The organism is Limnobaculum allomyrinae (assembly GCF_016649425.1).
GTDB classification, from domain to species: Bacteria; Pseudomonadota; Gammaproteobacteria; order Enterobacterales; family Enterobacteriaceae; genus Limnobaculum; species Limnobaculum allomyrinae.
Genome location: NZ_JADRCR010000002.1, coordinates 1 through 115,343, shown reverse-complemented (window position 1 = coordinate 115,343; position 115,343 = coordinate 1). Strand labels below are relative to the sequence as shown.

At 46.3% G+C, this 115,343-nt stretch carries 103 protein-coding genes, 1 tRNA gene, 2 pseudogenes and 1 riboswitch (1 of these 107 running past the window's edge); of the genes and pseudogenes, 58 read left to right on the top strand and 48 right to left on the bottom strand.

All coding sequences use genetic code 11. The features are described 5' to 3' along the window. Both I2494_RS04900 and I2494_RS04895 read right to left on the bottom strand, forming a co-directional pair. A protein-coding gene (locus I2494_RS04900; RefSeq protein WP_218468181.1) for an autotransporter outer membrane beta-barrel domain-containing protein crosses the window boundary here: on the bottom strand, positions 1–1,102 show its 5' portion. 500 nt of this gene lie to the left of the window's left edge; 1,102 of the gene's 1,602 nt are visible here — the first part of the coding sequence; it begins with the start codon at positions 1,100–1,102; its stop codon lies beyond the left edge, outside the window. A gap of 349 nt (positions 1,103–1,451) precedes the next feature. Further along, complete coding sequence (locus I2494_RS04895) at positions 1,452–2,165, bottom strand: SAM-dependent methyltransferase (RefSeq protein WP_218468180.1); 714 nt, start codon at positions 2,163–2,165, stop codon at positions 1,452–1,454. An 863-nt stretch (positions 2,166–3,028) separates the two neighbouring features. On the opposite strand from I2494_RS04895, the gene I2494_RS04890 reads away from it, so the two are divergent. The 3 genes from I2494_RS04890 (at position 3,029) to I2494_RS04880 (ending at position 6,926) form a co-directional block, all read left to right on the top strand. Continuing rightward, positions 3,029–5,005: a PTS mannitol transporter subunit IICBA gene (locus tag I2494_RS04890; protein WP_218468179.1), complete on the top strand. Its 1,977-nt coding sequence runs from the start codon at positions 3,029–3,031 to the stop codon at positions 5,003–5,005. A gap of 133 nt (positions 5,006–5,138) precedes the next feature. Further along, on the top strand, positions 5,139–6,293 hold the full coding sequence (locus I2494_RS04885; RefSeq protein ID WP_218468178.1) for a mannitol-1-phosphate 5-dehydrogenase: 1,155 nt from the start codon (positions 5,139–5,141) through the stop codon (positions 6,291–6,293). A gap of 96 nt (positions 6,294–6,389) precedes the next feature. After that, the gene (locus I2494_RS04880) at positions 6,390–6,926 is read left to right on the top strand and encodes an MltR family transcriptional regulator (protein WP_218468177.1); all 537 of its coding nucleotides are present in this window, start codon (positions 6,390–6,392) and stop codon (positions 6,924–6,926) included. A 1,221-nt stretch (positions 6,927–8,147) separates the two neighbouring features. On the opposite strand, the gene I2494_RS04875 is transcribed toward I2494_RS04880, so the two are convergent. The 3 genes from I2494_RS04875 to I2494_RS04865 all read right to left on the bottom strand — a co-directional run bounded on the left by I2494_RS04875 (position 8,148) and on the right by I2494_RS04865 (position 9,847). Continuing rightward, a complete protein-coding gene (locus tag I2494_RS04875; protein WP_218468176.1) occupies positions 8,148–8,399 on the bottom strand; it encodes a hypothetical protein in 252 nt (83 codons plus the stop codon). A gap of 174 nt (positions 8,400–8,573) precedes the next feature. Next, positions 8,574–9,362, bottom strand: coding sequence for a protein bax (locus tag I2494_RS04870; protein ID WP_218468175.1), 789 nt, complete (start codon positions 9,360–9,362; stop codon positions 8,574–8,576). A gap of 302 nt (positions 9,363–9,664) precedes the next feature. Beyond that, a complete protein-coding gene (locus I2494_RS04865) occupies positions 9,665–9,847 on the bottom strand; it encodes a hypothetical protein (RefSeq protein WP_228350841.1) in 183 nt (60 codons plus the stop codon). Positions 9,848–9,891: 44 nt separating this feature from the next. Here I2494_RS04865 and I2494_RS04860 point away from each other — a divergent pair, with 44 nt between their 5' ends. From I2494_RS04860 to I2494_RS04850, 3 genes and pseudogenes are all read left to right on the top strand, one after another. Next, positions 9,892–11,163 (top strand): nucleoside permease, encoded by a 1,272-nt coding sequence (locus I2494_RS04860; protein ID WP_218468174.1) that lies wholly within the window; start codon positions 9,892–9,894, stop codon positions 11,161–11,163. A gap of 79 nt (positions 11,164–11,242) precedes the next feature. Continuing rightward, entirely contained in the window at positions 11,243–12,262 is a 1,020-nt protein-coding gene (locus tag I2494_RS04855) for an ADP-ribosylglycohydrolase family protein (RefSeq protein ID WP_218468173.1), read from the top strand. Continuing rightward, positions 12,249–13,228, top strand: a pseudogene (locus I2494_RS04850) (PfkB family carbohydrate kinase). The gene I2494_RS04855 and the pseudogene I2494_RS04850 overlap by 14 nt, the downstream one beginning before the upstream one ends. A 403-nt stretch (positions 13,229–13,631) precedes the next feature. On the opposite strand, the gene I2494_RS04845 reads toward I2494_RS04850, so the two are convergent. Beyond that, positions 13,632–14,378 carry a GntR family transcriptional regulator gene (locus I2494_RS04845; protein WP_218468172.1) on the bottom strand — a complete coding sequence of 249 codons (747 nt, stop codon included), beginning with the start codon at positions 14,376–14,378 and terminating at the stop codon, positions 13,632–13,634. A 196-nt stretch (positions 14,379–14,574) separates the two neighbouring features. Between I2494_RS04845 and I2494_RS04840 the strand changes: the two genes are divergently transcribed. The 10 genes from I2494_RS04840 (at position 14,575) to eptB (ending at position 27,881) form a co-directional block, all read left to right on the top strand. After that, a complete protein-coding gene (locus I2494_RS04840; RefSeq protein ID WP_218468171.1) occupies positions 14,575–15,426 on the top strand; it encodes an SDR family NAD(P)-dependent oxidoreductase in 852 nt (283 codons plus the stop codon). Continuing rightward, positions 15,419–16,957 carry an AMP-binding protein gene (locus tag I2494_RS04835; RefSeq protein WP_218468170.1) on the top strand — a complete coding sequence of 513 codons (1,539 nt, stop codon included), beginning with the start codon at positions 15,419–15,421 and terminating at the stop codon, positions 16,955–16,957. The genes I2494_RS04840 and I2494_RS04835 overlap by 8 nt, the downstream gene beginning before the upstream one ends. Positions 16,958–17,098: 141 nt before the next feature. After that, positions 17,099–18,103, top strand: coding sequence for an AI-2E family transporter (locus tag I2494_RS04830; protein WP_218468234.1), 1,005 nt, complete (start codon positions 17,099–17,101; stop codon positions 18,101–18,103). 249 nt (positions 18,104–18,352) lie between these two features. Further along, complete coding sequence (gene acnA, locus I2494_RS04825) at positions 18,353–21,025, top strand: aconitate hydratase AcnA (protein ID WP_218468169.1); 2,673 nt, start codon at positions 18,353–18,355, stop codon at positions 21,023–21,025. Between the two features lie 940 nt (positions 21,026–21,965). Continuing rightward, positions 21,966–22,961 (top strand): 2-keto-3-deoxygluconate transporter, encoded by a 996-nt coding sequence (gene kdgT / locus I2494_RS04820; RefSeq protein WP_218468168.1) that lies wholly within the window; start codon positions 21,966–21,968, stop codon positions 22,959–22,961. 66 nt (positions 22,962–23,027) lie between these two features. Further along, complete coding sequence (locus I2494_RS04815) at positions 23,028–23,471, top strand: nuclear transport factor 2 family protein (RefSeq protein ID WP_218468167.1); 444 nt, start codon at positions 23,028–23,030, stop codon at positions 23,469–23,471. Between the two features lie 141 nt (positions 23,472–23,612). Next, positions 23,613–24,449, top strand: a complete 837-nt coding sequence (kduI, locus tag I2494_RS04810; protein ID WP_140920354.1) for a 5-dehydro-4-deoxy-D-glucuronate isomerase — start codon at positions 23,613–23,615, stop codon at positions 24,447–24,449. A gap of 87 nt (positions 24,450–24,536) precedes the next feature. Continuing rightward, positions 24,537–25,298, top strand: a complete 762-nt coding sequence (gene kduD / locus I2494_RS04805) for a 2-dehydro-3-deoxy-D-gluconate 5-dehydrogenase KduD (protein WP_218468166.1) — start codon at positions 24,537–24,539, stop codon at positions 25,296–25,298. A 146-nt stretch (positions 25,299–25,444) separates the two neighbouring features. Continuing rightward, positions 25,445–25,945 (top strand): DUF3828 domain-containing protein, encoded by a 501-nt coding sequence (locus I2494_RS04800; protein WP_218468165.1) that lies wholly within the window; start codon positions 25,445–25,447, stop codon positions 25,943–25,945. 280 nt (positions 25,946–26,225) lie between these two features. Beyond that, positions 26,226–27,881: a kdo(2)-lipid A phosphoethanolamine 7''-transferase gene (eptB, locus tag I2494_RS04795; protein WP_218468164.1), complete on the top strand. Its 1,656-nt coding sequence runs from the start codon at positions 26,226–26,228 to the stop codon at positions 27,879–27,881. Positions 27,882–27,993: 112 nt separating this feature from the next. Here eptB and I2494_RS04790 read toward each other — a convergent pair whose 3' ends face one another. The 3 genes from I2494_RS04790 to I2494_RS04780 all read right to left on the bottom strand — a co-directional run bounded on the left by I2494_RS04790 (position 27,994) and on the right by I2494_RS04780 (position 33,975). Continuing rightward, entirely contained in the window at positions 27,994–29,460 is a 1,467-nt protein-coding gene (locus tag I2494_RS04790) for a sugar porter family MFS transporter (protein ID WP_321206121.1), read from the bottom strand. 197 nt (positions 29,461–29,657) lie between these two features. Further along, entirely contained in the window at positions 29,658–30,545 is an 888-nt protein-coding gene (locus tag I2494_RS04785; RefSeq protein ID WP_218468162.1) for an aldose 1-epimerase, read from the bottom strand. Between the two features lie 100 nt (positions 30,546–30,645). Then, positions 30,646–33,975, bottom strand: coding sequence for a tetratricopeptide repeat protein (locus tag I2494_RS04780; RefSeq protein ID WP_218468161.1), 3,330 nt, complete (start codon positions 33,973–33,975; stop codon positions 30,646–30,648). A gap of 116 nt (positions 33,976–34,091) precedes the next feature. Here I2494_RS04780 and I2494_RS04775 point away from each other — a divergent pair, with 116 nt between their 5' ends. Further along, entirely contained in the window at positions 34,092–35,312 is a 1,221-nt protein-coding gene (locus tag I2494_RS04775) for an ROK family transcriptional regulator (RefSeq protein WP_218468160.1), read from the top strand. 383 nt (positions 35,313–35,695) lie between these two features. On the opposite strand, the gene I2494_RS04770 is transcribed toward I2494_RS04775, so the two are convergent. Further along, entirely contained in the window at positions 35,696–36,388 is a 693-nt protein-coding gene (locus I2494_RS04770) for a helix-turn-helix transcriptional regulator (protein WP_218468159.1), read from the bottom strand. A gap of 526 nt (positions 36,389–36,914) precedes the next feature. On the opposite strand from I2494_RS04770, the gene I2494_RS04765 reads away from it, so the two are divergent. The 5 genes from I2494_RS04765 to I2494_RS04745 all read left to right on the top strand — a co-directional run bounded on the left by I2494_RS04765 (position 36,915) and on the right by I2494_RS04745 (position 42,588). Continuing rightward, a complete protein-coding gene (locus I2494_RS04765; RefSeq protein WP_218468158.1) occupies positions 36,915–37,346 on the top strand; it encodes a DoxX family protein in 432 nt (143 codons plus the stop codon). A gap of 213 nt (positions 37,347–37,559) precedes the next feature. Continuing rightward, positions 37,560–38,546: a secretion protein HlyD gene (gene hlyD / locus I2494_RS04760; RefSeq protein WP_218468157.1), complete on the top strand. Its 987-nt coding sequence runs from the start codon at positions 37,560–37,562 to the stop codon at positions 38,544–38,546. Positions 38,547–38,555: 9 nt separating this feature from the next. Then, positions 38,556–40,310 carry an ATP-binding cassette domain-containing protein gene (locus I2494_RS04755; protein ID WP_218468156.1) on the top strand — a complete coding sequence of 585 codons (1,755 nt, stop codon included), beginning with the start codon at positions 38,556–38,558 and terminating at the stop codon, positions 40,308–40,310. After that, positions 40,285–41,457, top strand: coding sequence for an ABC transporter permease (locus I2494_RS04750; RefSeq protein WP_218468155.1), 1,173 nt, complete (start codon positions 40,285–40,287; stop codon positions 41,455–41,457). Before I2494_RS04755 ends, I2494_RS04750 begins: the two co-directional genes overlap by 26 nt. A 3-nt stretch (positions 41,458–41,460) precedes the next feature. Then, positions 41,461–42,588 carry an ABC transporter permease gene (locus I2494_RS04745; protein ID WP_267081217.1) on the top strand — a complete coding sequence of 376 codons (1,128 nt, stop codon included), beginning with the start codon at positions 41,461–41,463 and terminating at the stop codon, positions 42,586–42,588. A gap of 231 nt (positions 42,589–42,819) precedes the next feature. Here the strand turns inward: I2494_RS04745 and ftsP are convergent, their stop codons facing one another. The 9 genes from ftsP to nudF form a co-directional block, all read right to left on the bottom strand. Further along, positions 42,820–44,232: a cell division protein FtsP gene (gene ftsP / locus I2494_RS04740; protein ID WP_218468232.1), complete on the bottom strand. Its 1,413-nt coding sequence runs from the start codon at positions 44,230–44,232 to the stop codon at positions 42,820–42,822. Positions 44,233–44,464: 232 nt separating this feature from the next. Next, positions 44,465–45,205 (bottom strand): 1-acylglycerol-3-phosphate O-acyltransferase, encoded by a 741-nt coding sequence (locus tag I2494_RS04735; protein WP_218468154.1) that lies wholly within the window; start codon positions 45,203–45,205, stop codon positions 44,465–44,467. Between the two features lie 263 nt (positions 45,206–45,468). Next, on the bottom strand, positions 45,469–47,745 hold the full coding sequence (gene parC / locus I2494_RS04730; protein WP_228350839.1) for a DNA topoisomerase IV subunit A: 2,277 nt from the start codon (positions 47,743–47,745) through the stop codon (positions 45,469–45,471). A 71-nt stretch (positions 47,746–47,816) separates the two neighbouring features. Then, on the bottom strand, positions 47,817–49,706 hold the full coding sequence (parE, locus tag I2494_RS04725; RefSeq protein ID WP_218468152.1) for a DNA topoisomerase IV subunit B: 1,890 nt from the start codon (positions 49,704–49,706) through the stop codon (positions 47,817–47,819). A gap of 101 nt (positions 49,707–49,807) precedes the next feature. Next, positions 49,808–50,389, bottom strand: coding sequence for an esterase YqiA (yqiA, locus tag I2494_RS04720; RefSeq protein ID WP_218468151.1), 582 nt, complete (start codon positions 50,387–50,389; stop codon positions 49,808–49,810). Further along, on the bottom strand, positions 50,389–51,216 hold the full coding sequence (gene cpdA / locus I2494_RS04715) for a 3',5'-cyclic-AMP phosphodiesterase (protein ID WP_218468150.1): 828 nt from the start codon (positions 51,214–51,216) through the stop codon (positions 50,389–50,391). The genes yqiA and cpdA overlap by 1 nt, the downstream gene beginning before the upstream one ends. Positions 51,217–51,266: 50 nt before the next feature. Next, positions 51,267–51,692, bottom strand: coding sequence for a DUF1249 family protein (locus I2494_RS04710; RefSeq protein WP_218468149.1), 426 nt, complete (start codon positions 51,690–51,692; stop codon positions 51,267–51,269). 288 nt (positions 51,693–51,980) lie between these two features. Beyond that, positions 51,981–52,319 carry a hypothetical protein gene (locus I2494_RS04705; RefSeq protein ID WP_130592610.1) on the bottom strand — a complete coding sequence of 113 codons (339 nt, stop codon included), beginning with the start codon at positions 52,317–52,319 and terminating at the stop codon, positions 51,981–51,983. Positions 52,320–52,428: 109 nt separating this feature from the next. Then, positions 52,429–53,061, bottom strand: a complete 633-nt coding sequence (gene nudF, locus I2494_RS04700; RefSeq protein ID WP_218468148.1) for an ADP-ribose diphosphatase — start codon at positions 53,059–53,061, stop codon at positions 52,429–52,431. Between the two features lie 236 nt (positions 53,062–53,297). On the opposite strand from nudF, the gene tolC reads away from it, so the two are divergent. The 3 genes from tolC to I2494_RS04685 all read left to right on the top strand — a co-directional run bounded on the left by tolC (position 53,298) and on the right by I2494_RS04685 (position 56,843). Further along, positions 53,298–54,650 (top strand): outer membrane channel protein TolC, encoded by a 1,353-nt coding sequence (gene tolC, locus I2494_RS04695; RefSeq protein ID WP_130592612.1) that lies wholly within the window; start codon positions 53,298–53,300, stop codon positions 54,648–54,650. A gap of 360 nt (positions 54,651–55,010) precedes the next feature. Further along, complete coding sequence (locus tag I2494_RS04690) at positions 55,011–55,673, top strand: DUF1190 family protein (protein ID WP_130592613.1); 663 nt, start codon at positions 55,011–55,013, stop codon at positions 55,671–55,673. Positions 55,674–55,685: 12 nt separating this feature from the next. Continuing rightward, entirely contained in the window at positions 55,686–56,843 is a 1,158-nt protein-coding gene (locus I2494_RS04685; protein ID WP_218468147.1) for a glutathionylspermidine synthase family protein, read from the top strand. 301 nt (positions 56,844–57,144) lie between these two features. Here the strand turns inward: I2494_RS04685 and ygiD are convergent, their stop codons facing one another. Continuing rightward, positions 57,145–57,927: a 4,5-DOPA-extradiol-dioxygenase gene (gene ygiD, locus I2494_RS04680; RefSeq protein ID WP_218468146.1), complete on the bottom strand. Its 783-nt coding sequence runs from the start codon at positions 57,925–57,927 to the stop codon at positions 57,145–57,147. A 316-nt stretch (positions 57,928–58,243) separates the two neighbouring features. Between ygiD and zupT the strand changes: the two genes are divergently transcribed. After that, positions 58,244–59,011 (top strand): zinc transporter ZupT, encoded by a 768-nt coding sequence (gene zupT, locus I2494_RS04675; protein ID WP_218468145.1) that lies wholly within the window; start codon positions 58,244–58,246, stop codon positions 59,009–59,011. Between the two features lie 155 nt (positions 59,012–59,166). On the opposite strand, the gene ribB is transcribed toward zupT, so the two are convergent. After that, positions 59,167–59,820, bottom strand: a complete 654-nt coding sequence (gene ribB, locus I2494_RS04670; protein ID WP_130592616.1) for a 3,4-dihydroxy-2-butanone-4-phosphate synthase — start codon at positions 59,818–59,820, stop codon at positions 59,167–59,169. A 105-nt stretch (positions 59,821–59,925) separates the two neighbouring features. After that, a riboswitch (FMN riboswitch) is annotated at positions 59,926–60,093 on the bottom strand. 188 nt (positions 60,094–60,281) lie between these two features. Between ribB and ubiK the strand changes: the two genes are divergently transcribed. Further along, on the top strand, positions 60,282–60,533 hold the full coding sequence (gene ubiK, locus I2494_RS04665; RefSeq protein ID WP_130593733.1) for a ubiquinone biosynthesis accessory factor UbiK: 252 nt from the start codon (positions 60,282–60,284) through the stop codon (positions 60,531–60,533). Positions 60,534–60,587: 54 nt separating this feature from the next. On the opposite strand, the gene yjeH is transcribed toward ubiK, so the two are convergent. Together yjeH and hldE are read right to left on the bottom strand one after the other, a co-directional pair. Further along, positions 60,588–61,847 carry an L-methionine/branched-chain amino acid transporter gene (gene yjeH / locus I2494_RS04660; protein ID WP_218468144.1) on the bottom strand — a complete coding sequence of 420 codons (1,260 nt, stop codon included), beginning with the start codon at positions 61,845–61,847 and terminating at the stop codon, positions 60,588–60,590. Between the two features lie 9 nt (positions 61,848–61,856). Next, positions 61,857–63,284 carry a bifunctional D-glycero-beta-D-manno-heptose-7-phosphate kinase/D-glycero-beta-D-manno-heptose 1-phosphate adenylyltransferase HldE gene (hldE, locus tag I2494_RS04655; protein WP_218468143.1) on the bottom strand — a complete coding sequence of 476 codons (1,428 nt, stop codon included), beginning with the start codon at positions 63,282–63,284 and terminating at the stop codon, positions 61,857–61,859. A gap of 144 nt (positions 63,285–63,428) precedes the next feature. Here hldE and I2494_RS04650 point away from each other — a divergent pair, with 144 nt between their 5' ends. Continuing rightward, complete coding sequence (locus I2494_RS04650) at positions 63,429–64,361, top strand: Kdo(2)-lipid IV(A) acyltransferase (RefSeq protein ID WP_218468142.1); 933 nt, start codon at positions 63,429–63,431, stop codon at positions 64,359–64,361. Between the two features lie 41 nt (positions 64,362–64,402). Here I2494_RS04650 and glnE read toward each other — a convergent pair whose 3' ends face one another. Together glnE and I2494_RS04640 are read right to left on the bottom strand one after the other, a co-directional pair. Then, positions 64,403–67,243 (bottom strand): bifunctional [glutamate--ammonia ligase]-adenylyl-L-tyrosine phosphorylase/[glutamate--ammonia-ligase] adenylyltransferase, encoded by a 2,841-nt coding sequence (gene glnE, locus I2494_RS04645; protein WP_218468141.1) that lies wholly within the window; start codon positions 67,241–67,243, stop codon positions 64,403–64,405. Between the two features lie 34 nt (positions 67,244–67,277). Continuing rightward, positions 67,278–68,570, bottom strand: a complete 1,293-nt coding sequence (locus tag I2494_RS04640) for a CYTH domain-containing protein (RefSeq protein ID WP_218468140.1) — start codon at positions 68,568–68,570, stop codon at positions 67,278–67,280. Positions 68,571–68,778: 208 nt separating this feature from the next. Between I2494_RS04640 and I2494_RS04635 the strand changes: the two genes are divergently transcribed. Continuing rightward, the gene (locus tag I2494_RS04635; RefSeq protein WP_218468139.1) at positions 68,779–69,399 is read left to right on the top strand and encodes a TIGR04211 family SH3 domain-containing protein; all 621 of its coding nucleotides are present in this window, start codon (positions 68,779–68,781) and stop codon (positions 69,397–69,399) included. Positions 69,400–69,502: 103 nt separating this feature from the next. Next, positions 69,503–70,735, top strand: coding sequence for a multifunctional CCA addition/repair protein (locus I2494_RS04630; protein WP_218468138.1), 1,233 nt, complete (start codon positions 69,503–69,505; stop codon positions 70,733–70,735). Between the two features lie 391 nt (positions 70,736–71,126). On the opposite strand, the gene bacA is transcribed toward I2494_RS04630, so the two are convergent. Beyond that, positions 71,127–71,948, bottom strand: a complete 822-nt coding sequence (gene bacA / locus I2494_RS04625; RefSeq protein WP_218468137.1) for an undecaprenyl-diphosphate phosphatase — start codon at positions 71,946–71,948, stop codon at positions 71,127–71,129. Positions 71,949–72,074: 126 nt separating this feature from the next. Next, a complete protein-coding gene (gene folB / locus I2494_RS04620; protein ID WP_218468136.1) occupies positions 72,075–72,434 on the bottom strand; it encodes a bifunctional dihydroneopterin aldolase/7,8-dihydroneopterin epimerase in 360 nt (119 codons plus the stop codon). Between the two features lie 107 nt (positions 72,435–72,541). On the opposite strand from folB, the gene plsY reads away from it, so the two are divergent. After that, the gene (gene plsY, locus I2494_RS04615) at positions 72,542–73,177 is read left to right on the top strand and encodes a glycerol-3-phosphate 1-O-acyltransferase PlsY (RefSeq protein ID WP_218468135.1); all 636 of its coding nucleotides are present in this window, start codon (positions 72,542–72,544) and stop codon (positions 73,175–73,177) included. A gap of 99 nt (positions 73,178–73,276) precedes the next feature. Here the strand turns inward: plsY and tsaD are convergent, their stop codons facing one another. Next, positions 73,277–74,293 (bottom strand): tRNA (adenosine(37)-N6)-threonylcarbamoyltransferase complex transferase subunit TsaD, encoded by a 1,017-nt coding sequence (tsaD, locus tag I2494_RS04610; protein ID WP_218468231.1) that lies wholly within the window; start codon positions 74,291–74,293, stop codon positions 73,277–73,279. 280 nt (positions 74,294–74,573) lie between these two features. Here tsaD and I2494_RS04605 point away from each other — a divergent pair, with 280 nt between their 5' ends. The 7 genes from I2494_RS04605 (at position 74,574) to I2494_RS04575 (ending at position 83,388) form a co-directional block, all read left to right on the top strand. Next, the gene (locus I2494_RS04605; RefSeq protein WP_218468134.1) at positions 74,574–76,127 is read left to right on the top strand and encodes a vWA domain-containing protein; all 1,554 of its coding nucleotides are present in this window, start codon (positions 74,574–74,576) and stop codon (positions 76,125–76,127) included. Between the two features lie 256 nt (positions 76,128–76,383). After that, complete coding sequence (gene rpsU / locus I2494_RS04600) at positions 76,384–76,599, top strand: 30S ribosomal protein S21 (protein WP_027275017.1); 216 nt, start codon at positions 76,384–76,386, stop codon at positions 76,597–76,599. A 148-nt stretch (positions 76,600–76,747) separates the two neighbouring features. Continuing rightward, positions 76,748–78,496, top strand: a complete 1,749-nt coding sequence (gene dnaG, locus I2494_RS04595) for a DNA primase (RefSeq protein ID WP_218468133.1) — start codon at positions 76,748–76,750, stop codon at positions 78,494–78,496. Positions 78,497–78,662: 166 nt separating this feature from the next. Next, the gene (gene rpoD, locus I2494_RS04590) at positions 78,663–80,507 is read left to right on the top strand and encodes an RNA polymerase sigma factor RpoD (protein ID WP_218468132.1); all 1,845 of its coding nucleotides are present in this window, start codon (positions 78,663–78,665) and stop codon (positions 80,505–80,507) included. 90 nt (positions 80,508–80,597) lie between these two features. After that, complete coding sequence (locus I2494_RS04585) at positions 80,598–81,161, top strand: NADAR family protein (RefSeq protein WP_218468131.1); 564 nt, start codon at positions 80,598–80,600, stop codon at positions 81,159–81,161. 104 nt (positions 81,162–81,265) lie between these two features. Further along, positions 81,266–82,330: a hypothetical protein gene (locus I2494_RS04580; RefSeq protein ID WP_218468130.1), complete on the top strand. Its 1,065-nt coding sequence runs from the start codon at positions 81,266–81,268 to the stop codon at positions 82,328–82,330. After that, positions 82,327–83,388 (top strand): SEL1-like repeat protein, encoded by a 1,062-nt coding sequence (locus tag I2494_RS04575; protein WP_218468129.1) that lies wholly within the window; start codon positions 82,327–82,329, stop codon positions 83,386–83,388. The genes I2494_RS04580 and I2494_RS04575 overlap by 4 nt, the downstream gene beginning before the upstream one ends. Positions 83,389–83,428: 40 nt before the next feature. Here the strand turns inward: I2494_RS04575 and I2494_RS04570 are convergent, their stop codons facing one another. After that, positions 83,429–84,172: a hypothetical protein gene (locus tag I2494_RS04570; protein WP_218468128.1), complete on the bottom strand. Its 744-nt coding sequence runs from the start codon at positions 84,170–84,172 to the stop codon at positions 83,429–83,431. Between the two features lie 250 nt (positions 84,173–84,422). On the opposite strand from I2494_RS04570, the gene I2494_RS04565 reads away from it, so the two are divergent. After that, a tRNA-Ile gene (locus I2494_RS04565) sits at positions 84,423–84,498 on the top strand. Between the two features lie 206 nt (positions 84,499–84,704). Here I2494_RS04565 and I2494_RS04560 read toward each other — a convergent pair. The 6 genes from I2494_RS04560 to I2494_RS04535 form a co-directional block, all read right to left on the bottom strand. Continuing rightward, positions 84,705–84,971 carry an ogr/Delta-like zinc finger family protein gene (locus tag I2494_RS04560; protein WP_228350838.1) on the bottom strand — a complete coding sequence of 89 codons (267 nt, stop codon included), beginning with the start codon at positions 84,969–84,971 and terminating at the stop codon, positions 84,705–84,707. 1,162 nt (positions 84,972–86,133) lie between these two features. After that, a complete protein-coding gene (locus I2494_RS04555; protein WP_218468126.1) occupies positions 86,134–86,679 on the bottom strand; it encodes a hypothetical protein in 546 nt (181 codons plus the stop codon). Further along, on the bottom strand, positions 86,639–87,310 hold the full coding sequence (locus I2494_RS04550; protein ID WP_218468125.1) for a DUF3102 domain-containing protein: 672 nt from the start codon (positions 87,308–87,310) through the stop codon (positions 86,639–86,641). Before I2494_RS04550 ends, I2494_RS04555 begins: the two co-directional genes overlap by 41 nt. Before the next feature lie 2 nt (positions 87,311–87,312). Beyond that, complete coding sequence (locus I2494_RS04545) at positions 87,313–87,576, bottom strand: hypothetical protein (protein ID WP_218468124.1); 264 nt, start codon at positions 87,574–87,576, stop codon at positions 87,313–87,315. 14 nt (positions 87,577–87,590) lie between these two features. Next, positions 87,591–87,884: a helix-turn-helix domain-containing protein gene (locus I2494_RS04540; RefSeq protein WP_218468123.1), complete on the bottom strand. Its 294-nt coding sequence runs from the start codon at positions 87,882–87,884 to the stop codon at positions 87,591–87,593. 9 nt (positions 87,885–87,893) lie between these two features. After that, positions 87,894–88,094, bottom strand: coding sequence for a helix-turn-helix domain-containing protein (locus I2494_RS04535; protein WP_130591021.1), 201 nt, complete (start codon positions 88,092–88,094; stop codon positions 87,894–87,896). A 65-nt stretch (positions 88,095–88,159) separates the two neighbouring features. On the opposite strand from I2494_RS04535, the gene I2494_RS04530 reads away from it, so the two are divergent. The 16 genes from I2494_RS04530 (at position 88,160) to I2494_RS04455 (ending at position 96,990) form a co-directional block, all read left to right on the top strand. Beyond that, positions 88,160–88,717 carry a helix-turn-helix domain-containing protein gene (locus I2494_RS04530; RefSeq protein WP_228350837.1) on the top strand — a complete coding sequence of 186 codons (558 nt, stop codon included), beginning with the start codon at positions 88,160–88,162 and terminating at the stop codon, positions 88,715–88,717. An 18-nt stretch (positions 88,718–88,735) separates the two neighbouring features. Beyond that, positions 88,736–89,104, top strand: coding sequence for a hypothetical protein (locus I2494_RS04525; RefSeq protein ID WP_218468122.1), 369 nt, complete (start codon positions 88,736–88,738; stop codon positions 89,102–89,104). Positions 89,105–89,152: 48 nt separating this feature from the next. Further along, positions 89,153–90,100: an STM4504/CBY_0614 family protein gene (locus I2494_RS04520; protein WP_218468121.1), complete on the top strand. Its 948-nt coding sequence runs from the start codon at positions 89,153–89,155 to the stop codon at positions 90,098–90,100. A gap of 34 nt (positions 90,101–90,134) precedes the next feature. Further along, positions 90,135–90,602 (top strand): hypothetical protein, encoded by a 468-nt coding sequence (locus tag I2494_RS04515; protein WP_218468120.1) that lies wholly within the window; start codon positions 90,135–90,137, stop codon positions 90,600–90,602. Between the two features lie 82 nt (positions 90,603–90,684). Further along, positions 90,685–91,053, top strand: coding sequence for a putative holin (locus I2494_RS04510; protein ID WP_218468119.1), 369 nt, complete (start codon positions 90,685–90,687; stop codon positions 91,051–91,053). A 2-nt stretch (positions 91,054–91,055) separates the two neighbouring features. Beyond that, entirely contained in the window at positions 91,056–91,223 is a 168-nt protein-coding gene (locus tag I2494_RS04505) for a hypothetical protein (protein ID WP_218468118.1), read from the top strand. After that, positions 91,186–91,569: a hypothetical protein gene (locus tag I2494_RS04500; protein ID WP_218468117.1), complete on the top strand. Its 384-nt coding sequence runs from the start codon at positions 91,186–91,188 to the stop codon at positions 91,567–91,569. The genes I2494_RS04505 and I2494_RS04500 overlap by 38 nt, the downstream gene beginning before the upstream one ends. Beyond that, on the top strand, positions 91,566–91,781 hold the full coding sequence (locus I2494_RS04495; RefSeq protein WP_218468116.1) for a tail protein X: 216 nt from the start codon (positions 91,566–91,568) through the stop codon (positions 91,779–91,781). The genes I2494_RS04500 and I2494_RS04495 overlap by 4 nt, the downstream gene beginning before the upstream one ends. Next, positions 91,769–92,908: a phage late control D family protein gene (locus tag I2494_RS04490; protein ID WP_228350836.1), complete on the top strand. Its 1,140-nt coding sequence runs from the start codon at positions 91,769–91,771 to the stop codon at positions 92,906–92,908. The genes I2494_RS04495 and I2494_RS04490 overlap by 13 nt, the downstream gene beginning before the upstream one ends. Continuing rightward, positions 92,905–93,462, top strand: a complete 558-nt coding sequence (locus tag I2494_RS04485) for a phage baseplate assembly protein V (RefSeq protein WP_218468114.1) — start codon at positions 92,905–92,907, stop codon at positions 93,460–93,462. The genes I2494_RS04490 and I2494_RS04485 overlap by 4 nt, the downstream gene beginning before the upstream one ends. A gap of 54 nt (positions 93,463–93,516) precedes the next feature. Then, positions 93,517–93,888 (top strand): GPW/gp25 family protein, encoded by a 372-nt coding sequence (locus I2494_RS04480; RefSeq protein WP_130590765.1) that lies wholly within the window; start codon positions 93,517–93,519, stop codon positions 93,886–93,888. Further along, positions 93,866–94,990: a baseplate assembly protein gene (locus I2494_RS04475; protein ID WP_218468113.1), complete on the top strand. Its 1,125-nt coding sequence runs from the start codon at positions 93,866–93,868 to the stop codon at positions 94,988–94,990. Before I2494_RS04480 ends, I2494_RS04475 begins: the two co-directional genes overlap by 23 nt. Further along, positions 94,983–95,570, top strand: a complete 588-nt coding sequence (locus I2494_RS04470; RefSeq protein WP_218468112.1) for a phage tail protein I — start codon at positions 94,983–94,985, stop codon at positions 95,568–95,570. Before I2494_RS04475 ends, I2494_RS04470 begins: the two co-directional genes overlap by 8 nt. Next, the gene (locus I2494_RS04465; protein ID WP_218468111.1) at positions 95,563–95,952 is read left to right on the top strand and encodes a phage tail protein; all 390 of its coding nucleotides are present in this window, start codon (positions 95,563–95,565) and stop codon (positions 95,950–95,952) included. The genes I2494_RS04470 and I2494_RS04465 overlap by 8 nt, the downstream gene beginning before the upstream one ends. 53 nt (positions 95,953–96,005) lie before the next feature. Further along, complete coding sequence (locus I2494_RS04460) at positions 96,006–96,563, top strand: gp53-like domain-containing protein (RefSeq protein WP_218468110.1); 558 nt, start codon at positions 96,006–96,008, stop codon at positions 96,561–96,563. 1 nt (position 96,564) lies between these two features. Then, positions 96,565–96,990: a tail fiber assembly protein gene (locus tag I2494_RS04455; RefSeq protein ID WP_218468109.1), complete on the top strand. Its 426-nt coding sequence runs from the start codon at positions 96,565–96,567 to the stop codon at positions 96,988–96,990. 63 nt (positions 96,991–97,053) lie between these two features. On the opposite strand, the gene I2494_RS04450 is transcribed toward I2494_RS04455, so the two are convergent. The 9 genes and pseudogenes from I2494_RS04450 to I2494_RS04410 all read right to left on the bottom strand — a co-directional run bounded on the left by I2494_RS04450 (position 97,054) and on the right by I2494_RS04410 (position 106,955). Next, positions 97,054–97,677: a DUF3592 domain-containing protein gene (locus I2494_RS04450; protein WP_218468108.1), complete on the bottom strand. Its 624-nt coding sequence runs from the start codon at positions 97,675–97,677 to the stop codon at positions 97,054–97,056. A gap of 43 nt (positions 97,678–97,720) precedes the next feature. Beyond that, complete coding sequence (locus tag I2494_RS04445; protein WP_218468107.1) at positions 97,721–98,260, bottom strand: 4Fe-4S binding protein; 540 nt, start codon at positions 98,258–98,260, stop codon at positions 97,721–97,723. Further along, positions 98,260–98,844 carry a Tat proofreading chaperone DmsD gene (gene dmsD, locus I2494_RS04440; RefSeq protein ID WP_218468106.1) on the bottom strand — a complete coding sequence of 195 codons (585 nt, stop codon included), beginning with the start codon at positions 98,842–98,844 and terminating at the stop codon, positions 98,260–98,262. Before dmsD ends, I2494_RS04445 begins: the two co-directional genes overlap by 1 nt. A 64-nt stretch (positions 98,845–98,908) precedes the next feature. Further along, positions 98,909–99,685, bottom strand: coding sequence for a dimethyl sulfoxide reductase anchor subunit family protein (locus tag I2494_RS04435; protein ID WP_218468105.1), 777 nt, complete (start codon positions 99,683–99,685; stop codon positions 98,909–98,911). A 1-nt stretch (position 99,686) separates the two neighbouring features. After that, on the bottom strand, positions 99,687–100,304 hold the full coding sequence (locus I2494_RS04430; RefSeq protein ID WP_218468104.1) for a DMSO/selenate family reductase complex B subunit: 618 nt from the start codon (positions 100,302–100,304) through the stop codon (positions 99,687–99,689). Between the two features lie 10 nt (positions 100,305–100,314). After that, on the bottom strand, positions 100,315–102,735 hold the full coding sequence (locus I2494_RS04425; protein WP_218468103.1) for a DMSO/selenate family reductase complex A subunit: 2,421 nt from the start codon (positions 102,733–102,735) through the stop codon (positions 100,315–100,317). A 345-nt stretch (positions 102,736–103,080) separates the two neighbouring features. After that, complete coding sequence (locus tag I2494_RS04420; protein ID WP_218468102.1) at positions 103,081–103,950, bottom strand: dimethyl sulfoxide reductase anchor subunit family protein; 870 nt, start codon at positions 103,948–103,950, stop codon at positions 103,081–103,083. Then, entirely contained in the window at positions 103,943–104,572 is a 630-nt protein-coding gene (locus I2494_RS04415; protein WP_218468101.1) for a DMSO/selenate family reductase complex B subunit, read from the bottom strand. Before I2494_RS04415 ends, I2494_RS04420 begins: the two co-directional genes overlap by 8 nt. After that, positions 104,569–106,955: pseudogene (locus I2494_RS04410) on the bottom strand (DMSO/selenate family reductase complex A subunit). The gene I2494_RS04415 and the pseudogene I2494_RS04410 overlap by 4 nt, the downstream one beginning before the upstream one ends. 493 nt (positions 106,956–107,448) lie before the next feature. Between I2494_RS04410 and I2494_RS04405 the strand changes: the two are divergent. Next, a complete protein-coding gene (locus tag I2494_RS04405) occupies positions 107,449–107,718 on the top strand; it encodes a hypothetical protein (protein ID WP_218468100.1) in 270 nt (89 codons plus the stop codon). A 158-nt stretch (positions 107,719–107,876) separates the two neighbouring features. After that, a complete protein-coding gene (locus I2494_RS04400; RefSeq protein WP_218468099.1) occupies positions 107,877–108,329 on the top strand; it encodes a DUF1622 domain-containing protein in 453 nt (150 codons plus the stop codon). Positions 108,330–108,531: 202 nt separating this feature from the next. On the opposite strand, the gene I2494_RS04395 is transcribed toward I2494_RS04400, so the two are convergent. The 4 genes from I2494_RS04395 to I2494_RS04380 all read right to left on the bottom strand — a co-directional run bounded on the left by I2494_RS04395 (position 108,532) and on the right by I2494_RS04380 (position 114,750). Then, on the bottom strand, positions 108,532–109,980 hold the full coding sequence (locus I2494_RS04395; RefSeq protein ID WP_218468098.1) for a DUF3999 domain-containing protein: 1,449 nt from the start codon (positions 109,978–109,980) through the stop codon (positions 108,532–108,534). Beyond that, positions 109,977–112,787, bottom strand: a complete 2,811-nt coding sequence (locus I2494_RS04390) for a DUF2339 domain-containing protein (RefSeq protein WP_218468097.1) — start codon at positions 112,785–112,787, stop codon at positions 109,977–109,979. The genes I2494_RS04395 and I2494_RS04390 overlap by 4 nt, the downstream gene beginning before the upstream one ends. A 126-nt stretch (positions 112,788–112,913) precedes the next feature. Then, the gene (locus I2494_RS04385; protein WP_218468096.1) at positions 112,914–113,726 is read right to left on the bottom strand and encodes a siderophore-interacting protein; all 813 of its coding nucleotides are present in this window, start codon (positions 113,724–113,726) and stop codon (positions 112,914–112,916) included. 142 nt (positions 113,727–113,868) lie between these two features. Beyond that, on the bottom strand, positions 113,869–114,750 hold the full coding sequence (locus tag I2494_RS04380) for a DMT family transporter (protein ID WP_267081215.1): 882 nt from the start codon (positions 114,748–114,750) through the stop codon (positions 113,869–113,871). Between the two features lie 464 nt (positions 114,751–115,214). On the opposite strand from I2494_RS04380, the gene I2494_RS04375 reads away from it, so the two are divergent. Then, positions 115,215–115,343 (top strand): hypothetical protein (locus I2494_RS04375; protein WP_228350870.1); only part of this gene is annotated, 129 nt, incomplete at its 3' end.

Genomic DNA, 115,343 nt, shown 5'->3' with positions numbered 1-115,343 from the left:
GTAAGTCATTGCTGAAATGGCTGTATTTCAATACGCCGTCAATATACCAGCCACGTTGATAAAAGTAGGTGCCGTACAACCCTGCACTATAGCTGTCTATATTGCTGATGCCTCCACGGGCATGCTTCACATCGGAATTACTGTAACTGGTGAAAACGCCCCAGAATGCTTTACCGCCATCGTAATCCACTATGCGGTCAGCACCCAATTCGATGCCTGATTGTTCCAGCTTAAAATGCGCACTGTCGGCAGAAATATTACTTTTTCCACCGGTGGTTCTAACCCAGGCTCCGGCATTGCCTTCATTTTGCAGCAGAGAGCCTTTTCTGAAGCGCAGATTCTGTAACTCGCTATTAAATATCAGTTGGGGTGCTGCCGCCATAGCAAGTACCGCATCCGTAGCAGGGCTAAGGCTTGGGGAATCAGGTCGCAGATCAATCGCGCCAAGATACCAAACCTCTCCGCTGGCTTCAGGGCGGTTATATAAGGAATAGATATAGGTACCGCCATCTACCGCATTAATATTGACACCATTAATATCGGTTAAATTAAAGCTGCTGCCACCGCTTTGATCGGTAATCAAATCCAGTGACTTTTCGCCGGGGTTGGCGATCTCCGCGCCAGAATCCGCCACTCTAATCAGATGCCGACCGCTGCCCTGCCGAATCGTCAGATAATCGCCACGCCCATGCTGAATGTCAGTATTGAAATCGAAGGTTATACAACCTGACAGGGTATCTATATTTAAACCGGAGTATGTCGCACTCTCTGTTGTGCCATTCATTACGCTATTAAAAACAACATTACCTGTGCCCCGCAGCGTGCCAATCTCTACCGTATCCGTATCTGCGCTATTTGCCGTTATCCTCATCAGTGCATCATCGCCGTTTAGCTCAACATATTCGGCATAAGTTGGTGCGCTGACGCCATTAGCCATCAGGCGCAATTCTCCCCCACCGTTAACCAGAGTGATGTCAGGTACATAGCCACCGGCATGAATGGAGGATGTTTCACCATCAGAGATAGTAGTACTCAATGCAGAGGCTGTCTGGCAGAACGCCAAAGGGATTAATATGCTTAAGGCAGATAATGTGGTTTTCATATTGACGTCGTTCCCTCTATTAATACAGCTCCATTGGTTGATATGCTAACAAACAAAATTAACAATAACCACGCTTTAAGAACAAAAAGCAGGCAATATTAAATTTGAATATTGATATTTAAAGGTTTTTAAAAGCTAACCCACAAGCCTTATAAATAAAGGATTTTATGAAACCAGAACGTCTAAAAATGGTTAATAAAAGAAAAAATAACAATAATATCAACAGTTATAAATAATATTTTTAATTAAACAAACACATATTAATTTTATTATTAAAAGGACAGTCATCAGATAGCTTTTTGATCAGTGGCCTGACAACCGTCAGGCCACTGTTTCACTCAATTATCAGTTAGTTAACTTTTCCGACAATGTGAACCAGATTAAAATACTGCCCGTTTTCAACGGCCATCATATCTCTGTCCTTTACAGCATACGGATTACTATCACAGCGTAACCATTCATCCCATGCCTGCTTACAACAGTCCATTTCACGGCACGTTTCAATCGACACCACGCCTGAAGCTTCCCACAGGGTTTTCCACCAATCACTGGTGAAAAAATACATTCCCTCTTGCCACCATGGGAGCATCTCTTCTGGCGGTTGCCCATTGACTAAAGGACGCTGTAACCCGGGAACCGTCACCGCAATTAAACCACCCGATTTTACCAGTGGAGCAAGGTGAGTTTCCAGATAGCCTGATTTGTGGCCAAAATACTGATAAGCATCAATACTGATCACTGCATCAAAATAGCCTTCAGCAAACGGTAATTCATGGGCATCAAGATTGAGCGGAATAATACGATCTTCCATGCCGAACTGTTTGAATCGCTGCCAGTTGTCAGTAGAGCTAATCCATAAATCTACGGCATAAATCGTAGCGTCGAATTGATGAGCCAGAAACAGAGAGGTAATCCCTGCACCGCAGCCTAAATCCAGAATACGCATGCCCTTTTTCAAGGGCAGATCCCGTGTCAGTTCCTGAGCAATAAGCAAAGCATTAGGGCCCATCATATGTTGACGTAAAAATGAATCTTGAAATAACAGGTTAATTGGTGACGTCATTGGTCATTTTCCTTTTTGACAATATTAATAAAACGGATAAATGATGAATGAGCAGCACAAACCAGCAGGCAGCAAAAGATCTTCCCCACAGATAAACCGTGGCGACAGCGCCGATAATTAAAACAGGATGATGCAGGAACGGTCTGTTCCGAATGAAAAGCATCATATTGAATACCTCGTTAAAAACCACACTCAATCCTCTACGCATCCGCTATGTGCGGCGCAGAATATTCATCATTCCAGGGATGTGTGATATCGCCCGATTGAGTTCGGGATCAATATCAGTGGTTTAACGCAATCTCCAACATGCAAGCCTCGGTGAAAGAGCAGAAATAAAAGTAATAACGCACAATATGCGTGGGTACTACATAAGCGTAGGTACTATAAAAGAATGAGTATGAAAAAGCCAATCGCCATGCCGTATTCCTGCAAAAAACTCACTAAAAACCAATGAATTGTAATTAAGTTACAGAAATAATAATAAGCCATCGAAACAGATGACGCTAAAAAGACGGGAACCATCGATAAGGCGGGAAATGAAAAATACTTTGTGATTAATGTCACATTTTATAAACAAACACCACCAGCGAAATAGTGATTTAGTTCACATAAAAATCACTGATTCAGGATTTTTATTAACATTGTCACTTTCTTACAGTCATTTTTTGTGATCAACATCACCAATAAGCATAGAGCGAGGGGGGTGGAATGGTGATATCCATCACAAAGTCCGCCCGGGGTACGCGAGATAAAAATGTCGTGATAGAGTCGGCTTGCATTGAAAATGATCGACGGTTTTTGGCGAAACCGTCCCGACTACTACTACGCGCACTACCATCTGCGCGTACCTCGAGGGGTGTTTTATGTTATCACCAAATATTAAGGTCAAGGTACAGAATTTTGGCCGCTTCCTCAGCAACATGGTGATGCCTAATATCGGCGCATTTATTGCCTGGGGGCTGATTACCGCACTGTTTATTCCTACCGGTTGGCTACCAAATGAAACGTTAGCCAAACTGGTTGGCCCAATGATTACCTATTTATTACCCCTATTAATCGGCTATACCGGTGGGCGACTGGTTGGCGATGAACGCGGCGGCGTGGTTGGTGCAATAACGACTATGGGTGTGGTTATTGGTGCTGATATGCCCATGTTTATGGGCGCCATGATCGTTGGCCCACTGGGTGGCTATGCTATTCGCCGCTTCGACCGCTGGGTTGATGGTAAAATCAAAAGCGGTTTTGAGATGTTAGTCAACAACTTCTCTGCCGGCATTATTGGTATGTTATTGGCTATTCTGGCCTTTATGGCTATTGGCCCGCTGGTTGAATCCCTGTCTAAGCTGTTGGCCGCCGGGGTTAACATTATGGTGCAGAACAACCTGCTGCCATTAACCTCCATTTTTGTTGAACCGGCAAAAATCCTGTTTCTGAATAATGCTATCAATCACGGAATCTTCTCTCCGCTAGGAATTCAACAAGCAACGGAAACTGGCAAATCCATTTTCTTCCTGATTGAAGCTAACCCTGGCCCAGGCCTTGGGGTACTGCTAGCCTATATGTTCTTTGGTAAAGGCAGCGCTAAACAGTCTGCACCGGGTGCGGTGATCATCCACTTCTTTGGTGGGATTCATGAGATCTATTTCCCTTACGTTTTAATGAACCCGCGTTTGATTGTTGCGGTGATTTTGGGTGGAATGACTGGTGTATTTACTCTGACACTGTTTAATGCAGGACTGGTTTCTCCGGCCTCTCCCGGTTCGATTTTTGCTGTATTACTGATGACACCAAAGTCATCGTTAATCGGCGTAGTTCTGTCTATTCTCGCTTCTGGTATTGTCTCGTTCCTGGTTTCCGCCGTGATGCTTAAGCGTGTACCTGCCGGTGAAGAAGAGAACAACGGTCTGGCTGATGCCACTCGCCGTATGCAAGGCATGAAACAACAGTCCAAAGGCAATAAAGCACAGGGTGGTACCACCCAACCAGCAATGCATAAAGGCGATATGGCGAAAGATTTAAGCTATGTGCGCACCATTATGGTTGCCTGTGATGCCGGTATGGGTTCCAGCGCTATGGGTGCCGGTGTATTACGTAAAAAAGTAAAAGATGCCGGGCTCAACCATATTACTGTGGCTAACTGCGCGATTAACAGCCTGCCTGAAGGCGTGGATATGGTAATCACCCATCAAGACCTCACCCGTCGTGCGATGGATCATGCACCTCATGCCATACATATTTCGCTGAAAAACTTTCTCGATAGCCAGCTCTACAATGACTTAACAGCACGCCTGCTGGCTGCCAAACATCCTCAAGCGGCCAACGACAGCAAACTCATTACGCAAACCATTGTCGCCGCTAACGACGAACATTTTGACCCCGCCAATCAGGAAGAGAATCTGTTTGAGCTGGGAGCCAGTAACATCTTCCTCAATCTGCAGGCTGACAATAAAGAGCAAGCGATTCGCTTTGCCGGTCAGATGCTGGTTGATGGCGGCTATGTAGAGCCCGACTATATCGACGCTATGCTGGCCCGTGAAGCATTAACTTCAACCTATCTGGGAGAATCCATCGCCGTTCCACACGGCACCGTAGAAGCCAAAGATCGCGTATTGCGTACTGGCGTCGTGATTTGCCAATACCCTCAGGGTGTCTGCTTCGGTGATACACCGGAAGAGACAGCTCATTTGGTCATTGGTATTGCGGCGCGCAATAACCAGCATATTCAGGTTATTACCCGTTTAACCAATGCTCTGGATGAAGACGGCATTATTGAACGTTTGGCACAAACCACCAGCGTGCAGGAAGTCTTAGACCTGCTGGCCGGTGAGCGAGCCGCGTAATGGTACGTATTGCAAAGTATCTACTGCCGTAGCCATCAATTTAGCTGCTGATACTTTGTTATTAGGGGCTGGCCCCCCGGCCCCTGTTCTTTTTACGGTTTAGATTTGAACACAGATTATTAAGGTTAAGCTTATGAAAGCAGTTCATTTTGGTGCGGGCAATATCGGTCGCGGATTTATCGGAAAATTATTGGCTGATGCTCAGGCCGAACTTACCTTTGCTGATGTTAATCAACCCTTGGTTGATCAGTTGGCGCATCAGCAAAGCTATCAGGTGAATGTGGTTGGCAAAGATGCCAGGATAGAAAAAGTTAGTCGTATTAGTGCGATTCACAGCGCCAGCCCGGATGCCATCCGCCAAATAGCTCAGGCTGATATCATTACCACTGCCGTTGGCCCGCAAGTGCTGGAAAAGATTGCCGGTACTCTGGCGCAGGGGCTTATCGCTCGCTATCAACAGGGCAATAACCAGCCATTAAATATTATTGCCTGCGAGAATATGGTGCGTGGTACCAGTCAGCTTAAACAACATGTAATGCTACAGGTTCCGGAAGAAATGCAGGGATGGATGGAACAGTGTATTGGCTTTGTTGATTCCGCCGTAGACCGTATTGTCCCACCCGGTGAAGCAGCAAACGATCCACTGGATGTAACGGTAGAAACCTTCAGCGAATGGATTGTAGACAGCACTCAATTTAAGGGTGAGTTACCACACATTGAAGGTATGGAACCTACGGCAAATTTGATGGCCTATATAGAGCGTAAGCTGTTTACGCTCAATACCGGCCATGCCATTACTGCTTATTTGGGCCAGTTGGCCGGGTGCAAAACTATTCGCGATGCTATCCTCAATCCAGATATTCGTCAGATAGTAAAAGCAGCGATGGAAGAGAGCGGCGCTGTATTGATTCGCCGTTATGCATTCGATCCCGAGCAACATGCCGCCTATATTGATAAGATCATCAGCCGCTTTGAAAATCCTTATTTGCATGATGATGTTGAACGAGTAGGCCGCCAACCATTGCGTAAGTTGAGTGACGGGGATCGGTTAATTAAACCGCTTCGTGGTACGCTGGAGTATGGTTTACCCCATCAAAATTTACTGATTGGTATTGCTGCTGCGCTGAGTTACCGCAGTGAGCAAGATCCGCAGGCGCAAGAGCTGGCAACGATGTTGGCATCAAAGGGAATAGAGCAAACCCTGCGAGATGTTTGTAACCTTCAGGATCAACCGAAGGTTGTGACACAAATAACAAATGTGTATAACACCATGCAACATCAGGCTTAGCAGATGCCTGTATCATGTAATTATGCACCTTTATGTAACCCTGGCAGGCAGCAATGTCTGCTGTTCAGGTAGAAGCTTTAGCTGGCAAAGTAAACTATGGCAACAATGGAAGAAACACAGGTATTTGAAAATCGCATTCTGGAGCGTCTGAATGCCAGATTAACGGTCAAAGGTTTTATCGAGGCTGCTGTCAGCCTGTTAGCCGATGCCGTCGATCTGCTGATCCTGCAGGTATTCCGCAAAGATGACTATGCCGTTAAGTATGCTGTTGAACCATTGCTGGAGGGTTCCGGCCCTCTGGCAGCGCTTCCGGTACGTTTGAAGCTGATTTATGCGCTTGGCGTTATCACCCGGGATGAGTATGAGGATGTTGAGCTATTGTTGGCGTTGAATAATGAGCTGCTCAATATTCAGGATAACCTCAGCTTTACCGATGATGAAGTGCTGGGCCCGTTACATATGCTGCACGGTATTACCCTGCCCCCTCCCCCGGTGTTAAACCTACCGGAAGAGGTAATTGATGACAAACTGGTGGATATGCAGCTTCAACGATATCAACAGGCTATTCGGTCGACATTGGTATTGTGTATTACGGATTTGTTGTCGAGGTTGGGGCATAAGAAGGCGTTCTAGGATATTGTTTTAGGTTTTTTTGGTTGTTTTAGGTTTTTTTGGCTGCTGTGGATATTCCGGCCGTAAAAGCAGTATTGCGTATATCACCGTTGTGCCCAGCCGGAAGACCGTTTGTACTTAGGTTCTGAATATGTCGGCTTTGCCGACAATGGGCATCTTTCACTGTTGGCTGCTGTGGATATTCCGGCCGTAAAGGCAGTATTGCTCATATCAGCGCTGTGCCCGGCCGGAAGACCATCTGTACTTTGGTTCTGAATATGTCGGCTTTGCCGACAATGGGCATCTTTTACTGTTGGCTGCTGTGGATATTCCGGCCGTAAAGGCAGTATTGCGTATATCACCGTTGTGCCCGGCCGGAAGACCGTTTGTACTTTGGTTCTGAATATGTCGGCTTTGCCGACAATTGGCATCTTTCACTGTTGGCTGCTGTGGATATTCCGGCCGTAAAGGCAGTATTGCTCATATCAGCGCTGTGCCCGGCCGGGAGACCGTTTGTACTTAGGTTCTGAATATGTCGGCTTTGCCGACAATGGGCATCTTTTACTGTTGACTGCTGTGGATATTCCGGCCGTAAAGGCGGTATTGCTCATATCAACGCTGTGCCCGGCCGGGAGACCGTTTGTACTTAGGTTCTGAATATGTCGGCTTTGCCGACAATGGGCATCTTTTACTGTTGACTGCTGTGGATATTCCGGCCGCAAAAGCAGTATTGCGTATATCACCGTTGTGCCCGGCCGGGAGACCGTTTGTACTTAGCCTCGGAGTGCATCGGGCCTAGAATTGGCAATGTTAACTACCAATCAGGCATTCATTTTTTATCTTTAGCCCTTAGCCCTTAGCCCTTAGCCCTTAGCCCTTAGCCCTTAGCCCTTAGCCCTTAGCCCTTAGCCCTTCAGGTTAAAGCATCCGAATGTTGCCTCAGCCAATAAAAAAGTAGCACGACCAACATGGATGTTGGTCGAGGCGCAGCGACGTCGGGAGCGGCTCTGCGCCGGTGCGTCAGCTTTTTTATTGACTGAGGTTGCCGCCGCAACGCGGCGGTCAACAGTCGGCTGCGCAGGCGCGGGGAGTGCAGAGGGGCGTTCGCCCAACGCCCCTTTGCTCGACGCAAGCACCACTGCCGAGTCTCGCTCAGCAACTGAGGCGGCGAAACTTACACCGAACCAAACAGCACCAGCATCAGCTTTTTTATTGGCTGAGGTTGCCGCCGCAACGCGGCGGTCAACAATCGGCTGCGCAGGCGCGGGGAGTGCAGAGGGGCGTTCGCCCCAACGCCCCTTTGCTCGACGCAGGCACCACTGCCGAGTCTCGCTCAGCAACTGAGGCGGCGAAACTTACACCGAACCAAACAGCACCAGCATCAGCTTTTTTATTGGCTGAGGTTGCCGCCGCAACGCGGCGGTCAACAGTCGGCTGCGCAGGCGCGGGGAGTGCAGAGGGGCGTTCGCCCCAACGCCCCTTTGCTCGACGCAAACTCTACTGCCGAAATAAACACAGCACTTAAAGCGGCGAAACCTACACCGAACCAAACAGCACCAGCACCAGCACCAGCACCAGCACCAGCACCAGCATAACTTCACTTTCTCATCCCATAAAAATAAAAAAAACCGAACAGTTAACTGTCCGGTTTCTTTACATTCCCAAATATCACCCTGCAACATCAAGACTCGATGCAGTTCTCACCTGCTGAATCAACTCTTCATTATGATCCAGCATCTTGCGTAAAAACTGGTTATACGACGTACCCCGTTCAGAGTAGCGCCCCAATTTGTTCACTAAGTGCTCGGCCGTCACGGTATCGCCCTGACTTCTCAGCGCGGCTCGTGAATCACGCAGTTTATTGTAGGCTGCATGGGTGTTCATATTCAGTAAATAAGCAGTGACGGAATCATCTACAGAACTGTAAGACGAATAGCCTTTGATTCCACCTTTGCTATTACAACTTTTACTACCGCAACGCATACCAAACAAATTCTTGTTGGTTTGCGCCAACTTAGAGGTTCCCCATCCTGACTCTGTCGCTGCCTGAGCAACCACCAAATGAGTCGGCAGAACATCAACGCGTTTTAGCAGCTCATCCCACTTCACCTTCTTTGGATTTGAAGTGCATTCCATACGGTAACGACTACAGATTTGCTGTAACCGCACGATGTCCTGTGAGCTCCAGCTCTGGGATGAACGCTTTTTTAATAGCCACTCGCGTTCCTGGCGAATTTGACTGTTTTGTTGATCAATAATAGGTACAACGGCATTAAGAAATGCTTTTTTCCGTTGAGTGCCGGAAGGGTATTTTCGCAAGTCAGGTAGGCTGTCAAGCTTATCATTGAGAGAATACTCTTGATGTTTCATTGTCCCTGTTGATGCCCAACCGACCGATGAACTCACACTCAAAAAGAAAAACGCTGAACCCATTATTTTTAAAACAAGTGAAGGCATAAAAACTCCAAAACTAGTTCACAAAATAATCAGATTTCGATTTAAGATGGTCGATGATGCAGGAATAAATTGAAAGTAGCAAGTTGTAACAAAAAACGATTATCTCACCAGAATAGCAATTCGACGCGTAATATTTGGATATAAAAGCACTTTTTCAGCATGAGATATTACTGACCGTTTTAAATAAATCGATTCAGTGCTGACGGTGGTTGCACAATTCGGTGATTAACCTATGGGCTCTTCTATGGTTTTAGCCCTGTTCAGACTTTTTACCCCCCAAAAAACCTTTAGTATATATTGACTTATACACTCCCGGCTAAAACAACTCTTTCAGAAATTACGCTAGTGGTACTGTTGATATTGATATCAAAAGAATTTATCGCTGACGGCAGAATTGTGCCCTCTCCAGCGCCTTCAACAATGTTAACTGGTTCAAGGTTTTCACACAAAGGTATTGCAAAGGTATTATCAAGTGGTATTGTCATGGTAGCGCTACCTACCCTACGCAGTATCATGAAAGGACTGAAACATGAATAAAACAATAGCAAAACTCTCATTCATGATGTTCATTGAATGGTTTATCTGGGGAGCCTGGTTTGTACCTCTGTGGCTTTTCCTGAACTCAAGCGGCTTTACCCCAACAGAGATTGGCTGGTCTTACGCCTGTACGGCGATTGCCGCCATTCTTTCCCCTATTTTGGTAGGCTCCATTACTGACCGCTTCTTTGCAGCACAAAAAGTTCTGGCAGTATTGATGTTTGCCGGAGCCATACTCATGTGGCTGGCAGCACAGCAAACCCAGTTCACTACCTTCTTCCCTTTGCTGTTGGCCTATTCATTAACCTATATGCCAACCATCGCGTTAACCAACAGTATTGCGTTCTCAAACGTGGATGATGTGGAACGTCAGTTCCCGCGCATTCGGGTAATGGGCACCATCGGCTGGATCGCCTCCGGTCTGGTATGCGGTTTCTTACCAGGGATGTTGGGCTATGGCGATATCTCCGCCAGCAATATTCCCTTGTTGATTACTGCCGCCAGCTCTGCCTTGCTGGGGGTGTTCGCTCTGATGCTACCAAACACGCCACCGAAGAGTACCGGTAAGATGAGCATGAAAGTGATGCTGGGGTTAGATGCCATCGTGCTGTTAAAAGATCGCAACTTCCTGGTGTTCTTCTTCTGTTCATTCCTGTTCGCTATGCCACTGGCTTTCTACTATATCTTTGCCAATGGTTACCTGACAGAAGTGGGCATGAAGAATGCTACCGGCTGGATGACGCTGGGTCAGTTCTCTGAAATCTTCTTTATGCTGGCGCTGCCCTTCTTTACCAAGCGCTTCGGTATCAAAAAGGTGCTGTTACTTGGCTTAGTGACTGCGGCTATTCGTTATGGCTTCTTCGTTTACGGTGGTGCCGACCATATCTTTACTTATGGCCTGCTATTCCTCGGTATTCTGTTACACGGCGTTAGCTACGACTTCTACTATGTTACCGCCTATATTTATGTTGATAAAAAAGCACCGGTACATATGCGCACCGCAGCACAAGGGTTAATTACTCTCTGCTGTCAGGGTTTCGGCAGCCTGTTAGGCTACCGTTTAGGCGGTCAAATGATGGAGAAAATGTTTGCCTACTCCGAGCCGGTTAACGGACAAACCTTTAACTGGGCTGGTATGTGGGGGTTTGGCGCCATCATGATTGTGGTCATTACCATCCTGTTTATGCTGTTCTTCAGAGAGTCCGATGGTGAAATCAAAACTATCGAAGTCGCACCACAAGACGCTAAATCAGTCGAAGCCTAATCGTCAGGTTTTATCCGCCGCGGTCTTCAGGCAATGAATTCCGCGGTATAGCAATAGAGTCAAATATTAAGGGTTTATGATGAATAAAGAGAACCGCATTTTAGGCGCCTTCTATGGCCAGGCTTTAGGCGACGCAATGGGAATGCCCTCAGAGTTGTGGCCACGTTCTCGGGTCAAATCCTATTTTGGCTGGATAGACAGCTTTTTACCGGGACCGGCAGAAAATAACGCCGCCTGCTATTTTAATACCGCTGAATTTACCGATGACACTTCGATGGCGCTGGCGCTGGCTGATGCCATTATTGAGTGCAAAGGGGAAATTGAACCTGCAGTTATCGGTCGTAATATTATGCGTTGGGCAGAAGCATTTGATGCTTTTAATAAGAACGTGTTGGGGCCAACCTCCAAAATTGCGCTAAACGCCATTAAGCAAGGCACCCCTATTGAGCAGTTAGAAAATAATGGCGTCACCAACGGTGCCGCTATGCGGGTTTCTCCGCTTGGCTGCCTGCTGCCAACCCACTCACTGGATGATTTTATCGCCGATGTAGCAAAAGCTTCCAGCCCAACCCATAAATCTGACGTCGCAATTGCCGGTGCCGTGGCGGTTGCCTGGGCAATTTCTAAAGCTATCGATGGTGCCAGTTGGTCACAGATTTGCGATCAGCTTCCTGCGGTTGCCAAAGCGGCGCAGGAAAAGCATATCACCACGTTCAGTGCTTCAATGGCGGCCCGAATCGAACTGGCGTTACACACCGCCAGACGGGCGGAAGGCGTTGAGCAAGGTATGGAGCAGATTTACCATTTAGTGGGTGCCGGTACCAGTACTATTGAATCCGTACCAGCAGCCATCGCTATGGTTGAACTGGCGCAAACCGATCCTAACCGCTGTGCCATTCTGTGTGCCAACCTCGGCGGTGATACCGATACTATCGGTGCAATGGCTACCGCTATTTGCGGCGCCTTACACGGAATTGAACGCATTGATCCGGCGTTAAAACAACAGTTAGATCGGGTCAATCAACTGGATTTCACTCGCTACAGTCAGGCCTTTATCCAGCTTCGTCATCAAAGAGAGGTTGCTTATGAACGCTGCTGAACTGAGAAATCGACTTCCATCGTTAATTAATCAGCGCCCAATTTGTGTGATTGGTGCCGCAGTGATCGATGTGATTGCTGATGCTTACTCACTGCCCATCGGGGTAGTGATATTGAACTACACCAACAGGGTGTTAATGTAGGTGGCTGCGCGCTGAATATTGCCATCACGCTACATCGATTAGGGCTATCTTCCCTTAATGCTTTACCGATGGGACAAGGTATCTGGGCCGATATCATCCGAAAAACTTTGAGTGAAAAAGGTATTGTGTCTGCACTGGAAACCGATAAAGGCGATAACGGCTGGTGTCTGGCATTGGTGGAACCCGATGGCGAACGCACTTTCCTGTCCGTCAGCGGTGTAGAGAACCAATGGGACAGCGAAATCCTGCGTAACCTTAAGTTACAGCCAGATACCCTGATTTATCTTTCCGGCTATCAATTAGCCTCTGCTACTGGCGAAGTATTGATTGACTGGCTGGAATCGTTAAACAGTCGCGTTGAGCTGTTTATCGATTTCGGCCCGCGTATTGAGGATATATCAGAACAGCAATTAGCTCGTCTGATGGCTCTCAAGCCGATGGTATCTCTCAATCGCCAGGAAGCTGAGTTAATGGATGCCAGAATATCCGGCCATACTTCCGTTTTGAGTGCCGATACGCTGGCAGAAGATTGGTACCGCCGTTATGGCTGCCCACTGATTATTCGGGTAGATAAAGAAGGCGCCTGTTATCACGACGGTAAGCAAAAAGGCTGGATCAAACCATTTCCTGCTCAGGTGGTCGACACCATCGGCGCCGGTGACAGCCACGCTGGCGGAGTCCTCGCCGCCCTCTCCTCTGGCTGGTCACTGGCTGATGCTGTCACTCTGAGCAATGCCGTCGCTTCCTACGTCGTCAGCCACCGCGGCGGCGACTGCGCCCCATCGGTCACCGAGTTATCGGAATATCTTGAGAAATATATTTGATCAACAAAGCAGCCCTTTAGCCCTTAATCTTTGCTCTTTGCTCTTTGTTCTTCCCAAAGAGCACTTGAATTCAGCTGACGACTGAGAGAGGCCAGCACACCCCGCATGGACGCGGGGTGAGGCGCAGCGACGTCGGGAGCGGCTCTGCGCCGGTGCGTTAAGGCTGAACGAAGGAGGAAGGCAGTCGCCACAACGCGGTATACCGCGTTGAACAGCGCTTGCGCTGGCTCGCAAGAGTGAATACATCATGAAATGATGTATTCATAGCGCGACCTGAATTCGTGTGCGAAGGCGCGGGGGGTGCAGGGGGGCATTCGCCATAATGCCTCCCTGCTCGGCCACTCGCACAGCTGTAAATCCAGACACTATAACTATTAGTGGACGAAATAAATTCGGAGCGAAATTACTCTTCCGAAACAAAAACATACATATCACTACGACACAAATTAATACTATACTCAATCAGCCGATTCAGATGATCAAATACCACCTGCTTAATCACCAGCACCGGTACCGCACCATCCAGCTTAATATGTGACTGAAACTCAACGTCCGGCATACGAGCACTGACTTTGCTTTTGGTTCGTTGAGGAATAATGTTCTGACTGCGGAAGTAGTCATACAGTGACATACCAATATCATCGGCATTTTTTATCAATTCCACCGGAACATAAGATTCCTCAATAGAAACCGGGTCATCATCCACATAACGAATACGCTTAAGCATAAATACCGGGCTATTAGCCGGAATTTTTAGCTGCTCGGCGACCTCGTCCGGACAATCCACAATGCTCTTGTTAACCCACAGAGTATTCGGCGTTTTTCCCCGCAGCTCTACTTGCTGAGAGAACCCCTTAGCTTCTTTTAATGAGTATTCAAACTTATCATTAATTTGGGTGCCAAAGCCGCGGGAGCGAATAACTACGCCCTGTTCATCCAGCATTTCCATGGCTTTGCGTACGGTAATTCGCGACACTCCGGTTAACTGGCTTAAGTCACGTTCCCCCGGCAGTATATTTCCCGGTGGCAATACGCCGGTGCGCACGGCCATTTTGACTGTTTCAGCAAACTTCAGGTATAGCGGCGTGTTATCTGGCTCTGCAATACGCTCACAGAGTTGTCTAATCAACGTCGAGTGTGTGTCATTCATCTCAGTCAGCCCACATTAAGCAATTGAAAAATATTAAATTACCATTTTTTCAGTTGAAGTCTTCCCATTATACCCACTCTGGCTTTATCGGCATGCTTTTATTCACCCTCTAACCCCGGATTGAGAAAATGGTTTCATCGTGCTATTTCTGTCTACCTATTGGATTATTATCAGGGAAAGCGACGGAACTGGATAAATGAATACCCGTATCACGGCACTAACCAAATACCTGCTCTTCCCCTACCGCCAGCCGGATAAATCCGCACTCAACCGCTATCTGCAAAATAAAACTATTCTGATTACCGGCGCCAGCTATGGCATAGGTGAAGCGGTAGCAGAGAGGCTGGCAAACTGTCAGGTTCGATTAATTTTGGTTGCCCGCACCGCAGAAAAACTACGGCAGATTCAGCAACGGCTGAATGCCCGATCCGCTGACTGTCATATTTTTTCCTGTGATTTAACCAATGAGACGCAATGCGCTGAGCTGCTCCATCAACTACAACAATTTGGCAATATTGATATTTTTATTAACAATGCGGGAAAATCCATCTGTCGTCCGCTAATGGATTCATTAGACAGGCTGCATGATTTTCAACGCACTATCCGTCTGAACTACCTTGCTCCGGTTCAGCTTTGCCTCGGTTTGATTCCTATGCTGGAGAAAACACAGGGGCAGATTATTAATATTTCAGCGCTGAATGTGCTGTTAGCCCCTACGCCTTATTGGGCTGCGTATCAAGCTTCGAAAACCGCATTTGACCAGTGGCTGCGCTGTGCGGAACCGGAATTAAAACTGGCTAGCATTGCCGTTTCTTCCCTCTATTTTCCGCTGGTTAAAACTCGTATGATCACGCCAGTTTATGCCAATAAGCCGGTTCCTGCTTTATCCGTTGAGCAAGCGGCAGACATCATCTGCCGTGCTCTGCTCACTCGTAAACCCTGTATCCGTCCCTGGTGGACTCTGTTGGCCCAAGTGACTTCGGTTATATTCCATCGGCTGTGGGCTGGCTGTTGTGGCTACTATTTGAAGCGTAAATCAGATGAATAAATTTAAATTACTGCGTAGTACCGGTCTTTTGTCGTTTAAAGGTATATCAGCCCTGATCGCCTCAATCCGGATTAACGGCATCAGTTTGATGGCACTATTAGGCTATAGCGCCCGACGCTACCCCGAACGCAAAGCTGTTCAGGATGAGAATCAGTCTCTCAGTTATCAACAGCTGTACCAGCAATCCCGGGCGGTAGCGGGTTTACTTATGGCGCAACACCAAATTACACCGGGTCAGCAGGTAGCGATTATTTGTCGTAATCATGCCTCATTGCTTAAAGCACTGTTTGCCAGTTCAGCAATCGGCGCAGATATCTGTTTAATTAACAGTGAAATCAGCCATCAGCAATTGGCTTCATTTATTCGCCAGTATCAGTTTCACTTAATTATCCACGACGCGGAACTGTCTCCCATCATTCAGTTGGCGGGTTACGGCGGACAATGCTTACCTGTCAACCATGAGTCAGCAGCATCCATTGAGTCATATAGCCAAATGCCCATCAACCCAATGGGTAAGATCACCTATGGCCCGGGAAAAATTGTCGTGCTAACCGGCGGCACTCGCTGTGAATTTAAACCGGCGGTGCGCAAGCCCTCACTATTCGCTTTTATTAATCCACTGATAGCGTTATTGGATAAGTTAAAACTGGCGCAATATCGCTCTTTATATATTGCCACGCCGATTTACCATGGCTTTGGTCTGGCGACATTATGTATTGCCACCCTACTCGGTTCCACTATCTATCTGAAGCGCCGTTTCGAGGCGCAACAAGCCGCAGAGCTGATAAACCAGCAGCAAATAGAGGTAGTCACTCTGGTTCCTTTGATGCTAAGCCGAATGCTGCATAGCTATCCGGCAAATCTGAAATCACTACGCTGTATTATTTCCGGTGGAGCTGCCCTGTCACCAGCGCTGGTTAACCAAACGCAAACCCTGCTGGGTAAGCGGCTATTCAACCTGTACGGCACTTCGGAAGCGGGCGTTTGTACTATCGCCACGCCGGACGATCTGGTCTGTGCAGCAGGCACTATTGGATTACCCATAGATGGGTTAACTATCTGCCTGCGCGATACTTCTACAGGCCAGTTGATTACCCGTGATAACACCGTTGGTTTATTACAGATTCAATGCCGATGGGCGGCACAACAAACCGACGATTTCGTTACAACCGGCGATTTAGCCTTTCGGGATGCCAACGGCTACTATTTCTTAAACGGTCGAAATGACGACATGATTGTTTCCGGTGGAGAAAATATCTACCCCATTGAACTGGAAAAGGTTCTGGCTGAAAATCCATTGGTCAGGGAGTGCGTAGTCATTGGTATTGAAGACAAAGAGTTCGGCCAGCGGCTAAAGGCATATGTGGTTGCCCAACCTGCCAGGAAGATAAATGCTCAGGAATTAATCCAGTGGCTAAAACCCCGGGTTGCACGCTACCAAATGCCGGTCAGTATTGAGCTCATTGAGGAGATTCCACTGACGGCGGTGGGTAAACCGGATACCCGCAAGCTAACTCACTTATCATGCTAATAATTTACGACAAAATCCGGCAATAACCGTCGATAAAGCAGGAAAATCATCAAACGGGTACGATTATCTGATTTATGCCATAATGCCCTTCGATTCACCTATTACAGAAGAGAAACAGGATTGAAAACTGATTTATCTGCGATGGGGTTACGCACCCTGTTAATGCTGGCCTCAGTCGTCATTATTCTATCGGGCATTAAGGCTGCCTCCCAGATTGTTGTTCCTTTTTTGCTGGCGCTTTTTCTGTCTATTGTTCTCTATCCTCTGGTACGAATGATGGCACGCTGGCGAATACCTTCGGTGCTTTCAATATTGATCATTATTGTCGCCATCGTAATAGGCATGTTTATGACCGTCAGCCTGTTGGGATCTTCGCTGAATGAATTTACCCGTACCCTTCCCCAGTATCGTGGGCCAATTAGTGAACACTTACGTACTTTTCAGGCCTATGCGGCGCAAGTCAATATCCATATATCGAATGAAGAACTAATGCAGTATTTCGACCCCAGCGCGTTAGTCAGCTTTATTACGCGTATGCTGTCGGGTTTTTCCGGCATGATGACCAATATATTTTTGCTGTTAATGACCGTGGTTTTTATGCTGCTTGAGGTTCAAACTCTGCCCGGAAAACTGGCAAAAGCACTGAATAATCCACAGCAGGGAATGTTGGGGATTCAGGCGGCGCTGGATAGTATCAGTCGTTATATGACCATCAAAACCGCTATCAGTCTGGCAACCGGATTGGTGATCTGGCTGTTTCTCTCGGTGCTGGATGTCAAATATGCCATGCTCTGGGGTGTGCTGGGATTTTTGCTCAACTATATTCCGAATATTGGTTCGGTCATTGCCGCGATTCCTCCGGTACTGCAAACCCTGTTATTCAGTGGATTCTCCGATGCGCTGATAGTAACCGCCTGTTTCGTCGTGGTGAATATTCTTATTGGTAATGTCATTGAACCGCGAGTTATGGGTCGGGGGCTGGGTCTGTCCACCTTAGTGGTTTTCCTCTCGCTAATATTTTGGGGCTGGCTATTAGGGCCAGTAGGAATGCTACTTTCCGTGCCTCTCACCATAGTGGCAAAAATTATGCTGGAAGCGACACCCTCAGGGCAGCGACTGGCCATTATGCTGGGCGATGGTAAGTAAACACTCACCCATAAATATCGGAATGCGTCGGATCTGACCCGGCGCATCGTTTTTTGCAACAAATCATCTCAATATTCGCCCAATTCTTTTGGTCTGGCACTGCTACCTATCCCATTAATCGCTCCACCGAACTTTACAAATGTTAACCAAATATTGTGAAATATTTGTGTTATCTTTAATACAGCTAAGCAGCACTTCAAAAATAACGACTGGCGGATGCCAGCAATATCGGTAATTAATGGAGGAGCTATGTCATCTGATCTACGTCAACAGAGTCTTGACACCCTAACGGTCGGCCAACAGAAATATCACTATTACAGCCTGTCAAAAGCCGCCTCTCAATTGGGCGATATCGAGCGCCTGCCTAAATCTCTTAAAGTTTTATTAGAAAATTTGCTGCGCTTTATCGATGGCGATACGGTACAGGAAGCCGATCTGGCTGAGCTGGTTAAGTGGCTGGAAAGCGGTCATGCCGATCGTGAAATTGCCTATCGCCCGGCGCGAGTATTAATGCAAGATTTTACCGGCGTTCCCGCGATTGTCGATCTGGCCGCCATGCGGGAGGCCGTGCACCGACTCGGTGGCGACGCCAGTAAAGTCAACCCGCTTTCACCTGCCGATCTGGTCATCGACCATTCCGTCACCGTGGATGATTACGCTAATCCCCAGGCTTTTACCACTAACGTCATGCTGGAAATGCAGCGCAACCACGAACGGTATGCCTTTCTGCGCTGGGGACAAAAAGCCTTCAGCCGATTCCGTGTTGTACCGCCGGGCACCGGCATCTGTCACCAGGTCAACCTCGAGTATTTAGGGCAAACGGTCTGGCAAGAGCAGCAGGACGACAAGCTGATGGTCTACCCGGATACGCTGGTAGGTACTGACTCCCATACCACCATGATTAATGGGTTAGGTATTCTGGGCTGGGGTGTTGGCGGTATTGAAGCTGAAGCCGCTATGTTGGGTCAGCCAGTGTCAATGCTAATTCCCGATGTGGTCGGTTTCAAAATGACCGGACAACTACGGGAAGGCATTACCGCTACCGATCTGGTTTTAACCGTAACTCAAATGTTACGCCAACACGGAGTAGTGGGTAAATTCGTTGAGTTCTATGGCGATGGATTAGCTCGCCTGACGCTGGCGGATCGCGCCACCATCGGCAATATGTCACCGGAATTTGGTGCGACCTGCGGTTTCTTCCCGGTTGATGAAGAAACATTGCGTTATATGCGCCTGTCCGGTCGCAGTGAACAGCAAATCGCGCTGGTTGAAGCTTATTGTAAAGCACAGGGACTCTGGCGCTATGCCGGCGATGAACCGGTATTTACCAGCACGTTGTCTCTGGATTTATCGACCGTAGAAGCCAGTCTGGCAGGGCCTAAACGTCCTCAGGACAGAGTGACATTAAGCGGTGTTAAACAGGCTTTTGAAGCCTACACCCAGTTAGACACCACCGCGCGGACACCGCGTATCGAACAGGTGCCTGTCACCCTGAAAGAGAATACCTTTGCTCTGAAACAGGGTGCGGTAGCTATCGCCGCGATCACTTCTTGTACCAATACGTCCAACCCCGGCGTTATGCTGGCCGCCGGGCTTCTGGCTAAAAAAGCCGTCGAGAAAGGCTTACAGCGTCAGCCGTGGGTGAAATCATCGCTGGCACCCGGTTCTAAAGTAGTTACTGATTATCTCAATGCCGCAGGGTTAACACCCTATCTGGAAATGCTGGGATTCAATCTGGTTGGCTATGGTTGTACTACTTGTATCGGTAACTCCGGCCCGCTGTTAGCACCTATTGAAGAGGCAATCAAACAAGGTGATTTAACCGTTGGAGCAGTACTATCCGGTAACCGTAACTTTGAAGGTCGCATCCACCCACTGGTAAAAACAAACTGGCTGGCCTCTCCACCGCTGGTAGTGGCCTATGCGCTGGCGGGTAATATGAACGTTGATTTGTCTCAGGATCCACTGGGGCATGATAAGCAGGGAAATCCAGTCTATCTGAAAGATATCTGGCCTTCTTCCCATGAAATTGCTCAGGCAGTTGAAGGCGTTACCGCAGCCATGTACCGCAAAGAGTATGCGGAAGTATTTGATGGTGACGAAGAGTGGCAATCCATTAACGTTGAAGCCTCACAAACCTATCACTGGCAGGAAGATTCAACCTACATTCGCCATCCTCCTTTCTTTACCACGATGCAGGCTCAACCAGAAGCGGTACAGGATATTCATGATGCCCGTATTTTGGCTCTGCTGGGGGACTCCGTCACCACAGACCATATCTCTCCCGCGGGTAATATCAAAGCTAACAGCCCGGCGGGGATCTACCTCAATAATCACGGCATTCAGGCTAAAGATTTCAACTCTTACGGCTCACGCCGGGGTAATCATGAAGTGATGATGCGGGGTACCTTTGCCAATATCCGTATACGCAACGAAATGGTGCCTGGTGTTGAAGGAGGTTTTACCCGCTACGTTCCAACCAAAGAAACGCTGCCAATTTACGATGCCGCAATGCGCTACCAGCAAGACAACGTACCGCTGGCCGTGATTGTTGGTAAAGAGTATGGCTCCGGTTCCAGCCGCGACTGGGCAGCAAAAGGCCCTATGTTGTTGGGGGTTCGCGTAGTTATTGCTGAATCTTTTGAGCGTATCCATCGCTCTAACCTGATTGGTATGGGTATTTTACCACTGGAATTTGCACCGGGGGTTACTCGTAAATCGCTGGGTTTAACCGGTGATGAAACCATTACCGTTACCGGGCTGGCCACCCTGCTACCGGGGCAAACCGTCACAGTAGTTATCACACATGCTGATGGTCATCATGACATCATCAATACCCGCTGCCGTATTGATACCGGTAATGAGCTCACTTATTACCAAAACGGCGGTATTTTGCATTATGTGATCAGGAAAATGCTGTAACCACAAAATCTGAAAGTACTACGAGCAACATGGATGTTGCTCCAGCTTCCGTCGTATTAACTAAAACGTTAATTCATCATTGTATGGAAAAAACCAACACGGATTGATGACCAGGCTTGCTTAAACAGCACTGGCGCAGGCTAGCACCCCCTCAGACAAGTACAGGCGCTCTTCCGGCGGAGCACAAAATCAATATAAGCATTTTAGATTTTACGACCGGAATATTTATTAAAAGCAATTTATCTGGTTTGTCAGCAATTCCAATAGTCACCAAGCGAATTATTAACACGCTTTAGAATCACTTTAATTCAAAAAAATGTCGACTTATAACTTTTTAGTTTTTATCAATCGATAAATAAAACAACAAAACAGCCACATTACAGACAGCATCGGCACGTCAGACCTATTTTTGTGAAATAACGTAATTATAATTTTGAAACGATGTTTCATATTTACAAACAAAATATAATTTGTATGACTCAGATCACAGCTAACCACCATCATAATTAGCTAGGATTGCACCAACTAAAGCAGAGTCGCGAAGCTAAATTAAAAACAAAAAATACAGATAAATCATTAGTTATCAAAAAGATGATTTATTTTAAGAATTAAATATCGCAGAAAATGTTAAAGAATTTCATTTACTTTTAATTATTGGAACCAACAACGCCATAAGGAGCCAACTACTCTTAACCAGAATCTATTAACTAATAGCAAAGATAAATCAGACAGGTATAAACCCTGACTAAAACAGGGATATTTTTCTGAACTTATCTTAAAAGAGCAGTCGCAACTACTTAAATAAAAAACATCGAGCTACACAATAATTGATACTGTCATTATTGCGTGGTCGCAGGATACTTTTTTGGTTTATTCAGTAACGATATCAATCACACACTTATCGTTATTGAAAATAACTTACTGACTAGGTGGAAATAATATGAAAATCAAACAGGCAATTGACAAAATCCCTGGCGGATTGATGCTGGTTCCTCTGTTCTTAGGTGCCATTTGCCATACTCTGTCTCCTGGCGCGGGTAAATATTTTGGTTCATTCACTAACGGTTTAATCACGGGTACCGTACCCATTCTGGCGGTTTGGTTCTTCTGTATGGGAGCATCTATTCAGCTGAGCGCAACGGGCACCGTATTACGTAAGTCTGGTACGCTGGTTATTACAAAAATTGCTACTGCCTGGGTGGTTGCAGCCATTGCATCACAAATCATTCCTGAACATGGTGTTGAAGTTGGGTTCTTCGCAGGTATGTCTACCCTGGCATTAGTTGCCGCGATGGACATGACTAACGGTGGCCTGTACGCCTCTATCATGCAGCAATACGGTTCAAAAGAAGAAGCGGGCGCATTCGTACTGATGTCCGTCGAATCGGGGCCGTTAATGACCATGATTATTCTGGGTACTGCCGGTATTGCCTCTTTCGAACCACAAGCTTTCGTTGGTGCCGTTCTGCCATTCCTGATTGGTTTTGCACTGGGTAACCTGGATCCTGAACTGCGTGAATTCTTCAGCAAAGCAGTACATACCCTGATTCCATTCTTCGCCTTCGCATTAGGTAACACCATTAACCTGGGCGTTATTCTGGAAACCGGCCTGTTAGGCATTCTGTTAGGCGTAGGTGTCATTATCGTCACCGGTATCCCACTCATCATTGCCGATAAATTTATTGGTGGAGGTAACGGAACTGCTGGGGTTGCGGCCTCAAGTACCGCAGGGGCTGCGGTTGCCACACCGGTACTGATTGCAGAAATGCTGCCTCAATTCAAACCCGTTGCTCCTGCTGCCACCGCACTGGTTGCGACTTCGGTTATCGTCACTTCAGTTCTGGTGCCAATTATTACCGCCATGTGGGCAAAACGTATGGGGAATAAAACGGCAGTAAAAGAGCCTGAAACTGCTGGCGTCACCGACAAAGCTTAAGGTTTACACACTATCTACGTTGTTTTGAACTCTGGGTTATTTAATCAAGGATACGGGATAAGAAACATGAAAAAAATATTAGGTGCAGCATTGTTCTCATTGTTAATCAGCGGTACATGCTTTGCTCAAAATGCAGATGTCACAGCGGTCAATAATGCAGTCGAAAATATGCGTCAGGCGATGTTAAGTGCCAAAAAGGTCGAGCTGGAAAAAGTTGGCGCGCCAAACCTCAGCTACGGTCACTCCAGCGGTCGCGTTGAGAACAACGCCGAGTTTGTTGACGCGATTGTTACCGGCAAATCCAGTTTCGTGACGCTAAACCTGAATGACCAAACGGTCGACGTAGATGGTGATGTGGCTATTGTCCGACACATTTTTGAAGCCAAAACCAACGACAGCGGCAAACCCGGTGAAGTGAAGATTGGCGTCATGCAGGTATGGAAAAAAGATAAAGCCGGAGACTGGAAACTACTGGCTCGCCAGGCTTATAAACTTCCACAGCCACAATAAGCATGACAGGTGCCGCCATTGGTATTAAATGGCGGCTACACTAACAGGATTGATTCCTGATAAAGACAGTGGATTAACCTACCGCATGGCGGAGATAAGATAAATAATCCTTGTTATTCATTTTGTTAAAGAGGTTCTGATATGCAAGTTCGTCAAAGTATTCACAGCGATCACGCTAAAAAACTGGATACCACTGAACTACGCCGCGAATTCCTGATTGAAAAAATCTTTGAAGCGGACCAATACACCATGACTTACAGCCACATCGACCGCATCATCGTTGGTGGCATCATGCCGGTCAGCAAAAGCGTCACTATCGGTACTGAAGTAGGTAAACAACTGGGAGTGAGTTACTTCCTTGAGCGTCGCGAATTTGGTGCAATTAATATTGGTGGTGCAGGCATCATTACCGTTGACGGCACCCGTTATGAAGTGGGTAATGAAGAAGCTATCTACATTGGTAAAGGCGCAAAAGAAGTCATTTTCAACAGCGTTGATGCCGCTAAACCCGCCAAGTTCTACTATAACTGCGCACCGGCTCATATGGCTTATCCAACCAAGCTTATCACCCGTGCCGATGTAACCCCAATGACCGTAGGCAGCCCGGAAACCAGCAACCTGCGTACCATTAATAAATACCTGATCCCTGAAGTGGTAGAAACCTGCCAGTTAAGCATGGGTCTAACCAAACTGGCCGAAGGTAGCTTATGGAACACCATGCCAACTCATACCCATGAGCGTCGTATGGAAGCCTATTTCTACTTCAATATTGATGAAGAAAATGCCGTATTCCACATGATGGGTCAGCCACAAGAAACCCGTCACATTCTGGTACACAACGAACAGGCAGTACTTTCACCAAGCTGGTCGATTCACTCCGGCGTGGGTACCAAAAACTATACCTTCATCTGGGGCATGATTGGTGAAAACCAAACCTACGATGATATGGACCATGTAAAGATCAAAGATATTCGTTAATTCATTCATCTGTTATCGGCCGGTGATACCGGCCGCTTTTATATCAAAATGGGCAACCCAGGGGCTGCCCACCAGGGAGATTTTGTCATGATTTTAGATTCTTTCAATTTGAAAGGTAAAGTAGCAATGGTCACCGGCTGTGATACCGGTTTAGGTCAGGGTATGGCATTAGGTCTGGCTCAGGCTGGCTGTGACATTGTCGGTGTAAACATCACCGAACCAACTGAAACTATCGAAAAAGTTAACGCTTTAGGCCGCCGTTTCTTAAGCCTGACCGCAGATCTGAGCAATATTGAGTGTATTCCCGGCCTGCTGGAAAAAGCACTGGCTGAGTACGGTAAAATCGATATTCTGGTTAACAATGCCGGTATTATCCGTCGTGAAGATGCCATCGATTTCACTGAAAAGAACTGGGACGATGTGATGAATATCAACATCAAAACCGTCTTCTTCATGTCTCAGGCTGTTGCCCGTCAATTTATCAAGCAGGGCCACGGCGGTAAAATCATCAATATCGCATCAATGCTCTCTTATCAGGGTGGTATCCGCGTTCCTTCTTATACTGCATCGAAAAGTGCGGTGATGGGCGTTACCCGTCTGTTAGCTAACGAGTGGGCAAAACACGGCATTAACGTTAATGCCCTTGCTCCTGGTTATATGGCAACCAACAATACTCAGCAGTTACGTGCGGATGAAAGCCGTAGTGCAGAAATTCTCGACCGTATTCCGGCTGGCCGTTGGGGCTTACCTGATGACCTGATGGGCCCGGCAGTATTCCTCTCTTCTTCTGCTTCTGACTATATTAATGGCTACACTATTGCCGTGGATGGCGGCTGGTTGGCTCGCTAAGTTCCACCTCCTCTCTGTAGGATTTTGGGGGGCTCCGGCTCCCCTTTTTTATTGGTGGCATTTATATTCTTTAGCGCCTCTTTTCTCCGGTAATTTTGTCCCCTAAAATCCCCTACCGTTTTTATCAAATCAGGCACAACGCTAAAATGACTCTGCTGAAAAAAGTTTTTTTATTGGTATTACTGTTAGCAACACCGGCCTTATGGCAAAGCTCACTGGCTACAGAACCTGCCGTTGAACAACAGGCTACACCACAACAGCAAGTTATCGCGTTTTATCACTGGTATATGACCAATATTGAACGCCTGCCATCAGCCAATCCGGAGGATCAGAAAACCTTCGAGAAATATATCAGTCAGGAAACCCTTAACCTGCTCAATAAAATTAATAACAGTGAAGATCCATTAGATGCTGATTATTATCTCAGCGCTCAGGATTATGGTGACAACTGGGCCTCTGAGATCGAGGTATTACGCGAATCCATTGATGGGAATAACGCCGAAGTGGACATCCATTTAGGTAAGGCTAATGACATGGAGCAGACTTTATATATTACCCTGCGGTTAGAGCATGGCGCATGGAAGATTTATCGCGTACAGGACAGAGTGACTGACATTGATCTCTCGGCCTGGAATGAACCCAAGTAATCGCCTTTGTCACTGATGGATTTAATATCAAACCAGCACCGCTGTAATGCAACACTTTCGGCTATAAAAACCACTGTACTAAGGAAATAACCATTTCAGTCAGCTGTTCATATGGTTATTTCCCTAAGGTTAACAGGCTGAATTATTTATATAAACTGGCTTACTTTGTTTACAAGGTGTTGTTATTAATAATAATAAAAATTAATTGCACTAATTTTTGTATACACTGTCTGACCATCACAGAGCTAAACCGGATGAGCCAACCCAATACATTAACTTTATGAACAGACTCAAAGCGTTATCACAACAAAAAATATCTTTAATTTTAGCCATTTACATTGGTATTTTCCTTAACCTTTCTGTATTCTACCGCCGCTTTAGCCACAGCTTGAGTTTTGGTAAAGTCATCGAAGCCGCTACCGAAATTCTGGTTATCGTTCTTTTTACTTTTTTCCTTATGCGTCTGTTATCCCTGGGGGGAAAACTGTTTTATCGCATAACCGCCACTCTGTTTGTATTAATATCCGTCGCTGCCAGTTACTACATGATCTTTTTCAATGTAGTGATTGGTTATGGCGTTGTAATATCCGTACTCACTACCGATATGGACATGAATAAAGAGTCCATCGGCTGGCATTTGATTCTTTGGATGGTGCTGGTTAGCGCCCTGCCGCTGTTATTGATCTGGAAAAACAATTTACGTCACACCCTGATGGAACAGATTAAAACACCAGGCCAGCGCAAAAAACCCTTTGCCATCCTGCTGATAGCTGCGGTATTAGTATGGTTACCGCTTCATCTGCAAGGTTACGAGCAAAAAAGTGAAGAAATACAATCAAATACCGATCTGCCAAGTTATGGTGGCGTAGTAGCCCATTCCTATCTTCCTTCTAACTGGCTGGCGGCACTCGGTTTGTTTGCCTATACCAAAGCAGAGGGCAGTCAAAACAGTCAGGATCTATTCGATCCTGCGAAACAATTTACCTATACACCTCCGGCAGATATCGACAGTACTTATGTAGTCTTTATCATTGGAGAAACCACCCGCTGGGATCATATGGGTATGCTGGGCTATTACCGTCAGACTACGCCAAAAATGGAGAAAGAAGAGAATCTCCTGATGTTCAAAGGCAAGTCTTGCGATACGGCCACCAAACTCTCTCTGCTCTGTATGTTTGTGCGTGAAGGGGGCACTAAAGATAATGCTCAACGCACCTTACAGGAAAAGAATGTATTTTCGGTAATGAAGTCATTAGGTTTTACCTCTGAACTTTTCGCCATGCAAAGCGAACTGTGGTTCTATAACGATACCAATGTTAACGACTACCAGTTCCGTGAAACCATTGCTTCAGAGAAGCGTAACGATGGTAAACCTGTCGATGATATGCTGTTGGTCAATGAGTTACAGAAATCACTACAACGCTACCCTAACGGTAAACACTTAGTGATACTGCATACTAAAGGTTCTCACTATCTCTACTCCCAACGCTATCCGGCCAGTTTTGCACGCTATACACCTGAGTGTATGGGTATTGACCGTTCATGTACCAAGGCGCAGTTGATTAACTCTTTTGATAACAGCGTGCTGTATGTTGATACCTTTATTGCTAATGTGATTGATCAAATGCGGGATAAGAATGCGCTGGTGTTCTATGCTGCCGACCACGGTGAATCTATCAGTAATAATGCGCACTTCCACGCAACGCCAAGGGAAATGGCTCCGCCAGAACAGTTCCGCGTGCCAATTATGGTTTGGGCCTCCGACAGTTTCTTAAAACAACCGGAACGCCATGACGCATTTGAGAGACTAAAAGCTAAACATCGGACAGGCGTAACGCTAAACCACAAAGAGATCTTTGACTCTATGCTTGGTTGTTTAGGTTATAGCTCACCGAATGGCGGGATTAAGCAGGCGAATAACTGGTGTGGTAAATAAGGTCTCGTTTGTTTCAGCTTCCGTAAATATTATTCCGGCCGGGCACGATGTTTATATCTAATACATCGTACTTACGGCCGGAAGATCCACGGGAATAAAAACAAACAAAACGCTACTTAACCTCAACCATATCCTCGGTATTTTCACTCGTACGCTGACCAGCGCCACTCAATACATCTTCTAATGCTTCCAGGGTTACGCCTTTAGTTTCTGGCACCCGGGCGCGGATAAATACAAACCCAGCCATACAGATGACGCCATACAGCAGGAAGCTGCCTGAGGCACCCAGACCAGCGTTGAGTAACGGGAAAGTATAGGTAAGTAAGAAGCAGGCAATCCACAGTGAGAAGGTACCTACCGCCATGGACATACCACGGATACGGTTAGGGAAAATCTCCGACAGTAATACCCAAGTCACTGGCGCCAGCGTCAGGGCATAAATTGCAATGGCTGCCAGCACCAACAACAGAACCGGTAATCCCAGAACACCAAAGGCGTAAGCACCAGCAATCAGTACATAGATAATGGTAAGCCCGAGCGAACCAATCAGCATCAGTTTACGACGCCCTAATTTATCAACCAGTGGCAGCGCCAGAATAGTAAAGATCAGATTAATTAATCCGGTTGCCACGATAGACTTCAGGGTATCGTTAATATCGAATCCGGCTGAGGCAAAAATCTCCTGAGCATAGTTAAAGATAACGTTAATGCCACACCACTGTTGGAACATTGCCAACACAATACTAATAACGATAATTGGACGAACCTTAGGATTGAGCAACTCACTCATCGGTACCTTCTGCGAGTCACTTCCCAGAGTGCGAATAATGTCATTCAGCGTGGTTTGCGCATAATGCTGGTTGCCAATGCGCTGTAGTACACCTCTGGCTTTCTCAACTTTGCCTGCTTTTGCCAACCAGCGCGGCGATTCAGGAACAAAAAACATCAGTACCAGAAAAGCCAGGGCCGGTACCAACTCCGCGCCAAACATCCAGCGCCAGCCGGTTTGGCCATTCCAGCTTTGTAGTAAATCAGCAGCCGTGGCGGAAGACTCTACCGGCTCAGCGATCATCAGATTAACCAATTGAGCCGCCAACACACCAATCACAATCGTCAGCTGGTTAACCGCCACGAACTTCCCGCGTTTATCTGCCGGGCTCACCTCTGCGATATACATTGGGCTCAAAGCGGAAGCCAGACCAATCCCCACGCCCCCCATAATGCGATAAAGAACAAACTCATCAAAACTGCCTGCGATGGCCGTTCCCCATGATGAAACCGCAAACAGTATTGCGGCCAGAATCAAAGGACGCTTGCGTCCTAAGCGATCGGCACACCAGCCGGAAATCAGAGCGCCAAACACACAGCCGACCAGAGCGGAACTCATCGCCCAGCCAGATTGAGCCGGATCGGTAATAGAAAAATAAGCTTCATAGAACGGTTTCGCACCGCCGATAACCACCCAGTCATAGCCAAACAGCAAACCACCACAGGCTGCCACCAGGCACATCATCCATATATATCCCATATTCAACTGATTTGTTGCGCTTGCCATATTCTTCCTCTCATTATTGGAAATCGGACAGCAGACTGGGGAAACTAATTAAGCTGCAAAACGCTATCAGTACCGCAATAAATATCACTTATGATTGCTGTCGATAAAATATTTAAAATCAGTGCACTACCAGCTAATTCATAAAACTGTTTTCATTAATTCAAAATGTCCATGCTGACCGATCCGTTATTGCTCTTTCTGATAGCCGGATTCCTGTTGCGTTACACCTCCGGCTGGCTGATTAAGCGCATGGTTTGATGTAACGTCTCTCCCGGTGCCAGTCGCTTAAGCCCTCCCCCCTGTTGCAGGTTATGGGCATTTGCGGCATGACTCATGGGTTCAACACAGAAGTAATCAAACTGATACCCCTCATCGAAGGAGGGATCGGACACAAAGACGAAATAGCAGGGTGCTGCAGGCTCGGTGGTCATGGTGAGTGACCAGCGATGTTCCGGCCAATGGATCTGTGCGCGACCATCCCATTGGGAAAAACCGTTATTTATCCAGTGGCGAGGAAGTAATGCAGGTTGGTTAAAATCAAGTTCGGCTGGCAATAGGGTCTGGTGTTCACCCGCCAGCCATTGCTCGTCTTCCAGCCAGTATCCCCCGGCTTTAGCTTGCAGCGTGGTTTGCCCGGTTAATGGAAAATAGGGGTGCCAACCTAATCCAAAAGGTAATGCCAGCTCCCCCTGATTAGTGACGCTCAGGCTAACCACCAGTGAAGATTCCTGTAGTTCAAAACACTGACAAACCCTATAGCTGTAAATTGCTGAGCGGTGTTGATACTCCAGCACCAGTCGCTCTTCGCTTTGCTCCCGACACCTCCATGGGTTTAACCAACCATCACCGTGCAGGTAATGCGGATCCCACTCGGTATTCGGTGTCAGAGTGTAAGTTTCACCTTCAAAAGAAAAACCATTGCCTATGACCCGATTGCCGAACGGAACCAAAGGAAAACAGCTGGATTGCCCGGCGTTACCTGTTGCCGCTCCCGGTCGCAGCAAAGGAATCTGACGCCCATGGTGACAGCCATACAGTGCCTCAATCGTTCCTCCCATCGAAGAAACTTTCACTATCAGCGCCTCATTTGCCAGTGTAAAAAGCGTCATATCCATTACCTGCCTCACCGTGATTAATTGCCTGCTATTACTATTTCCGGTTAGGCAATCGGGTTATCACCGCCGACTGCCCTCCGTTTTATTGCCGAAGTTATGTTCTGATTAGCTGGCTTTCCTGAAGATGCATCGCCGGTGGTACACAACCGGCAAACTCCGCCAGCATCCCCGACAGCACGCTGAATTGATGAGCCCGGCCATGAGCAGGATTTAACGACAGCAGATGTTTTATTTGTTGTTCAAAGGCCGGTAGATTTGCCTGTCCCAGATAAGCCAGCGCCCGAATAAACAAACAGTTTTCCTGATGCTGTTGCTGTAGATCGCTATCCAGTGCCAGCAGATCCGGTTGTGAAACCGCAAAGAAGTCACGACCAACGGTTTGCTTCGCCATCTCATCAGCCCAGTCGGCCATACTGCTGAACATCGTTGAAGCACCCTGATTATCGCCAAGACAGTGCAGCGCGATGCCCTGATAGAACAGATAATCAACCGGCTGATCGTTGTAGTAACGATGGACATTAATCACTTTGTCGCCAGCACTGGCCTTGATAAAGCAGTCCCGGGCTAATGCGCTTTGCCCCTGCTGTTGGGCACAAACACCCAGCCAGAACCAGATATCGTTATCCGTTTGTCCTGAGAGTCGCCCTTCACTGAGATTGTCCGGATAGTGCAGCGCCTGTTGCAGCAACTCAACGGCCTGAGTGGGTTGTTGTTGTTCCAGATGTTGGAAAGCGCTCAGTAGCAGATTAGCAATATACTGTCCGGTGACTTTACCTTCGCCACCTTCCCATGGATGGAACTTACGCTGTTGGAGGATCTTCGCCGCCTGTGAATATTTTCCGAGTTGGTTATACAAGCCCAACACTTCCGCCGTCAGATCGTCCCTTTGTAGCACAACGGTAAAATGTTGCTCTAACCGATGGAGCCGCATTTGCGGATCCATAGCCCGTAGCTTGTCTAACAGATCCCGTTCAAACAGCAATCGGGCATCCTGTGGCGCAAGGCTAAATGCCCGCTCCAGATACTCTTCCGCCAGCTTTCCATCCCGCTGTTTGTTCCAGGCATAAATACCTAAACCACGCCATGCATCAGCAAAATCAGGCTGCATAACCGTACATTCACGCCACAGCTCAACGGCTCGCTGATAGTTGCGTTTGCTGTAGTGGAAACAGGCCAGAAGGTGGCGGGCAAAGTAGCATTCGGTCAGGCTTTCCAGCATGTCCACTTCGTCTAATGTATTAGGGAAGCGCACATAAGCAGGAAAGGCAGCACGGGCATCCGCCAACAGTGAAGCTCTCTCAGTCATCGGTAACATGCTGGCTCGAAGATAAAGCGGCAAAGTTTCCTGACTGTTGAGTCGTGACAGCACCTCCTGAGCCAGTTCATTCTGGCCGCAAGACAGCATCAATCCCGCGGTTAGCAGTGAGTTAATTCCACGACCACCTGAAACCTGGCGCCACTGCGCCAGATGAGCATCATCGCCATATTGTCGCCAAAGCAGATAATGTAAGGTTGGATTTAACGGATATTCAGCACACCAGCGAGTCAGCCATTGCTGACTCTCCTGCCGCTGTCCTGCCAGCTGCAACACCAGACCTTTCAGACAAATGACCGTTTGGTTAGCCGCATTACTTAATAAGCTCTGATGACAGAAAGAGAGCGCCTGTTGATACTCCGCATCACGAGTTGCCAGGCGAGCAAGTCCCAGATAACCGCCAGATTTACCGTTGCCACTCCATGTGGCACGATAGTAATCCTCTCTGGCTGACTCAAGTTCTCCCTGACGTTCATAAGCATTGGCTCTGACCAGACTGGCCAGCCCGCATGCCGGATTCTTATTCAGTTTATGGGCACGTTTTAATGCCTGAGTGGCATACTCAATGGCCTGCGAATAGTTAGCCCGATTGTATTCCAGCGTAGCCAACGCCAGATTGTTGCGATAATCCAATGGGTCTAACTCAACACCACGCCGATAATAGTCAAATGGAGAACGGCTGGCGTGGTTATACTGCTCCAGATGTTGTCCAATAAACCAGCTCTCATCGGTACTGGTTATTTCTGCTGCGGGTAGTGGCGCTTTGGCTACCTCCGGCAATGGCGTTTCCTGCGGCAGATGTTCGGTATAGCTCAATATGGCTTTAGACTGTGCATCAAACAGCGTAATGGTTAAGCGACCATCAGGGTTTGCTGGTAATACATCCCGTTGTACTTCTCCCGGTTGAAGGGTAATTGCCGTATCCAAGAGCGGTGACGGGTGCTTATCACTGGTTATGAGCAAACGATAGTTGACCAAAGGAGCTACAGCATATACACCCCATACTATTTGCTCTTTCTCCCGCTCCAGCTTTAATAGGGCATCACAAGATGCATTCTGAATAGTCCCCAGCGAGTTGTAAGGCAGGAAATTCTGTACAAACTGCTTCTCTTCCCAGGCATCCAGCCAGGTGAAATCTGGCTGATTATCGGTAAATACGCCGGTCATCAGCTCAATGTAAGGGCCGTTTTCATCGGTCAGGTTACGATCCCACGCCTGACCAAACTCACTGTATCCCCAGCTCCACTGCTTTTTGCCCGGTGAATAATGATGGTCTGCTACATGCAGCAAGCCGCCATCTTCATCATGACAATAAGCGCCGACAAAATCATAGTCTGACTTTTCGGCCATATAAGAGGTTGGTACCGGGACATTCTTATAGCGAGAGATATCAACGCCAGCAGAGTAATCCACTTTATAGTAAGTGCCGGTAGCAATCGGGAAGGATGAAACCGCACGCTTTCCATGATCAAATACGGCGGTTACATCCGGAGGGAAGACGCTCTGATGACCATCACCCCCTTTTACTGCCGGATTGGCCCACCATAAGAAATGACGCGGTGTCGGGTTACCGTTATAAACTTTTGATACGATTTCCAGTAGAGCGCGATTAGGATGAAGGGTGAAGCCGGTCATTACCTGTAGGCCGCGCATGGGTTCCATCTCGCCCATCCAGACAGTTTTTGAGCCGTCCTCCTGCTCTTGTATAAAGTAGTCCACCGGCATAAAGGTGGTTGGGCGATGGTGCTGAGGCCAGTTGAACTCAATCCCGCCAGAAATCCATGGCCCTAACAGCCCAACCAGTGCCGGTTTAATCACATCATTGTGGTAGACAAAATCCCGCTGTTTAACTTTATCCCAGGCTTTATGTACTCTCCCGCCTAACTCAGGGAGTAGCATCACTTTCAGGTAGTCATTCTCCAGCCATAAAGCCTGATAGGACTTCATCACCTTTTCATCGCTAAGTACATCCGTTACGCCGTAGGGATAAACCGCGCCGGACGATCCCTGATAAACTCGATGCTCCAGAAACATAGGATGAATATCCTGTGCTCCCGCTTCATAAGTCGGAATATCGACCCTCTCCTGCCAAACCTTTACCTGACTCATAACGCCCCTCAAATTTAACCTTCAACACTGAAAAATAAGTTGCGGCCAGTCTAATAGACAAAATTGAGTAAGTTATGCACAATGATCACGCATTATAGTTAACGGAGTTAAGTGATATGCCAGTTTACGGGCTCAACAATCAGCGCATACGACATCACAATAAAAGTGTACTGTTGGAGATTCTGTATCGGGAGAAGATCGCCAGCAAATCCACGCTGGCAAAGCGATCGCAGCTCTCTATCCCTGCCGTCAGTAAAATTCTGGCGGAACTGGAACAGGAAAAGAAAGTATCTCATCAACAAGAGAGCCTGCACGCCCGGGGGAACAGCGGCGGCAGCTATCGTATTACGCCGGAACCGGGTTTTATCCTGTGCCTTAACGTGACTCCTTACATGATCGAGAGCGTTTTGGTTGATGGTTGGATTACCCCCCAATCCGCCCTGAAATCCACCAACATTAAGGCCACAACGCCAGAAGCACTACTGACAGAAATTGAACGTCTGTATCGGGAGTATTACCAGCTCAATCGCCCCCAGCCATTGCGACTGGCGCTGTCAATTCATGGCCAGGTTAATCCGGTTACCGGTGTCTCACAAAACATGCCTCAGGCACCATGGAATGACCCTATCGAGATCAAATTCCTGCTGGAAGAGCGGCTCAATACTGAGTTACTGATGGATAATGACTGCATCATGCTGGCACTGGCTGAGAAGTGGCAGAACCACCATAATTTTCAGGATTTCTGTGTCATTAATGTGGATTATGGTATTGGTTCATCATTTGTTATTAACCACCAAATCTATCGGGGCAGTCTGTATGGCAGCGGGCAGATAGGACACACCATTATCGATCCTGATGGCAGTCAGTGTGATTGCGGTCGATATGGTTGTCTGGAGACAATAGCTTCTCTTTCTGCATTAAAGAAAATGGCGCGCAAAATGCGTAAAGTGCATGCCCGGTATACTCAGGAGCAAAGTCTGTCAGCAACACCCTCCACTGAATGGCTGATTACCCATTACCATCAAGGGGATGAGGAACTGCGGAGCATGGTAAATAAAGCCGCCCGCGCTATTGGACTTAGCCTGTATAACTTTTTAAATATATTAAATATCAATCAAATATATCTCTATGGGCGTAGTTGTGGCTTTGGTAAAGAGTGGCTGCAACTGATTCGGGAGCAAACAGGTTTCAACCCATTTGACCAAACGGATACGGTATTTATCAATGCTACGAATATTAGTTTTGGCCATCTTTCCCGACAGCAACAGGTGATGGGAATTGCTTATTTATATGTTGAACAAGCGCTTAAAGAGATGAATGAGCAGAACCTGATGTGATATTTCATGCTTTGTTAAAAGATGTAGTTTTTTTACTGTAACTTTTCAGCCTGAAAAATCAACAAATTCATAGAGTAATATCTTTCTGAGCTCTCATTCACAAATTTCAGAATGATATCTCAATGATGAATAACAAAATATATTGAATAGAAATGTAGGATAATTATATAAATCAATGAAATAAAATCATTTCAACCCGTCCTCATATACGGGTTAAAATTTAAACTTCAGACGTAAAAATGAAATATTCCATTAAAAATCATACCGATAAGTAAATTTGAATCTCACAACTTATTTCCCAATCCAAAATTACTTATTGAAATGATTATATTTTAAACAACTTTTCTGATATTGATACCGTCATTGTTCCGGCTATAACCTCTCTAATTAAGTAAATTCAACTCAATCGCTTTCTTTATTGCATGTCTGGCATTTGAAACATTCAATTTATTTACAATGTTCTTCATATGAAATTTTATCGTTCTTTCACGAATACCTAAAATGATGGCTGATTCAATATAGGTTTTACCCATACTAACCCATTGCAATATTTCTAACTCTCTCGATGATAATATTGAGCCTTCACTCTCAATAAGTTGGTTTTCATTAATAATAGTATTAACTTTATCATGCATTTTAATTAGTAAGAGCTGTATATCTGCCAGATTCTTTTGGATATTATCCTGAAAATCCTCATCCCTATTTATATTGCAAAAGCTTAGTAACGCCAGACGATTATTAGCATCACGTAGAGTAAAGGTAAAACCATCAAAAATATTATAACGTGAAGCAAATGTATCCATGCTGCTACTCACCGCAGTTTTGTTTGGAGGCAAAATGTCACTCCATGCAAAAGGCAGTATTGTCTGTTTTGCATACACGACTACCGGATCAAAAAGATAAAGTTCCGCAGCAAGGTAACAGGATAACCACTCTTCCGGGTAGTTCGAAAGAATGATAGGTGCAGTTTGTGCATACTTAGGAAGAAGAAAATAACAATAGTGGCTAATACCATATGACTGTAACTGTTTTTCTAAAAGTAACTTAATACTTTTATCATTTTTAAAAGGCCCCATAATCTATTTCTACCTCTAATTCTGACGCCGAATATATTTATCGATAACACTGTCTCTACATAGCATAGCCTCATCTGGTAATAAGATATACTGTCATAATTACCAATATTTCACTCTGCTAAATAAATATATATCCCCATCACTGAAGCGTACTCAATATCCATATATACAGTACTCTGGAATATCTTTTCCGCTATTTTGGTAAATTGTTTTGGGTTTATCCTCTATCATAGGATTAAAAATGGAATAATCAGCAAAATAATCACAAAAACTCGATCTTAAAAACCACCCTTTGCGATAGAAATAATTTTTTATGTTGCAATACATTCAGGTTATTACAGCGCTTATTTTTCTAAACAAAATAAATCTTTCAACATCTGGATAACTCAAACAATTCAACTATACTTCATCCCAGCGGGGGTGGGCTTTCATCCATTCTCGGGCAATTTATCGAGATATATGTCTAAAAATTCGACAATAGCCCAGTATATACATCACTAAATAATAGCAAAACAGGACGAAAACCATGCTTGCAAAACTGAATCAGTCATTTACTCGCCTGACAGACCATCAGGACGGTGGAAAGCTTCTTTTAAGGGTCGTATTTTCAGTACTTATGATATTTCACGGCGTAGCAAAAATAGAACATGGGGTTGGTTGGATTGGCGATATGTTAGTCGGTCAGGGATTACCTTATTTCATTGCTTACGGCGTTTTTATTGGTGAAATTGTTGCCCCAATTCTGATTATTCTTGGCATCTTTACCCGTCCGGCGGCATTAACTGTGGCTTTCACACTATTAGTAGCCACCTTAATGGTAGGAACCGCAAAAATGTATACACTGACAAAAGTGGGTGCCTGGGGACTTGAAACCGAAGCGCTCTACTTCTTTGGCGCCATTGTCACCATGCTGCTGGGTAGCGGCCGATATTCTGTTGTAGGCCCTGATTATCGTTAATACTCCCCCATATTTTCGGCCCGGATATCTCAGCTTTTATCCGGGCGATATTCTCTCTCCTGCTTATCTATTTCTTGCTCTATTCAGCTTATTAGCTCATTTGGCTAAGGTTTTGACCCAAATATACATTCATAACCATCTCCCGTTTATGCTAACGTTAATAACATTACGCTATGGTTAATCGAACCAAAATCGAGATGGAACCGGTATCTTATGTCTAAGAAAAAACTCCTTCTGATTATTGTCGTCATTCTCTGCGCTATTGCTGCCTTTTACTCATGGAATAGCTATAAAAGTAGTCGAAACTCATCGCTATCCCTTTATGGCAACGTTGATATCAGAACGGTAAATCTGAATTTTCGCGTTGGTGGTCGTCTGGCTTCATTAACCGTTGATGAAGGCGATCGCGTAAAACCCGGACAAATTCTTGGTCAACTGGATGATGCACCTTACATCAATGCATTACAGCAAGCTAAAGCGAATGTCGAAGCACTGAAAGCTCGTCTGGCATTGGTACAGGAAGGCTATCGCACAGAAGAAATTGCACAAGTTAAAGCAGCGGTAGAGCAAAGCCAGGCTGCATATCAATATGCCGAAAATTTTTATCAACGTCAGTTGGGGCTGTGGAAAACCCGTTCGGTCTCTGCCAATACCCTTGATGATGCCCGCAATGCCAGAGATCAGGCTAAAGCCACCTTACAGTCAGCTAAAGATAAGCTGGCGCAGTTTGAAACCGGCAGTCGCCCGCAAGAAATTGCAGAAGCCAAAGCTAACCTGTCTCAGGCCGAAGCTGCTCAGGCTCAGGCTGAACTGAATTTATCGGATACTACTTTATTATCCCCTGCGGAAGGCACTATTCTTACCCGCGCCCTTGAGCCAGGCAGCATGCTGAGTGCCAGTAATACCGTATTTAGCCTGTCATTAACCAACCCGGTATGGATACGTGCTTATGTAAGCGAAGTTAATCTGGCCAGGGCGGTTCCCGGTACCGAGCTCGAAATCTATACCGATGCGCGTCCCGATAAGCCTTATCACGGCACCATTGGTTTTGTTTCCCCTAATGCAGAATTTACGCCAAAAAGTGTCGAAACACCTGAACTTCGTACCGATCTGGTATATCGCCTGCGTATTATCGTTTCCGATCCGGATGATAATTTGCGTCAGGGTATGCCGGTCACTATCGCTTTTCCTGCTCGTTAAGGCTACGCCATGAGTGAGACTGACTCCGCAAACATTCACCATATCGTTCTGAATAACGTTGAGAAAAGCTTTAAAGAACTCGCTAAGCCTGCTGTTGCCAGCCTGACAACGCAAATTAGCAGCGGAGCAGTGATGGGGTTAGTCGGGCCAGACGGTGCCGGTAAAACCACCTTAATTCGTATGCTGGCGGGTTTACTAAAGCCTGATTCCGGTACCATTCGTGTTGTGGGTCTGGATCCTATTAAAGACGATGGTGAACTGCATGCGGTTTTAGGCTATATGCCGCAGAAGTTTGGCCTGTATGAAGATCTGTCGGTCATGGAGAATCTGAATCTGTATGCCGAACTGCGTGGTGTTATTGGCGAAGAGCGTAAAACTATCTTTGAAAAACTGCTAACGTTCACCGATCTCTCCCGCTTTACTGACCGGCTGGCGGGTAAACTTTCTGGCGGCATGAAACAAAAGCTGGGACTGGCCTGCACGCTGATCGGTCAACCAAAAGTTTTACTGCTGGATGAACCCGGCGTTGGTGTTGATCCCATCTCCCGCCGTGAGTTGTGGAAAATGGTGCATGAACTGGCGGATGAAGGCATGCTGATCCTGTGGAGTACTTCCTATCTGGATGAAGCAGAACAATGCCGTCAGGTTCTGTTAATGAATGAAGGTGAGCTGATTTTTAACGGCCCCCCTCAGGAGCTGACACAACGAATGGCTGGCCGAAGCGTTCTGATTGCAGCAACGCAGGGAACCAACCGTAAGATGTTGCAAAAAGCGCTGACGCTACCTCAGGTTAGCGATGGCGTTATTCAGGGAAAATCTGTTCGTCTGATTTTGCGGGCGGGAGAGGATCACAGCAAATTGCCTGAATGGCTTGGCCAGCCGGATGCTGTGGTAGAAGAAGCCGACCCACGATTTGAAGATGCCTTCATTGATTTGTTGGGGGGCAACCCCGCCAGTGAGTCTGCATTGGGGCAAATTATGCCTGAAGTTGAAGGTAATCCTCAGGAGGTAGTGATCGAAGCTATCTCTCTGACTAAAAAGTTTGGCAGTTTTGCTGCAACGGATAACGTCAGCTTTCAGGTGAAACGAGGTGAAATATTTGGTCTGTTGGGCCCTAACGGGGCGGGTAAATCCACTACATTCAAGATGATGTGTGGTTTGTTAGTACCCACCAGTGGAAAAGCGCTGGTATTGAATATGGATCTGAAAACCAGTTCCGGCAAAGCTCGCCAACGTCTGGGATATATGGCGCAAAAATTCTCGCTGTACGGCAATCTGACCGTAGAGCAAAATCTGAAATTCTTTTCCGGCGCCTATGGCCTGTATGGGGAAAAACAGAGAAAGAAGATAGCCGATATGACCAAGGCCTTCAGCTTTACCCCCATCCTTAAACAAGAACCAAATGCTTTACCTCTGGGGTTTAAACAGCGACTGGCCCTTTCCTGCGCCCTGATGCATGAGCCAGATATTCTGTTTCTTGATGAACCTACTTCCGGCGTTGACCCGGTTACCCGTCGGGAGTTCTGGCTACACATTAACGGTATGGTAGAAAAAGGGGTAACGGTGATGGTGACCACCCACTTTATGGACGAAGCGGAGTATTGTGACCGTATTGGTCTGGTATATCGGGGAAAAATCATTGCTGCTGGTTCACCTGACGATCTTAAACAGCAGGTTGCCACCGCAGAGAACCCAAACCCTACCATGGAACAGGCGTTTATTGATTTAGTCTTAGGCTATGACAAGGAGGTTGAAAGTGAATAACCCTCCCGTCAAAAAGCCGAATACCTTCTTTTCTCTGCGTCGCCTGTTCGCTCTGTGCCGTAAAGAGACCTATCAAATCCTGCGGGATCCCAGTAGTGGGCTGATCGCCTTTGTGATCCCGTTGATGCTGCTGTTTATTTTTGGTTATGGTATCAACCTGGACTCCAGCAAATTAAAGATCGGAATTTTGATGGAGCAACAAACGCCGGAAGCACGCCATTTGGTGGATGCCTTTATTGGTTCTGCTTATATCGCCCCCACCATCAGTTCCGATCGCCGTGAATTAATCCATAAATTGCAGGCGGGTGAAATCCGTGGCTTAGTGGTGATTCCATCTGACTTTTCACAGCACCTGCTGCGGCCGGAAGATACTACACCTATTCAGGTGATTACCGACGGTAGTGAACCTAATACCGCCAACTTTGCTCAGGGGTATGCGGAAGGTATTTGGCAAATTTGGCAGAGGAATCAGGCTATCGATCGAGGAGAAACGCCTCAAGGATTAATTGACGTTCAGTTACGTTACTGGTTTAACCCCTCAGCTATCAGCCGTAATTTTATTATCCCTGGGGCTATCACCATCATTATGACGGTGATTGGAGCCATTCTCACCTCCCTGGTGATCGCCCGGGAATGGGAACGCGGTACTATGGAAGCCCTGCTGTCAACGCAGGTTACTCGGGGTGAATTGCTGCTATCCAAGTTAATTCCTTATTACTTCCTCGGTATGATTGCCATGGCATTGTGCGTGGTGGTGGCAGTACTGATTATGGATGTTCCCTACCGGGGATCGCTACCCATTCTGTTTGGAATGAGCAGTCTGTTTCTTGCCAGTACCCTTGGTATGGGACTATTGATATCCACCCTAACCCGCAACCAGTTTAATGCAGCTATGGTAGCTCTGAACGCCGCATTTTTGCCAGCGGTGATGCTATCCGGCTTTATATTTGAGATCGACAGCATGCCAGAGGTCGTTCGGGCAGTAACTTATATCATCCCTGCTCGTTATTTTGTCAGTACCTTACAGACCCTGTTTCTGGCCGGAAATATTGGCCCCATTCTGTTTATTAATTTGCTATTCCTGATTGCATCAGCGGTTTTTTTTATTGGGTTAACGACACTGAAAACCAAACGGCGGCTGGACTAATCAATGACCAGAGATACCCTGACGATACTTCACCGCATGTTGTCACTGATAGCCAAAGAGCTACAGTCACTGCTGCGCGATCCACAAACCAGAGCGATTCTGGTACTGCCGGTATTAATGCAGGTTATTCTGTTTCCATTTGCCGCTACGCTAGAAGTGACCAATGCCAGCATTGCTATCTACAGTGAAGATAATGGTAAAGCCTCCATTGAGCTAACCCAACGAATTGCCAAAGCCAAAGCCTTCAGTAATGTCATTCTGCTGCACAGCTCGCAAGAAATAGAACCGACGATTAATCAGCAAAAAGCATTGTTACTGGTTCGTTTCCCGGCAGATTTTTCCCGTCGTATTGAATCGGGTCAAAACACACCACTGCAAATTATTCTTGATGGTCGCCGCTCTAATAGTGCACAAATTGCTGCCAATTATATTCAGCAAATTGTTAAGCAATACCAATTAGAGCTAAGTGCTAATGTCCCTAAACAGAACAATAGCCAGTTGGTAGTTCGTAACTGGTATAACCCAAATCTGGATTACAAATGGTTTGTGGTGCCATCACTCATCGCCATGATCGTTACCATTGGCGTGTTGATTGTGACGTCACTCTCCGTCGCCCGCGAACGGGAACAGGGAACGCTGGAGCAGCTGTTAGTTTCACCGTTAACGACCTGGCAAATATTTATCGGTAAAGCCGTTCCGGCAATGATTGTAGCGATGTTTCAAGCTTCTATTGTGCTGATCATCGGGATCTTTTTCTATCAGATCCCTTTTGCCGGATCGCTGATGCTGTTTTACAGCACCATGCTGATTTATACGCTGTCACTGGTAGGATTTGGTCTGCTGATCTCTTCGCTGTGCGCTACGCAACAACAGGCATTTATTGGTGTGTTTGTCTTTATGATGCCAGCGATTCTGCTGTCAGGCTATGTTTCACCGGTGGAGAATATGCCGGTATGGCTACAAAACCTCACCTGGATTAACCCAATCCGCCACTTCACCGATATCACCAAACAGATTTATCTGAAAGACGCCGATTTCTCGATTATCTGGGGAAGTTTATGGCCGCTGTTAGTGATTACCGTTACCACCGGGAGTATTGCTTATTGGATGTTCAGGAGGAAGATTAGCTAACAAGTATTTGTAGAAGAGAGGTTTTTAACAAAGCTAATCGTCGGGAGAGGCCGCCGTTGGGGGCGATGTGGTGTAAGCCAACGACAAACAGGCTTTGCCTGTTTGAACAGCGCTAGCGCTGGCCCGACGCACTCCAGAGCTGAGTACTGATGGTTTCCCGGCCGCACACATAAAGCAATATGAGCACTTTACCTTTACGGCCGGAATATCCACTAAAGCCAATATCAGATATTATTCTTCAACCAACAACTGCCCGATATTCCCGCGGTCAGCAAGCTCCAGATTCTGGCTATAATACATAAACGGAAAATGCGGCGACGATGGTTGAGTAAACTTCACCAGCAGCTCGACTTTACCTTCAACCCAAACGGTATCTTTCCAGCCGCTGTCTTCCGGTGAAGGATTAGCGCCATTAACTGCGCTGACAAAGAACGAAGCACCCTGGATATGAAAGGCCTGAGGCTTGGCTGCACTCACTATCCAACGTTCCCAGGTACCCAACTTCACTTTGGTATCAATACGCAATGGATCCCAGATAGCACCATTGATGCCCGGAATATCACTGCCCAGTACAAATTCACGAGAGCGGGCAATACTGCCATCTAATACATCCACCGGTTTCAGACTGGTTGGAAGTTTATCCGTTACCAGCGCCATCAAACCTGTCGGTTTAATGGTTAATACCAGGGAGGAATTCAGAATACTCGATGGTTCAAAGAAGCTACGTAATCTGTCAACAACACCGGCAGAAAGCCCGGCAGAGATGGAGACCTCTTCCCCTTTTGACATATCGATCAGCACTTCACGACGTTCACCCGGCGCTAAATTCAACTGGGGAACAGCCACCGGTGCAGTTAACAGGCCGGTATCATTTGCGATCAGATTAAAGGGACGGTTATCGCTTAATGTCAGGGTATAACGTCGGGAATTTGAGGCATTCAATAAACGTAATCTGACCCAACCCCGACCAACCTCAACATAAGGTCCACTAACGCCGTTGGTTAATAACGTATCCCCCAGGAAACCTGACTCATTGGTACCGTTAATAGAATATTCCGGCTGACCAAAAGAACTAAAGTGCTTATCCTGCAGGATAACGGGAAAATCATTCACACCGTACTGGTTAGGAATAGTCAAACCACGCGTAATATCATCTTCAATGATCCACATGCCAGCCAGACCATTATAGATATCAGAAGCTATCTTGTTTGGTGTAATAGCATGATACCAACAAGTTGCCGCCTGTTGGCGAATAGGAATAATCGGCGACCAGTCCACGCCCGGTGACATCATGCGCGCCGCATTCCCCATTAAAGTACCAGGAACCTGAAGCCCACTCACCGTTACAGCAACCGGATCGCTTAAGCGATTGCTGTACACCATTTTAACGTCATCACCATTGCGAACCCTAACCGTAGGCCCCAAATATTGGCCGTTAAACCCCAGAGTGCTAACACGCGCTCCGGAGACGAATTCCCAGTGAGCACGTTGAAGTGAGAGATAAAGCGGTTGGCCCTTACGGGTTTCCAGTAACGGAGGAACAGGCAACGCGGCCTGAGGTGCCGCGGCAAACGCCGGAGAAACCATACTCGCACCCAGCGCAGCCGCCGTCGCTTGCAACAAGCGGCGGCGGCTAATGGGTATCATTTTGTTGTTAATCTTAGCAACCATTAAAACAACCTTCGTGTATAACAGCTAAAGGGATCAATCCCGATCCGCTTCATATTGTCAGCGTAATCATTATCACGCCAATATGTTGATATCACGTGATGCAAAACAAAAATGGCAGGATCACAAATATGCACCGGGGATAAACACCGGTACTTACATTGCAATCACTACCGTAGAAATCACCAATGAAGGGTGATAAACGCTGTTAACGTTGGCGATCCGCTGCCTCTCGTTCAGCAACTTCCTGATCCAGCTGCGCCAGCTTTTCTGCCATAATATCGTGGCAATGTTGCGCCAGTTCACGCACCTGATCTTTATCATAACTGCTGGTATCAATAGGAGACATCATCTCCACAATCACATGACCATTATTCCAACGGTTCAACTTTATTTTACCGCTGGTAGTGGAAACACAAATCGGAACAACCGGTACACCAGCAGCGATAGCCGCATGAAAAGCACCCGTTTTGAACGGCAGTAAACCCCGCCCTCTGCTACGCGTACCTTCAGGGAACATCCAGACAGAGATATCCCGTTTTTTCATCTGCTCAATAATTTGGTAAATGGTACCGCGAGATTTAGTTTTATTATTGCGATCAATCAAGATATTACCCGTCAGCCAATAGAAAGGGCCGAAGAAGGGTACCCATAACAGGCTCTTTTTACCTACCGTCACGGTTCTTGGCTGTACGGCAGCCGCAGCCGTTACCATATCGTAATTATTCTGGTGGTTAGCAATATAGATACAGTTCCCGTCAGCTTTTACCGCCGGATTAACCCGTGTTTCCACGGTTAATCCAAATACCGGAGCAAGACGACCAAACAGTCGACCGAAAGTATAGGAATGACGAGGGTTGCGCGGGCTAAAAAGACAATATAACGAGCCAACCAGACAGACCAAAATACAAAATGGAATAACAATTAAAGCACGCAGAATAACTAACATATAAACCTCATTCATTTATAGTCGATAAGTATACCGACTTATAAAGAAAACGCACTGATTCCAATAATAAGTTAAGTGAGAGAATCGATTTTATTTCAATCACTCATGGTGCAAAAGATCCGCATTTTCTGAATCAATGCCCCATTATTGATAACTAAACCAGTTTAATCCTGTCATCAGCGAGAGCACTGCGATTGCAGAAAAAAACAGGCTGTTCTGTAAACAGAGCAGCCTGAGTTTTTATTCATCTTCCCACCGTCAAATCACTCCGTAACCGGAGCCTCTTCTGTCGGTGCAGGAGGCGTTTCAACATCGATATTATCGATGCGTTGCAGCCCTCTCGGCAACAGTGTTCCTTTACGGCCTCTTTCGGCACGAAATTTCTGTAGATCTTCCGGACGCAGTTGCAGTTTACGTTTACCCACATGTAGCGTCACGGATGATTTCGCCGTCAGGATATACAGGTAAGCAATACGATCTTCACCGGAAGCGGCCTGCGCCGAAGGAATCGAGATGATCTTGTTCCCTTTACCTTTCGACAACTGCGGCAAATCACTTACCGGGAACAGCAGCATTCTGCCGGCGGCTGTAATGGTTAACAGCAAGTCGTCTTCACTGTTTACTTCCAGCGGAGTCAACACTTTAGCATTATCCGGCAGGGTGATCATCGCTTTACCGTTACGGTTACGAGCTACCAGATCCTCGAAGGTACAGATAAATCCATAACCGGCATCCGACGCCATCAGCAACTTCTGATCGTCAGCATGCATTAACACCTGTTCAACCGTTGCACCCGGTGGTGGTGTTAGCTTGCCGGTCAACGGCTCGCCCTGGCCACGGGCAGACGGTAACGTCAATGGATCCAGCGCATAACTACGCCCGGTAGAGTCAATAAACACCACTGGCTGATTACTCTTACCACGAGCAGCTGCTTTGAAGCTGTCACCTGCACGATAGCTCAGCCCCGATGGTTCAATATCATGCCCTTTGGCGCTACGAACCCATCCCATATCGGAAAGGACAATGGTCACTGGCTCAGAAGGAACAAAATCGTGTTCACTCATTGCTTTAGCTTCAGTGCGAACCACAATCGGTGAACGACGATCGTCACCGTAGGTTTCTGCATCAGCCAGAATTTCTTTCTTAATCAACGAACTTAGTTTGCGATCGGAGCTTAACAGGCCTTGCAGGCGGTCTCGCTCTTTTTCCAACTCGGCTTGCTCACCGCGGATCTTCATCTCTTCCAGCTTGGCAAGATGACGCAGTTTCAGCTCCAGAATCGCTTCGGCCTGAGTATCACTGATGCTAAAGCGCTGCATCAATACCGGCTTTGGTTCATCTTCAGTACGAATGATTTCGATGACTTCATCAATATTCAGGAAGGCAACCAGCAAACCATCCAAAATATGCAGGCGTTTCAGTACCCGTTCCAGACGGTGATTCAAGCGACGAACCACGGTATCACGACGGAACACTAACCACTCTGACAGGATCTCAACCAGATTTTTTACCGCCGGACGACCATCCAGACCCAGCATATTCAGGTTAACGCGGTAGCTTTTTTCCAGATCGGTGGTAGCAAACAGATGATTCATCACCTGCTCTAAATCAATACGGTTAGAGCGCGGCACCAGCACCAGACGAGTTGGGTTCTCATGGTCTGACTCATCGCGCAGATCGTCCACCATCGGCAGCTTTTTAGCTCGCATCTGGCTGGCAATCTGTTCCATCACCTTAGCACCTGAGGTTTGGTGTGGAAGTGCAGTAATGACGATATCGCCATCCTCTTTCTTCCATACGGCACGCATACGAATCGAACCTTTACCTGTCTGGTAAATTTTCTTGATTTCATCCTGCGAAGTGATGATTTCCGCTTCTGTCGGATAGTCCGGGCCCTGAATTTCGGTCATCAGGTTATCCAGCGTGGCGTTGGGATTATCCAACAACATCACGGCTGCATTAGCCACTTCTCGCACGTTGTGCGGAGGGATATCCGTTGCCATACCAACCGCAATGCCGGTTGTCCCGTTCAGCAGGATGTTAGGCAAGCGCACAGGCAGCATTTTAGGCTCCTGCAGGGTGCCGTCAAAGTTTGGTACGTAATCTACGGTTCCCTGACCCAGCTCACCCAACAGCAGTTCAGCATATTTAGACAAGCGAGATTCGGTATAACGCATGGCAGCGAACGATTTCGGATCGTCCGGTGCCCCCCAGTTCCCCTGACCGTCTACCAACGGATAGCGATAGGAGAATGGCTGCGCCATCAATACCATCGCTTCATAACAGGCGCTGTCGCCGTGAGGATGGTATTTACCCAGCACGTCACCCACGGTACGCGCCGATTTCTTAAACTTAGCCGCGGCATTCAGCCCCAGCTCAGACATTGCATAAACAATACGACGTTGTACCGGCTTCAGCCCGTCGCCGATAAACGGCAATGCGCGATCCATAATGACGTACATTGAGTAGTTAAGGTACGCATTCTCAGTAAACTGGTGGAGCGGCTGCTGTTCCACACCGTCGTGAGTTATATCACTCATAGAATTACTCTTTCCTTTCCCGTTTTTATTTAAAGCATTGGCTCAACAAAAACGGGGTTCAGATACTGATATTAAACATCAAGTTCCACACGATCGCCTTTTTCCTGTAACCAGTTACGGCGGTCTTCTGAACGTTTCTTGGCTAACAGCATATCCATCAAAGCCATGGTGGTTTCGCTGTCTTCAAGGGTTAACTGAACCAAACGACGGGTATTGGGATCCATCGTAGTTTCACGCAGCTGTAATGGGTTCATCTCACCCAGACCTTTAAAACGCTGTACGTTTGGTTTGCCTTTTTTGCGTTTTAACTGCTCCAGCACGCCCTCTTTTTCCTGTTCATCCAGCGCGTAGTAAACCTCTTTCCCTAAATCGATGCGGTACAGTGGCGGCATCGCCACATAGACATGCCCTTCTTCAACCATCTTACGGAAATGGCGAACAAACAGCGCACAAATCAGGGTGGCAATATGCAGACCATCGGAGTCCGCATCCGCCAGGATACATATTTTGCCGTAGCGTAGTTGGCTAAGATCGTCGCTGTCCGGATCGATACCAATCGCCACCGAGATATCATGGATTTCCTGAGAGGCCAGAACCTCATCGGAAGAGACTTCCCAGGTATTCAGGATTTTACCTTTTAACGGCATAATTGCCTGAAATTCACGGCTACGCGCCTGCTTGGCAGAACCGCCTGCAGAATCCCCTTCCACTAAAAACAGTTCGGTAACGTTTAGATCTTGTGATGAACAGTCAGCCAGCTTGCCCGGCAAAGCTGGCCCACTGACCAGTTTTTTCCGTACCACCTTTTTCGCTGCCCGCATCCGCTGCTGGGCGCTGGAAATAGCCAGTTCGGCGAGTTGCTCAGCCGCCTGTACGTTCTGGTTCAGCCACAGGCTGAAGGCATCTTTAATAATACCGGATACAAAAGCAGAACTTTGGCGAGACGATAAGCGTTCTTTGGTTTGACCTGCAAACTGCGGATCTTGCATTTTCAGCGAAAGAACATAAGCACAACGATCCCAGATATCTTCCGCACTAAGCTTCACACCGCGAGGCAGCAGATTGCGGAATTCGCAGAATTCACGCATTGCATCCAGCAAGCCCTGACGCAAACCGTTAACGTGGGTACCGCCCTGCATGGTTGGGATCAGGTTAACGTAGCTTTCGCTCAGTACTTCGCCCCCTTCCGGCAGCCATAACAGCGCCCAGTCTACGGCTTCAGTATCACCGGCAAAGGCACCAACAAACGGTTTTTCCGGTAACGTTATCAGGCCATTTACCGCTTCCATCAGGTAATCGGTTAAACCATCCTGATAGCACCAGCGCTGCTCGGTACCATTCACTTTATCGGTAAAGATAATCTCAACGCCCGGGCAAAGAACGGCTTTCGCCTTTAGCACGTGCACCAAGCGGGAAACGGAAAATCTTGGGCTGTCAAAAAAGCTGGGATCCGGCCAGAAATGAACGCTGGTACCGGTATTACGGCGACCACAGGTTCCTATAACCGTCAGATCCTGCACCTTGTCACCGTTTTCAAATACAATGCTGTATACCTGCGCATCGCGGCGCACAGTCACTTCCACACGGGTAGACAGGGCGTTAACCACTGAAATCCCTACCCCATGCAGACCACCGGAAAACTGGTAGTTTTTGTTAGAAAACTTACCACCGGCGTGTAAACGACACATGATCAACTCAATCGCCGTGACCCCTTCTTCAGGGTGAATATCGACAGGCATACCGCGGCCGTCGTCGATGACTTCCAGCGACTGGTCTTCATACAAAATAACTTCAATTTTACTTGCGTGACCGGCTAATGCCTCATCAACGCTGTTATCAATAACTTCCTGCCCGAGATGATTCGGACGAGAGGTATCGGTGTACATGCCGGGACGGCGTCGTACTGGTTCAAGGCCGCTGAGCACCTCAATGGAATCAGCGTTATAACTGGATTGGCTCATTGTTTGGTTTCTGGATAAGTTTCAGGGCATAAAAACGATCATTGTTTATTATCGGTGTAAACCGGCTAACCTTCCATAGTACGGCAGGCCGAAGCTACTTATTAAGCCGCAGCAAGCCCTAAAAAATCAACAATCGGGGAAAAATAGTGATCAAAGCTGACAAAACTGTGGTTTCCACCGGACTCCACCGTTTGTCGACAAGAAGTGTAGTAAGTAACCGCCTGACGGTAATCAAGCACTTCATCTCCTGTCTGTTGCAGTAGCCACAACAGGTCCGGAGACTCCAGCGGTTCTATCTGCATCACTTTGAGGTCATAAACGTGACGTGACTCTATCACATATTGCTGTCCGGTGTAGGGATTCTGATGCTCTCCAATATATTCCTGCAGCCACTCAAAGGGTTTTACTGCCGGATTCACCACGACCGCAGGCAATATAAAACATTGAGATAACCAGGTAGCATAATAACCACCTAACGAGGAACCAACGATCCCCAATGGCTCCCCCACACGATCCAGTACTATTTGCTCCAGTAGTTCTGCCGCTTCCGCCGGAGAAGGCGGTATCTGCGGAATCAACATCTCAATGTGTGGATGGTGTTCCGCCAGCCAATGTTTAAAATTAACTGCTTTAGCAGACTGAGGCGAACTATTAAATCCATGTATATAGAGCAGAGTCGTCATCAATAACCATCCGAGTTCATGTCAGGACGGAATACATCACCTTCAAGGCGGCATACCGTAGTTTCAATGGAACCATCAGAATAGAGATCGAGATAACGCCAGCCTGGCGCTAAGTCATCAATAGTAAAGTTAGTACAGTGGGGTTTAAATTGCACGCAAGTAGAAGGCGATGCCAAAACGCGCCGTCCATTCCAGTCAAGATCGAGATCCTGATGGATATGTCCACACAGCAATGTTTTAGCCTGAGGATGTCTGTCGAGCACTTCAGCTAACATATGGGCATTACGCAAACTGTGTTGATCCAGCCAGGTACAGCCCGAAGAGTGAGGATGATGATGAAGTAAAATCAGAGCATGGCGGTCGCTATATTGCGTGAGTGAACGATCGAGCCAGTTCAGCTGGTATTCACTCAGCTCGCCGTGAGGTACGCCTAACACCTGACTATCCAGCAAAATAACATACCAGTCTTCGCCAAGCAGTACCTGCTTTGAAGGAAGGATCTGTGCCGCTGCCATGGCATCAACCATAGCCGGCTGGAAATCATGGTTTCCTGGCAACCATACGCAGGGTGCCGGTAACGTCGCAATACCTGTGGTAAAACGTTCATATGCGGCAAAAGAGCGATCCTGAGCCAAATCGCCCGTCGCTACGATTAAATCATAATCGTGCCCCCTATTGGCGACGGCACGTAATACTGCCTGATAACTTTTCAGGGTGTTTACCCCCAAAAGTGTTTCATCAGCGCCAGCAAATAAGTGAGTATCAGTAATCTGTAAAACTCTCACTTTAGACCCACGCGCTAAAGGGAGTTGAAAAAGGCTTTCCAAGAGATTTCCTTCAAAAGGCTTAAGTTAGTAAGCTCCTGCTTTCTAAGTGTTTAGCAAATCGGAACAGACATTGTTCCTTTCATCAGACAAAAGCGCAACCAGTCCGCCAAAAATTGGTTTATTTGGTGTTTTTCGTCACGCTGGTGTAATTTTTTATTAGGATAATCATAACTTGCTTTAAATCTAAAGATCTGTTGACTGGAACACACTTCTGCAACTAACGCGTCATGGTAAAGCCTTACATTCAGGCAGGGCATACTCCAGTAACTAACCTTAGGAAAAACTTGCTTAATAGAGACATAAGAGGTGTAACGGGTAGATTCCAGAGTTTCAATGCGATACACCGCTCCGGCAACTTGCAGTTCTACCTGACTTCCCGGCGTATCATCACGAGGGATCAGGCGGCGCAATTGAGCATAATTGACTTCCGTCAAGCGCATCATGGCAGGAAAATCAGGTACATATCTCTTTTTCATTTCACCCTGCCCATTGTCTTTTTATCATACAAAACCAGTCTATTCCTCGTTTGAACAGCACGATTATCAGAATCATTATTCTATACGGTCGTCTCATATCAGGCGGCCTATTATTATTCAGGAACCACTCAGAAATAAAGAATCAATTAGTCAGGAAAAGTAAAGGAGGAGATTTAAAGTGTATCGTATATAGCTAAATATGCCTGGGATTTATCAGGCATAATATATTGATGACATTTACGGAGAATACTGCGGTGTTACATCCCTATAGCCACAATAATATTATGGTTAAATATGTTCGTAATTAACCTCACAATAAAAACCTTTCATATCACTACCACCAGAAATTAACCTGTAACTGATAATTTGGTCATTTGCTTTTCTGGAATAAAAAGTAAAATTGGAGTGTTGCATCAGTGAAACAAACGACATGAAATGCATCTTAATAGTATGAATATCAGGTTGTTTTAACATCACTTCAATATAATACTTGTTATCAATTACCTCATAACTGAATTCAACCACATTCTCATCCAAATGGAAGAAATCGTGAATTTCAGAATCAATCCACGGATCGGTTATTAACTCAATGCTGTTAATAATATTATCCACAATTTTATTGGCCACAGCACACCCCCTCTCATAATTATTCCTTTTATATTAGCAGCATCCGAATAATTTAACAGGAAACCGCAGAATAAAATCTCTGCGGTATAAAATCATTGATTGTCCGATTTTAATTCTGCCATTCAGTACGTAAAGTTTGATAATTCAGTTGTAACCACTGCAAAGCAATAATTGCCGCCGCATTATCAATAATTCCCTCTTCTACCCAACGGTAAGCCTGATCGCGGCTGACGACGTGAACACGAATATCTTCGTGTTCTTCTGCCAAGCCATGAATACCGCAGGCCTTAGAGGAATCAACTTCACCCACCATAATAGACGATCGCTCGCTGGTTCCCCCCGGGCTGGCTAAATAGCTGAGCACCGGCTTACAGCGTCCAATCACAATGCCCGCCTCTTCTTGCGCTTCACGACGTACCACTTCTTCAATATTTTCATCAGGTTCAATCATGCCGGCAACCAACTCTAACAGCCAGGGGCTATCGCTGGTTTCCAGCGCTGCAATACGGATTTGTTCAATCAATACTACCGTGTCGCGAACCGCATCATACGCCAGCAATACCCCGGCATGACCGCGTTCAAAAATTTCCCTGACCACTTCCCCACTCATGCTGCCATCGAACAGACGATGGCGAAAACGGTATTCCGTCAATGAAAAGAAACCGCGGAAAAGTGGCTTTCGTGAAATAATTTCCACATCGTCCTTACCTAACGTTACGGGTACAGATTGAGATAACTTCATTATTTCTTTCTCTTTTAGTCGATAAGTGGTCTTATAGCATCTATCAAGTTTGCCGTACCAGAGCGCTCCCTAAGATAAATGCCTAAAATAGGTAAATTTTCTGTAAATAATGCCGATATGGCACATAAAGCTACCTTTATTATAAGGAATACTCTGGTAGAATTTGCGACTATATTTAATATCTGACCGTAGCAATCAGTCAAAACAACATTACTGCTGTACAACAAGGATCGCCCATGAAAAAACTGCTTCCTTTGATTATTGGTCTTAGCCTGGTTGGCCTGAGCACTTCAAGCTATGCCGAAAATTTACTGCAAGTTTACCAGCAGGCTAAAAGCAATAACCCTGACTTACGTAAGTCAGAATCTGATCGTGATGCAGCCTACGAAAAAATTAGTGAGTCCCGCGGTGCCCTGCTGCCTCAATTAGGATTGAATGCAGGTTATAACATTAACCGTGGCTATCGTGACAACAGCGGCAGTAAAAGTGATGTGACCAGCGGAACTTTGCAATTAAGCCAAACTATTTTTGATATGTCCTTATGGCGTCAGCTTAATATCACTGAAAAACAAGCAGGCGTTCAGGATGTTTCTTATCAGGCTCAGCAACAAACGCTGATTCTCGATACTGCCACTGCTTATTTTAATGTATTACGCAGTCTGGATATTCTTTCTACTACTGAAGCGCAGAAAGATGCACTTTACCGCCAGTTAGACCAAGCCCGTCAACGCTTTAACGTAGGTCTGGTTGCAGTTACTGATGTGCAAAACGCCCAGGCACAATATGACCAGACGCTGGCTGATGAAGTTACTGCCCGCAACAATCTGGAAAACTCACTGGAAGTTCTGCGCCAGATTACCGGAATGTTCTATCCGGAACTGAGTTCGCTGGACACCGCACGTTTCAGTACGCGTCGCCCGAATGACGTTAATACGTTACTACAGGAAGCAGAAAGCCGTAACCTGAACCTGTTAACCGCTCGTCTGGCTCAGGATTTATCCCGCGAACAGGTTAAATTACAGCAGACAGGTCATATGCCAACATTGGCATTTACCGCGTCAAGTGGGCTGTCTAACAATGACTATCGTGGTACCAGTACTCTGGGTCAAAACGATAGCATTAACGGTAACACCACCGCTGGCTTTACTCTGAGTTTCCCTCTGTTCAGCGGCGGACAAACAAGTTCTCGTGTTAAGCAGGCACAATATAATTATGTAGGAGCCAGCGAAGCGCTGGAAAGTGCGCACCGTTCTGTCGTGCAGATCGTACGTTCTTCTTATAATAACGTATCCGCTTCTATCAGCTCGGTAAATGCTTATAAACAAACCGTCGTTTCTGCACAGAGTTCATTAGAAGCAACTCAGGCAGGTTATGATGTAGGTACTCGTACCATTGTGGATGTGTTAAACGCAACGACGACGCTGTATAACGCTAAACAACAACTTTCTAACGCACGTTATGATTATCTGATTAATCAGCTAAACATCAAATATGCGCTGGGCACATTAAATGAAACCGATCTGGATTTACTCAATAAAACACTGGGTAAACCAAGCTCAACGATTCCAGTGATTAAAGTTAAAGAATAACGCTTTATTACCTTTGTAGTCGTATCTTCTCGATTCCCCCGAATTCACTGAGTCCGGGGGAATTTTTTTATCTCTTTTTAACGAAAATCGCGATTCAGCGCACATTTTTCTCGCCAGATACCACAAATGTGGTTAAAGCGCCGATCTTTACTTTAATTTATTACCTATTTCGCCTATTCTACTGGGTACATGCATAAAGGGAATTTCCCTGTCTGGTTCTACGTTTTCAGCTAAACCACCAACACATTTATGTTCTTTTTATCCTTTCTAAAGTAATGAACATAGATGAGCTATCTTTCTGAAAACCAACAGCACCAGCAACAAGATAATTTTTGAATTTAACTCTGGGACTGATAACTCATGAAACGCACTAAACACATCAACCGTGACTCTTTTCGTAAATCCTTCCGTACTTATCGTTTAGCGCCTGTTGCGCTGGCAATAAGTGCCGTATTTATGCTGTCGGGCTGTGAACAGGCTGACGAAAGCGTATCCCTGTTCCAGAATGCGGATGAATGTAAACAAAGTAACCCATCAATGGGCGATCAGTGCACCATTGCTTATAATCAGGCTCTGGAAGAAGCAGTAAAAACCGCACCAAAATATGCCACTAAAGAAGATTGTGTCGCCGAATTTGGTGAAGCCCAATGTACTGAAGCACCTGCTCAGGCAGGCATGGCCGCACAACCACAACAAAGCAGCATGTGGATGCCTCTGATGGCCGGTTATATGATGGGTCGTATGATGGGCGGTGGTTATGGTCAATCTCCGCTGTTTACTTCTAAAGCAGCTGGTAGCCCGGCCAACGGCAAATTTGTTGACTCTACTGGCCGTAGCTATGGCAATGCGACCACTGGCAGAACCATGAAAGTGGATAAGAGCGCTCTGGCACCTAAGCCGGCGACCACCACAACCGTTACCCGCGGTGGCTTTGGTGATTCAGTGGCTAAACAAAATAGTATGTCACGCAGCAGCTCGTCTTCAAACAGCTCATCAACAAAAAGTCGTTCATTCGGTGGCTAAGGTTAATTTTTAATGATTCGTCAATCTATTACCGAGCGTCCAAACTGGCGTGAAGTAGCTACTGAATATGGTTTTAATTTTCACACTATGTATGGCGAACCATACTGGTGTGAAGATGCCTACTATCAGTTTTCACTGGCACAAATCGAAGAGCTGGAAAATACCACCGCAGAGCTGCACCAGATGTGCTTGCAGGTGGTAGAAAAAGTAGTTAACAGTGAAGAGCTGTTAACTAAATTTCATATTCCTAAACACTGCTGGGATTTTGTTCGTACTTCATGGAAAACCCAGCAGCCGTCACTCTACTCTCGCCTCGATTTGGCCTACGATGGTAAAAGCCCGGCCAAGCTATTAGAGAATAATGCCGATACCCCAACATCTCTGTATGAAACGGCGTTTTTCCAATGGATGTGGCTGGAAGATCAGGTTAACGCGGGTAATTTGCGTCACGATGCCGATCAGTTCAACAGCTTACAAGATAAGCTAATCGAGCGTTTCGCCGAGCTGAAATCACTACATGGTTTTAATCTGCTGCATTTTGCCTGCTGTCAGGATACCGAAGAAGATCGCGGTACCGTACAGTATTTGCAGGACTGCGCTAATGAAGCAGGTTTAGCCAATGAGTTTATGTTTATTGAAGAGATTGGCTTGGGTGAAAAAGGCCAGTTTACTGATACCGAAGATCAGGTTATCAGCAATCTGTTCAAGCTCTATCCGTGGGAATTTATGTTCCGGGAGATCTTCTCCACCAAGCTGGCTGACGCCGGTGTGCGTTGGTTAGAACCTGCATGGAAAAGCATTATCTCCAATAAGGCCCTGCTACCTTTGCTGTGGGAAATGTTCCCAAATCATCCAAACCTGTTGCCGGCCTATTTCGCCGGAGAAGCACATAATCTGAACCACTACGTTTCCAAACCGCTATTCTCGCGGGAAGGTGCCAACATTCAGATTATCGAAAATGGTCAGGAAGTGTGTAAAGTCGATGGACCTTACGGCGAAGAGGGAATGATCATTCAGCAATTCCACCCGCTGCCGCGCTTTAATGACAGCTATACCCTGATAGGTAGCTGGCTGGTCGATGACGAGCCTTGTGGTATTGGCCTGCGGGAAGATCATAGTTTAATAACGCAGGATCTTTCGCGGTATTATCCGCATATTATATTAGACTAATGTGTTTGATAAAAACCCATTGATTCTGAGTAAATTTCGTCCACTAATAGTGTCGAGTTCAAATAGGCCATCGTGTAAGTGGCCGAGTCAAGGGGGCTAGCGAGCCCCCTTAACAATCCCGCGCTTTCGCACACGAATCCAGGTCGCTACGCGACTTCCCTCCGCCTTCATTCTGGCTTACGCACCGGCGCAGAGCCGCTCCCTACGTCGCTGCGCCTCGGCTGGCATCCATGCCTGCCGTGCTACCCTCATTCAGTTGTCGGCTGAATTCCAGTGCTCATAAAGGTCAAAAAAACAAAACCTATCCAACCTTGATTGACAACATACTCAGCGACCCCATCTCGATACCATCCACCGGTATGCTCACTGGTTCGTTATACTCCCTGGCTCCCAGCACATACAGCAACGGTAAATAGTGTTCTGGTGTCGGACAGGCCAAATGTGCATCCGGATTGTCCATAAAGTTAACCAACGGATGGTTATCTCCCTGCCAGGTCAAGTTATCACGAACAAAGTTATCAAAACGTTCAGCCCAGTCAAAAGGCTGCTGGTTGCCCTGCCATCTTGCCATGCGCAGATTGTGTACCACGTTACCACTGGCCACAATCATTACGCCTTCACGACGTAAAGCTGATAATTTTTGTCCCAGCTGATAGTGATAGGCTGCCGGCTGCGTGGCATCAATGCTTAACTGAACCACCGGAATGTCCGCATCGGGGTACATTTTTATTAACACGCCCCATGAACCATGATCCAACCCCCATTCAGTCATATCAGCAATAACAGGAACCGGGGCCAGTAACTCTTGTATTCGTGTCGCCAATTGAGGAGAACCTTCAGCAGGATACTGAGTATCAAATAGCGCCTGTGGAAAACCACCAAAATCATGGATCGTTTTAGGATGTTCCATGGCCGTCACCGCCGTTCCGCGGGTATACCAGTGGGCCGAAACTGCAAGAATCGCTTTCGGACGCGGCAAACTATTCCCCAAGTGTTGCCAGGCCTGAGTATAAATATTTTCTTCCAGTACGTTCATTGGGCTACCGTGCCCCAAAAACAGGGCGGGCATTAAGCTGCTGTTCATTATTTTTCCTCTGTTTTTAGATCAGGTTGATTATCCTGATAGCTGATGCTATTTACTAAGGCAGATTAACCACATCAGAAGGTCAATTTAAGATTAAAATTAATTGTTCGTTCTGATGGACATTTGTTGTAACGATAGGTGATATCTTAATCTTTATCCTGTTGTTTAAAAGAGGATAAGCCTGACAGACATCGTCAAAAAAATTGAATAATTGCTGATTTATTCGCCCTATTAAATAAATTGCTATTGTATATTCGATATTTCTGTCAGGTTTGCTATCATCGGCGATGATAATCATTCTCATATGAGAGGTTCTATGTCAGTTCCACTAATTCTTACTGTACTTGCCGGAGGCTCTACCTTTATTGGTGCTTTTCTGGGGATTATTGGCCAAAAACCATCGAATCGCGTACTGGCGTTCGCTCTTGGTTTTGCCGCAGGTATTATGCTGTTAATCTCCCTGATGGAAATGCTGCCAGCCTCACTCAATACACCGGGAATGTCGCCGGTATTAGGGTACAGCATGTTTATTATTGGGCTGCTTGGTTACTTCCTGTTGGATCGCTTACTGCCTCACCAACATGCTCACGACCTGACGCCGGGGAAAATGCCCTCCCGTAATCTGAGACGTACTGCAATTTTGCTCACCCTGGGCATCAGCCTGCACAACTTTCCTGAGGGTATCGCCACCTTCGTGACCGCCAGCACTAACTGGGAACTGGGTCTGGGGATTGCTCTGGCGGTTGCTATTCACAATATTCCTGAAGGGTTAGCCGTAGCGGGGCCAGTATATGCGGCAACGGGTTCAAAACGCACGGCATTGCTGTGGGCCGGTCTTTCCGGGGTTGCCGAGATCATTGGCGGCCTGTTTGCCTTTTTGCTGCTTGGCCCGAACGTTTCTCCGGTCATTATGGCTTCGATAATGTCGGCAGTTGCCGGAATTATGGTGGCGCTATCAGTAGATGAGCTGATGCCGCTGGCCAAAGAGATCGACCCTAACAACAATCCAAGCTACGGTATTCTTTGTGGTATGTCGGTAATGGGGCTGAGTTTGATGATGTTACAGTTATGGACGGTTGGTTAAGTAATCTCTTGGGGATTTTTTTAATCAGATTCTGAGGATGTTCAGGCCGGGAAAGTATCTGTATTTAGCATCTGAGTACATAGAGCCAAGTCAACGATCGATATCGTCAGTCATAATAAAAGCCGCATTAGCGGCTTTTATTATCAATATAACAATCAGCTGGCTTTTCTGGCGTGCTGCTCAATATACATCACCAAATCTTCAATGGTTACTACCGGCATATTATGTTGTTTACCAAACTCAATAACCTGCGGTGCATTTGCCATGCTGCCGTCATCATTGGTAAGTTCACAAAGTACACCTGCTGGTTTAAAGCCAGCCAGAGTAACTAAATCAATTGTCGCTTCAGTATGGCCACGGCGGGTTAATACACCACCGGTGCGGGCACATAATGGGAAAACGTGACCAGGGCTGTGCAGGCTGTTAGCCGTTGCGCCATCTGCGATAGCGGCACGAATAGTGGTGATACGGTCAGAAGCAGAAACGCCGGTGGTTACCCCTTCAGCAGCTTCAATAGTGACGGTAAACGCCGTCTGATAGCGACTGGAGTTAGCAGGAACCATCATCGGTAGGTTCAGCTGTTCACGAGTTTGTTCGTTGATGCACAGACAAACGATACCACTACCATGACGAATGGTCAGCGCCATTTGCTCAACGGTCATGGTTTCGGCAGCAAAGATCATGTCGCCTTCGTTTTCACGGTTTTCATCGTCAAGTACCATAACACCGCGACCATTGCGCAATGCATCCAGCGCAAGTTCAACGCGAGCAATTGGGGTACCGAATTCGGATAGTAATGTCTGATTCATGGTAAAATAACCTCTTAATTAATATGGATTACCAGAATCAGGGCAGCTTAGGAAGCAGGCAAAAAGCCTAAAATAACGTAAGGCGAGCGAATGCCCGACCATTGTCATTACTCTCTCCCATCCGGACTATAACCGTCGGCCCCGGAATTACACCGGATCTGCTGACCTTGAAGCTGACTTTCATCAGACTCAAGCGCTCGCGGGCTTTCATGTCGCCATCAGGCTTGATGATTTACCGCCGGTGGGGATTTCCACCCCGCCCTGAGAATAAGCGTTTCTACTATAACGCTTATTAATATCAGGGGCAATACAGACAAGGGAAATCTTAGCCACTGAAAATTGACAGATCCAAGACACTCCGCTATCAAATGTTTATACTCTGCAAAACAAACAGTAAACTAAAGGCTATCTCTTAATCAGTGGGATTAAATAAGATGCCATCAACCATCAAAGGTAGACCAATGATCGACCCAAAGAAAATTGAACAGATAGCTAAACAAATTCACGAATCAATGCCAAAAGGCATTCGCGAGCTGGGCGATGAAGTCGAGAAGAAGATCCGCCAAGGGCTGCAAAATCAGTTGGCAAAACTGGATGTGGTCAGCCGCGAAGAGTTTGATATTCAGACTCAGGTTCTGCTAAGAACCCGCGAAAAGTTGAATGCACTGGAAAAGCGACTGGCAGAATTGGAAGCTAAAGGCAATCAGGAATAATCCTGCTTTCTGAGCGCATTAGTAAAGCCCCTTGGCTTTGCTAATGCGTAATAATTATCCCACAGATGCCTCAGCAGCTTGCTTTCTCCGTGGCAGTATCAGCCACAATAAGGCAAACATTACTACTGCATACAGCGTTTTCCAGCCAATCATCACCAACAATAGAATACACAGCGCAGTGCCGATAAATGACATCGCTCTGGAACTCCCCTTCAGCAGGCGACAGCCCGACAGCATACAAAGCAGATAGATGAACACAAAAATGCCATTGGCATAAACGATCAGCTCATCCAGCTCCAGGGAAAAGTAATCCGCGGCGAGTGATGAAATCAAACAGCACAACAGTACTAACGACAGTGCATTTAACGGTGAACGGGAACGGGAAAGTTGAGCTACCCAGGCTTTAGGCTTCTGTTCATAGGTTTGCGACCACACCAGACGAGCAAAGCTTTGAGTGTAAATATTTAAACTGGCAAAGCAGGCTAAATAACCAATGATACAAGCCACCCACAATGCATGTTGACCAAATAGCTGAACCACAATAGAGGGTAAAGAAGCCGATGCGGCCATCTCTCCACCATAAGAATGGAATGCTAATACCGCCGCAGTACAGCTCCAATAGACACCACCAGCCACTAACATACCTATTAGCAGAGCCCGTGGGAAATCACGTTCCGGATTGCGGAATTCAGCTGCCAGATGAGCAAAAGCTTCCAGCCCAACAAAACACCAGAACATTACCGCCAATGCGCTAAACATCGGGCTGGCGGATAATGTACTCAATGCCGGCCATTGAATGGAACCGGGCGTAATTCCCCCTTTCCACCAGATTGCTACTACCATTGCCACAATCAGACCAGCAATGATCACCTGAACATTAGCGCTGGAACCGGCACTACGCATTCCTAACAGCAGAATCGCCAGCAGAGTTCCCAACTGAACTAACAGCAGGCCTGAATGCTCCAGTCCAAATGCTGCCTGCCAAAAGCCTGAGGCTATTTGTAATGCTGCGGGTAAACCTACCGGAATCACGGACAAAAACAGCCAACCGGTCACTCTTGCCATGTGAGGGCCAAATGCCAGACTGACAAAGTGCGCCGCACCGCCAGCGTTAGGAAAATGTCGCCCCAACGCGGCAAATGCAATCGCAATAGGAAAAACCAGAATAATTAAAACAGGCCAGGCCCACAGGCTACCAGAATCCGCTATTTGCGCAGCCAGCGCTGGCACGGCAAATACGCCCGTTCCCAACAGCGATGTTGAAAGTAAACCGACTCCCTGAACTAAACCCAGCTCCTGCTTTAATCCACTCATTGAGGTTAATTATCCGCGTTCCATAATAGTTTTAATGATATTGCTGGTTGAACAACCATCTTCAAAGTTCAGAACGCGCACATCACCACCTGCTGCCCACACCTCTTTGCTGCCGGCAATATCTTCTGGCTTATAGTCACCGCCTTTCACCAGCAGGTCGGGAAGAATATCGGCAATCAGTCGCTGAGGGGTATCTTCTTCAAAAGCAACGACCCAGTCGACAGACTCTAAAGCACCCAGCACAATCATACGCTGCGCCAGTGGGTTTACTGGTCGAGTCTCTCCTTTTAATCGGCGAGTAGAAGCATCACTGTTAACCGCCACAATCAGGCGATCCCCCAGTTTACGGGCATTTGCCAGATAAGAAACGTGGCCGGCATGCAAAATATCAAAGCAGCCATTGGTCATCACCACTTTCTCACCGCGCTGACGTGCGTGGGCAACCGCTTGTTTCAACTGCTCTTCATTCATGACGCCAAAACCGGTATCAGCTCTGCCACGGATGGCGTTTTCCAGCTCAATCGGGGAAACCGTTGAAGTCCCCAGTTTACCGACCACCACACCGGCGGCGGCATTGGCCATAAAGCAGGCTTCTTCCAGCGTCAGGCCAGCGGCCAGACTCACGGCCAGAACGCCAATCACCGTATCACCCGCACCGGTAACGTCATACACTTCCTGTGCCTGAGTCGGCATATGGAAAGGATCTCTGCCCGGTTGCAGTAATGTCATGCCGTTTTCTGAGCGAGTAATCAGCAATGCGCTAAAATCAAACCGCTCAATTAACGCCATACCCCGACTAACCAGTTCATCTTCACTTTTACACGACCCTACCACCGCTTCAAACTCAGACAGATTAGGCGTTAGCAGCGTAGCACCACGATAGCGCTCAAAATCGGTTCCTTTTGGGTCGATCAGCACTGGTACACCTGCATCACGCCCCAGAGCAATCAGCGACTGAACTGAAGCCAGCGCACCTTTAGCATAATCAGACAACACCAACGCCCCTAAATGGGGTAAAGCTTGCTGTACACGATCTAAAATTGGTTGGGAATCTACGTTCTCAAAACCTTCTTCAAAATCGAGGCGCAATAGCTGCTGGTTACGGGACAGAACCCGTAATTTAGTAATCGTTGGATGAGAAGCGACCGTCACAAAATCACATTTGACATTCACTTCGCTCAGCTTATCACCCAGAACACGAGCCGGCTCATCCATACCGGTTAAGCCCACCAAACGAGAAACGCCGCACAAGGAGGCGATATTCATCGCTACGTTTGCTGCGCCTCCGGGACGATCTTCTACCATATTGACTTTAACTACCGGTACCGGGGCCTCAGGTGAGATCCTGCTGGTTGGCCCATGCCAATAGCGATCGAGCATAACATCACCGACAACCATTACGCTGGCACGGCTAAAATCGGGTAACATGACTTTCATCCCATACTCCATAAACGAGGACAGCATATATTGTTAGGCAGTTTATCATAATCACATCGTAAAATAGGAATGCGATAAAAATACCGTTAAACTGATAAAATTATCTTTAAACTATTGGACAATAATTTTCTTATTCGATTTGTTATGTCAAAAAATCAAGTACTCCCGGAATTTAGCCGAGAACTGTTACACCCACGCTACTGGCTACTATGGTCAGGTATCATTTTTTTATACCTGATAGTGTTACTGCCTTATCCCTGGATTAATAGTCTGGGGCGCGGTTTAGGTCGTTTTGCCATGCGTTTTATGAAACGCAGAAAGATGATCTCACGCCGTAATATTGAGCTCTGTTTTCCAAATATGACCGAAGCAGAACACGAAGCCTGGATGATCAAAAACTTTGAAGCTACTGGGTTAGCAGTATTTGAAACCGGCATGGCCTGGTTCTGGCCCAATTGGCGTGTCAAAAAATGGTGTAAGGTTCAGGGAATGGACAATCTGAATGTGGGTATTCCGGAGAAGCGCGGGGTACTGGTGATTGGTATACACTTTCTAACCCTTGAGCTTGGTGCCCGGATTATTGGTATGCACCGTCCTGGCGTAGGGGTTTATCGTCCCCACGACAACAAACTGATGGACTGGTTACAAACCTGGGGAAGATTGCGTTCCAATAAATACATGCTTGACCGTCGAGACGTGAAAGGCATGATTCGCTCACTGAAAAAAGGCGAACTGGTTTGGTACGCTCCTGACCATGATTATGGCCCTAAAAACAGCGTATTCGCCCCGTTCTTTGCGGTAGAAAAGGCAGCGACTACCATTGGTACCTCAATTTTAGTTCGTATGGCCAATCCGCTGCTGGTTCCGTTTATCCCTAAACGAAATGATAATAATCAGGGATATACTCTAATTGTACAGCCGCCGCTGGAAGGCTTCCCAACGGATGATGAAGTTGCAGCTGCCACCTTTATGAATCAGGCAATTGAACAACAAATCCTGCTGGCTCCGGAACAATATATGTGGCTACACCGTCGGTTTAAAACTCGTCCGTCGGGTGAAGCATCATTATATCAATAAGCTATCGCTCTTGGCTGAATCTGCGCTAAGAGCGATAGCCTTTACTCTGCTAACCACTTGCGCCAACTCTGATTAACCTGCGCCCTTTCCTGTTCAAACCTTCCGGTTGGTACCTGGCCGGGTTTATCCTGCAATGCCAGACGATGAATCTCATCGCGCATAGTGACGTAAGCTTTGGTTAGCGCCATGGCTTCCTGCTCGTCCATAATCTGATAGTTTCCCATCAGCTCAAAAATTCTGACGTTATCAGACCAGCGGGTAAGCTGAGGCTGTTGATGGGCGTAGCGCAACACTAAATACTGAGCGATAAACTCAATATCAGTGATCCCACCCTCATCAGTTTTCAAATCAAATAAATCTGCATCTTTATTGCCGAGGTGACTGCGCATTTTTTCCCGCATCTCACGCACCTCTTGCTTTAGTTGCTGTTCATCACGTTCAAGGCACAGAATTTCATGACGGGCATGGTCAAACTCTTTATGCAGTATCGGATCGCTATAAACAATGCGAGTACGCACTAACGCCTGATGCTCCCAAGTCCAGGCTTCATTACGCTGATAGTCTTCAAAAGCACTAATCGTGCTGACCAGCAGGCCTGACTCCCCGGATGGCCGCAGGCGTGCATCAACCTCGTACAAAATACCGGAGGCCATGCGTGCACTGAACAAATGCATAATCCGTTGACCCAGACGTAAATAAAACTGGCGGCCATCGATACTGCGATCCCCATCAGTCGTGACGTTTTCCGGACAATCCACCAAAAAGACCAGATCTAAATCAGAACTGTAGCCCAGCTCAATCCCCCCCAGCTTGCCATAAGCTACTACGGCAAATCCACGACCTTCCCGCTCATACAGGTGGGACGGCTGACCATAGCGCGCAGTCATCTGGAACCACGCCTGCTGAACCACAGCATCAATAATCGCTTCTGCCAGATAGGTTAAGTGGTCACTCACTTTCATCACCGGTAGTGCTCCGGCAATATCGGCGGCAGCAATACGTAACAAATGGGTCTGTTTAAACTGACGTAATGCTTCCAGTCGCTGCTCTTCGTCCTCTTCCGGTACTCGCAGTAAAAACTGCCGCAGCTCATCACGATAAGCACTCAGCGGAACCGCCTGATATAGCGAATTAATATCCAGCAGTTCATCCAGCAAGATTGGGTAGTGCGCCAGCTTGCTGGCCACCATCGGTGATGCCGCACAAAGTCGGATAAGATGGGTCATGGCAGAAGGGTATTCCACCAATAGCTCAAGGTAGGTGGTACGAGTCACAATACTCAGAATTAGATGAGTAAGGCGCGGCAAAACGCTGTCAGCATCTTCGCGCTGGCAGACTTCAGACAGTAATCTTGGCATTAATTTATCGAGAACATCACGGCCTCGCTGCCCAATTGACCGTTTATCAATATCATGACGGAACTCAGCCAGATGCTCTCTCACCCGCTGCCGCGGTTCTTCGTCCAACTGAGGCATCAATTGAGATAGTTCGCAGGCATCCAAATCATCCAGCCATAGCGGGCTGTAACGTAAACTATCGGAATCCTCTTCCACATCCGGCGTATCATCACCAATAAGATTGGAAAAAATCTCCCTGACGGAAGCCATATGTCGCCCCAGTTGTGACAACATAGATTCCCAACTGTCACTCCCCATGCCAGCTGCCAGACGAGCCTGATCTAAAGTGTCCACCGGCAGTGTTTGTGTTTGCTGATCGGCAATCGCCTGCAGTAAGTTTTCTAAACGACGTAAGTAGAGATAGCTAATCCCCAAAGTGTCAGCCTGCTCTTGAGTTAATAGATCCAGCTCGGCAATCACCTGAAGGGTCGGCAAGAGAGAGTTCCCCTGCAGGCTGGGTTCACGTCCACCACGGATCAGTTGAAATACCTGAGTGATAAACTCAATTTCACGAATACCACCGGCTCCCAGCTTGATGTTATCCGCCAGACCCCGGCGACGAACTTCTCTGGCGATCATTCCTTTCATATTACGCAATGACTGAATAACGCTGAAATCAATATAGCGACGGAAGACAAAAGGGCGCAGCATCTGTTTTAACTCTTCACTGTAGCTGTCATGCTGGTCGCCCATTATTCGTGCTTTTACCATGGCGTAACGCTCCCAGTCTCGCCCCTGCTCCTGATAATAATCTTCCAGAGCGCTGAAGCTGAACACCAATGGCCCACTATCACCAAAAGGACGTAAGCGCATATCTACCCGATAGACGAACCCTTCCTGAGTAATGTGATCAAGGGCTTTAATCAGCCTCTGGCCCAATCGGGTAAAAAACTGGGCGTTATCCAGTTGGCGGCGCCCTCCCTGAGTTTCACCATTTTCCGGATAGGCAAAAATCAGGTCGATATCTGATGAGAAATTAAGTTCTCCGCCCCCCAGCTTCCCCATACCTAAAATAAATAACGGTTGTGGGGTTCCACTACTGTTAACCGGCGTTCCCCACTCCCGACAACAAAGGTCATACAGCCAGTCACGAGCGGCAATAATCAATGTTTCTGCCAATATACTTAACTGACTCAAGGTTTGTTCGGTATCACACAACTTTAGGCTTTGTGCCCAGGAGATACGAATCATCATCTTGCGACGAAACAGGCGCAGTACCTGCAACAGATTAGCTTCGTCAGTCACTTCAGTCAGAACGGCCTGAAGCCACTGTTGATAGTGTTCAGCGTCCGCGGCACCCGGCGGATTTTGATGAAGCTCATCCCACCACTCCGGATGTTGAAGTAAGCCATCACTGACAAAGTCACTGAGTGCTAACGCTACGCCATCCTGCGAACCAAATTGAACCGGCTGATCCAGACGTTCAGCTAACTCAGACTGACGTTTAATCCGCTGTGCTTCAAGTAGTGGGAAATGAGACAACATAGGGTGTCCTTACAAAAATTAATTAGACTACAAGTTATACATGCTGCGAACTGTTTAACCAGAACAGCGGCTGTTCCATGGCATTACGACGTAATGTGTCACGATCGCCCTCTGCATCAAACAGTTTCTGCCAGACTTCAATATAAGGCAGCGACAGTTCTTTATCATATGCGCCGGAAAGCAGATAGAAATTGATAATCTGACGTTCCAGACGCGACTGCTGGTCGTTATAGCCATCATTGGTTAATTTCTTATTGAACGCTTCTTTCAGCTCTGACTTACAGCGGGATAACATAATATCGGCGAAACGTTTAAAGGAACCGGCCAGCTTTTGCTTTCCTTTATCATCGATAAAAATGCGCCACCCTTTATTCATCACCCAGGCCATCAGTGCCAGTTTCAGTTGCAGATATCCGGGCTGATAACAGACAGCCGCCGCTTCCTGAGCGACTTCAAGCTGTTGTTCCAGCTCGGTTAAACGTTCCCGTAACGGAGCGGTTGCTTTGCGGGGAATAATGCCGCCAAACAGCGCCAGAATTTGGCGTATTGCCGTCAGACTATGGTTAACCGCCGATTGGGCCTGTGGCACGCCATCAAACCAGCAGGCTTCATTACGTTGCCAGTAAGCAAAAGCCCACTCTAATGAGGCTTCCAACCCTTGTTCAACGGTAGCGCGCTCAGGAACGATTAACACATCCATTGGCGTAATCACGATGGCAGTATCATCACTTAATAAACCATATCCCCGTGCGGCTTTACTTTGGCTTCCTAAACGTAATCCTTTCACGCTGGTTAACTGCTGTGCCAGAGTCAAGATATCGGCCGCATTCCCCTGTTTCAGCTCCATCTCCAGCTCGCTAATAGCTTCACTGGCTTCCCCTGCTGTGATGTGCCCCTGATCGATAGCAATCTCTATCTGGCTCTGCTGAAACTTAACCAGCCAGCTCTGACGTTGAAAATCAGTGGTAAATAACGGTTGCAGTTGAGTCTGTAAAGCTGAGACATCTACATCGACAGGCCAAACGTCAGTTGGTAATAAAGCGATATCCAACTTGCCTGAAGGTAATGGAATATTATGTTCGGCTCGATGCGCAACGCCACCGACGGTATTTCCTGCCGATTTCAGCGTCATCTCCCAGGAATCATTACACCCCCTGACTCGCAAACCAATACGATGGCAGCGCAATGTGCCTTCTGCTGTATCATAATAAGTATTTGATAGCTGCTGAACCGCTCCTCCCTCCGCCTTCAATCGGGATATGATTTCAGGTAAAGCAGCAACGGCTTCGGAAGTGGCAACAAATTTAAGCTCAATCTCAACGGTCATAATGGTTTCCGCAGTTAAAAAACAAACAATAACAAATGATAATAATTATGCGAACAATGCAGTAATTTACGCCATCGGTAAGGTAAAAAACCACCTGATTCACGCTCTTTATTGGGTTGCAACATAGGTTTTACATTGCACACTCTCTCCGAAGGCTCTACTATCGTTACATAAGTAACTTTTCTGAACAGATAAAAAAATACTGACAATGCTAAATTTAAGAACAATCTCTATCGCTTTACTCGCATCACTGAGTATGACGTCTTTTACCGTTGCGGCTGATACCAGATACATCTCTGATAATCTGAATACCTATCTGCGTGGCGGCCCATCAGATAACTATCGCCTTACCGGTACAATTAATGCTGGCGAGAAGGTTGAGCTGCTTGCCGTTAACGATACGACCAAATATGGTCAGATTCAGGACAGCAAAGGTCGTACCGCTTGGATCCCGCTGGATCAGCTCAGTACTGCGCCAAGCCTGAGTGAAAGAGTGCCGGCACTTGAACAACAGGTCAAAGATTTGACCGATAAGTTGACTAATATTGATAATAGTTGGAACCAACGCACTGCTGATATGCAGGAAAAAGTTGCCAATAGCGATGGCATTATCAATGGCTTAAAACAAGAAAATCAGCAGTTAAAAGATGAATTAGCCGCTGCCCGTAAAAAGGTAAGTGACATTAGCCTGCAAATGGATGATAAGCAACGTACTATTATCCAACAATGGTTTATGTATGGCGGTGGAGTAGCCGGCGTTGGTCTGATTTTAGGCTTGTTACTGCCTTACCTGATCCCACGCCGCAAAAAAGATCGCTGGATGAACTAATCCGTAGCGAATGTTTTTGTTAAGCAATATCTCAACGCTGGCGCTGTTTGGCCGGCGTTTTATTTATATAGAATTTTAAATCAATGAAGTTTCTGGAGAAGACGTGAAAACCTATCTTGTTGGCGGAGCCGTCCGCGACCAACTACTGGGCTTACCCGTACATGAGCGTGATTGGGTGGTGGTTGGTGCCACACCTGAGCAAATGCTGACGTTAGGTTATCAGCAGGTAGGAAAGGATTTTCCGGTATTCCTTCATCCAAAAACTCATGATGAGCACGCATTGGCCCGCACCGAGCGTAAATCAGGTTCTGGTTACACCGGTTTTACCTGCTATGCCGCTCCTGATGTCACTCTGGAACAGGATTTACTGCGTCGTGACCTCACCATTAATGCCATTGCGCAAGATGATGACGGTACCCTTATCGACCCTTATCACGGTCAACGGGATCTGGAGCAGCGGATTTTACGTCATGTCTCTGTGGCTTTTCGTGAAGACCCTTTACGGGTGTTGAGAATCGCCCGTTTCGCCGCACGCTATGCCAATCTTGGCTTTACCATCGCACCAGAAACCTGGCAACTGATGAAAGAGATTGTTAACAGCGGTGAAATGGCACATCTGACAGCAGAACGCGTTTGGAAAGAGACAGAAAAAGCACTGTCAACTCGTAGCCCTCAGGTATTTTTTGAAGTGTTGCGAGAGTGCGGTGCTTTAGCGGTTCTGTTTCCTGAAATAAATAATCTGTTTGGTGTTCCTGCCCCTGAAAAATGGCATCCGGAAATCGATACTGGTGTGCACGTTTTAATGGTGCTGGAGGTAGCGGCAACCCTGAGTGATGAAATTGATGTCCGTTTCTCCGCGCTACTACATGATGTCGGTAAAGGCGTTACACCTGAAGCACTCTGGCCGCACCATCATGGCCATGGTTTAGCTGGAATAAAGTTAGTAGAAGAGATTTGCCAGCGTTACAAAATTCCTAACACCACACGCGAACTGGCCTGTCTGGTTTCTGAGTTCCACGATCGGATCCATACCGTATATCAGCTACGACCGGACAGTATTTTAAGTATGTTGAACGCTATCGACGTCTGGCGTAAACCACATCGACTGGAACAGATGCTATTGGTCAGCGAAGCAGATTATCGTGGTCGGGCTGGCTGGCAACAAAAAGCGTATCCACAGGCAAACTATCTCAGACAGGCTTTTGAAGTCGTTAATGCAGTATCGGTTAAAGATATTATCGCGCAGGGTTTCACCGGTGCCGATATTAAAGATCAGCTGAATAAACGTCGCTTAGAAGCGCTCTCCGAATGGAAAGAGAGTCAGCCGCAAAGTTAATTCATTTGTCAGTCTGACATCACTGATGACAAAGTCATATGATTCAGTTTCATGTCTTAACATAGCCAATCGTTGAGAGGGACGGGTGTTGGGGGCGTAGCAGCTTTAGCTGCCGGACAAACAGGCAAAGCCTGTTTGTACAACGCTTGCGTTGGCCCAAAGGGTGAAACACCGTCAGGTGTTTCATAACTGCCCCTAACCCGGCCAGACCCAACTCGCACCGTAGCTGAGTACAAATGATCCTCCGGCCGAGCACTGAGTTAATTTAAGCAACATCATTTTTACAGACGGAATATTCACAGTTGCTGATTTATTCGATTTTTCAGCAGTCTCAGGCACGGATTGTTACCAATCAGTGCCTTTTTTATTCATCGTGCTTCTGATCCTTAAATCAGAAAAACACCAGATAAATAACGCCAGCCACAAAGAAACGATAAATAGCGAATGGAATAAAAGAGAAACGCTTAATCACGCTCAGGAAGGTTTTAATCGCCAGTAACGCCACAATAAAAGCAGTAACAAAGCCGACGGCAAACATGGGTAAATCATCCCAAACCAGCAGACCAATGCTTTTGTACATCACCAATATCGTCGCACCAAGCATCATCGGTACTGCCAGAATAAAGGAGAACTCTGACGCCGCATAACGGCTAACGCCAATCAGCATTCCACCGGAGATGGTGGCGCCTGAACGGGAAAAACCCGGCCACAGAGCCAGACACTGAAAACAGCCGATAATGAAAGCCTGACGATATGTCATATCATCCAGCCCTTCCGCGCGCGGAATTTTAGGCTTTAGCATTTCAGCGGCAATCAGCAATAAACCACCGGCAATCAGGGCATACATAACGGTTTTAGCGCCAAACAAATATTGTTTAATATCATCATGCAGCGCAAAACCCGCAATCACTGCCGGTAACATACCTAAAATAATATGTGCCAGCGTCAGGCGCCCCTTGCCTCTCCCTTCATGAGGAACCTCACCAAAATGAATACCAATCAAACCAAACAAGCGGCGCCAAAACACCACTACTACCGCAAGAATTGACCCTAACTGAATAACTACTTCAAATGTAGATGCAGTGTCGCCAGAAAAACCCAACAGCTCACCGACAATAATCATATGTCCCGTTGAAGAAACCGGCAGAAACTCGGTCAACCCCTCAACAACACCGAGAATAAATGCCACGACCAACGAGTGAAAACCATCCATCAATAGATCCCTTGCAAAATATATAAAGAAAATATTTGTGCCTGATTACCAGACAATAATTTTAATAACCCGCGCAGCTCAGACAGAAATCAACCCATTTAGTTTCATTCTATCGGACTTATTCTTTCAGGCTAAACGTGAACCACGTTCAATGATCACACCAACCTGCTTCGCCGCTGCTACGGCTCCCGGTTTACTCAGCTTGATCCTAATCCATGGAATAGAAAAACGCTGCATTAATAAATCAGCCACTTCTTCTGCGACGCGTTCTACTAAGGCAAAACGCTCGTTTTCGACCTTTTCAATCACGACTTCGCTGACATCGGCATAGCTCAGGCAGTCACAAACGTTGTCACTGACGGCAGCTTTGCGATTATCCCAGCCCATTTCGATATCGAAAATAAGCTTCTGTTTAATCGTCTGCTCCCAGTCATAAACCCCAATGGTTGTAATGACGCTGAGCTGTTCTATAAATACGATATCCATAACACCACTCTCAGTTTTTCAATTAAGACGTACCACTTCGGGCAGAATATGCGTATTATCCATGTTAGTAGAGAGTAAAACGACAATTATTAGATGGAATCGAGTTTATGAGTGCTATCGCGCTTGGCATGATCATTATCGCCTATCTATGTGGATCAATATCCAGCGCAGTGTTGGTTTGTCGTATCGCCAAACTGCCCGACCCACGAGAGCATGGTTCCGGTAATCCCGGTGCAACCAATGTGCTACGTATTGGTGGGAAAGCTGCTGCGGCGGCGGTATTAATATTCGATGTGCTAAAAGGTATGATCCCTGTTTGGGTGGCCTACAAGCTGAACCTTTCCCCGCTTTATCTCGGTTTAACTGCCATTGCAGCCTGTCTTGGGCATATCTACCCGATCTTCTTTCACTTTCGCGGCGGAAAAGGTGTAGCCACAGCATTTGGTGCCATTGCACCGATAGGCTGGGATCTCACCGGACTGATGACCGGTACCTGGCTGTTAACCGTGCTGCTCAGTGGCTATTCTTCTCTGGGTGCTATTATCAGTGCGCTTATTGCGCCGTTTTATACCTGGTGGTTTAAACCTCAATTTACCTTTCCGGTAGCAATGCTTTCCTGTCTGGTATTGATTCGTCATCATGACAATATTCAACGATTATGGCGTGGTCAGGAAGGAAAGATTTGGGATCGTTTTAAGAAGAAAAAGACAGAAGAAACAGCAGATAACGATAAACCAGAATAAATTAACCATTCAACAAAATTCATCGGCCGTAAATACCTGTTTAAACAAATACATATTTACGGCCAGGATCACTTTTTAGTTATTCAAACTCAATCAGGTTCAACTTACCGGTGGTAGCTGATCCAGCGGCCAGCGTGGGCGAACCGAGACTTCCAGTCCTGTGGCTTCACCGGCTTTCAATCGAACCATTCCTGCATAAGCAATCATGGCACCATTATCGGTACAGAACTCCGGACGAGCATAAAACACTTCACCTTTGCGCTGTTTCATGATGTCGGCCATTTTGCTGCGTAGTGTGCGGTTAGCGCTTACTCCGCCAGCCATCACCAGCCGGTTAAATCCGGTTTCATCCAATGCCCGACGGCATTTTATTGCCAGCGTATCCACTACCGCGTCTTCAAATGCTCTGGCGATATCCGCTTTGGTTTGCTCATCATCACCGGACTGGCGAATGGTATTCGCCGCAAATGTTTTAAGACCGGAGAAACTAAAATCAAGGCCCGGACGATCGGTCATTGGACGAGGGAAAGTAAAGCGCCCGGCGACACCCTGCTGTGCCATTTTAGATAGCATCGGCCCACCGGGATAATCCAGCCCTAGCAGTTTAGCCGTTTTATCAAATGCTTCACCGGCCGCATCATCAATGGACTCCCCCAACAGCTCATAATGGCCGATACCCGTAACGCTGATTAACTGGGTATGCCCCCCCGAAACCAGCAGCGCAACAAAAGGAAACTCGGGTGGATTATCTTCCAGCATCGGCGCTAACAGATGCCCTTCCATATGATGAACGGCTACTGCCGGAACATTCCACGCCAGAGCCAAAGAGCGCCCAACGGTTGCACCAACTAATAGCGCTCCCACCAGACCCGGCCCGGCAGTATAAGCAATACCGTCAATATCGGCGGCGGTTAGATTCGCCTGCTTCAGTGCAGCCTGAATAAGAGGAACGGTTTTACGTACGTGATCGCGAGACGCCAGCTCAGGTACCACACCGCCATAATCTGCATGCAGTTTAACCTGGCTATAAAGTTGATCCGCTAATAAACCCTGCCGATCGTCATAAATCGCCACACCGGTTTCATCGCATGACGTTTCAATACCTAATATACGCATAACCTGCCAAACAACCTCTGAATTCATGACCTGTGCGCTTGCAACAGCGGTGCAAACACACAATTTGTATTGCGTTAAATAATAACACAGACGATAAGCTGAAAATAAAGAATCACTCACTTCAATAAAAATGCTACTGAATATCACTAATTAGCAGCAGTCACTAACATATTTCGATAAACTAAACGCAAAGTCGCTTGCAGCACCCCGGAAACTCTGGGTATGCTTCGCCTTTCTTTTGTCCATCCAATGAACACCAAACAACTTGATTGAGATAGAAATGACTAAAGCTCAAAGTGTTAAACGTGGAATCCATTCCCTGGCATTGTTGAGTGCACTGGTACTTGCCGGCTGTAGCTCAACCGATCCTAACTTAAATCTTCCTTCGCCAGCAAAAACGGCAGGATCACCAGAGCAGGAAATCAAACAGGCTTATAAAACAAGCACCCAAAATGGCCCTGAAGTATTGATTTCTGCCGCAGACAATAACGGTAGCTACAATAATATGCGCCGTGCTCTGGCACGCTCAAGCTTGCCAGGAAAAGACAGCATTCAGTTGTCTGAGTGGGTAAATTTCTTCCCTTACGATTATCCACAACCACAAGGGCGAATTCCTTTCGCGGCTAACGGTGAAATCGCCATTACGCCATGGAACCCCAATACCCGCTTGCTGCGTGTAGCAATTAAAGCCGGTGATGCTCAAGCCAGTGCTGAACGTCGTGCGGCAAATCTGGTGGTGTTAGTGGGCGGAGAAGGTGCTGACCTGTCGCTTATCAAGACCAGCCTGACTCATCTGGTTAATCAATTAACGCCACAGGATACTCTGACTCTGCTGAGTGCCTCCGGTGATAAAGGCGTTCTGCTGGAACCCACTACCGGCGATAAAAAAGACAAAATGCTGTCTGCAATCTCCAGTTTAAGCAGTGGAAAGACCCTTCAGGACAGCTCTCGTCTGACAGAAGCTTATACGCTGGCAAAAGATCACTATATTGCTGATGGTATCAACCGCGTTATTCTGGTGGGTAACAGCACCTATAATGCAGGCTTCAGCACTGTACAGGATGCCAGTGACTTCTTCGCTAACCATCCTGCAGCACAAATTTCGCTAACGACCTTAGGCTTCACGGCCAGTCAGTTTAGCCCATCGCCACTGGCTGAAGTGGCTTACGTTGGTCACGGTGTTCATCAGTACATCGACAACGTACGCGACAGCGACAAAGTTTGGGATGAGCAATTAAGCGCAACACAAACTCCGGTAGCAAAAGATTTCTCCATGAAAGTCGAGTTTAACCCAACTTATATCAAGGCTTACCGCCTGTTGGGTTATCAGGCCCCATCAGAAGAGAACAGCAATGCAACAAATAGCGGTGTTGTGGTCACTGGTCAAACCATGACTGCGCTGTATGAAATTATTCCGGCGGGCAGCTCAGAAGAGTGGAGCGCTGAACAATATAGTTTCATCGGTACGCCATCCGCTAACAGTTACCTGCGTCAAACCAAAGAGATTGCTATGATGCATCTGCGCTATAAAACGCCAAATGCACAAGGCACCCCTCAGCGTATTGAGCTGCCGGTTCCTGAATCACAAATGAACAATACACTGGATAACAGCAGCAAAGATTTCCGCTTCGCCGCTGCGGTCGCTGCATTTGCTCAGCAGTTAAAAGATAACGGAGCATCAACTGGCGCATTCACGCTGGACGATACTCTGAAGCTGGCAAATGAAGGTCGCGGTGCGGATAAATACGATCTGCGTTCAGAGTTTATTCAGTTGGTTGGCAATGCCCAAAACGAGCTCCCAAAAAGCTCACCGGTGAAAGGCCAGGGCAAATAAGCATTACAGCAGTAAAAATTTGATGGCTGAAAGCCCCGATTATGGGTAGATAAAAATAACCGGGACTTTCAGCGCACTAACGTGATGGTAGCTGTTTATACAATGATGACGGGCTGTTTTCTGCCGACTACCGATGAATGAATCGGTAACAGGACTTTACAAGCAGCACCTATTCGCAGTAGAATTCCGCACCATTTTGAATATGGCTGGCAACAGCGCCAGCAGCAAAACCGATTTCTATTGAGGTGAAAGGCACATGCCGGTAATTAAAGTACGTGAAAACGAGCCATTTGACGTAGCATTACGTCGTTTCAAGCGTTCATGCGAAAAAGCAGGTATCCTTGCTGAAGTTCGTAGCCGTGAATTCTACGAAAAACCAACTACTGAACGTAAACGCGCTAAAGCTTCTGCTGTGAAACGTCACGCGAAGAAATTAGCTCGTGAAAACGCACGCCGCACCCGCCTGTATTAATACCTTCGGTTAACTCCGAGCGCGCGATTAATGCGCAGGTTGGTCGTGTAGCTAAAGCTAGTAATAGCTAACTGCATATAAGTATGCCGTGCTTTCCGGAAGGAATGCGCGGCTTATTCTCATTTATGGATTTACGAATTGAGGCTTAATGGCAGGACGAATCCCACGCGTATTTATCAATGACTTGCTGGCCCGTACGGACATCGTCGATCTTATAGATGCTCGTGTGAAGCTGAAAAAGCAAGGCAAGAATTATCACGCCTGTTGTCCGTTCCATAATGAGAAAACACCCTCTTTCACCGTTAACGGTGAAAAACAGTTTTATCACTGCTTCGGTTGCGGGGCTCATGGTAATGCTATTGATTTCTTAATGAACTTTGACCGTCTGGAGTTCGTTGAAAGCGTTGAAGAACTGGCAACCATGCACAGTCTGGAAATTCCTTACGAATCCGGAACCGGCACCAGCCAGTTAGAGAGACACCAAAGACAAAGTCTGTATCAACTGATGGAGCCGTTAGCTAAGTTCTATCAGGAATCCTTAAACCAACCTCAGTCTCAGGATGCGCGAAACTATCTGGCGCAACGGGGTTTAAGTGACGACATTATTCAGCGTTTTGCCATTGGCTTTGCGCCTTCCGGATGGGATAACGTTCTGAAACGTTTTGGTCGTTCACCGGAGAACCGCGAATCACTTAATGATGCGGGTATGCTGGTGACCAATGACAATGGACGTACCTATGACCGCTTCCGCGAACGGGTCATGTTCCCTATCCGTGACAAGCGTGGTCGGGTTATCGCCTTTGGTGGACGAATTTTAGGTAGCGGAACGCCTAAATATCTTAACTCACCGGAAACAGAGATTTTCCATAAAGGCCGCCAGCTATACGGCCTGTATGAAGCACAGCTTAATCGCAATCAGCTCGATAAGCTGCTGGTCGTTGAAGGCTATATGGATGTGGTGGCGCTGGCGCAGTTTGGCATTGATTATGCCGTCGCTTCGCTGGGTACCTCCACAACGGCAGAACATATTCAGTTAATGTTCCGCTCTACAGATAACGTTATTTGCTGTTATGACGGCGATAATGCTGGTCGTGAGGCCGCATGGCGTGCATTAGAAACCGCCCTGCCTTACCTGACCGATGGACGTCAGTTACGCTTTATGTTTTTACCCGACGGCGAAGATCCGGATACGCTGGTAAGAAAAGAGGGAAAAGAGGCTTTTCAGCAACGTTTAGAACAAGCCCAACCTCTTTCGATGTTTTTATTTGATACACTTATGCCGCAGGTCGACCTGAGTTCACCGGATGGCCGTGCTAAACTTAGTACGTTAGCGTTGCCGCTTATCAGCAAGGTGCCGGGCGAAACACTGCGTTTGTATCTACGCCAGCAACTCGGTCAAAAACTGGGCATTCTGGATGACAGTCAGCTGGATAAGCTGATGCCGAAACAAATTGAAACTGAACAAAGCTATCAGGCACCCCAGCTAAAACGCACAACTATGCGTATACTGATAGGTCTGTTGATTCAGCGCCCTTATCTGGCAACACTGGTTCCGTCAGTCCAGGGGTTAGAACAGACCAATCTGGCGGGAGTACCGCTGTTTATTGAACTGGTTAAAACCTGTCTGGCTCAGCCGGGGTTAACTACCGGACAACTTTTAGAGCTGTATCGCGGAAATAATTACAGTCAACAACTTGAAACTTTAGCAACATGGAACCACATGATTGTAGAGGACATGGTTGAAGAAACATTTCTTGATACGTTAGCGAAACTGTATGACTCAGTATTAGAGCAACGTCAGGAAGAACTGATTGCCCGTGACAGAACCCACGGTTTGAATGCCGAAGAGCGTAAAGAATTATGGTCTTTGAATATGGCTCTGGCAAAAAAAGATTAGTTTGACAGATTTAACAGAATTAACGGCTTAAGTGCCGCTCATTGCAGGTAAGAAATCCTGCGCATAGCTGTTTATAAAGGCGACAGCTGATAAACATAGCCCGACTACCTTATGATTACCGGCTTAGCCGATAAAATTTAATACTCTGAAGTGTGGATACCGTCTTATGGAGCAAAACCCGCAGTCACAGCTTAAACTTCTTGTTACCCTAGGCAAGGAGCAAGGCTACCTGACCTACGCTCAGGTCAATGACCATCTGCCTGAAGATATCATCGATTCAGATCAAATCGAAGATATCATCCAGATGATCAATGATATGGGTATTCAGGTAATGGAAATAGCACCTGATGCCGATGATCTAATGCTCGCAGAAAACACCGCAGACACCGATGAAGATGCAGCAGAAGCCGCAGCACAAGTGCTCTCCAGCGTTGAATCCGAAATCGGTCGTACAACAGATCCGGTGCGCATGTATATGCGTGAAATGGGTACCGTTGAACTGTTAACCCGCGAAGGCGAGATCGACATTGCAAAACGCATAGAAGAAGGTATCAATCAGGTTCAGTGTTCTGTTGCTGAATACCCTGAAGCGATCACCTATCTGCTGGAACAATACGACCGCGTTGAAACTGGCGAAACCCGACTGTCTGACATTATCACCGCATTCATCGATCCTAATGCGGATGACACCATCGGCCCTGCTGCAACACATGTAGGCTCGGAATTATCCAGCGAAGAGCAGGATGATGACGACGATGATGATGAAGACTCTGATGATTCCGATGCAGATGAAGATATCGGTATCGATCCTGAACTTGCCCGTGAGAAGTTTAACGACCTGCGCCTGCAATATGAAGCAACACGCAAAGCCCTTAAAGAGTTTGGCCGCAGCAACGCACAGGCAATTGAAGAGATCGTAAAACTGTCTGAAGTATTCAAACAGTTCCGTCTGGTACCAAAACAGTTTGATTATCTGGTCAATAACATGCGCCAGATGATGGATCGCGTCCGTACTCAGGAACGTTTGATCCTTAAACTGTGTGTTGAACAGAGTAAAATGCCGAAGAAAAACTTCGTTACCCTGTTCGCCAGCAATGAAACCTCAATGGACTGGTTTAACAGCGCTCTGGCGATGGGTAAACCATGGTCTGAAAAACTGAAAGATGTCAGCGAAGAAGTTGAGCGTTGCATCCAGAAGTTACAGTTAATTGAAGACGAAACCGGCTTAACCATTGAGCAGGTTAAAGATATCAACCGTCGTATGTCTATCGGTGAAGCGAAAGCCCGCCGTGCGAAGAAAGAGATGGTTGAAGCAAACTTACGTCTGGTTATCTCTATCGCTAAAAAGTATACCAACCGTGGCTTGCAGTTCCTGGATCTGATTCAGGAAGGTAACATCGGTCTGATGAAAGCGGTAGATAAGTTTGAATATCGTCGTGGTTATAAGTTCTCAACTTACGCCACCTGGTGGATCCGTCAGGCTATCACCCGCTCAATCGCCGATCAGGCGCGCACCATCCGTATTCCGGTGCATATGATTGAAACGATTAACAAGCTTAACCGTATCTCTCGCCAGATGCTGCAAGAAATGGGTCGTGAGCCACTGCCGGAAGAGCTGGCAGAACGCATGCTGATGCCAGAAGACAAGATCCGTAAAGTGCTGAAGATCGCCAAAGAGCCAATCTCAATGGAAACGCCAATTGGCGACGATGAAGATTCGCATTTAGGTGATTTTATCGAGGATACCACCCTCGAGCTGCCGCTGGACTCTGCTACTTCTGAAAGCCTGCGTTCCGCAACCCACGACGTACTTGCCGGTCTGACCGCTCGTGAAGCGAAAGTACTGCGCATGCGTTTTGGTATTGATATGAATACTGACCACACGTTAGAAGAAGTGGGTAAACAGTTCGACGTTACCCGTGAACGTATTCGTCAGATTGAAGCGAAAGCATTACGTAAATTACGTCACCCAAGCCGCTCAGAAGTACTGCGCAGCTTCCTGGATGATTAATCTTTGCGTTGATCAATAGTAAACAAGAAAACCCCAGTCCTCTGGGGTTTTCTTGTTTTCAGCTGAGTCTTTATTTTAAGGGAGGAATTTATGCAACAGGGACATTATTCTCTTCAGGCGCTACAGGATGCGGTGAAGTCAGGCTCTCGGTTTAAGTATCTCTATTTCTGGGGACATCAACCTTCAGCTAATGGTGTTATTACCGCCTCCTGCTTTAGCCAGTGGTGGCCCTCCCCTTTTGTGGTTGACGGCGTCACTTATGCAACCGCAGAGCACTGGATGATGGTGAGTAAAGCTCAGTTATTTGGCGATGAGCAGATTATCCCGCAGATTTTAAGCGCCAGAACGCCCGCACAGGCCAAAAGTCTGGGCAGACAGGTAAAGGGCTTCGATCAACAGATATGGCAATCACGTTGCTTTGAGCTGGTTTGTGAAGGCAACTTGCATAAATTCAGTCAACACCCAGACCTGGGTGAGTTTCTGCTAAATACCAAACAGCGGGTTCTGGTTGAAGCCAGCCCGGTAGATAAGATTTGGGGTATTGGCCTGGCACAGGATGATCCACGTGCGGCAAATCCATTATTGTGGGATGGACAGAATTTGTTGGGGTTTGCATTGATGGAAGTGCGGGAGAATCTATCCAGCCATCAATAGTGACAGACTTATCATTGTTGATGCTAAAAAACAGAGTGTGTTTAATAAATAACTGGTTTCTATTATCCTCCTTAAAATGGATTGATCTCTATTAAGGAAGAGCATTGAGAACATATACACTCTGTTTATTATTGGCATTAAGCACAGGTTCAATCACTGTTCATGCCATTGATATTAATAAAAGCCTTCCCCGGGTTAATTTTTTAACCGTATCTGAACCCAACTGTGTCGACCCGGAAAGTCATCTTCCCGCATTAATTAGCGATCCTCGCGCCGACATTTATTATCGTGCCGCTAAAAAAATTGCCGGACAGCAGGACGGTAATTATTTTACGCATATGTTCACCCTGGGGAAAAAAGCTGCTGATTTAGGTCACTGGCGTGCCAAGCTATTTATGGCCGAGCTGTATATGACAACGTCCTACAATCGGCTAAATCCCAAGCAGGCGAGGATTTATCTGGATGAACTGATGGAACAGGACATTCCTGGGGCATTTTATCTTATGAGCCAATACCGCCAACGAGGCGGTGATGATTTTGATAATGCTCCCAGCCCGGCGTCTGCCTATCTTTATGAATCCGCACGCCGGGGCGACCCCAGAGGAATGGTCGATGTCGCCAACATATTCAGAAATGTGAAACGTTACCAAAGCGCAGAAAAGCTTATTCAATGTGGAATTAAATATGGCCATGGGATAGCAGCTCAGGACAGATCAATGTCAATCAGTATCAATTCGGGCATGAATAAAGAGAGTTGGAAAGAGGCTTTTCGCTATAACTACCTGAGTGCAGTAGCGGGTGATAGTGATGGTTTACATGGTTTCTCATCGCTCGACCGTCACTACCAAATTCTTTTTGGAGAGAGTTTTGCCGCGCCAAATAAAGAATACGCCAAACGTTCAGATAAACTTTGGATTATGACTCGACCGGGATTCCACCATGATGATCCTGACCGTAAACGCAGAGGCCTGCCTTTCCGTGTGAAAGGTAATACCAGTTATAAACTACCCAATTTAGATAAAGTACTTCCTTTCCCCCCACCAGCAAAGCTCCCAGCCTGGAACGGTGATTTTTCAGTTCTGCTTTCGGCTGAAGATGCCAAAGAATATCGAACCGACTACCACTATGATCGTTTAGTGAAAGAAATACTGATTGATGGCCTACTATGATGAAAAATATTGCTAAGATAATACCGCTATTTTTATTGGTTAATACCGCGTTCGCTGCGCCTCAATTCGATATTCAACGAACTTATCCGGCGGTTGATGTGGTAAACCAACCGCCTTCAGTCTGCACCACCGAAGTACCATTACCCACGGTAAGAGAAGCAGAAAAATACTACCAAATTGCTCATAAACTATGGGGAGAAAAGGAGACTGGTCTCTATCCTCACATGTATGCTTTGGGCACCAAAGCCGCGAAAATGGGTGATTGGCGAGCCAAATTACTGATGGCTGAACTGCATCTTATCAAACCTGTTAAAAAACATGGCGTTATTGAATACACCGAATATAATCCAAAACAATCCCGCACTTATATTAACGAACTGATGCAGCAGCAAGTTGCGGCCTCTTTCTATTATATGGCTCTTTGGCGTAACAGAGCGCTGGAGGAATATACTACTTCACCCAGTCCGGCCTCCGCCTATATGTATCAGTCAGTGCAAATGGGCAACTCCTCTGCCTTGATGTATATGGCTAATTTACGATTAACCAATAAAAACGCCACACAAGCGCAGCAGTACATTGCCTGTGCCGCTCAAAATGGATCGGGTCGGGCACTTAACTTGCTGGCTCTGGCTCAAAATATAAAGGCAAAGAGTCAGACTGATTGGGATCAAGCCTTTTTATATTTACATCGTTCAGCACAAGCGGGTTACTACGCATCCTTTAGTGAATTTGTACAGTTTAACGATGATTATAAGCAGGCAATGGGCAAAGATTACCTCTCACCGGCGTTCTTAAAACGGGTGGCTCAATTTCGGCAGGCAATAGATCCGATACGTTTCTATTCGGATCCTTATCGCAAGAGTATGGGGCGTAATCCGGAAAAGAAAGCAAGTTTGTTATGGCAATTCACCAATTTAAATCGTGTATTACCATTACCGCCAACCCGCTTACCAGCCTGGAATGGCGATATTAGTTTAGCGTTATCAGACAGTGATGCTGAGTACTATCGTGAGGACTACACCATCCCGCGTTTAGAACAGATACTAAATCAGAAATGATACAGATGAAATGTTGGGGGAATCGATTCCCCCAACATTATTATTTACGCCGTGTTTTACGTACCGGATCTAACGTAAATTTCCCATATGCGAATTGAATGATATAAGTTGAATTTTTATTTAATTTGTAGGGAATATTGCCATTCTTATCACTTACACCACGGGCAACCTGACGACCATCTTCAAATAAAATATAGGCTTCATTCGCTAATGGGCCACCGGTTCCATCCGGATTATATGTCAACGGTAAGCTACGATCGTAGGGTGATTTTTTCGCAAGTTCTTTAGCTTTTTTAGCCGCCGATTTATCTTCTCTTGCTTTCTTTTCAGCAGCGGACTTGCTCCGCGCGTCAGCAGTTTCTGCACATGCCGTATCGTACAATTTGATAAAGGAGGGGTAATCGGAATAATCTTTAAACGGCTTTTGTCCTGAATCGGTAAAAATACGCTTACCATGAATATCATAATCATAGCGTTGTTCTTGTACGAAGCCCTTAGGTCGATAGACACAATCAACAATATGGCGAGTGATTGAACCGCAGGTCAAATCAGTACAATCTAATACCTCTTCTTTAAGCCATACCTGAGCCCAGTCCGGTGGATAAAGTGGATGCCGGGGTGCAATGATGTAGTCCATACGAATAGAATATTTCCCATTCACATTGGTGGTGAGGTATTTCCACTGACTGTCTTTAGGTATGGAAAGCGCATCATTAGCAATACTGGCAGTGCAACTTAAGCTAATGATTGAATAGAATAATATACGACCTATTTTAGATATCATTATCACATCGTCCTGTTCATGCTCTGATTAATCAGATGGCGTCTGACACACCTGACGGTGTGCTATTTCTCCCTAAGTACACAGACCATGCCTAATTCTGTTCAGACTGTCAAATACCGCTAATCTATTTGATATCGAATACAGACTTCCTATTACAAGCGCTATGCCCTACAACTGTGCATAAAACCAACGTTCACACCACGTAACTATGGACTAAACAATAATGTTTACCGTATAATCGCCGCCACTTGGCCCCTTAGCTCAGTGGTTAGAGCAGGCGACTCATAATCGCTTGGTCCCCCGTTCAAACCGGGGAGGGGCCACCAAATTTATCAAGGAGTTACGTTAATAGCGTAACTCCTTTAGTTTTTTAGGATACCTAAAGGATTCTGTCATCAAGGAATATCAGAGAACTTAAGTGAGTTAATATAATGGAGGGTAATAAATATCTTCTGGAGTCATTCACCAGATACTATGGTACGGCATTAGATAATATGTAAAAACTACCTTAGTAATTGTCGTTATAAAATTACTACCTATTTTGATTGAGTAACATCTCCGCTACTTCCCTACGTTTTTCTGGAGGAATACAATCAAAAGCCCGGATCACTTCGGCAGGCAATGTAAGTGCACTTGGTCGTGTATGGTGAGAATAGGTTAAGTCATAGACAAGACGTGAACCACAATCATCATTCTGGCAATGGTAGTAAACCGTTGCTACCTGCGCAGTAATACGGTGCGTTTTTGCCATTATGAGTCTTCCTGCACAATCAGGGCATATTCCAATATGTTTACTCATTTTGTCGTTTTCCCGTTCGTTATTGTTCTGTTAAGTCAGTATATCGCCCTGTAATGTAAAAACCATTTATTAATGACTTTTGATTGAGGTTAAGGCAGCTCCCAAAGGACTATAAAAAAGTCGCCAGCCAAGAATAAGATCAGTGGCGTTCTTGTTGTGAATTATTTCAGTTTTCAGTTTCAGGTCGATAGCGCTACAGGCCCCGTCAATATTGGTTTTTCTATTTTTAAAGCATTCCTTTTTTAGGCACACTCAATAACTTTTTTTCACGTAAAATTTAAAAAATCATTATATATTAATTGGTTATACATCTCCTCAATTCCTGAATGATTCACAAAAACTGAAATTAACTGAAAAACGTTTTATTGATTTCAGTTTGCTTATTTGTACCGGAACCCAATACCGGCGCGTTCTGGCCTGTCGGTTTGCAATATTTTAAAACTGAAAATAAATTACGACACAAAGCGTGCAGGCGGGTGCGGTGTAGTGCGGATTACGTGACGAAAGGATTACTTTACGCGTAATCCTAGCCATGCAAACGCGCCGCCATCATGATGGGCTAACAGGAGTGATACGGGGAATAGCGAAAATAAGACCGGCGCTCAGGCCGTCTGGTGATGGATTTTAAGCATAGTCATATATGTCTGTAGTGCCAGAAGGCCATACCGATGTTGGCCAACGTGGTCAGATATAGCTATGTGGCACCACTTTGCTGAAGGATAGATATTTATGACCATATTCATTTTGCGATAAGCGGTTCATATCGGCTTTTTACTGTTCTGGTTCTTATTGCTGTAATTTGAATTACGCCGCTATGAATACAGACAGGGATAAGTATCGTATGTTAACTATCTTATTGATTAACAAAAATAACGGTGTAATTGTCAAATAAAGAGACTTCTTTTATAAATATCTTTATATGTTTTTTAGGGGTAACTGAGGTAACAGGGGTTACATCTTTGAAATATGAAGTGAAATTACGTTACCCTTTAATATAACTTCGGGGTTACAAGGGTAACAATAAAATGTAATTCTTTGATTTTAATCACGTTACCCATGTTACCCCGTCAATGTATAACGGGGTAACAAAATAATATTATATAAAACAATCATGTTACCCCTGTTACCTCTGTTACCCTATAAATATAGTATACGTGAGGCTTTATCCAATAACGGTACTATTGAAGACATACACTTTTTTAACCCCTATTTCTGGCAGGCGTATGGCCTTCTGGTTTTTCGGGCTGCCGGTGTCGGTATCCAGCCACCCTTCATCACGGCATAACTTTGCCGCTTTGATCATGTCCGATGTACCGCAAATCTCCTTCCAGCCACTGGATAACACATAGAAGGTGGTCACGGCTTCCGTGGCATTACTTCCCCGGACAACCCGACGATAACCCACCATATTAGCCGGGCGGTTCTTTTCATCATCCCAGTCGGCAAAACGGGTGTATTGGTTCGCCGTCATAAAGCGCCGTACTTTATCCAGTGCATCCGCCTCTTCCTGATTGGCTGCGTGTCCCCGGTCTTTTAACCACGCGGCCAGACACGTTTTAGCCGCATTATAAGCGTCCCCAGTTCGCCAACCGGTAATACCCGCATCCGTTGCCATTTCTCCGGCGACGGCCAAGAGCGCAAAACGGTCAACAATACGCCCGACTTGTTTACCGGAGTCCTCCGGTAAGAGTGCACGCTCGTATTTCAAACTGAGTTTCAATGATGTTATTAGCGTTCTCAACGCCGCCTTTGGCCCGTGCGTTACCGGCTTCATGCTCTAAATAGGTCACTTCAAGGTGATCGAGCAAATTTTTAATGGCGCTTGCGGTGTTCGCTGAGCCTTTATCCCAATAGATGACCTTTGGCACGCCATGAAACAAGCGACTAGCAACAGTTCCTCCATCTGCTAATTCAGCCAATATTTCATCGTCTTCCGTCATTAATTCAAAAAGTTTAGTTTTGCCTAAGTGCGAAAGCGCTTGCGCGTTAGACTGCAATTTGGGAGAGAGGTATTTAATTGCCGCTTGCATCATTAACTGTGCAGTACGTGGCACCAAATTAAGACGACTTTTAAGAATATGATGAAATTCCCCTTGAGGTTCATTTTCTTTAATTAATATCAATCTCTTACCAAACTCCAACATAGATTCGGCACTTTGTGCTGCAAAAAAACGGGCTTCATTTACCACTCGCTCACGTTCATAAGGCAACCCATTATCGAACTGAATAGAAAGCACCGAACTATGCATAGATACAACATTTTGATTTTCTATTATTTGCTGTTCAGGTAATTGAACTAATTCAATAGGTTCATTTTTTGGGTTAGGTGTTCTGGCCATGATTAACGTACCTCTCCTTTACTTGATTTGACTGGCCAGCCTTGCTGGACTAACAGAGCTGCACCTTTGATTAAAATGTCAAAGGAACGAGCCTCATGTTCACTCACACCAGTTACTTTAGATAAAGTGGCAAAATCACCTAATCCTCCCTTTTGAAGAATAGAAGTAGCTGCAATAAGGTGATCAATCATGCCCATTTCAATTAATGCTTGAAGCGCGCCGATTTGCCGCATTAACTCATCGTAATTTTCTTGTTTAAAGTTCATATATTTCACCTTGTTCATTTGGAAAAAATCCGTTGATGAGTCTCAGTAATACGATCCTGTATATTGTTAATATGCTGAACATGAGCCTGTGCTATTCGTAGCATTTCGATACTGTGAGCAAATAGACCATTATCAAGTTTGATGACTAGGCCTTCCTCAATCAGCACACTCAAGGCCCGGCTCACATTAGATGGAGAATCATCAATACCTTCTGCTATTGCACTGTTTGAAATGCCTGTCAGGGTGTAACCCTTAACGGCTTTTAATACCTTCAGAATGCGAGAACCTGATGTTGAAGTTGTTTTCATAACGGAACCCTATTCCTCAACTGGCATACCTAGTTTCTTGGCTATTTCCCGTCCCTTACCGAAATAACCCCGACGAACGCCCCGAACAACATCGGAAACATCTCGATATAAAAAACCATTTACCTCAGCGAATGCCTTTAAAGTTAATCCCTGAGATTTAAGTCGGTTTTTTACCTCATCTGAAATCTGTTTTTGTGTTCTCACATACATGTTTCTTCACCTCCGTCTATTTAATCGGTGTTAAATGCTGTTACACTGAATATGTGATTTCCATTATGGTGCTGTTTTCTGCACCTGTCAATGTTAATAGTGAAGAATACATCATGATAAGTGATAGGTTAAAAAATGAACGCGAGCGTTTAAGACTCACCCAGCCAGAGTTTGCTGAGGCATCAGGCGTATCTAAGCGAACTGTTATTGAGTGGGAAAAAGGAAATACCTCACCGAACGCAGTGCAGTTATCATCACTATCTGGCGTAGGTGTCGATGTTCAATATGTTCTTACTGGCGAAAAGAGCACTTTTAAAAAGCTTATGGATAAATTTGAAGAAGAAGATGACGGCGATGAGAGTCGAGATGAGGAGCTGTTTACCATGAATACCCCTGCAACATACCGCCTCAACAAGGATGAATGGGAGCTGATACAGCGTTTCCGATGCGCTGACCTAAAAACTAAGATGGAAGTTATGCAATTGCTGTTAAGTGTGGATATGGCAGATAAAACCACTGATGATTACAAGCCAGAATCCAATGAAAATAGAGGCTCAGGCATTACTGTTTCTGGTAGTGGCAACCGAGTAGCGGGAAGAAACTATAACGAACGGAAGAAATAGCGCTTAGGGAGGTAATTGATGTCTGGTTTTAATATTTATGGGGATAATAATCGGGCGGCTGGGCGTGATTACCATGAACATGCGGCACCTGATGTTTGCCCACGCTGTGAAGACCGTCTTCTTAGTGCTGGCCGGGTATGGTGTCGACATTGTGAAGATGAGCACAATCAAATAAAGAGAGAAAGGCTGATAAGAAAAATAACAAGAAACAGAATATTAGGCCGGTTCAGAATTGCTCTCTTTGCTCTGGTAATCAGTGTGCTCTTTCTTGCTTACTCAGATAAGGATTTAAGTGGGTATCCAAGTGTGGCATTTTTGATTTCCTTAGTGGCTTGTTGTGTTTTTAGTAATGCATTAAAAAATTACCCGCCAGATGATGATAAATAAGTAACAATATTATGGAATTATGGATTATTTTGTAAAAGGTGAATTCTCATGGCTGTGTCCAATTTATTTTCTAAAAGACAAAAAGTACTTAGAGGCGAAGTTCCTGACGTCTATCAATATGATACCCTTTCCCTAAAGTTGAGAAATCAAATAATTTTTATTATTCAAGGCGCTCTTGGGAAAAAAACTACCGAATATAATATGGGAATAACTACTACGTCCTTTACTGGAAGAATTTATGAAAATATTAGGAATACTCTAATTAGGGAATATGGTGAAACTTCTTTAGCAGGTGAAGCCAATGCAATGATAGATATCTTTACTCGTCTCAAACGTGAGCCTGATATCGAATTATGTTTAGATATTGTAGAAATCGCCTTTGGCATTATCGATAGTGTTATGAGAGAGGTTTTCCCAAACTCTAAGCAAAGGCTCGGACTGACTCAAAGCCCAGATGATGCAATAACAGAGTTAAATCAACGTTTAAAAGCTGATGGTGTAGGTTATGAGTTCGTTTCTGGTGAAATTATTCGCATTGATTCTCAATTTATTCATAGTGAAGTAGTTAAGCCCGCACTTGTGTTACTACAAGGAGATCCTTGTTTTGAAGGTACTAAATCTGAGTTTTTCTCGGCTCATAGCCATTACCGTCATGGGAAGTACAAAGAAACTTTAGTCGATTGTTTGAAATCATTTGAAAGCTGCATGAAAGCTATTTGTGAAAAACATAAATGGGAATTTAAGCCAGGGGACACAGCCAAGAAATTGATTGAAACCTGCTTAGTTAAAAACTTAATTCCTGTATATATGCAGGAACAGTTTACACAACTGAGGTGTTTGCTTGAAAGTGGTGTACCCACTATCCGAAATAAAGAAGGTGGCCATGGACAAGGTACCGAAGTAAAAGAAGTACCTCAAAGATTGGCAAGTTACGTCCTGCACTTAACAGCCGCCAATATTGTTTTCCTTGCTGAATGTGAGAAAGGACTACCGTAATACATATTTTACTAATTATCTGGGAAACTTAAATATGTCAGACAACGCAATTTTACAAGCTTTATTCAACCAACAGCGCCTTCAGATATTAGAACTAGGGACTGTTCACGATAAATTTAGTGATGATTACTTATTTGCTTGGGAAATTGGGGTTTACCCTTATTTTCAAGATACTGATGGTACTGTTTTTCAAGCTCCCCATGAAGTTTACAAGTCAAATTTTGTTGTTTCTCCTGAGCAAGTTAAAGATGTTTTTTATTATCTCTGTGAACGTTGGAATGCACAGGAAACACCAACATTTTATCAACTTGAGAAGTATTACGGCGGTAAGTTCGGCGGCGTTTATGGTCGTCCTTCACTCATATTTATATGTCGTTATGCCTATTTACACGGTTGTTTTGATAAAACCTTTTGGAACACATTATTAAAATCAGGCCAACACCCTAGTGAAGCATCATCAATTACTAGCCCATATGACAGAGACGATATTCTGTTTAACTAAAAAGCTTTAATCTCGGCTAAAATACCAAAACCCCAGCACCGCCTACTATGGCGGTGTTTTCAATTCAATTGGGGTTTAAATCATGTCGTTATTCAAAAATGTCCGCCAACATCGTCTACTGACTTGGGTATTAGCCGCCGTCGTCCTGCTAGGCATTATCGCCGTTCTGTCACCACAACAGCTACCCGTCACACTGTATAAGCTATCGTTGGTCTGTCTGGCTGCGGTGATCGGGTATCACTTAGATCGGGCACTATTTCCGTATGCCAGCCCCGGCAGCTACCTAGTCGATAACTGGAAAGCTATCAGTGCTCACCCGATTAACGGCGTAGATAAACTTGAACCTGAATACCCGGTAATTAGTGGTTATCAGCGTATCTTCGCCGCTGTTCTGTTACGCCGGGCGATTGTCGTCATGGCCGTTATTCTTGGCGTAACACTGGGGCTGTAATCATGAGAGCCGTTATCTTACTTATCTTACTGATAACGGCCTGTCATCCGGTGCTGGCTTCAACAATACCGGCTGATGCGGCCCGTTATAAGCGCGACCTTATCCGTGTTTCCCATGCTGAATGGGGACTGGATGCACCGGTATGCCAAGACCGCCATGAATGTGATTAATGCCGGTATCGATGCCTATCACGAGATTAAAGAAAATCCACTATCAGTGCTAGGCGCGCTCTCCGAACTGTCATCAATTACCGGTGGCGCTATCGGGCCACTGGAACAGCTATCAGGTTTAGCGGATGTGTTTAGGGATGGCCAAGAGCTTGTGGATGCCGGTAAACAGGCATTGGATGATGTACGCCAGGCTGTAGATTATCTGAAAGATGACAGTTTATCGATTTGGGATCGTCTCGATAGTGCGGCAGATAGCATGGGTAATGCCTCAAGTTCATTGGAGAACGCCAGTTCCAACGCGCTGGCGCTGAGTGTCGGCGTGGCCACCCGGAGACTATTATCATGACCCAGCAATACCGGTTTCATATCACGACTGAGGGTGAACGTTGGGATCAGCTCGCCTGGCGTTATTATGGTGATGCTTATCTTTATCCTCAAATCATCGCCGCTAATCGTCATGTGGCCATTACGCCAACATTTAAAGCAGGGATAACGCTTGCGATCCCTCTGATAGAAAGCAAACCGTCTTCAGTAGGAATGCCCCCATGGAAGTCATAAAGAATAACGTGCCGGTGTCTGATTTTCGGCTTTTATATGAAAAGAAAGACATCAGCAGTGAACTGGCTGCTTACCTGATATCGATTACTTATACCGATTTTCTCAGTGGCCAGGCTGATGAGTTGTCTATTGCGTTAGAAAATATTGACGGCCGTTGGTATGGTGAATGGTATCCAGGTCAGGGTGATGAGCTTACCTTTGAGCTGGGGTGGTTGGGAGAGGAACGCCGCCAGATTGGCGTTTTCGAGATTAACGATATCGATTTTCAGTTCTCACCCAGCACGGTGACCATTACCGCCCAAGCGGTAGGTATCAAGAATTCAGTCAGAACGAAAACTGCCCGTGCCTATGAAAAAATGACGCTGGATAAAATCGCTAAACAAATAGCAGATCGTCAGGGTCTAACCTTAGTTGGCGCTATTGAACCTATTGCTTTAGACCGGTTGACGCAGCAAGAGTCTGATATTGAGTTTCTTAAAAAACTGGCTGATGAATATGACTATGCTTTCAAAATTGAAGGCAGCAAGCTAATTTTTCATGCCATTTCTGAGCTTTTACGTCTTCCTCCAGTGGCCACCTTCAAGTTAACGGATATTTCCGGTGGTCATATTCGTGACCAGATTAAACAGGTACCCAAAGCGGTGGAAGTTAAGCCACACGATCCCGCCAAGAATAAGACCATCACTTATGATGTTAAGAACGGTGAAATGACGGCGAAAGACTCTAGCGTTAGCAAGTCAACAACCAGCGCCGACACCATCAAAACCTCAACCCGTTCGACTTCTCCTGAAGTGGCCACGGCTAAGGCTCAGGCAGAACTGGCAAAAGCTAACCGGGAGCGTACTGGCGGCAATATTGATTTAATGGGTAATCCTAATTATCTCAGTGGTAATTCAATCCGGCTTGAAGCCGGTGGTGAACTGAATGGTGACTACCTTATCCAATCTGCACAGCACCAATTAGACCGTTCCGGGGGATGGAATACCGCCCTGGATATCTGCCGCATCCGAGAGGCCGATATTGTCACTGTCAAAGCGGATAAATCTAAGTCTCCATCATCTGCATCCACACCTAAAAAGAAAGTCGTTATCTATGATGTGAAGAATGGACAAATGGGGAAAAAATGAATCTTGAATATGGTACCGTCTCTGCGTGGAACGCTAAAACCTGTCGTATCCGGGTTGACCTTCATGAAAATGGGCTGACCTCTTATTGGTTACAAGTCCCACAAGGGTACTCCAAAAAATCAAAGCGCCGTTGTCCTGTCGAACTGGGTACGCCGGTTGCGATCCTCCTTAAAGACGATGGTGTAGGTGGTATATTACTTGGCGCTGTTTATTCTGAGGCGGAACCGCCACCTATCGAGGATGATGATACTGATTATATGGAATATAAGGATGGTACAAAGTTTTCCTATTCCCCCTCAGAGCATAAGCTGGATCTCAATATCTCAGAAGGCACGGTGAATATAACCGCTCCGGCAGGCGTAACGATTAACGCCGCTACCGGTGTCACAATCAATGCCGCATCAGGTGTAGCCATTAATGCAGGAGCTGGCGGTACAACGGTTATTGGTGTTGTTAATGTGATGGGTGATGTTATCGCCGATGGTATCTCATTAAAGAACCATACTCATCCAGGCATTCAAACAGGTTCATCATCAACGGGCCAGCCGCAATAAGTCTTTTTAACCTTCATTAAAATCAGTATTTTCCCATCCAGCTATCATAGCCGTATGAAAATACTGAACTCCATCACATCAGCGCATTGGCAACCAGAACTGGGAATTCCCGGTTCTGTCGTTGAAGGCTTGTCGGATTTAAACCAGGCGATTCGGGTCATTCTGTTAACACCTAAAGGGAGTGACCCACATCGACCTGAGTTTGGTTCTGATATCAATAAATACATCGACTGGCCAGCCAATCTCATCACGCCTTACCTTGTCCGTGAGTCAGTGGAGGCTATAAAGCGCTGGGAGCCGAGAGTAACAGTTATTCAGGTTATTGTTGATATAGACAGTTCCAAGGTCACCTTACGCGTTAAATGGAAAGTGGCAGACGGTATAGAAGAAAGTGAGGTTGCTTATGAGCGAACTAGCACCACCTGAGTTTGTCAGCATTGACCCCAAAGCTATTGAGCTGGATTTGATTGCCCGCTATGAAGAGATATCAGGTAAAAAATTGTACCCGGCTCAGATTGAGCATCTGTTTATTAATCTGCTGGCTTATGCCAAAACCCGTACATTAGCCCGAATTCAGCATACCGGGGAACAAATGTTACCCCGCTTTAGTGAAGCACCTATCATTGACTATCTGGCCGAGTTGGTTGGTGTTATCCGCCTACCAGCCCAACCGGCGCGTTGTACGTTATGCTGGCAACTAGATGCAGTATTAAGCAAGGACATCTTCATTCCTATGTTTACTGTCGTCGGTAATGAAGATGGCAGCGTTTCCTTCAGTACGGATCTGGATGTTGTTATTCCAGCTGGCTCATTGTCGGTGGATGTTAGCGCAACCTGCCAGGTTGTTGGCCAACAGGGTAATGGATATCTCCCCGGCAAAATCAACAAATCAGAACGTCTTCTGGATGCCGGTTTATTGGTCAGTAATACCAGTACTACCACTGGCGGTGATGATGAGGAAACAACACCGGCATTACGTGAGCGGATGATGTTGGCACCTGAAGGTTATACCAGCGCCGGGAGTTATGGTGCTTATAAGTTTCACGCCTTATCCGTTCACCAATCCATTATTGATGTGGTCGTTCTTGGACCTGATTTGGATAACCGTATACCGCCAGGGCAAGTTTGGATATACCCATTAACCAAAGATGGGCTTCCAACAGTGGAGCTCATTCAGCTTATTGAAACCAAGCTCAGTTCCGAGAAAAAACGACCTATCAATGACCGTGTTTTAGTCAAAGTGCCTGAGATAGTTGAATACGATATTAACGCTGAATTGACGTTGTACCGCTCCGCTGATGTCACTACAACAATCAGCCTTGCTGAAAAAACGATAACAGCATGGGAAGCGGCAAGAGCGCTGAGACTGGGGGTTGATATCGTTCCTCATCAGGTAAGCAAAACGCTCTCTGTTTCTGGCGTATATGACATCACCCTGAATAGCCCAGCCAAACGTATTGTTAAACCTTACGAATGGGCAGTTTGTACTGACATTCAGGTTCATCCAGTGGGTATCAGCGATGAATAGCAGCCATATATCGCCGCCATTAGCCGGTGATGTTCGTTTTGCTGCACTCAGTCAGATGGCTGAAGAGATATTTGATGAACTGGAGCTGGAAGTTGTTCTGGTTTACTTGATTGACCTCGTTAACTCTGCCGTTTTCCCTTTTTTAGCCGAACAATTCAGCTTATTGGGTGATGGATGGGAATTAGTTGAATCTGACGATGCAAAACGCGACCTGATTAAAGGTGCTATAGAGCTTCACCGCTATAAAGGTACCCCTTGGGCCGTTCGTGAGGTCATAAGGCGGTTTGGATTCGGTGAAGTTGAGCTAATAGAAAACATCTATGACTGGTCGTTGGACGGTTCCGTTCTGCTCGATGGCTCTCATGTGCTGGGGGACGGTTCTGCATGGGCCAGATACCGGATAATCCTAAAAGAGGCCATTACCAACGATCAGGCAGACAACTTACGCAAAGCGATTATCGCGTTTGCGCCTGCCCGGAGCTACTTAGAAAGTCTCGACTACCAGGAGGCGGCATTCCGTCTTGATGGTACCAAATACCTTGATGGCCAATATAACTTAGGGAGCATATCCAATGGCTGATTTACCAGAACAAGAAGCATGGGAAGGCGTTAGACAGTTAGAAACATCTGACCGAGCATTAGGTGGACCCGGTGGCGTTATGAATGTGCCGTTGCGTAATCTGACTAACCGGACTGCATATTTAAAAAAGGTGCTAGAGGGTAAAACTGGCGCGGCCTCACTGACAACGGCGGGTATTGTTAAGCTAAGCTCAGCAACGAACAGTGAATCAAGTACTGATGCAGCTACTGCCAGTGCCGTAAAGAAGGCTTATGATTTAGCTGAGAGTAAATTGAGTAGTATTCCTTTTGCGACAGCAAGTGAGGTACTTGACGGGGAAGTACAGAGAAAGTTGTTAACCCCAAAACTCTACAAAGCAAAGGTAATTTTTATAGTAATGTAAGTCTATTAACTACTAGTAAGATAACCACAGCACAACTTGGAGCTCGTTTTTGGGTGGACTATAGCTCACCATCAGCCTACACATTACCTGATATAAGTAATATCGTGGGTTGTGGTCAAACAATAACTATCTGGAATGTGAAAGATACCAATATCACCATTTCCGTTGGAAACTCATCCAACAGTATATCCATCCCTATGTCAACAGTAACAACTCTCACGTTAAAACCTACTGAGAGCGCGACCTTCATTGTTGAACAAGCTAAAGTGTGGCACGCAACCGGTGATGCGGTGTTTAAGCACTCAATTATGTTTGGCGCAAACCTTGCTCAAAATGGCTGGAAGCGAGAGCCATCAGGGTTGCTTACTCAATGGGGTTCTGCAATCGGGAATAATGGGTTATCTAATGTGACGTTTCCAATTGCGTTTTCTAATCGTCCATTCACAATAATTTTCGGTTTTCGAGAGGGAGCTTATCCGTCATATGCACAATCTATAGTATTGGATGATACAGCAACAACAAATATAGGCTTTCGATGTAGAACAATGATGGCAACTAATCCCCCCACGAATTCAGCAAGCGCTTATTTCTGGCGCGCAGAAGGTATCTAATATGTATAACTTTAGTGCAAAAAATAATGCATTTTACCCTGATTCTGAGCGTTCTACTTATGAGTCTCACGGCGTGTGGCCCGATGACTGTATCCCGGTTCCTGACTCTATTTATGACGAATTTGCAGCCGCCGAACCACCAACTGGTAAAGTACGTACTGCTAGTGCTGATGGATTGCCATACTGGGATGATATTCCAGAGGCAACAAAAGAGGAGCTTATCGCTGCTGCTGATGCCGAAAAATCCACCTATTTGGCATTAGCAAATGAGAGAATAGCACCATTGGTTGATGCGGTTGAATTTGATATGGCTACGATTGAAGAAATAGAGCGACTTAAGGCATGGAAAAAGTACCGGATATTATTGATTAGAGTTGATGTAAATACCGTACCTAATATTGAATGGCCAATACAACCGGATGCATAATACTGAAATTCAGTTGCGCCATTGGAAAATGAAAGCGCGTCGATTTATCACAGTAAACATCTGTCATTTATCGCGCGCGGCTTCAATATAGACCATTATCTCCTGTTGCTCAATATAAGGGCGTGGGTCGAAGTAAATATTTTCGCTGGTAAAAATATAGAGTTCATTAGCCAGCGTATTACGCCACTGGCACACAATCCTGAACGGTGAGCGGCCATTGATTTCAATTGAACGATTTAATTCAACGTCAGTAATCAATGCCTTAATTGGTCTGCCCTGATGTAATAATCGGATTTTCTTTTTCCCCCGGGAGCGAATAACTAATGCAGGGATAATGCCAATCAAAGTAAAAACCAGACCCATTATTCCCAAAATAATCGGAACCAAATATTGGGAAAAAAAGCCGCCGAGCTCTGCTTGCTGAGGTGCGTCAGGTCGATACACCACGTCAATATCATTACCCAACTGTTCCTTATAGCTACTGGAGCCAAAAGAAGATTCAAAGGTCACCCGCTCTCCTTCTTCAGTGACAAACCGAACCACAGGATGCGTACCATTTAACGCAATAATAGTCCCTGTGGTTTTGGTCCCATTACCTTCGAGGCTATAAGCAGAATAACCGACATATCCGGCTAAAGAGAGCAACAACAAACCTGTAAGAGTAAAAATCCAAATGAATATCTTCACAATCTCTCTTCCCTAAAACCGGTTATCGAATAATCAACGACCGTTATATTACCACCATTTCCAGTGCATTTACCGGACAAACAAATACACATTCGCCACAGCCATCGCACCGTTCAGTTTTAATAACCGGTGCCCGCCCGCTTTGCCACTGAATAGCGTTTTTATCACAGCGCCCGGAACAGCTATCGCAATACATATAGCTGTTTTGACAAGCATGATTTAACTCAGATCGAGCATTAATATTGAATAAACCGCTTTGCAAGGCACCGGTACCGCAGGCCTGAACACAACGTTCGCAGCGGGTACAATAATTGGAAATAAAATCGAGCTCAGGCAGAGATGCGTTCAGTACGATCAAAAACTCAGGGCAGGCGGAAGCGCAATCTCCACAACCGGTACAAGTCTGTTGAAAAATTGCCTCATCAACAGCTCCCGGCGGACGAATCACTTCGGCTTTTTGATGATGACTCACCACCGATAAATCAGGGATAGTCTGAGCACCTTTAAGCAAACCACGCAGCAACCCCCGTCGGCTAACGGTTCGATGCTCCATATAAGCTTTATAAAAGCGCTCATCTTTCATCAGAGATAAAGTTCCTTTGCTTCAACCGGCACATTAAGCTGCTGTTGAAGGGTTTGCAGATAGAGCCTGGCTATCTCTGCCAATTGTGGATAAAAGTCTTGCTCAGTATCACTGGCCTGTACCAATGTCAGATAACGTTCTGCCCAAGGCAACAAATGTTCGCTCAGCAACTGTTGCGCTGCCGCCGGTTTATCTGATTCCAGTAAATAAGCAAAGGCCATTAACATCAAGCCAAACTGATCTTCCGGTTCCGGGTTATCGGTATTGGTCACCATTCCCTGCTGAGCAAGGAACTGACGATAATTGAGGGTGGAATCTCCCATCAACAGATTTTCACGCTCCAGATAGACTGAGCCCCAGGGAGGTGCGGGCATTACCCCTATTCCTTCAAACAACATGGAATAATCATGCATCAAGGTTTCTGCATCAAACTCAGTCAGGCGCTCAGTTTGTTGACGAACCGACTCTGGCTGCGGCCAGGGAAATAGTGTTACCAAATCGGGTAATACTGCGATCAACGCCGTTTGAGGCGGATAATAAAAGCAGGCTCCGATAATTCGGGGAATAGTGGTATTCATTAGCATAACAGCAGGGCCTTTTTGAGTGTTTCACAACAGGCTGACCGGCTCTCCGGTCAGCCTGAAATGGTTACATGGCTATTGACCACAAATTGTAAAATGCAACGCGGGAAGCCAGTTCTCCAACTACCACACCAGCAGAACCAAGAGCCAGAACAGAACCCAAGCCCTTATGTTTAATCAACACCACTACCGCAACCAGCACCGCCAGAGCCAGACAGAAGGTCTGAATACCCCAAAACAGCGTCTGTTGGGAAGAGAGTGCGGGTTCAACCTGATTAACAAAGCTCAAATAACCCGGTTTAGCCACCAGACTGACAATTGCACCAATCAATAACGCAATGGCACCAACCTTACGAACCCCGGCTAAAACAGCACAGGCTCCGCCGCCAACCAATACGGTAAGCCACATTTGCTGTGCGGTGTAGCCCGTATTCCAACTGCCTACGGTTTGCAGTTGATACACTTTGGTAATTGACCAGACAAAAGCCAACCCAAGCAGAATGGTTGCCACATTGAGTACGCTGGCGATCCCGACGTTTTTCTTGATGTAGCTAAAGAACAGAGTACCGCAAGCCAAAGCAAAGAAAGCGCCACATAGCGCGATTTCATTACTCATTGGTGAGCGACCTATTCCGGCCATCACGTTAAACATGCGGAAAATCTGCCCCAGGTGGAAAATACTGCAGATCAGGCCAATCGCCATCAACACCAGTGCCAACAGGTTGGCTCGTCTGAGCTGTTCCCAGTCGCTTAATTTGAGCTGATAGCTGACAAAGGCCAACAAAAACAGCCCTACGGCGCTTTGTCCAAGTACGGTAAAAAATACCAGTGGTAACTCATGCATCTTACACCTCCGCCGGATTCTGAATATGACCGGATGTATCACCGCAAGGTTTTGCATCCCGATGGGCTTTAATCACCAGATTCGGTGAGGTCAGCGATGGATCCGGCAATGGAGCAACGCCATTTTGATAGCCGTACTTTTCATGCAATACACTGATTTCATCAAAGTCCAACGCACGCTGAGGACAAGATTCGACACAAACTGGTTTCAGCCCTTGCCCTACTCGCTCATAGCAACCATCACACTTGGCCATGACTTTCTTCGATTCATCAAACTGAGGTGCGCCATAAGGACAGCGCATTTCACAATAGCGGCAGCCAACACAGATATCCTGATTAACCACTACCAGTCCATCTTCCGCACGCTTATGCATTGCCCCTGTCGGGCACCCTTCTACACAAGTTGGTTTAGAACAATGGTTACAGGCAATAGACAGATAATAATTGAACACGTTTTGTGTCCATAAATTTCCCTGCTTAGACCAGGTACCTCCACCAAACTCATAAACCCGGCGCAGTTTTGGCCCCAGTTGCAAATCCTTTTCGTCTTTGCAGCTAATCTGACAAGTTTTACACCCTGTGCACTTGGAGCTATCTACGTAAAAACCATACTGTTTCATCACTATCTCCTTATGCACGTTTTACTTCAACGAGGTTGGTATGTTGAGGATTGCCCTTAGCCAGTGGAGACGGCCGTTGGGTGGTCAGCGTATTAATACATCCGCCCACATCTACCCCTTGCTCGTTGGTATTACGCCATGCGCCCTGTGGTACGCCGATAACGCCCGGCAAAATACGCTCAGTCACTTTGACAGCAATACGAATACGGCCTCGATCGTTAAATACTTCCGCCATATCACCGTGATTTAGCTTACGAGCTCGTGCATCAATAGGGTTCATCCACATCATGTGAGGTACGGCTTCACGCAGCATGGCGACTGAATAGTATGAAGAGTGCACCCGGCCTTTATCGTGGAAACCCGTCATTTGAAGTGGATACAGCTCTTGTACAGCCTTATCGCTAACCCCTTCAAAGGTTGGGCAATACTCAGGCACGGCCGGGATACGATCCCCTTCCGTCAATTCCCAGGTAGAGGCGATAGTCGCCAAAGCTTCTGAGTAAATCTCAATTTTGCCCGACGGGGTCTTCAGAGGATTGGCCTGAGGATCGTCACGATAATCTTTCAATGCAATAGATTTAGAGCTGTCTGCCAGTACGCGAGCGACGATACCCTTATCATTGGTTTGAGCAAACTCAGGTAAGGTTGGATCCTTTTCGCGCATTTTATTGTAGCAATATTCAATCCACTGCTCGTGGGTGCGCCCTTCGGTAAACTGCTCGCGAATACCCAATTTTTGCGCCACTTCAGCCAAAACATCATAAGACTGGCGACATTCCCAAAGCGGTTCAATGGTATTCTGCAAACGGATACAGTAGTTATAAGCACCACTGGCATAGGAGTTATTGATCAAATCGTTTGACTCAACGGAAGTCACATCCGGCAACAGCAGGTCAGCATATTTAGCGCTGGCTGTCATGTGAGTTTCCCACACCAGAATAAATTCACACAGCGATTCATCCTGCAGAATTTCATGAGTCCTATTCACGTCCGAATGCTGGTTCATCATGACGTTACTGGCATAATTCCACAGAAACTTCACGTTGGTTGTCAGCTTATCTTTATTTTTGACGTGCGCATTTTTCGCGGTCATCTCGGTTCCGCGAGTAATGGCATCCGTCCACATAAAGCAAGGAATGGCAGTTTTAATCGGATTAGGGATAGCAAATCCCGGCACGGAATAGGCTACGTTTCCGCCCCATGCACCAGTGTTAGTACCGGCGCGGCCAATGTGACCCGTCATTAATGGCAACATCATGATAGAACGGGAAGCTTGCTCACCGTTGGCGGTACGCTGCAGGCCCCATCCCTGAGAAATCCATGCAGCCTTAGCGGAACCAATTTCACGCGCCAGTTGGATAATGCGAGTTGGTGAAATACCGGTAATTTCGCTCGCCCATTCCGGGGTTTTAGCAATATTATCCGGGCCATTTCCTAACAAATAATCTTTGTAAGAACCATTTTTTGGCGCAGATTCAGGCAGCGTGGTTTCATCCCAACCAACACAGTAGGTTTTCAGGAACGCTTCATCGGTGAGATTTTCTTTAATCAGCGTGTAACCAATAGCCGCCACCAGCGCACTATCGGTTCCCGGATAGATAGGGATCCATTCGGCATCCAGCGTGGTAACACTGTCGGTCATACGTGGATCAATAATAATCACCCGCGCATGACTTTGTTTCAGGGCGTTCAGCGTTTCATAAAACTGACCGCCGCCAGACATACGGGTTTCTGCCAGATTGTGTCCGAACATCACCACCAGATCGGAGTTTTTAATTTCCAGCAGCAGAGTTTCTGCCAGACCGCCGTATACATACGGCATAACGGTGTTGATCTGCGCCGTAGAGTAAGTTCCGTGCTGATCGAGGAAACCACCATACAAATTGAGCATACGCTTACAGGCATTACGACCTTGCAGGTTGGCCCCCGTTGAACCGGAACCATACTGATAGTAAATCGCCTCATTACCATATTTTTCAACGGTATATTTTAATTTATCCGCCAGAATAGTTGTGGCTTCATCCCAACTAATACGTTTAAATTTGCCTTCACCTCTGGCTCCGGTACGGAGCATCGGATACTTAATCCGGTCAGGGTTATAGGTTTTCCAACGCACTGAACGCCCCCGCAGACAGGGTCGAATTTGATGCTCGCCATAAGTGGAATCATCAAAATCGGTTTCGCTGGAAATTTTAGTGATAACGCCATCTTTAACATGTACCTTCAGTGGGCAACGGCTTCCGCAGTTAACCAGACAAGCACTGTATTTAATGGTTTCTGATGAAGCGGCCTCGGGTGCTGCAACCGCCGTAGTAGTAAATGGCAAGGTTAATGACCCCGCCACTGCGGCTGCACCAGTGGCAGCCACGGAAGTTTTAATAAACTCCCGCCGCGACACCTCGCCAGGGCGCGCTATTTTTTTGCTCTGCATCGACATTACCCTCATGGTAACAAGAAAGGAATATAAGGACGTTTATTATTATGTGAAGTGATAATACGATTACTTGAGAAAGTACTTTACTGATCTACATCAATAGCATCCCCCAAATTGATTACGCTGTCTCATTATGGTTATTGATGTAGTTGTTTAAATTAAAATAAACCAATGCATTTAACACTTAACTCAAATAAATAATTCAATTTATTCAAAATAACTAAAACTAATATCTGAATAAAAAAGAAAATATAATATTTACTATTATTGGAATGAGAAATACATAATTGAATTCAAGCATTATCGATCAGGGCTGGAGAAATATTTCTCCAGCCCTGTCGCTTAGCTAATTAAGAAAAAAGCATACCGGAAGATAATTTCAGCCAAAATAACTAATATGCAACCAGATACCAACATAAGTGGCTGGCGAAAAATCACTTTCTGACGGCCGAAGTAAAGAGCAAATAACATGACCAGCAAACCTGATAATGCAGCTACCCATGCTCCCCAACGTAAGAGTGGTGAATGGTTAAAAAGTGTTGTGGCATCGTAAGGAAAGGTCACCATGCCATTCATTGATAAACGCTGTATTTCATCAAGATAATCAGGCAGTACCAACAAACGCCCAACCAAGCTAATCCCTGTCAGTAATACCGCTACACATACCATCTTAAATAACAACTTATCACTGACTTTGCCTTTACTTCTGAGCGTAATCAACAGCGTGGCAATACAAGCTCCCAGCGTTATCAATGTACCGATAAAAGTAAACTGAGTATTCAGATGTGCCCAGGTTACTATCTGTGTATGGCGATATACTTCCCCCATACAATAGATATCGATAATACCCAGTAATGCCGCCAGTGCCAGCAAAGTACGAGATACACGCCGGGTCATTAAAGTACGTAATGTGATAAGGCAGATAACCCCAAAAAATACGCCGGTAAAAATAATCTCACGACTCAACCATGAGGTTGCTGCATGGCGTAATGAGTTAAAAGCATTCATTGGGTAACCAAGATGAGCAACGGAACACAACAGCCCGATCGCTGCCATCAGACAGATAATCATCAATACCGGTTTTATGATGTAGTAACCTACAGAAACACCGGATTCATGATTGATCCAGCAGGCATACAGTGCCGAAAATAATGTCGCGCCAACGGCAGCTTGCGTCAGTAGCGTAAAGAGGATTAATGGCCATTCATGCATGATTTGTTACTCCCTCTTCAGCACCAGAATGCGCTTTAATCACCAGATTCGGTTTGGTTATTGCCGAAGAAGGCAATCCACGAACTTCACTCAACATTCCATATTGTTTACGCAGCGCTTCAATTGGGCCAAACTTTATTGCCCCTAGCGGGCAGGTCGCCACACACACCGGTGATTCTCCCTGAGCCTGTAGATCAACACAGAAATCGCACTTCGACATTTGTCCGGTCTGTTTATTCATTTGAGGCGCGCCATAAGGACATGACCATGAGCAGTAACCGCAACCAATACATTTATCTGTATTAACCCTTACAATGCCATCCCCTTCTCGCTTATGCATTGCCGTTGTCGGGCAGTTCTTCACGCAAGCTGGGTCATCACAATGATTACAGGCAATAGAGAGATTATACGAATAGACATTATTCTGATAAGCGCCACTGCCATTATCAATAAAGCCTCCACCGGTAACTGAGTAGATTCGGCGAAAACGACGACCAACTTCCAAATCGTTTTTGTCTTTACAGGCAACCTGACAGGCTTTGCAACTGGAACACAGCGAAGAATCAATAAAGAAACCTAGTTGTTTGTCACTGACTGGTTTAAATTCCACAAAATTAGTCATACTTTTTTCACCTCAACCAGTAGTGTCTGATGGGAATTACCCTTTGCCAACGCGGTCATGCGGGTTGAAGTTAATACGTTAGCGCATCCTCCCCGATCCACTCCGTCTTTATCAGGGCTCCACCAGGCTCCGGAACGCATCGCAACAACCCCCGGCATTATGCGTGACGTCACTTCAACCGGAACCCGACTCACACCCCGGTCGTTATAGATCTGTACTTCATCACCCTGAGCAATTTGCCTGTTTTTAGCATCTTGCGGGTTTATCCACAGCGTTTGTGGTTCAACTTCCTGTAACCATGGATTGGCATATTGAGTGGAGTTGGCACGATGCTTACCTTTCCAGGTAATCATCTGTAAAGGATATTTTTCAATCAATTTATCCTCAGGCCCTTCCGTGGCCGGGACATAGTGAGAGAGTGCAGGGATTTCAGGATTCTGCATGTCATACAGACGCTTAGAGAATATCTCTATCTTGCCAGAGGGTGTAGTAAACGGATTGTTTTGTGGATCAGTGATATTCTTTTCAAAGGCAACGTGAGGCGCGCTTTTGAACAGGTGCTGACGCTGTACCTTCAATTGTTCAAAGGTAGATTTTCTTCCGGCATCGCCGTTCGCGTTTGTTCGACAATATATTCAATCCACTGTTTTTCATCTCGCCCTTCACTAAAGGCTTTTTCTACCCCCATTTTAGCTGCCACTTCGCGCAGCCACTCATAATCTGAACGACATTCAAAAGCAGGCTCAATCACTTTTTCGGATAGCATAAAATAGCTGCCGGTTCCCCAGGTTTCGCCGATATTCCAGCGTTCCATAAAGCTGGTTTCTGGTAAGAGTAAATCTGCATATTTGGCACTGGGGGTAAGAAACAGATCGCTGGCAACAATGAACTCAACCTTAGACTCATCTTCCAGCAATTTAATCGTTTTATTGATATCCGGATTCTGGTTAGCCAGATAGTTACCCGCCAACGAAAATATCATTTTGATATTGGTATCCAGCTTATCCGCATTTTTTAAACCATCTTCCGGTCTGACTTTTGAGGCATCTTCTACTGCCTGCATCCAGTTCATAATAGAGATAGTCGCCTTTACCGGATTTTGCGGCTGAGCAATACCCGTCATAAACTTACGGCTGCCAATACCGCCATAACCGCCTGCCCAACCGCCTTTAATACCCACATTACCCGTGATAGTCGCCAACAGTGTTGAGGCTCTGGCTGTTCGTTCACCACAAATGTGCCGCTGTGGGCCCCACCCTTGAATTAATGCAGCAGGTTTAGTTGTCGCGTAGTCCCGCGCCAATTGGCGTATGGTCTGTGCTGGTACTTTCGTGATTTTCTCTGCCCATTCCGGCGTTTTGGCTACGCCATCTTTTGCCCCCGTCAAATAAGCCACCAGCGATTCATTAGCAGGAATGCCTTCCGGCATATGCTGCTCATCAAATCCTAAGGTATGGCGCTCAATAAAGGCTTTATCGTGCAAATTCTCCGTCACGATGACATACATCATTGCATCCATCATCGCGTTATCAGTGGTCGGCAGCAGTGGGATCCACTGGTCTGCATAGCTGGTTGCGGTATCAGAATAACGGGGATCGACCACAACAAAACGCGTCCCGTTTTCCTTCATCTTTCTATAAAAATGGTTGGTATGGCCAAAAATGGTTTCTGTCGGGTTATGTCCCCACAAAATCACCAGTTTGGTATCTGATAGTGTATCCAGTGAACTACCTGAAGCGGCAACACCATAGGTATAAGGCGTTGCTGCCGCTGTATTCCCCATACTGACGGAATGATAATAGCCAAGATAACCGCCGGTCAGATTCAGCAAGCGCTTTAACATCTTATCGCCAGAGAAGGAGCCACCTGAAACGCCGGTTGCTACATGAGCAAAACGCGAGGCCGGCCCATAGGTGTCGCCAATACGTTTCATTTGCTCTGCAATCAGAGTTGTTGCTTCATCCCAGCTAATACGCTTGAATTTACCTTCACCACGTTTACCTACTCGCAGCATTGGATATTTCAGCCGATTTGGATGATAAACGAACTGCCGATATGCCCGCCCCCGAACACAAGCTCGCATCACCGGCATTTGTTCATCAAGAGCCCCCTCCGGACGTGTACTAATTCGGGTAACAGCGCCTTGTTTAATATGAACCCGAACATCACACTTTCCGCCACAATCGAAGGTACTACAGGTTTGAACAATACGTTCTTCTCCACCTTCAGTTGGTAGTGCAATCGGCTCCGAAGTGGCATTTGCTATTTTAGAAGAAATAAAAGGTAACGCGACCAACGCGCTTCCTGCTTGTAAAAGTTGTCGCCGATTTATGGCAAAACTACCTTTATCAGACTCAGTGGTTTCATTATTTTTATATTTCATTAATTAAATCGCTCACATAAATAAAAGCGATTATATGAATACTAACAAAGGAGTATTTTGATAATTATCAAATGAACAATAACCCCTATAGATATATATTTTTCAGAAAAATAAAAAGTAAAAATTAACGTGATTAAAAATAGAATAAAAATAAAAACACCAATAAAATCATCATCAAAAAACAAAAATCTCTAACTGCAATAAAAAGCCAATTCAACACAACAAATAAAAAATTGAAAAGCTTAAATGCGCTAAACACCAGAAATCAATCTGTAAAATATAAATATAAAACACTCATAGTTTTACTAAAAAAAACACAGAAATTAAGCATAAATTTTTCCTTTACGCTAATATCAAATCATTCGTACTGTTAAAACAATCAACAACGGCTTCACTGATAAAGATTCTTCTTTACTTCAACAGGAAATCCTTGTTTATCAGAAGCAAAATTAGTGATATTTTTTACCCATAACCTTTCGCTGCGAGAATCATTATGCCGCTACTTGAACATCTTATTGAAGGTATCCAGCGAAAAAAGGAAGACATTTTCCTGCAATATGGCAAAGTTCCGAACGATAAGATGCTCATCGTGATACGCAAAGACGATATGCATGAACTATTCAAAATGCGTTATAACAATAAAAACTCACCTTATCTCAGCGTTACTCCAGGCTACATGCTTAAACTAATGGATATTAAAATTGTCACCGCACCTGAAGAGGTACTGAAAGGAAAGCTGTTTCTCCTGACCATGATTGTTTGAAATATATTCACCGGAACGTTTTAGTGTAATTGGTGGTCATCTATATAACAGGGAATATTGACAGCTATTTTCCAGTGCCGATTCATGGGATGCTAATACCCCCTCTAAGGAAAAAGAGGCGGAGGTCATGAGGTTTTAACCACAACAGGGATATTTATATGGTAGACATACTTTATCTGATTAACGATATATTGAGTGCTATCAGTATATTAATCATCGTTTATGCGGTTATTGCCGCTGTTATTGGCTTTATTCGCAGCGAAATTAAACGTGAACATCAGGCTTCTAATGGTTTGCTGGCGATACGCCTCCCCCTCTGCTCTCGCTTGTTACTTGGGGTGGAAATTCTGATTGCCGTCAATATTCTGCGAACAATCATGAGCCCTGGCTACAATGAACTGATAGCGCTGGTTTCTATTGTGGCCGTCCGCACCTTGCTATCACTATTTATTGGTCGGGAATCGAAAGTACTTGCGACTATTGCTCCTGTCCCGATAACAGAAAAAATCACAGAACAAAAAGCGGATATCGCCGGGAACAATAAATCTGAAACTCTGAAGGATGAAAACGAACCTCAGAATAGTGATGCCACCGCCCCAGAGATTAAATAAGTGGCACATCAAATAAAACCTGATGACTATGCTGGCAGAGCTAATCGATCAGCATTCAAGTATATTCCGGCCGTAATGGCAATATGCACATATCACCATTGTGCCGGCCGGAAAACCATCTGAATCCGGTTTCAAAGTACGTCGGGTCAAGCCCGACGATGAATGCCGCTAACCACTAAAGCCAAACCACTAAATTTTTCAGTTACTTAGCTTTAGGCTCCATTAGCTCTCGCGCCAGTCTCAACACCACCAACGCCAATCCGGCAACGCCAACAATCAGTAACCCCCACAATAACCAGGTTTGCCATTGTTGAGCGCGTTCTACCGGTGAGGTTGCCGTCAGGCGTTCTTCTCCACCCAGTACTACCGTGTTTCCGGCATAAGCCTGAGGTAGTCCCTGCAATCCATTTTGCTGCATTTCAGCAGCGGGAATTAACTGGTTTACACCTATAGTCGCTTTAGGTGCCTGATTGGCTCCCCATGCCAGCAAATAAGGAGGATTACCCTGTCCGTTAAACAGTACATCTACCCGTTCCCGCTGGGCGACCACGTTAGGAACAGTATCTCCCCAGTTGCCATTTACCGCTTTCACCCGAATCCCCTGAACTAACAGGTGGTTCATCGTTAAAGGTTCTGAAGTACGGTATCCGGTATCACCATGAATTTGATATACCACGGTGGTCGTCAGAGGACGCCATTTATCCTGCTCACTGCTCCGGTACTCAATATTAACCGGCAAAACCGTATTACTCTGTTCAGGCACGATAGAAAGGGATGACAGAGGTTGGGGACGCGGTAGCTGATATATCGCTTCAGTTTTCGATACCGTTTCAGACTTAAACGTCAATTCGATAGTTTCAACCGCTGTACGTCGGGTAATTACCACACCCTGCGCCTTGGAGATTGCCGGAACCGCTATTTTTTCATCACTATTCACCACCAATAGCCAATAGCGAGCGCGTCGGCTACTGTAGTTATCATCAATATCAACATTATTTAGCAACAGGCGGTCGGTACCAGAGGTTAAGTCCATCAACGGTGCATTATCCGCCTGTTTACGCCAGTCTTTCAGATCGCTGCTGCTATACAGAGTAACTTTCGCCTGCCAGTTAGTACTGTTTTGAGCCCAGTCCAGCATGATTTGGTTAAACCCTACGTCTTCAGGCTTATCTTTATCCTGATTTAGCTCTAACAGGTAAGTCGCTTCCGGCTTACGTTCGCCATCCTGATAGAGTTTAACCTCAACGCCACCAGCAGATTTAAACGTGAAGGTTTCCCGGTCATCCTGCTGATTCTCCGCAGGTTTATTCACCGACATCTGCATCGGGAAAATACGTAATGGGATATTTTGTTGTTCAGTGGTGTCATTATCCACCGGAGATAAAGCCAAAGTGACCGCCTGCCCCGAACTGTTAAACACCCGAACATCCCGCAAATCAGGATAGACCGTTTCAAGATAGACGTCTTCCGGCAACGTTAAACGATAAAAAGGAGATGGCGCAGAAACGTCCAATTCTGCTCCCTTATAAAAATCCTTTGGTGTTAGCTCAATGTCATCAGCCTGGGCCAGCGGTAACACCGATATACACAGCCCACATAGTGCCACGCGTAAAGTGAAAGAGGATTTTTTTATTTTTATTAACGACATCATGCCTTTGGCTCCTGCTTAAGCGGCTGACGGGGAGGTAACGGGGAAAAATATCCCACAACTAACAGCAAGACTGCAACGCCCAGGAATGCGATGGCACGGGCTAAGCCGCCACCTTTAGCGCTATCCACCAGGAATAATTTAAAGATCACCACGCCCAGTAAAGCGGCGCCAATGAACCAGATAAACCGACGTCCGGTACGTGCAGAGAATACCATACAAATCAGTGCGATAAGTGTCCAGACAATGGCAAAGGTAGTATGGATCAGGCGTGATGCCCACAACGCATCAAACCACCAGGCGATATCGGCATAGTAAGCCAGTGCCCGCAACAGAATGCCATTGAACCACCAGAACGCCAGCCCCCAACCCACTAACGGAATAATAGAATCCAACTGAATGGCATGCGGCTTCAAAACCGCGCTAATACGATGTAGCCAGACGACCAGCATCAAAATACCGAACATCGCCGCTTCTTCCAGTGGATTAACCAATGGAATATAGCGCCAGTTAACCATCTGCCCATCCATCATATTGCCGGTTAGTAGCATCGCACCTGCCACCGCCATCAGCGGAATGGTACCCAGCCAATAAACATTGGCATGCGCCTTAAGCGGCCAGTACTGGCGACGATCGGCGATCCATAGCAATAAAATAACTAACGACAAACTGCACATCTGCAAATAGAAGCGCCATTCGTTCATTCCCCACGCCATTTGAACGGTACGCCAATAAACCTCACTTCCCACCCAAGCCAATACCAGCCAGAAGAGAACCAAATGTGCCAGTTTTTCTGTGTTGCCTTTCAGCAGTTGAGGAGCATCACGATGCAACAGGAAGAGTGCCGTAGCGACGACTGCCAGCCATATCAAATTCCATAACCCTAACGCCGTTGGCAGCGAGTCATTACTGAGTTGCACGAACAGTGCCATTACCGCCGCTGGCCACAATAGCCAAACCGATTGTTTGAGCTCAGGCCATGCTAAGCGGTTTCCGGCAATGCGCCATATCCAGATAGAGATACTGAGTCCCAACAGCGCCAGTAACATTGGTTCCAGACTATAAGTTCTGGTCCAGAAAGCAAACGGCAGTTCTATCAACCACCAGCACCAGAGCATAATACCGGCCACCAACATCGCCATACTGATCCCCTTCCAGGCATCAGACTCTGGTTTGAAGTGACGCCATAAAGCACCACCGGCAATAAAGCACAGGAACAGCACCGGTAAAACAAACAGTAAAGAGATATCCCAACGATAATCCTGATAGGCCACCAATTGGGCACCTAATGCCAGTACCAGCAGCGCACTACCACTCCAGCTCAAACGACGCTGATGTTGCAACAGGCCAAACCACAAAATACCCAGACCTTCCAGTGCCCAGGCCAGCGCAGTCCATTGAGCAGAAAGCGCCAGAGGGATCGCCAGCGTAACAAAGCTTCCCCCCAGAGCCAGATACCCTAATGCGATACGTTTGCCTTCCTGTGGGAAACGGCGCAGCGTTGCCCAAGTAATCACCAGATAAATCAGACCAAAGCCTAGCGCCGAGAACGCCGGGCCAAACTGCCACTGTTCAGTCATCGCATATTGCAGCGCAAAACCAATCAACGGCGGACCGAACAGCAGAGTTCCATCTATCGCCATATGCTGCTGCAGTCGATTCTTCACCGCAAACAGTTCAGCCAGCAGGCTAAACAGAATCAAGTTGGCAATCAGGAATAGCTGGCAGGAGAGGTAATCCTCCGGTTGATAATGTTCAACACCCCACATAATGGCCACGCCAAAGGTGAAGACAAAGCCCAGCAGGTTAAGTACTCGCCATGATTGCCAGATACTGATAAACAGAATGCCACTGGAAATAAGGAAATAGTAAGAGAACAGTCCAATATGGTTAGCGCTACCGGTGGAGAGCAATATTGGTGACAGGTAACCACCAATACTGGCAAGCATCGCGAGGCTCAATGCCCGCTGTAACACAGCCAAAGCCACACTGGCGGCACAAATTACCAGCATTAATACAAAGGCAAAAGTATGGGGTAACAGCTGGTAAATTCGGAAAGCAGCAAATACCGTGAGATACAACGCCCCCACGGCACCCCCCTGCAATATCAGGGCATACAAAGACTGCTTATGACGTAAACGCCATCCTAATGCCAACAGGACTACACTGATCAGCGCCGAGCTGGCAAGGCGTAACTCAATCGGGAACATATCCCGTTCAATGGTATATTTCAGCAGGTAGGCAATACCAAAAAACAGCAGCAAAATACCTAATTTTGCTACCGGGTTACCTTTTACCAGCCAGGATATTATGCCAGAGAAAATATCTGAACCTTCACTTTGAGCGGGTGAGACTGGCTGAGTTTGAGGCTGTGCTGATTTGGGAGTGGTAACGGATTTCGCGGCAACATTCACAGATGATGTCTGAGCGCTGGCCGGTTCCACAACCGGCGCTGAAATCGGCGGAACTGATTCAACTGATGTTAATGGAGAATTGACAGGTTCCAGATCGCTTTTTGCTGCCATCGCCGGTGGCATAGCTGGAACAAATTCATCTGCTACCGGAGGTATAACCCGCTCTGGTAATTTTTGTGATATGGCAGATTCAACCTTCGTCTCCGGGGCAGCAGACCGCCTGACGGGAATATCTTCCAACTGGTTAAGCTGTTTTTGCAACGACTCAACCTGCTTTTTTAGCTGGCTTACTTCGTCTCTGGCGTGGCGACTGCGGCTCATAGCCACCAGCGCCATTATTGGCGATGCCAGTACAGCGATAAGAATGATAAAACCAAGGAATATCAACTCATCCATTATCGATTCATCCTGAATAGAGGGAGAGGCCAGTTTTACAGGAATACGCTTTATCGTCTACTGTGGAACAATAAATTGTTACCTTACACCGCTATTTTTCTTTGATTTTTACCCTAAATGGTGCCGTCATTCATCAGACGAATGGTTAAATCCACCTTCCGGTACGCCTTCGCGCCAGTAATTCACCAGATAGTATTCATCACGTTGTAGCGCCATCTTATCTTTAATCGCCCGACGCAATCCTTTTGCTAAATCACACTCCATTCCGCCCCAGATAAGGGGTGAAACACCCGCAGGAATTTGCGTCGAAGAAACGGCATCAATCAAGCCGCTCTCCTGCCCCGGGTGCCTGACTAACCAGGTAATTTCCATTCCTGTCGGTGCATGCAGAGGAATCAAATCAGCCTCTGAAGGCACTTCAATAATGGCTTTGCCTTTAGCTTCAGCAGGTAATACTTGCTCAAGGGTATAACTAATCGCTGGTAGTGCCGATATATCGCCCGCCAGTACCAGCCATTGACCGTTGTAGGACAGACGAGCCCCCGGCCCCCAAATGCCTATTTTATCACCGGCTTTAGCCTGTTTAGCCCAATCAGAAGCCACACCGCCCTTATGACAAACCAGATCGATAGTCAGCTGACGTAATTGAGCATCATAATCGCGCAGGCTATAGGTTCTTAGCGTTGGACGTTCCCCCTGCTCCGGCCATACCAAACGCCCTTTTACGGCATCATATTCAGGCCAAAGTAAACATGTTGCATTAGCTGGTGGAATAAAGAGTTTTAAATGAGGGCCTATCAGGCTGGTATCAATATCTAAACCGGCCAGTTCTTCGCCCCCCATAATCACCCGACGGATATTTTCCGTCAGCATATAAGACGCTATAACGTGCAATTGCCGCTGACCGTCAGCGCGTTTGGGTGGGCAAGAAGAGGACATAGGGCAGATCCTTAAGATTGGCAATGATTATTTCAATCAACATTGCCAATAATAAATGATTGCTATTATCATTTAAAGCCTAAGACAGGAACGTTAACTGACGATAAAGAACCATCGTCAGCTTTTCTTATTATTTAAAGGTTCAGAGAGTTTTCTGTGATCTGCGCTTAGGTAAACTCACCAGAACCAGTGCCATCACCACACAAATAATACCTGCCATTTCAGAACCATTAGGACGCTCTCCCAATAACCACCATGACAAAAGCGCACTACAGACGGGAACCGCCAATGTACCTAACCCGGCAACAGAAGCGGGTAAATGTTTCAAAATAAACATCCATAGCACCCAGGCAACCGCCGTTGCCAGAACCGCGTTATACAATAAGCCTCCCCAAAGGTAAGGGTGCCAGACAATCGGTTTTGAAGGGACAAACAGAGCGATAACCACTAATACAATAGCCCCCATCACCATCTGCCAGGTGGTGAGCGATAACAAGTCCGTTGGTGTACGAAGATACAGACGCTTGGCAATAATCACACTGGCTCCCCAACAGAAACCAGATAGCAGTGCCAATATGGAAGCCAGCATAGAACCGTTATTATTCCACGGCTGTAAAATCAGAATCATGCCGCAAATAGCTATTGCCGTGGCCCAATACTGCAATTTAACCAGACGTTCATTTAAGAACAGCGCCGCCAGTAAAATTACCCAGAACGGCATGGTATATGCCAGAATAGCGACCTTCCCTGCTCCCCCCGTGATCAACGCCCACTGGGAAAAACCGACCATGCCAACCGTCTGTAGTACACCAATGATAAAAGTAGTACCCAGCGGTGGCGGTTTCATTCCCCGATTACGTAGTTTAAGCACCAGTAATAGCAATACTGCACCCAATGTGCAGCGTATCGCAGCGAAATCGAACGGGCCGATATAAACCAGCAGAGTCTTCATCACGATCCAGCTGTAACTCCAGATACAAGTAATGCAGATTAATGCGATAACGGCAGAGAGATTGAGTTTCAAGATGGTTACACCACAGAGAGAGATCACAACACCGGTTCAGCTACGGCAAAACCGGAAAATAACACCTCGATTCATTTGTTTGTGATTGTTCTGTGGATGTAGACGATAAGTCAGCGATGAACAGTTAAGCAATCATAAGATCAAGGTCGGTGTATTATCGACTAAAGCCGGGGGAAGGCAAGCAGAGAAACCGATCAAAAAAATTTTCTTTAAACTCCCATTATTTCAGCGATTAAGCACCCTAAAAGCAGCATACCTGACACTATGTTGATGCCCTCATCACCTTTATGCTGTGGCGATAATCAACCATTCTCATTGATAAATCGGTTTTTAGCCGACGATTTTTAACTAATATGATAAATTTTTTGCTTCTCAGCGCTCGAATTAATCTGTTATAACTATCAATCTGGATACATAAGCAGACATATTTTGTTCTGGATATCTTTCACCCAATGGAGCTAATGATGCCCTCTCATAAAGAACTCGCTAACGCTATTCGCGCCCTCAGTATGGACGCCGTACAAAAGGCCAAATCAGGCCATCCCGGAGCCCCTATGGGCATGGCCGATATCGCGGAAGTTCTGTGGCGCGGT

Excerpts from the sequence above, each read along its gene's own strand:
- I2494_RS04775 (WP_218468160.1), top strand. The coding sequence starts at position 34,092 with ATGCCAGTTTACGGGCTCAACAATCAGCGCATACGACATCACAATAAA.
- I2494_RS04550 (WP_218468125.1), bottom strand. The coding sequence starts at position 87,310 with ATGGCCAGAACACCTAACCCAAAAAATGAACCTATTGAATTAGTTCAA.
- I2494_RS04860 (WP_218468174.1), top strand. The coding sequence starts at position 9,892 with ATGAATAAAACAATAGCAAAACTCTCATTCATGATGTTCATTGAATGG.
- I2494_RS04515 (WP_218468120.1), top strand. The coding sequence starts at position 90,135 with ATGTCAGACAACGCAATTTTACAAGCTTTATTCAACCAACAGCGCCTT.
- rpsU (WP_027275017.1), top strand. The coding sequence starts at position 76,384 with ATGCCGGTAATTAAAGTACGTGAAAACGAGCCATTTGACGTAGCATTA.
- zupT (WP_218468145.1), top strand. The coding sequence starts at position 58,244 with ATGTCAGTTCCACTAATTCTTACTGTACTTGCCGGAGGCTCTACCTTT.
- dnaG (WP_218468133.1), top strand. The coding sequence starts at position 76,748 with ATGGCAGGACGAATCCCACGCGTATTTATCAATGACTTGCTGGCCCGT.
- I2494_RS04535 (WP_130591021.1), bottom strand. The coding sequence starts at position 88,094 with ATGTATGTGAGAACACAAAAACAGATTTCAGATGAGGTAAAAAACCGA.
- I2494_RS04490 (WP_228350836.1), top strand. The coding sequence starts at position 91,769 with ATGGAAGTCATAAAGAATAACGTGCCGGTGTCTGATTTTCGGCTTTTA.
- I2494_RS04605 (WP_218468134.1), top strand. The coding sequence starts at position 74,574 with ATGACTAAAGCTCAAAGTGTTAAACGTGGAATCCATTCCCTGGCATTG.
- I2494_RS04755 (WP_218468156.1), top strand. The coding sequence starts at position 38,556 with ATGAGTGAGACTGACTCCGCAAACATTCACCATATCGTTCTGAATAAC.
- rpoD (WP_218468132.1), top strand. The coding sequence starts at position 78,663 with ATGGAGCAAAACCCGCAGTCACAGCTTAAACTTCTTGTTACCCTAGGC.
- I2494_RS04785 (WP_218468162.1), bottom strand. The coding sequence starts at position 30,545 with ATGACGCTTTTTACACTGGCAAATGAGGCGCTGATAGTGAAAGTTTCT.
- kdgT (WP_218468168.1), top strand. The coding sequence starts at position 21,966 with ATGAAAATCAAACAGGCAATTGACAAAATCCCTGGCGGATTGATGCTG.
- I2494_RS04750 (WP_218468155.1), top strand. The coding sequence starts at position 40,285 with ATGACAAGGAGGTTGAAAGTGAATAACCCTCCCGTCAAAAAGCCGAAT.
- dmsD (WP_218468106.1), bottom strand. The coding sequence starts at position 98,844 with ATGCTAATGAATACCACTATTCCCCGAATTATCGGAGCCTGCTTTTAT.
- I2494_RS04430 (WP_218468104.1), bottom strand. The coding sequence starts at position 100,304 with ATGAAACAGTATGGTTTTTACGTAGATAGCTCCAAGTGCACAGGGTGT.
- I2494_RS04585 (WP_218468131.1), top strand. The coding sequence starts at position 80,598 with ATGCAACAGGGACATTATTCTCTTCAGGCGCTACAGGATGCGGTGAAG.
- ubiK (WP_130593733.1), top strand. The coding sequence starts at position 60,282 with ATGATCGACCCAAAGAAAATTGAACAGATAGCTAAACAAATTCACGAA.
- I2494_RS04390 (WP_218468097.1), bottom strand. The coding sequence starts at position 112,787 with ATGGATGAGTTGATATTCCTTGGTTTTATCATTCTTATCGCTGTACTG.
- I2494_RS04650 (WP_218468142.1), top strand. The coding sequence starts at position 63,429 with ATGTCAAAAAATCAAGTACTCCCGGAATTTAGCCGAGAACTGTTACAC.
- yjeH (WP_218468144.1), bottom strand. The coding sequence starts at position 61,847 with ATGAGTGGATTAAAGCAGGAGCTGGGTTTAGTTCAGGGAGTCGGTTTA.
- I2494_RS04865 (WP_228350841.1), bottom strand. The coding sequence starts at position 9,847 with ATGACAATACCACTTGATAATACCTTTGCAATACCTTTGTGTGAAAAC.
- I2494_RS04470 (WP_218468112.1), top strand. The coding sequence starts at position 94,983 with ATGAATAGCAGCCATATATCGCCGCCATTAGCCGGTGATGTTCGTTTT.
- I2494_RS04385 (WP_218468096.1), bottom strand. The coding sequence starts at position 113,726 with ATGTCCTCTTCTTGCCCACCCAAACGCGCTGACGGTCAGCGGCAATTG.
- ribB (WP_130592616.1), bottom strand. The coding sequence starts at position 59,820 with ATGAATCAGACATTACTATCCGAATTCGGTACCCCAATTGCTCGCGTT.
- I2494_RS04800 (WP_218468165.1), top strand. The coding sequence starts at position 25,445 with ATGACTCTGCTGAAAAAAGTTTTTTTATTGGTATTACTGTTAGCAACA.
- I2494_RS04845 (WP_218468172.1), bottom strand. The coding sequence starts at position 14,378 with ATGAATGACACACACTCGACGTTGATTAGACAACTCTGTGAGCGTATT.
- I2494_RS04780 (WP_218468161.1), bottom strand. The coding sequence starts at position 33,975 with ATGAGTCAGGTAAAGGTTTGGCAGGAGAGGGTCGATATTCCGACTTAT.
- nudF (WP_218468148.1), bottom strand. The coding sequence starts at position 53,061 with ATGAAGTTATCTCAATCTGTACCCGTAACGTTAGGTAAGGACGATGTG.
- I2494_RS04435 (WP_218468105.1), bottom strand. The coding sequence starts at position 99,685 with ATGCATGAGTTACCACTGGTATTTTTTACCGTACTTGGACAAAGCGCC.
- I2494_RS04770 (WP_218468159.1), bottom strand. The coding sequence starts at position 36,388 with ATGGGGCCTTTTAAAAATGATAAAAGTATTAAGTTACTTTTAGAAAAA.
- I2494_RS04545 (WP_218468124.1), bottom strand. The coding sequence starts at position 87,576 with ATGAACTTTAAACAAGAAAATTACGATGAGTTAATGCGGCAAATCGGC.
- plsY (WP_218468135.1), top strand. The coding sequence starts at position 72,542 with ATGAGTGCTATCGCGCTTGGCATGATCATTATCGCCTATCTATGTGGA.
- I2494_RS04400 (WP_218468099.1), top strand. The coding sequence starts at position 107,877 with ATGGTAGACATACTTTATCTGATTAACGATATATTGAGTGCTATCAGT.
- I2494_RS04855 (WP_218468173.1), top strand. The coding sequence starts at position 11,243 with ATGAATAAAGAGAACCGCATTTTAGGCGCCTTCTATGGCCAGGCTTTA.
- I2494_RS04710 (WP_218468149.1), bottom strand. The coding sequence starts at position 51,692 with ATGAAAAAGAGATATGTACCTGATTTTCCTGCCATGATGCGCTTGACG.
- I2494_RS04465 (WP_218468111.1), top strand. The coding sequence starts at position 95,563 with ATGGCTGATTTACCAGAACAAGAAGCATGGGAAGGCGTTAGACAGTTA.
- I2494_RS04890 (WP_218468179.1), top strand. The coding sequence starts at position 3,029 with ATGTTATCACCAAATATTAAGGTCAAGGTACAGAATTTTGGCCGCTTC.
- I2494_RS04525 (WP_218468122.1), top strand. The coding sequence starts at position 88,736 with ATGTCTGGTTTTAATATTTATGGGGATAATAATCGGGCGGCTGGGCGT.
- I2494_RS04405 (WP_218468100.1), top strand. The coding sequence starts at position 107,449 with ATGCCGCTACTTGAACATCTTATTGAAGGTATCCAGCGAAAAAAGGAA.
- I2494_RS04420 (WP_218468102.1), bottom strand. The coding sequence starts at position 103,950 with ATGCATGAATGGCCATTAATCCTCTTTACGCTACTGACGCAAGCTGCC.
- kduD (WP_218468166.1), top strand. The coding sequence starts at position 24,537 with ATGATTTTAGATTCTTTCAATTTGAAAGGTAAAGTAGCAATGGTCACC.
- I2494_RS04635 (WP_218468139.1), top strand. The coding sequence starts at position 68,779 with ATGCTAAATTTAAGAACAATCTCTATCGCTTTACTCGCATCACTGAGT.
- I2494_RS04735 (WP_218468154.1), bottom strand. The coding sequence starts at position 45,205 with ATGTTAGTTATTCTGCGTGCTTTAATTGTTATTCCATTTTGTATTTTG.
- hldE (WP_218468143.1), bottom strand. The coding sequence starts at position 63,284 with ATGAAAGTCATGTTACCCGATTTTAGCCGTGCCAGCGTAATGGTTGTC.
- I2494_RS04510 (WP_218468119.1), top strand. The coding sequence starts at position 90,685 with ATGTCGTTATTCAAAAATGTCCGCCAACATCGTCTACTGACTTGGGTA.
- I2494_RS04395 (WP_218468098.1), bottom strand. The coding sequence starts at position 109,980 with ATGATGTCGTTAATAAAAATAAAAAAATCCTCTTTCACTTTACGCGTG.
- hlyD (WP_218468157.1), top strand. The coding sequence starts at position 37,560 with ATGTCTAAGAAAAAACTCCTTCTGATTATTGTCGTCATTCTCTGCGCT.
- I2494_RS04475 (WP_218468113.1), top strand. The coding sequence starts at position 93,866 with ATGAGCGAACTAGCACCACCTGAGTTTGTCAGCATTGACCCCAAAGCT.
- I2494_RS04530 (WP_228350837.1), top strand. The coding sequence starts at position 88,160 with ATGGTGCTGTTTTCTGCACCTGTCAATGTTAATAGTGAAGAATACATC.
- bacA (WP_218468137.1), bottom strand. The coding sequence starts at position 71,948 with ATGGATGGTTTTCACTCGTTGGTCGTGGCATTTATTCTCGGTGTTGTT.
- acnA (WP_218468169.1), top strand. The coding sequence starts at position 18,353 with ATGTCATCTGATCTACGTCAACAGAGTCTTGACACCCTAACGGTCGGC.
- I2494_RS04815 (WP_218468167.1), top strand. The coding sequence starts at position 23,028 with ATGAAAAAAATATTAGGTGCAGCATTGTTCTCATTGTTAATCAGCGGT.
- yqiA (WP_218468151.1), bottom strand. The coding sequence starts at position 50,389 with ATGACGACTCTGCTCTATATACATGGATTTAATAGTTCGCCTCAGTCT.
- I2494_RS04765 (WP_218468158.1), top strand. The coding sequence starts at position 36,915 with ATGCTTGCAAAACTGAATCAGTCATTTACTCGCCTGACAGACCATCAG.
- I2494_RS04885 (WP_218468178.1), top strand. The coding sequence starts at position 5,139 with ATGAAAGCAGTTCATTTTGGTGCGGGCAATATCGGTCGCGGATTTATC.
- I2494_RS04690 (WP_130592613.1), top strand. The coding sequence starts at position 55,011 with ATGAAACGCACTAAACACATCAACCGTGACTCTTTTCGTAAATCCTTC.
- I2494_RS04880 (WP_218468177.1), top strand. The coding sequence starts at position 6,390 with ATGGCAACAATGGAAGAAACACAGGTATTTGAAAATCGCATTCTGGAG.
- parE (WP_218468152.1), bottom strand. The coding sequence starts at position 49,706 with ATGAGCCAATCCAGTTATAACGCTGATTCCATTGAGGTGCTCAGCGGC.
- ygiD (WP_218468146.1), bottom strand. The coding sequence starts at position 57,927 with ATGAACAGCAGCTTAATGCCCGCCCTGTTTTTGGGGCACGGTAGCCCA.
- glnE (WP_218468141.1), bottom strand. The coding sequence starts at position 67,243 with ATGTTGTCTCATTTCCCACTACTTGAAGCACAGCGGATTAAACGTCAG.
- folB (WP_218468136.1), bottom strand. The coding sequence starts at position 72,434 with ATGGATATCGTATTTATAGAACAGCTCAGCGTCATTACAACCATTGGG.
- I2494_RS04425 (WP_218468103.1), bottom strand. The coding sequence starts at position 102,735 with ATGCAGAGCAAAAAAATAGCGCGCCCTGGCGAGGTGTCGCGGCGGGAG.
- I2494_RS04570 (WP_218468128.1), bottom strand. The coding sequence starts at position 84,172 with ATGATATCTAAAATAGGTCGTATATTATTCTATTCAATCATTAGCTTA.
- I2494_RS04745 (WP_267081217.1), top strand. The coding sequence starts at position 41,461 with ATGACCAGAGATACCCTGACGATACTTCACCGCATGTTGTCACTGATA.
- parC (WP_228350839.1), bottom strand. The coding sequence starts at position 47,745 with ATGAGTGATATAACTCACGACGGTGTGGAACAGCAGCCGCTCCACCAG.
- I2494_RS04540 (WP_218468123.1), bottom strand. The coding sequence starts at position 87,884 with ATGAAAACAACTTCAACATCAGGTTCTCGCATTCTGAAGGTATTAAAA.
- I2494_RS04480 (WP_130590765.1), top strand. The coding sequence starts at position 93,517 with ATGAAAATACTGAACTCCATCACATCAGCGCATTGGCAACCAGAACTG.
- I2494_RS04445 (WP_218468107.1), bottom strand. The coding sequence starts at position 98,260 with ATGAAAGATGAGCGCTTTTATAAAGCTTATATGGAGCATCGAACCGTT.
- I2494_RS04640 (WP_218468140.1), bottom strand. The coding sequence starts at position 68,570 with ATGACCGTTGAGATTGAGCTTAAATTTGTTGCCACTTCCGAAGCCGTT.
- I2494_RS04500 (WP_218468117.1), top strand. The coding sequence starts at position 91,186 with ATGCACCGGTATGCCAAGACCGCCATGAATGTGATTAATGCCGGTATC.
- I2494_RS04830 (WP_218468234.1), top strand. The coding sequence starts at position 17,099 with ATGGGGTTACGCACCCTGTTAATGCTGGCCTCAGTCGTCATTATTCTA.
- I2494_RS04455 (WP_218468109.1), top strand. The coding sequence starts at position 96,565 with ATGTATAACTTTAGTGCAAAAAATAATGCATTTTACCCTGATTCTGAG.
- I2494_RS04870 (WP_218468175.1), bottom strand. The coding sequence starts at position 9,362 with ATGCCTTCACTTGTTTTAAAAATAATGGGTTCAGCGTTTTTCTTTTTG.
- I2494_RS04560 (WP_228350838.1), bottom strand. The coding sequence starts at position 84,971 with ATGAGTAAACATATTGGAATATGCCCTGATTGTGCAGGAAGACTCATA.
- I2494_RS04575 (WP_218468129.1), top strand. The coding sequence starts at position 82,327 with ATGATGAAAAATATTGCTAAGATAATACCGCTATTTTTATTGGTTAAT.
- I2494_RS04895 (WP_218468180.1), bottom strand. The coding sequence starts at position 2,165 with ATGACGTCACCAATTAACCTGTTATTTCAAGATTCATTTTTACGTCAA.
- I2494_RS04415 (WP_218468101.1), bottom strand. The coding sequence starts at position 104,572 with ATGACTAATTTTGTGGAATTTAAACCAGTCAGTGACAAACAACTAGGT.
- I2494_RS04840 (WP_218468171.1), top strand. The coding sequence starts at position 14,575 with ATGAATACCCGTATCACGGCACTAACCAAATACCTGCTCTTCCCCTAC.
- tolC (WP_130592612.1), top strand. The coding sequence starts at position 53,298 with ATGAAAAAACTGCTTCCTTTGATTATTGGTCTTAGCCTGGTTGGCCTG.
- eptB (WP_218468164.1), top strand. The coding sequence starts at position 26,226 with ATGAACAGACTCAAAGCGTTATCACAACAAAAAATATCTTTAATTTTA.
- I2494_RS04495 (WP_218468116.1), top strand. The coding sequence starts at position 91,566 with ATGACCCAGCAATACCGGTTTCATATCACGACTGAGGGTGAACGTTGG.
- I2494_RS04485 (WP_218468114.1), top strand. The coding sequence starts at position 92,905 with ATGAATCTTGAATATGGTACCGTCTCTGCGTGGAACGCTAAAACCTGT.
- I2494_RS04685 (WP_218468147.1), top strand. The coding sequence starts at position 55,686 with ATGATTCGTCAATCTATTACCGAGCGTCCAAACTGGCGTGAAGTAGCT.
- tsaD (WP_218468231.1), bottom strand. The coding sequence starts at position 74,293 with ATGCGTATATTAGGTATTGAAACGTCATGCGATGAAACCGGTGTGGCG.
- I2494_RS04520 (WP_218468121.1), top strand. The coding sequence starts at position 89,153 with ATGGCTGTGTCCAATTTATTTTCTAAAAGACAAAAAGTACTTAGAGGC.
- kduI (WP_140920354.1), top strand. The coding sequence starts at position 23,613 with ATGCAAGTTCGTCAAAGTATTCACAGCGATCACGCTAAAAAACTGGAT.
- I2494_RS04505 (WP_218468118.1), top strand. The coding sequence starts at position 91,056 with ATGAGAGCCGTTATCTTACTTATCTTACTGATAACGGCCTGTCATCCG.
- I2494_RS04835 (WP_218468170.1), top strand. The coding sequence starts at position 15,419 with ATGAATAAATTTAAATTACTGCGTAGTACCGGTCTTTTGTCGTTTAAA.